Source organism: Fodinicurvata fenggangensis DSM 21160, assembly GCF_000686045.1.
GTDB classification, from domain to species: Bacteria; Pseudomonadota; Alphaproteobacteria; order Kiloniellales; family DSM-21159; genus Fodinicurvata; species Fodinicurvata fenggangensis.
This window is the reverse complement of sequence record NZ_JMLV01000013.1, coordinates 7,501-104,320: the sequence shown is the minus strand read 5'-3', so window position 1 is coordinate 104,320 and position 96,820 is coordinate 7,501. Positions and strand designations below refer to the sequence as shown.

Annotated in this window: 82 protein-coding genes, 2 tRNA genes and 6 pseudogenes (1 of these 90 cut by a window edge); 54 read left to right on the top strand and 36 right to left on the bottom strand. The window is 60.1% G+C overall.

The window, feature by feature from the left end:
- Both BP38_RS21030 and BP38_RS23175 read right to left on the bottom strand, forming a co-directional pair.
- A pseudogene (locus BP38_RS21030) lies at positions 1–296 on the bottom strand (integrase core domain-containing protein); the annotation flags it as partial.
- Between the two features lie 50 nt (positions 297–346).
- Positions 347–804 (bottom strand): annotated as a pseudogene (locus BP38_RS23175) (transposase); the annotation flags it as partial.
- Positions 805–915: 111 nt separating this feature from the next.
- On the opposite strand from BP38_RS23175, the gene BP38_RS23405 reads away from it, so the two are divergent.
- Complete coding sequence (locus BP38_RS23405) at positions 916–1,278, top strand: helix-turn-helix domain-containing protein (RefSeq protein ID WP_026988502.1); 363 nt, start codon at positions 916–918, stop codon at positions 1,276–1,278.
- Positions 1,279–1,294: 16 nt separating this feature from the next.
- A complete protein-coding gene (locus tag BP38_RS23400; protein ID WP_437123998.1) occupies positions 1,295–1,870 on the top strand; it encodes an IS630 family transposase in 576 nt (191 codons plus the stop codon).
- Positions 1,871–1,973: 103 nt separating this feature from the next.
- On the opposite strand, the gene BP38_RS0115625 is transcribed toward BP38_RS23400, so the two are convergent.
- Both BP38_RS0115625 and BP38_RS0115620 read right to left on the bottom strand, forming a co-directional pair.
- On the bottom strand, positions 1,974–3,419 hold the full coding sequence (locus tag BP38_RS0115625; protein ID WP_026988500.1) for an N-acyl-D-amino-acid deacylase family protein: 1,446 nt from the start codon (positions 3,417–3,419) through the stop codon (positions 1,974–1,976).
- 16 nt (positions 3,420–3,435) lie between these two features.
- Positions 3,436–4,218 (bottom strand): aspartate/glutamate racemase family protein, encoded by a 783-nt coding sequence (locus BP38_RS0115620; RefSeq protein WP_051609444.1) that lies wholly within the window; start codon positions 4,216–4,218, stop codon positions 3,436–3,438.
- 311 nt (positions 4,219–4,529) lie between these two features.
- Here BP38_RS0115620 and BP38_RS0115615 point away from each other — a divergent pair, with 311 nt between their 5' ends.
- From BP38_RS0115615 to BP38_RS21020, 6 genes and pseudogenes are all read left to right on the top strand, one after another.
- Positions 4,530–5,654 (top strand): substrate-binding domain-containing protein, encoded by a 1,125-nt coding sequence (locus BP38_RS0115615; protein ID WP_051609443.1) that lies wholly within the window; start codon positions 4,530–4,532, stop codon positions 5,652–5,654.
- 158 nt (positions 5,655–5,812) lie between these two features.
- Positions 5,813–6,244, top strand: a pseudogene (locus BP38_RS23395) (ATP-binding cassette domain-containing protein); the annotation flags it as partial.
- A 183-nt stretch (positions 6,245–6,427) separates the two neighbouring features.
- Positions 6,428–7,273, top strand: coding sequence for an ATP-binding cassette domain-containing protein (locus BP38_RS23390; RefSeq protein ID WP_437123999.1), 846 nt, complete (start codon positions 6,428–6,430; stop codon positions 7,271–7,273).
- Positions 7,251–9,347 carry an ABC transporter permease gene (locus BP38_RS21025; RefSeq protein WP_081816726.1) on the top strand — a complete coding sequence of 699 codons (2,097 nt, stop codon included), beginning with the start codon at positions 7,251–7,253 and terminating at the stop codon, positions 9,345–9,347. Before BP38_RS23390 ends, BP38_RS21025 begins: the two co-directional genes overlap by 23 nt.
- A gap of 19 nt (positions 9,348–9,366) precedes the next feature.
- Positions 9,367–10,296 (top strand): polysaccharide deacetylase family protein, encoded by a 930-nt coding sequence (locus BP38_RS0115600; RefSeq protein WP_026988496.1) that lies wholly within the window; start codon positions 9,367–9,369, stop codon positions 10,294–10,296.
- A 20-nt stretch (positions 10,297–10,316) separates the two neighbouring features.
- Positions 10,317–11,315, top strand: a complete 999-nt coding sequence (locus tag BP38_RS21020) for an asparaginase (protein WP_051609441.1) — start codon at positions 10,317–10,319, stop codon at positions 11,313–11,315.
- Here the strand turns inward: BP38_RS21020 and BP38_RS23275 are convergent.
- Positions 11,250–11,633: a transposase gene (locus tag BP38_RS23275; RefSeq protein ID WP_322098971.1), complete on the bottom strand. Its 384-nt coding sequence runs from the start codon at positions 11,631–11,633 to the stop codon at positions 11,250–11,252. The two genes, BP38_RS21020 and BP38_RS23275, sit on opposite strands and share 66 nt — an antisense overlap.
- A 68-nt stretch (positions 11,634–11,701) precedes the next feature.
- The gene (locus BP38_RS0115585) at positions 11,702–13,312 is read right to left on the bottom strand and encodes an IS4 family transposase (RefSeq protein ID WP_211250357.1); all 1,611 of its coding nucleotides are present in this window, start codon (positions 13,310–13,312) and stop codon (positions 11,702–11,704) included.
- Between the two features lie 127 nt (positions 13,313–13,439).
- Between BP38_RS0115585 and BP38_RS21010 the strand changes: the two genes are divergently transcribed.
- The 3 genes and pseudogenes from BP38_RS21010 to BP38_RS22365 form a co-directional block, all read left to right on the top strand.
- Entirely contained in the window at positions 13,440–14,174 is a 735-nt protein-coding gene (locus BP38_RS21010) for a tyrosine-type recombinase/integrase (protein WP_211250356.1), read from the top strand.
- A gap of 44 nt (positions 14,175–14,218) precedes the next feature.
- A pseudogene (locus tag BP38_RS0115575) lies at positions 14,219–14,428 on the top strand (transposase domain-containing protein); the annotation flags it as partial.
- A 39-nt stretch (positions 14,429–14,467) separates the two neighbouring features.
- Positions 14,468–14,578 (top strand): annotated as a pseudogene (locus BP38_RS22365) (IS1595 family transposase); the annotation flags it as partial.
- 96 nt (positions 14,579–14,674) lie between these two features.
- On the opposite strand, the gene BP38_RS0115565 reads toward BP38_RS22365, so the two are convergent.
- On the bottom strand, positions 14,675–15,559 hold the full coding sequence (locus tag BP38_RS0115565) for an MBL fold metallo-hydrolase (RefSeq protein ID WP_026988491.1): 885 nt from the start codon (positions 15,557–15,559) through the stop codon (positions 14,675–14,677).
- A gap of 170 nt (positions 15,560–15,729) precedes the next feature.
- On the opposite strand from BP38_RS0115565, the gene BP38_RS0115560 reads away from it, so the two are divergent.
- The 3 genes from BP38_RS0115560 to BP38_RS0115550 all read left to right on the top strand — a co-directional run bounded on the left by BP38_RS0115560 (position 15,730) and on the right by BP38_RS0115550 (position 19,676).
- Positions 15,730–16,755 (top strand): TAXI family TRAP transporter solute-binding subunit, encoded by a 1,026-nt coding sequence (locus BP38_RS0115560; protein ID WP_026988490.1) that lies wholly within the window; start codon positions 15,730–15,732, stop codon positions 16,753–16,755.
- Between the two features lie 16 nt (positions 16,756–16,771).
- The gene (locus BP38_RS0115555) at positions 16,772–18,778 is read left to right on the top strand and encodes a TRAP transporter permease (RefSeq protein ID WP_026988489.1); all 2,007 of its coding nucleotides are present in this window, start codon (positions 16,772–16,774) and stop codon (positions 18,776–18,778) included.
- Positions 18,779–18,854: 76 nt separating this feature from the next.
- Complete coding sequence (locus tag BP38_RS0115550) at positions 18,855–19,676, top strand: GntR family transcriptional regulator (protein WP_162175176.1); 822 nt, start codon at positions 18,855–18,857, stop codon at positions 19,674–19,676.
- Between the two features lie 169 nt (positions 19,677–19,845).
- On the opposite strand, the gene BP38_RS22360 is transcribed toward BP38_RS0115550, so the two are convergent.
- A complete protein-coding gene (locus BP38_RS22360; protein WP_081816723.1) occupies positions 19,846–20,988 on the bottom strand; it encodes a tyrosine-type recombinase/integrase in 1,143 nt (380 codons plus the stop codon).
- Positions 20,981–21,274, bottom strand: coding sequence for a hypothetical protein (locus BP38_RS22730; RefSeq protein WP_155992474.1), 294 nt, complete (start codon positions 21,272–21,274; stop codon positions 20,981–20,983). The genes BP38_RS22360 and BP38_RS22730 overlap by 8 nt, the downstream gene beginning before the upstream one ends.
- Positions 21,275–21,659: 385 nt before the next feature.
- Between BP38_RS22730 and BP38_RS0115540 the strand changes: the two genes are divergently transcribed.
- Positions 21,660–23,087: a hypothetical protein gene (locus tag BP38_RS0115540; protein WP_026988486.1), complete on the top strand. Its 1,428-nt coding sequence runs from the start codon at positions 21,660–21,662 to the stop codon at positions 23,085–23,087.
- 397 nt (positions 23,088–23,484) lie between these two features.
- Here the strand turns inward: BP38_RS0115540 and BP38_RS0115535 are convergent, their stop codons facing one another.
- Positions 23,485–24,174: a c-type cytochrome gene (locus BP38_RS0115535; protein ID WP_211250354.1), complete on the bottom strand. Its 690-nt coding sequence runs from the start codon at positions 24,172–24,174 to the stop codon at positions 23,485–23,487.
- Positions 24,161–25,543, bottom strand: coding sequence for a sulfite dehydrogenase (gene soxC, locus BP38_RS0115530; protein ID WP_322098970.1), 1,383 nt, complete (start codon positions 25,541–25,543; stop codon positions 24,161–24,163). Before soxC ends, BP38_RS0115535 begins: the two co-directional genes overlap by 14 nt.
- 392 nt (positions 25,544–25,935) lie before the next feature.
- Between soxC and BP38_RS0115525 the strand changes: the two genes are divergently transcribed.
- The 6 genes from BP38_RS0115525 to BP38_RS0115500 all read left to right on the top strand — a co-directional run bounded on the left by BP38_RS0115525 (position 25,936) and on the right by BP38_RS0115500 (position 34,649).
- Entirely contained in the window at positions 25,936–26,268 is a 333-nt protein-coding gene (locus BP38_RS0115525) for a helix-turn-helix transcriptional regulator (RefSeq protein WP_026988483.1), read from the top strand.
- Positions 26,269–26,302: 34 nt separating this feature from the next.
- Positions 26,303–27,568, top strand: coding sequence for a type II toxin-antitoxin system HipA family toxin (locus tag BP38_RS0115520; RefSeq protein WP_322098969.1), 1,266 nt, complete (start codon positions 26,303–26,305; stop codon positions 27,566–27,568).
- 351 nt (positions 27,569–27,919) lie between these two features.
- Complete coding sequence (locus BP38_RS0115515; protein ID WP_026988481.1) at positions 27,920–30,676, top strand: class I SAM-dependent DNA methyltransferase; 2,757 nt, start codon at positions 27,920–27,922, stop codon at positions 30,674–30,676.
- Positions 30,673–31,389: a competence protein CoiA gene (locus tag BP38_RS22355; protein WP_162175175.1), complete on the top strand. Its 717-nt coding sequence runs from the start codon at positions 30,673–30,675 to the stop codon at positions 31,387–31,389. Before BP38_RS0115515 ends, BP38_RS22355 begins: the two co-directional genes overlap by 4 nt.
- Before the next feature lie 4 nt (positions 31,390–31,393).
- Entirely contained in the window at positions 31,394–33,451 is a 2,058-nt protein-coding gene (locus BP38_RS0115505; protein WP_026988480.1) for a DEAD/DEAH box helicase, read from the top strand.
- Positions 33,444–34,649, top strand: coding sequence for a GIY-YIG nuclease family protein (locus BP38_RS0115500; RefSeq protein WP_026988479.1), 1,206 nt, complete (start codon positions 33,444–33,446; stop codon positions 34,647–34,649). Before BP38_RS0115505 ends, BP38_RS0115500 begins: the two co-directional genes overlap by 8 nt.
- 937 nt (positions 34,650–35,586) lie before the next feature.
- Here BP38_RS0115500 and BP38_RS0115495 read toward each other — a convergent pair.
- The 4 genes from BP38_RS0115495 to BP38_RS0115480 form a co-directional block, all read right to left on the bottom strand.
- The gene (locus BP38_RS0115495) at positions 35,587–36,651 is read right to left on the bottom strand and encodes a tyrosine-type recombinase/integrase (RefSeq protein ID WP_026988478.1); all 1,065 of its coding nucleotides are present in this window, start codon (positions 36,649–36,651) and stop codon (positions 35,587–35,589) included.
- Complete coding sequence (locus tag BP38_RS0115490) at positions 36,648–38,798, bottom strand: tyrosine-type recombinase/integrase (protein WP_026988477.1); 2,151 nt, start codon at positions 38,796–38,798, stop codon at positions 36,648–36,650. Before BP38_RS0115490 ends, BP38_RS0115495 begins: the two co-directional genes overlap by 4 nt.
- A gap of 189 nt (positions 38,799–38,987) precedes the next feature.
- Positions 38,988–39,245: a helix-turn-helix domain-containing protein gene (locus tag BP38_RS23350; protein WP_162175174.1), complete on the bottom strand. Its 258-nt coding sequence runs from the start codon at positions 39,243–39,245 to the stop codon at positions 38,988–38,990.
- 145 nt (positions 39,246–39,390) lie between these two features.
- Positions 39,391–40,041: a hypothetical protein gene (locus tag BP38_RS0115480; RefSeq protein ID WP_026988475.1), complete on the bottom strand. Its 651-nt coding sequence runs from the start codon at positions 40,039–40,041 to the stop codon at positions 39,391–39,393.
- 291 nt (positions 40,042–40,332) lie between these two features.
- Between BP38_RS0115480 and BP38_RS23385 the strand changes: the two are divergent.
- Positions 40,333–40,650, top strand: a pseudogene (locus tag BP38_RS23385) (IS481 family transposase); the annotation flags it as partial.
- A gap of 388 nt (positions 40,651–41,038) precedes the next feature.
- Here BP38_RS23385 and BP38_RS0115470 read toward each other — a convergent pair.
- Positions 41,039–41,114, bottom strand: a tRNA-Thr gene (locus BP38_RS0115470).
- A 285-nt stretch (positions 41,115–41,399) separates the two neighbouring features.
- Here BP38_RS0115470 and phnD point away from each other — a divergent pair.
- The 4 genes from phnD (at position 41,400) to phnE (BP38_RS0115450) (ending at position 44,886) form a co-directional block, all read left to right on the top strand.
- Positions 41,400–42,347, top strand: coding sequence for a phosphate/phosphite/phosphonate ABC transporter substrate-binding protein (phnD, locus tag BP38_RS0115465; RefSeq protein WP_026988474.1), 948 nt, complete (start codon positions 41,400–41,402; stop codon positions 42,345–42,347).
- A 78-nt stretch (positions 42,348–42,425) separates the two neighbouring features.
- Positions 42,426–43,265, top strand: a complete 840-nt coding sequence (phnC, locus tag BP38_RS0115460) for a phosphonate ABC transporter ATP-binding protein (RefSeq protein WP_026988473.1) — start codon at positions 42,426–42,428, stop codon at positions 43,263–43,265.
- Positions 43,262–44,071, top strand: a complete 810-nt coding sequence (phnE, locus tag BP38_RS0115455; protein WP_026988472.1) for a phosphonate ABC transporter, permease protein PhnE — start codon at positions 43,262–43,264, stop codon at positions 44,069–44,071. The genes phnC and phnE (BP38_RS0115455) overlap by 4 nt, the downstream gene beginning before the upstream one ends.
- Complete coding sequence (gene phnE / locus BP38_RS0115450; RefSeq protein WP_026988471.1) at positions 44,071–44,886, top strand: phosphonate ABC transporter, permease protein PhnE; 816 nt, start codon at positions 44,071–44,073, stop codon at positions 44,884–44,886. The genes phnE (BP38_RS0115455) and phnE (BP38_RS0115450) overlap by 1 nt, the downstream gene beginning before the upstream one ends.
- A gap of 42 nt (positions 44,887–44,928) precedes the next feature.
- On the opposite strand, the gene BP38_RS20995 is transcribed toward phnE (BP38_RS0115450), so the two are convergent.
- From BP38_RS20995 to BP38_RS0115435, 3 genes are read right to left on the bottom strand one after another with little or no spacing between them, the layout of a single operon-like run.
- The gene (locus BP38_RS20995) at positions 44,929–46,122 is read right to left on the bottom strand and encodes an osmoprotectant NAGGN system M42 family peptidase (RefSeq protein ID WP_051609438.1); all 1,194 of its coding nucleotides are present in this window, start codon (positions 46,120–46,122) and stop codon (positions 44,929–44,931) included.
- Between the two features lie 16 nt (positions 46,123–46,138).
- Positions 46,139–47,821, bottom strand: a complete 1,683-nt coding sequence (gene ngg, locus BP38_RS20990) for an N-acetylglutaminylglutamine synthetase (protein WP_051609447.1) — start codon at positions 47,819–47,821, stop codon at positions 46,139–46,141.
- Positions 47,822–47,852: 31 nt separating this feature from the next.
- Positions 47,853–49,628: an N-acetylglutaminylglutamine amidotransferase gene (locus BP38_RS0115435; protein WP_026988470.1), complete on the bottom strand. Its 1,776-nt coding sequence runs from the start codon at positions 49,626–49,628 to the stop codon at positions 47,853–47,855.
- Positions 49,629–49,957: 329 nt separating this feature from the next.
- Here BP38_RS0115435 and BP38_RS0115425 point away from each other — a divergent pair.
- Positions 49,958–50,042, top strand: a tRNA-Leu gene (locus BP38_RS0115425).
- A 73-nt stretch (positions 50,043–50,115) separates the two neighbouring features.
- On the opposite strand, the gene BP38_RS0115420 is transcribed toward BP38_RS0115425, so the two are convergent.
- The 3 genes from BP38_RS0115420 to BP38_RS0115410 all read right to left on the bottom strand — a co-directional run bounded on the left by BP38_RS0115420 (position 50,116) and on the right by BP38_RS0115410 (position 52,530).
- Positions 50,116–51,249: an ATP-binding protein gene (locus tag BP38_RS0115420; protein WP_211250353.1), complete on the bottom strand. Its 1,134-nt coding sequence runs from the start codon at positions 51,247–51,249 to the stop codon at positions 50,116–50,118.
- 148 nt (positions 51,250–51,397) lie between these two features.
- Entirely contained in the window at positions 51,398–52,003 is a 606-nt protein-coding gene (locus BP38_RS0115415; RefSeq protein WP_026988468.1) for a thiamine pyrophosphate-dependent enzyme, read from the bottom strand.
- Between the two features lie 5 nt (positions 52,004–52,008).
- A complete protein-coding gene (locus tag BP38_RS0115410; RefSeq protein ID WP_026988467.1) occupies positions 52,009–52,530 on the bottom strand; it encodes a thiamine pyrophosphate-binding protein in 522 nt (173 codons plus the stop codon).
- Positions 52,531–52,638: 108 nt separating this feature from the next.
- Here BP38_RS0115410 and BP38_RS0115405 point away from each other — a divergent pair, with 108 nt between their 5' ends.
- Complete coding sequence (locus tag BP38_RS0115405) at positions 52,639–53,586, top strand: LysR family transcriptional regulator (protein ID WP_026988466.1); 948 nt, start codon at positions 52,639–52,641, stop codon at positions 53,584–53,586.
- Positions 53,587–53,595: 9 nt separating this feature from the next.
- Here the strand turns inward: BP38_RS0115405 and arsH are convergent, their stop codons facing one another.
- The 5 genes from arsH to BP38_RS22715 all read right to left on the bottom strand — a co-directional run bounded on the left by arsH (position 53,596) and on the right by BP38_RS22715 (position 57,226).
- Positions 53,596–54,336 (bottom strand): arsenical resistance protein ArsH, encoded by a 741-nt coding sequence (gene arsH / locus BP38_RS0115400; protein WP_026988465.1) that lies wholly within the window; start codon positions 54,334–54,336, stop codon positions 53,596–53,598.
- 24 nt (positions 54,337–54,360) lie between these two features.
- A complete protein-coding gene (locus BP38_RS0115395) occupies positions 54,361–55,620 on the bottom strand; it encodes an MFS transporter (RefSeq protein WP_081816720.1) in 1,260 nt (419 codons plus the stop codon).
- Positions 55,617–56,042: a PadR family transcriptional regulator gene (locus BP38_RS20985; RefSeq protein WP_245602435.1), complete on the bottom strand. Its 426-nt coding sequence runs from the start codon at positions 56,040–56,042 to the stop codon at positions 55,617–55,619. Before BP38_RS20985 ends, BP38_RS0115395 begins: the two co-directional genes overlap by 4 nt.
- Positions 56,043–56,254: 212 nt before the next feature.
- On the bottom strand, positions 56,255–56,758 hold the full coding sequence (locus BP38_RS0115385) for a cold-shock protein (RefSeq protein ID WP_026988463.1): 504 nt from the start codon (positions 56,756–56,758) through the stop codon (positions 56,255–56,257).
- A 306-nt stretch (positions 56,759–57,064) separates the two neighbouring features.
- On the bottom strand, positions 57,065–57,226 hold the full coding sequence (locus BP38_RS22715; RefSeq protein WP_155992471.1) for a hypothetical protein: 162 nt from the start codon (positions 57,224–57,226) through the stop codon (positions 57,065–57,067).
- A 164-nt stretch (positions 57,227–57,390) separates the two neighbouring features.
- Between BP38_RS22715 and BP38_RS0115380 the strand changes: the two genes are divergently transcribed.
- The 8 genes from BP38_RS0115380 to mutL all read left to right on the top strand — a co-directional run bounded on the left by BP38_RS0115380 (position 57,391) and on the right by mutL (position 68,160).
- Positions 57,391–57,840, top strand: coding sequence for a MaoC family dehydratase (locus tag BP38_RS0115380; RefSeq protein ID WP_026988462.1), 450 nt, complete (start codon positions 57,391–57,393; stop codon positions 57,838–57,840).
- A 266-nt stretch (positions 57,841–58,106) separates the two neighbouring features.
- Positions 58,107–60,953, top strand: a complete 2,847-nt coding sequence (gene ileS / locus BP38_RS0115370; RefSeq protein WP_026988460.1) for an isoleucine--tRNA ligase — start codon at positions 58,107–58,109, stop codon at positions 60,951–60,953.
- A complete protein-coding gene (lspA, locus tag BP38_RS0115365) occupies positions 60,950–61,444 on the top strand; it encodes a signal peptidase II (protein WP_035725527.1) in 495 nt (164 codons plus the stop codon). Before ileS ends, lspA begins: the two co-directional genes overlap by 4 nt.
- A 34-nt stretch (positions 61,445–61,478) precedes the next feature.
- The gene (locus BP38_RS0115360; protein WP_026988458.1) at positions 61,479–62,063 is read left to right on the top strand and encodes a DUF3035 domain-containing protein; all 585 of its coding nucleotides are present in this window, start codon (positions 61,479–61,481) and stop codon (positions 62,061–62,063) included.
- 89 nt (positions 62,064–62,152) lie between these two features.
- A complete protein-coding gene (locus tag BP38_RS0115355; RefSeq protein ID WP_026988457.1) occupies positions 62,153–63,496 on the top strand; it encodes a M16 family metallopeptidase in 1,344 nt (447 codons plus the stop codon).
- A gap of 11 nt (positions 63,497–63,507) precedes the next feature.
- Positions 63,508–64,872, top strand: coding sequence for a M16 family metallopeptidase (locus BP38_RS0115350; RefSeq protein ID WP_026988456.1), 1,365 nt, complete (start codon positions 63,508–63,510; stop codon positions 64,870–64,872).
- A 115-nt stretch (positions 64,873–64,987) separates the two neighbouring features.
- Complete coding sequence (locus BP38_RS0115345; protein WP_026988455.1) at positions 64,988–66,304, top strand: phosphoglucose isomerase-related protein; 1,317 nt, start codon at positions 64,988–64,990, stop codon at positions 66,302–66,304.
- Positions 66,301–68,160 (top strand): DNA mismatch repair endonuclease MutL, encoded by a 1,860-nt coding sequence (mutL, locus tag BP38_RS0115340; RefSeq protein WP_026988454.1) that lies wholly within the window; start codon positions 66,301–66,303, stop codon positions 68,158–68,160. The genes BP38_RS0115345 and mutL overlap by 4 nt, the downstream gene beginning before the upstream one ends.
- A 2-nt stretch (positions 68,161–68,162) precedes the next feature.
- Here the strand turns inward: mutL and BP38_RS0115335 are convergent, their stop codons facing one another.
- The gene (locus BP38_RS0115335) at positions 68,163–68,780 is read right to left on the bottom strand and encodes a LysE family translocator (protein ID WP_026988453.1); all 618 of its coding nucleotides are present in this window, start codon (positions 68,778–68,780) and stop codon (positions 68,163–68,165) included.
- Between the two features lie 212 nt (positions 68,781–68,992).
- Between BP38_RS0115335 and otsB the strand changes: the two genes are divergently transcribed.
- Genes otsB through glk form a run of 4 tightly spaced genes read left to right on the top strand, consistent with a single transcriptional unit; the run spans position 68,993 to position 74,004 of the window.
- Entirely contained in the window at positions 68,993–69,790 is a 798-nt protein-coding gene (otsB, locus tag BP38_RS0115330) for a trehalose-phosphatase (protein ID WP_051609437.1), read from the top strand.
- On the top strand, positions 69,787–71,583 hold the full coding sequence (locus BP38_RS0115325; RefSeq protein ID WP_026988451.1) for a glycoside hydrolase family 15 protein: 1,797 nt from the start codon (positions 69,787–69,789) through the stop codon (positions 71,581–71,583). Before otsB ends, BP38_RS0115325 begins: the two co-directional genes overlap by 4 nt.
- The gene (gene otsA, locus BP38_RS0115320; protein ID WP_026988450.1) at positions 71,580–72,965 is read left to right on the top strand and encodes an alpha,alpha-trehalose-phosphate synthase (UDP-forming); all 1,386 of its coding nucleotides are present in this window, start codon (positions 71,580–71,582) and stop codon (positions 72,963–72,965) included. The genes BP38_RS0115325 and otsA overlap by 4 nt, the downstream gene beginning before the upstream one ends.
- A 4-nt stretch (positions 72,966–72,969) precedes the next feature.
- Positions 72,970–74,004 (top strand): glucokinase, encoded by a 1,035-nt coding sequence (gene glk / locus BP38_RS20980; protein WP_051609436.1) that lies wholly within the window; start codon positions 72,970–72,972, stop codon positions 74,002–74,004.
- Here the strand turns inward: glk and msrP are convergent.
- The 3 genes from msrP to BP38_RS20975 all read right to left on the bottom strand — a co-directional run bounded on the left by msrP (position 73,980) and on the right by BP38_RS20975 (position 76,686).
- A complete protein-coding gene (gene msrP, locus BP38_RS0115310; RefSeq protein ID WP_026988449.1) occupies positions 73,980–74,999 on the bottom strand; it encodes a protein-methionine-sulfoxide reductase catalytic subunit MsrP in 1,020 nt (339 codons plus the stop codon). The genes glk and msrP overlap by 25 nt on opposite strands.
- Positions 75,000–75,143: 144 nt before the next feature.
- The gene (locus tag BP38_RS0115305) at positions 75,144–75,611 is read right to left on the bottom strand and encodes a Dps family protein (protein ID WP_035725525.1); all 468 of its coding nucleotides are present in this window, start codon (positions 75,609–75,611) and stop codon (positions 75,144–75,146) included.
- Between the two features lie 157 nt (positions 75,612–75,768).
- Positions 75,769–76,686, bottom strand: coding sequence for a methyltransferase domain-containing protein (locus BP38_RS20975; protein ID WP_035725523.1), 918 nt, complete (start codon positions 76,684–76,686; stop codon positions 75,769–75,771).
- A 29-nt stretch (positions 76,687–76,715) separates the two neighbouring features.
- Here BP38_RS20975 and BP38_RS0115295 point away from each other — a divergent pair, with 29 nt between their 5' ends.
- The 3 genes from BP38_RS0115295 to BP38_RS0115285 all read left to right on the top strand — a co-directional run bounded on the left by BP38_RS0115295 (position 76,716) and on the right by BP38_RS0115285 (position 78,780).
- Positions 76,716–77,513: a ComF family protein gene (locus BP38_RS0115295; RefSeq protein WP_245602434.1), complete on the top strand. Its 798-nt coding sequence runs from the start codon at positions 76,716–76,718 to the stop codon at positions 77,511–77,513.
- 125 nt (positions 77,514–77,638) lie between these two features.
- Entirely contained in the window at positions 77,639–77,908 is a 270-nt protein-coding gene (grxC, locus tag BP38_RS0115290; protein WP_026988446.1) for a glutaredoxin 3, read from the top strand.
- Positions 77,905–78,780, top strand: a complete 876-nt coding sequence (locus BP38_RS0115285; RefSeq protein WP_026988445.1) for a carbon-nitrogen hydrolase family protein — start codon at positions 77,905–77,907, stop codon at positions 78,778–78,780. The genes grxC and BP38_RS0115285 overlap by 4 nt, the downstream gene beginning before the upstream one ends.
- Before the next feature lie 16 nt (positions 78,781–78,796).
- On the opposite strand, the gene BP38_RS0115280 is transcribed toward BP38_RS0115285, so the two are convergent.
- Positions 78,797–79,345 carry a class I SAM-dependent methyltransferase gene (locus tag BP38_RS0115280; protein ID WP_026988444.1) on the bottom strand — a complete coding sequence of 183 codons (549 nt, stop codon included), beginning with the start codon at positions 79,343–79,345 and terminating at the stop codon, positions 78,797–78,799.
- Between the two features lie 50 nt (positions 79,346–79,395).
- Between BP38_RS0115280 and BP38_RS0115275 the strand changes: the two genes are divergently transcribed.
- On the top strand, positions 79,396–79,908 hold the full coding sequence (locus tag BP38_RS0115275) for a DUF1178 family protein (RefSeq protein WP_026988443.1): 513 nt from the start codon (positions 79,396–79,398) through the stop codon (positions 79,906–79,908).
- Between the two features lie 12 nt (positions 79,909–79,920).
- Here the strand turns inward: BP38_RS0115275 and ubiG are convergent, their stop codons facing one another.
- The gene (gene ubiG / locus BP38_RS0115270) at positions 79,921–80,673 is read right to left on the bottom strand and encodes a bifunctional 2-polyprenyl-6-hydroxyphenol methylase/3-demethylubiquinol 3-O-methyltransferase UbiG (RefSeq protein WP_026988442.1); all 753 of its coding nucleotides are present in this window, start codon (positions 80,671–80,673) and stop codon (positions 79,921–79,923) included.
- A gap of 141 nt (positions 80,674–80,814) precedes the next feature.
- Here ubiG and BP38_RS0115265 point away from each other — a divergent pair, with 141 nt between their 5' ends.
- The 9 genes from BP38_RS0115265 (at position 80,815) to BP38_RS21925 (ending at position 92,838) form a co-directional block, all read left to right on the top strand.
- On the top strand, positions 80,815–82,038 hold the full coding sequence (locus BP38_RS0115265; protein ID WP_026988441.1) for an aspartate kinase: 1,224 nt from the start codon (positions 80,815–80,817) through the stop codon (positions 82,036–82,038).
- A 55-nt stretch (positions 82,039–82,093) separates the two neighbouring features.
- Positions 82,094–84,367 (top strand): phosphoenolpyruvate--protein phosphotransferase, encoded by a 2,274-nt coding sequence (gene ptsP, locus BP38_RS0115260; RefSeq protein ID WP_026988440.1) that lies wholly within the window; start codon positions 82,094–82,096, stop codon positions 84,365–84,367.
- A gap of 180 nt (positions 84,368–84,547) precedes the next feature.
- Positions 84,548–85,903: a helix-turn-helix domain-containing protein gene (locus BP38_RS0115255; RefSeq protein WP_035725521.1), complete on the top strand. Its 1,356-nt coding sequence runs from the start codon at positions 84,548–84,550 to the stop codon at positions 85,901–85,903.
- A gap of 106 nt (positions 85,904–86,009) precedes the next feature.
- Positions 86,010–87,128 (top strand): flavodoxin-dependent (E)-4-hydroxy-3-methylbut-2-enyl-diphosphate synthase, encoded by a 1,119-nt coding sequence (ispG, locus tag BP38_RS0115250; protein WP_026988438.1) that lies wholly within the window; start codon positions 86,010–86,012, stop codon positions 87,126–87,128.
- A gap of 61 nt (positions 87,129–87,189) precedes the next feature.
- Entirely contained in the window at positions 87,190–88,434 is a 1,245-nt protein-coding gene (hisS, locus tag BP38_RS0115245; RefSeq protein WP_026988437.1) for a histidine--tRNA ligase, read from the top strand.
- A gap of 48 nt (positions 88,435–88,482) precedes the next feature.
- On the top strand, positions 88,483–89,745 hold the full coding sequence (gene hemA, locus BP38_RS0115240) for a glutamyl-tRNA reductase (RefSeq protein ID WP_026988436.1): 1,263 nt from the start codon (positions 88,483–88,485) through the stop codon (positions 89,743–89,745).
- Entirely contained in the window at positions 89,742–90,818 is a 1,077-nt protein-coding gene (prfA, locus tag BP38_RS0115235) for a peptide chain release factor 1 (RefSeq protein WP_026988435.1), read from the top strand. Before hemA ends, prfA begins: the two co-directional genes overlap by 4 nt.
- Positions 90,815–91,675 carry a peptide chain release factor N(5)-glutamine methyltransferase gene (prmC, locus tag BP38_RS0115230; protein WP_051609434.1) on the top strand — a complete coding sequence of 287 codons (861 nt, stop codon included), beginning with the start codon at positions 90,815–90,817 and terminating at the stop codon, positions 91,673–91,675. Before prfA ends, prmC begins: the two co-directional genes overlap by 4 nt.
- Positions 91,676–91,887: 212 nt before the next feature.
- Complete coding sequence (locus tag BP38_RS21925) at positions 91,888–92,838, top strand: DUF4167 domain-containing protein (RefSeq protein WP_051609433.1); 951 nt, start codon at positions 91,888–91,890, stop codon at positions 92,836–92,838.
- 100 nt (positions 92,839–92,938) lie between these two features.
- Here BP38_RS21925 and BP38_RS0115220 read toward each other — a convergent pair whose 3' ends face one another.
- Both BP38_RS0115220 and BP38_RS22710 read right to left on the bottom strand, forming a co-directional pair.
- On the bottom strand, positions 92,939–93,700 hold the full coding sequence (locus tag BP38_RS0115220; RefSeq protein WP_026988433.1) for an MOSC domain-containing protein: 762 nt from the start codon (positions 93,698–93,700) through the stop codon (positions 92,939–92,941).
- A 56-nt stretch (positions 93,701–93,756) separates the two neighbouring features.
- Positions 93,757–93,903 carry a hypothetical protein gene (locus tag BP38_RS22710; RefSeq protein WP_155992469.1) on the bottom strand — a complete coding sequence of 49 codons (147 nt, stop codon included), beginning with the start codon at positions 93,901–93,903 and terminating at the stop codon, positions 93,757–93,759.
- 205 nt (positions 93,904–94,108) lie between these two features.
- On the opposite strand from BP38_RS22710, the gene clpB reads away from it, so the two are divergent.
- Positions 94,109–96,706 carry an ATP-dependent chaperone ClpB gene (clpB, locus tag BP38_RS0115215; protein WP_026988432.1) on the top strand — a complete coding sequence of 866 codons (2,598 nt, stop codon included), beginning with the start codon at positions 94,109–94,111 and terminating at the stop codon, positions 96,704–96,706.
- Positions 96,707–96,749: 43 nt separating this feature from the next.
- Here the strand turns inward: clpB and BP38_RS20965 are convergent, their stop codons facing one another.
- Positions 96,750–96,820, bottom strand: the final stretch of a protein-coding gene (locus BP38_RS20965; protein ID WP_081816717.1) for a M23 family metallopeptidase. 1,363 nt of this gene lie beyond the right edge of the window; the window shows 71 of its 1,434 coding nt (coding positions 1,364–1,434); the start codon falls outside the window, past its right edge; it ends in the stop codon at positions 96,750–96,752.

The window sequence follows — 96,820 nt, the reverse complement described above, 5'->3', positions numbered from 1 at the left end:
GTCCAGGCTTTGCAGATGAATTCATAGGGCGTGAGACCACCCAGTGTCTTCAGCCTTCGTGCAAAGTTGTAGGCTTTCACGAAGTCGTAGAGATGGGCATCCAGCTGACTATGACTGTCATAGTGGAAGCGCTTGACGGTGGCGTCCTTGATGGTGCGGTTCATGCGTTCCACCTGTCCGTTCGTCCAGGGATGACCGATTTTGGTCAGGCGGTGCTCGATGCCGTTCTCGGTGCAAACCCGTCCGAAGATATGGCCGCTGTCATGGATGTCCTGGGCACGCAGGCTGAATTGGACACCATAGCACCTACGGAAGGATGATTTAGTAGTCGCCGAGACAGCGGTGCGCGCAGCTTTCCATAGCGCACCCGCGTTTCAGTAATCTCGCGAATGCGCTTTCTCAAACAAGCCTGCGAAGGACGCCGCGATCGGTAGTGGTAGGTGGGGCGATCCGTGTCCAGGGCCCCACAGGCACGCCGGATGCTCACTTGCCAGGTCGTGCACAGCCAATCCACCAATCTGCGTCGCTGCGCAGGCTTCAAAGCTTTTTTCGCACCACTTCCTGCAGTATTTCCCGGTCCAGGCTCAAATCCGCAACGAGGCGCTTCAGCCGCTGGTTTTCCTCCTCCAGCTGCTTCATGCGTTTCATCTCCGACGGCATCAGGCCGCCATACTTCTTGCGCCAGCGGTAATAGGTCTGCACTGAAATCCCCGCCTTGCGGCAAACCTCATCAACGGGCACGCCCTCTTCAGCTTGCCGCAGAATAAAGGCGATCTGCTGATCGCTGAATTTCGACCGTTTCATCAAGATCTCCCCGGTTCTCTCTTAGAGCGTGTCGGCGTAGATCAGATTCGGGATTCCCCTGAGATTTGATCTGTGATTCCCTCTGCGCATGGCAGATATAGGGGGTTACATATGGGTAAGCCGCATCCCTTTGAGCTTCGCCGCCGTGTTGTCGAGTTTGTCGAGGAGGGTCATACCCACCGTGGGGCGGCGGCGCATTTCCGGGTTTCGATCAAATTCGTCAACGACATGGTCAAGCTCAAGCGCGAGACGGGCGGGCTGGCGCCAAAGCGCCAGGGCAATCCCGGGCGGGGTAAACTCAGCGAGGTGTCTGACTGGCTGCGCACCAGGACGAGCGAAAAGAAAGGCATCACGCTCGATGAGTTGGTGCTCGAATTACGCGAAAGTCTGGGTATAGATGTTCACCGTTCCTCGGTGGCCCGGCGGCTGCACAAGCTCGGCCTGACGCACAAAAAAACAGCTGCTCGCAGCTGAGCAAGCTCGCCCGGATGTGCGCTTCGCGCGGAAAGTCTGGATCCATCAGCGCCAGCCCTTTATGCGCGCGCTGCTCTCCCGGTTGGTCTTCATCGATGAGACGGCGCTGAAGACCAACATGATCAAGACCACCGGCTGGGCGCCATGTGGCCAACGACTTGTCGATCATGCGCCCTTCGGGCACTGGAACACCCAGACCTTCATCGCCGCCTTACGTCAGGACCGCGTCGACGCCCCCTGGGTCATCAAGGGGACGATGAACCGCAAGCGCTTCGAGCGCTATATCGAAACCCAGCTCGCACCCAGCCTGCAGCCTGGCGATGTGGTCGTCCTCGACAACCTCTCCAGCCATAAAAGTCCAAAGGCTGCCCAAACACTGCGCGCTGTCGGTGCCTGGTTCCTGTTCCTGCCGCCCTACAGCCCCGATCTCAATCCCATCGAGATGGCGTTTTCCAAACTGAAGACCCTGATCCGCAAGACCGCCGCCCGCTCATACGACGAACTCTGGCAGGCTGTCGGCCATGTCTGCGACCTCTTCACCGAGGAGGAATGCACCAACTTCTTCAGGGCTGCCGGATATGAAATCAATTAAACGCGACAGGCTTTAAAAGCCTAACCGAGAATTCTCTCACTCCAAACGGTCCAGTTTTCGGGAAGCAGGTCAGCGCCATCAGGTCTGTGCATAAACACAATTGCTAGTGGGAAGTGCGCTTAAGTACCTTTCCCGGTGAGTGGTCAAGAATAAAACCTTCCTCCAGAAGCACAGTACCATTCACTACTACCATATGAATACCGTTCGCTCGCATCTCGGGGGTCTCATATGTGGCGGTGTCATCAATCATTTCAGGATCGAACAGTACCATATCAGCGAACTTCCCCTCGGCGACGTAACCACGATCCTCAAGCCTGAAGGTTTCAGCAGCAAGCCCGGTCATTTTGTGAACGGCATTTTCGAGCGACATTAGCTTCAGGTCGCGAGCATACCGGCCGAGTACGCGCGGGAAGGTGCCCCAAAGGCGTGGATGCGGGCGAGCGCCTCGGGGAATGCCATCTGAGCCGATCATAGTGTGCGGATAGCTTATGATTCGCTGCACATCTTCCTCAGCCATGTGGAAATAGACGGCACCCGCCGGCAGTAGGTGTTCAATCGCATCGTTGATCGTGGTGTCCCACTCCTGTGCGACTTCAGCTAGATCACGACCGTTACATTCTGGATGGGGTTCGGACCAAGTAATAAGAACTCGCTCGCACTGTTCTACCATCTCAGGAAGCAAAGCGCTTGACCCAGCAGTGTAAGGATAGGCGTCAAGCCCAACAAGCTGCTTTTTTCTGACTTCATCGAACATTTTCAAAGTTTGCATGCTCAGGCCATGATTGTTTTTGCCCATGCACTTGTGATGGGAGATTACGAGCGGCACATCAGCAGCACCGGCGGTGTCAAAGGATTCTCGCAATGAGTCTTCAAGAAAGTCATCCTCATTCCGCATGTGCGTTGTATAAATGGCTCCGCTCAGGGCAAGGCGCTTGAGTAGGGTAAGAACTTCTTCGGGCGGTGCTTCACGCGCTGGTGGGTAGTAGAGTCCGGTACTGAACCCGATTGCGCCGGAATCTAGCGCTTCCTGTAGAAGCTCTTCCATCTGCGTGATCTCGGAAGATGTAGCTGCACGATCAAGTCGGTCCATGACGGCTACACGCAGTGTCGAATGGCCTACCATCGGAGCAACATTGAGTGCTGGCGGCTTTTCTTCTAATGCCTTCACATAAGAGCGAAAAGTAGGGAATCGGTATTCATCGCTTCCGCCGATAATGTTGAGAGGAGGTAGCAAAGGTATCCCCGGCTTGAGCGGAGCTAGGCTAATGCCGCAGTTTCCTACCACAACAGTTGTGACGCCCTGCGTGAGCTTCGGCTCCATTGGATTGCCGTCCAGGGCAAGTGCATCGTCGTGTGTGTGTACATCTATGAAGCCGGGGGCTAATACGAGGCCACGGCCTTCGATTTCCCGGGTTCCTCGGCTTGACGACAGATTCCCAACCGCAGAGATGCGGTTTCCAAAAACGCCCACGTCGCCAATGCGCTCAACTGCCCCCGTGCCATCGATGATCCGCACGTTTCGGAATAGCAGGTCGTAAGTTTCGCTCACTCATTCCTCCTAAAAGTCACGTTTCTTTTGGTTGCTCCTGTTCAGAGATTGAGCGGGCCACTAACTCCTTTGCCAGAAGGTCATTGATGTCCACTAAAAGCTTTCCGGGTACCGTTGCGTTGACGAGTGGCAGTTCAGTGCAAGCTAGGAAGATTGTTTCCGACCGCAGTGCAGATAGAATATTAATAAAACTTTGCCGTATTTCCGGATTGTCTCCTCCAACATGCTTTATGCGATGGATAAGGTCGTGAACTGACTCGAGATCTGCGGCTTGTTCGAATGATACTTCGCTGTGCAGGACATGGTAAGGCGACCATTCGTCCAATGAGCCGACTGGTTTGGCACCGAGGAGTGCGGCCGAATTGGTGGCGCGCTCAGTGATATATGAATGAACCACCTCTGCAACGTCGAGGAAGTCGGCACTGATGCACATGCTGCGAACCCTTGGTGCATAATAGTGAAGGGTGTTGCATGCAATTGTGAAGACATCTACATGCGGCTCAATCGCACGCACAGTGCGTGCTAGACAATTCCATACAGTATTATCGTGGCGTCGCAGGTTCATTGAGAGTCCGAGAAGTGGTTCGGAATATACCACAACCGGCGGGCTCTCGAGGTCGCCCTTGAAACGTTCGCCTAATGCATTGCGGTTCCAAAAAAGAACCTTGCTCCAAAGGTCAATTCCCGCTTCGGGGCCTGAGCCTGTGATGATGCCGATCCGGCGGTGCTGTACGCCATTTATCCCCTGCTTGATGGGATAGCCTGCCCTATTCTGGGGAGATGTGAAGTCGAGGGACATACGGTGCTCCGTGCTGCTAGAATAGCGGCATAGTTTGGTTACAGAATTAAAACGAAGAGAGACAACATCGGCAATTTGTCGAGTGGACGTCAAACAGCGCCTTTGAAATCGATCGAACTGACGCGCATCTGAAGCGAGTTGAAGCGTAAGTATCGTGGACATGCCAATTCTGCCGTCAGTTTGCGAAATTGAACGGATTCATCGTCGCTGGTAGCTCTCGTTGTTCCAAACTTGGCATAAAGCCAAGAAAACCAATCCTGCAATCGGTAAGGCCGACGGCAGCAACAGATTTTAGAAATGGGAATTAGACCATGAACATGCTCAGGAAGCTTTACAAAGTCGCTACCGGGAGCGTAGGCGCGATGGCGCTTGGAGCCGTACTAACGACTGGAGGCTTTGCGGACGTAGCTGATGCAGCCGACGAACCAAAAGTATATTTCAGTATGGGCTTCGTCGGGAATAATTGGATGACTGAAGCTCGCAACATGATTACCGCTCTTGCCGAAAGTAGAGATTATAGGGATAGGGTTGAGTTCGAAATCCAAAGCGCTGGTGGTAACGCTCAGCAGCAGATCCAGCAGATATCGGGTATGGTCCAGGCTGGTGCCGACGCAGTGATTATTTATCCGATCAACGAGTCCGCACTTCGACAGGTAATCAGGCGCGGCTGTCAGGCCGGTGTGGAGTTCTTTGTTATCAACGGAACTGATGACGGAACTTGCGCCCACTCTGTGAAGATTGACGGTTATTCGCTCGGTCAAACACGTATGGACTGGATGGCAAAAGAGCTAAATGGCGAAGGCGATGTCGTGGTTCTTACGGGGATACCCGGTACTACCTTCAGTGATGAGACACAGCGCGGCGTCGAGGAATCTCTCAAGGAAAATCCCGGGATCAACGTGATTTCGACCCTAAACGGTGAGTGGAGCCAACAGGCGACTAGGGCTCGGATGCAGGAACTTCTTGGAACTAAGACTTGGGACGATATCGATGGTGTCGTGGCTGCTGAAGCTTGTTACACGATCTATCAGATGCAAGTTGAAGCCGGACGTACTCCCGAACAGCTCGTGCCCTGCGCAGCGCAGGATGAAAACGGCTTTCGCTTGGCAATGCTACCGGAGGGAACAACCGAACATTCCGTCGGAATGCGGGGTTACTCTACCGACAGCATGATCTGGGTGATTCCCATGTCACTCAAGTTTGCTTTGGACGAGATCGCGGGGGCGGACGTCGAGAAGATGCAGATATTCCAGGCTGGCGTTGTGACTAACGACACGGTTAAGCTTTGTGAGACCGGCTCCACATCTGAACTACAGGCCGGCTGTAATGTCTTCCCTTCCGATAAGGTGCCGAATGATTGGCAAGCGGGTTTTTGGCATCCGGATCTGCCGCAACTCGACTTCGAGGCTGTCACGACGGGCGAGGTTTCCGAGTGAATGCTGCACAGCATCATAGGAACTCAGCAAGCATGGCGCAGCAATCAGAGAGCGGCATGCACGCCTCAGCCACTGATGCTATGGAGGACGGCGCATGCGCCGTCCTCATCGAGGACCTTAGTAAGCGGTTTGGCGCAACTCAAGCGCTGGATAATGTAAGCCTGAGCATCGACCAGGGACAGGTTCGCGGCCTCATTGGGGAAAATGGTGCCGGAAAGTCGACTCTGCTCAAGGTCTTAAGCGGATTGGTGAGGCCAGATGAGGGGTCGATCCGAGTTTTCGGCAGTCCCTACGATGCATATTCACCTCTTGATGCGCACGATTTGGGCATCCAGACAGCATTTCAAGAACTGACACTGGTCGAGGACATTTCGGTCGCGCGTAACCTCCTGATTCCCTACGAACCGCACGGACCATTTGGGTTAGTTTCGCAAAAGAGGACTATTCAGGAAAGCGAGCGGATACTTGCTTCTTTTGGCGTAACGTCTATTTCGCCGCATACAGAAGTCCGTGAACTTTCTTTGTCTGATAGACAAAGAATCGAGATCACCCGCGCTGCTGCTCGCTCTCCGCGTTTACTGCTACTAGACGAGGCCACGTCCGCCCTTTCAGCGACAGATGTTCGCTGGCTCTACGATCTCATCGAACGCCTGCGTCAGAGCGGTACTGTAGTCGTATTCATCTCCCATAGGATATCTGAAATCCGAGACTTTTGCGACTCGATTTCCATACTACGCAACGGTCGGCACATATCTACGGCTGCGACGGCAGACGTGAGCGACGCCGAGATCGTACGTCTGGTGATCGGGCGGTCGTTGGAAAGCGCCTTTCCCGCCAAACCAAAAGCATCTGCGCAAGGCGAATCACGGCCGAGGGCATTGTCGGTCCGAGATGTTCACGTCAGGACTGCCGTTGATGGTGTCAACTTTGATCTACATAGGGGGCAGATCCTAGGCTTAGCAGGCTTGGACGGTATGGGGCAGAAGGAACTCTTTTCAGCCTTGTTCGGAGTGCTTTCATTGGATCGTGGCACGATTTCCGTCGGTGAGACAGAGATTAGGCCGAAGTCACCTCTCGATTCGATGACCGCGGGCATCGGCTATGTCCCTTCTGATCGTCGACGCGAGGGCGTGCTCGTGAACCAGTCTGGGGCACTAAATATGTCACTACCGGTCCTGGATCGCTATGCCTTCTTTGGCGTGATCGACTTCCCCCGCCTGCGCCCCGCCATCGCTCTTTATCTCGAGAAACTGAGCATCCATCCACGTGCGCTCTATCGAGTAGCGGGTTCCTTCAGCGGGGGCAATCAGCAGAAGATTGTGATCGCTAAATGGCTGTTGGCGGGGCCACCCGTGCTCTTAATGAACGATCCAACACGCGGTGTCGATGTTGGCACCAAGCTCGAGATATTCACGATCATGCGCGAATTCGCTGATGCGGGAGGTGCGGTACTTTTCCATTCCACTGAACTGAACGAACTTGTGAACATGTGCAACGATATCATCGTCATGTACCGAGGCAAGATGGTTGAGGAAATATCAGGTGAGCGCGTCACTGAGGAGCAATTGATGCGCAGCATGCTAGGCGAGGAAAGCAATGAAACTAGCGGCAAATACTGAGTATCCGCCCACGAGCAGCCCCTCGCGTAGCTATCCGTTCCAAGCAGCTTGGCTGGGGATTCGGCCAACATTGCCAGTAATGCTAGTGGCTGTGGCAATGTTTACTGCTGTTACACTATTTGGCGGAAACTCAATCACTTACTTCCAGATCAGCTCCACAGCATCCGGTATGGCGCCGCTGGCACTAGCTGCGATGGGTGAGACCGTCGTGATACTCGTGCGCGGATTTGATCTTTCGGCCGGCGCCATTGTGTCGCTGAGCAACGTGATAGTGGCGAGCCAGGCGGGTGAGTCACCTGCCAACCAGGTGCTGTGGGGTTGCTTGGCCGTTCTCGCTGCAGGTGGGGTGGGGGCAGTCAACGGATATCTGATAGCATATCGAAACTTGCAGCCGATCGTCGTCACGCTGGCGGTAATGTTTATGGTATCGGGCGTTAACCTGTTGATCTTGCCGTTTCCCGGCGGGAATGTACCAATCGGTACATCGAATTTCTTCGCCGGAGATCTTGTCACAGGCGTTATTCCTGCCGCCATAGTACATGTCATTATCGCTCTATTAATTTGGGCTGCCGTGAAGAAAACCCGGTTCGGCACCGCCCTTTATGCGGTCGGTGGAAACGAGGAAGCCGCCACGGCGCGAGGAGTGAGGTCAGCACGGACAAAGTTCTTCTCCTATGTATTGGCGGGACTGTTCTATGGCTACGCAGGGCTTTTGCTATCGGGCAACACTGGATCAGGCGACCCCCTCGGTGGCGACGCGCTGCTGCTGAGTATCTTCGCTGCAGTGGTTATCGGTGGTACCCGTCTGGGTGGTGGGCGCGGCGGATGCCTGGGCACAGTTCTAGCTGCTTTCATCCTCATGCAAATCAGCAGCTTGATGCTGGTGCTGAGCGTCTCGACCAATGTAGCGCCGTTATTCCAAGGATTGATCGTGCTAGTGTCAATTGCGATCGCTACAATAATGTCAGGAAGTTCAGGGTCTACCACCTACCAAAGTGTACGTGCCGAGCTGGCGGCGATGCTTGCAGTTCCCCGAAAAATTCGCACCGAGCGCGCCATTAAAGTTCAGGGTGCGCAGCAACTACCAGTAAATGACGAACTGACTGGATCGGCGTTTCAGCGCTTTTTGCGTCAATATGGTAATACCCTTAAGATAATCGCCCCAGTTTACGTACTGCTCGTCGTCGCCATTATGATAAACGCGCTATTGCTCGGTTCCACGGTTTTCACGGTCAATTACTTTAATTCCCTAATGGTCCTTACGCTAATTACAGCAGTATTGGCACTCGGACAGGGTATCGTGGTGATAACCGGCGGAATGGATTTATCGGTTGGTCAGGCAGTGACGCTGTGCGGCGTGCTTGCAGCTGGTCTTTACGGCCAACTTGGTGACGTCGCAGGCGCTGTGCCGCTCATCTTTTTCATTGTGTTGGTTGCGGGCGCTTTGATCGGCTTACTTAATTCCATTGGCGTCGTGCTAATTGGTATCCCCGCAGTTATCATGACAATCGGCACCAATGGAGTTCTGTCTGGACTGACCTTACTATATACAAACGGGGTGCCGTCGGGAACAGTGCCGGCCTCTTTACGGTGGCTCTTTGGACGCGACCTAATCGGCTTTGCGCCTGCGATTGTCGTTTTGTTCGCCTTGCTGGCGGTGGGCTGGTTTGTGATCTCCCGCACCCGTTTCGGTTGGCGGGTCCTTTCAGTCGGCAGTAGCCGGGCTGTAGCTGGTCTCTCCGGGGTGCCGGTAGCGCGCACAATCACGCTTGCCTTTGTGTTTAGCGGCTTGTGTTCTGCTGCAGCAGGGCTGCTTCTGATCGGATATACCGGGTCGGCGGTACTGAATATGGGCGAATCGTACCTTCTTCCTACATTGGCGGCCGTCTTCATGGGGGGCACCCTGGCGACCGGTGGGCGCGGCCATTATGTAGGCATTTTCGGCGGAGCTCTTCTGCTGACGACTATCGGCATGCTGGTAACTGGCACGGACCTGTCCCATGCGGTGCGGCAGATCGTGCTCGGTGCCGTTGTTCTGTCGGCTATCCTCTTTCTTCACGATAAGGAAACATGATGCTTGGTGAGGTTGAAATATGACGTACCAGTTTGAAGACAGGCGTGAGCGTGACTTCTTCGGCTATGGGATGGACCGGCCTAGCCCTAATTGGCCGGGCGGGGCTAAGCTTGCACTTTCCTTTGTCGTCAATCTTGAAGAAGGCGCCGAAGATTCCTTTGAGGATGGCCAGCCGGTAAACGACAAGGCAGGAGAGTTTAAGTCGCTTCTTCATGACGGCCAACGCGACTTGGCAATGGAGCAATTCCACGAATATGGTTTGCGCGCTGGCGTTTGGCGTGTACTGGATCTTTTTGACCGTTATGAGCGGAAGGTGACGTTCTATATGTGCGGTCGAGCGGTCGAGCGAACACCACGAGTCGCCGCCGAGATCGTTACGCGAGGGCATGAACCGGCACTCCACGGGTACCGTTGGTTCTGCCACGCGAACTACCGAGACTACGAAACTGAAAAGCGCGACATTGAGAAGGCGAATGCCATCATCAAGAAAGTGACGGGCGAAAGGCCCTATGGCTTCTACAGCATGTGGGCTCCGAGTCTAAACACGCGAACGATCCTGAAAGAACTAGAATTCATCTATGATTCTAACGAATACAACGATGATCTACCCTATTACCGTACTGTTAGCGGTGGGCCAATACTTGTTGTTCCTTACTCCCTCGATACCAATGACTTCAAGTTCATTGTGGGAGACCCTTTTGGTGCGCCGAGCGCCTTCCTCGAATACCTCAAGCGCTCGATTGAGGTGTTGCTTGAGGAAGGTGAACGCGGGGATCCCAAGATGTTGAACATCGGACTGCACTTACGGATCATCGGACGTCCAGCTCGGCTCTGGGCTGTGCAGCAGCTGCTAGAGTATCTGAAGTCACTCGGCGACGATGTTTGGGTGGCGCGGAGGATAGATATTGCGCGCCATTGGCTGGCCACACACCCTCCTGCGGGGCTCTAACGGAGGCATGTGAGTATCGAATGAAACGTAAAATCGGTGTTCTGTCATTGGGCGGAACGATTTCGATGCGGGAGGCGTCTAGCGGTGGGATCGTGCCGACACTCTCCGGCGAGGAGCTACTAGAACAGTTTGGCGTGGCTGATCCGTGCCTCGAGGTTTCGGTGCTGTCGCTCCGCAGCTTGGCGAGCGCACAACTTAAAGTGACTGATCTTCTCGAGCTCGCCGCGAAGGCCAGGGAGCTTGCACCTGATGTTGACGGTATTGTCGTCACGCAGGGTACAGATACGATTGAAGAGACCGCGTTCGCTCTCGACCTTTGGGGGCCCTGTGACGTTCCAGTGGTCGTTACAGGTGCAATGAGACATCCAGATGCGCCTGGCTCGGATGGCGCGGCAAATTTTCGTGATTCGATCATGGCAGTTTCCTGTGAGTCACTGGTGGGACTCGGGGCTGTCGTCGTCATGGACGGCGAATTGCACGCGGCTCGCTACGTCACAAAGAGACACACGGCCACCGTGCGTGCTTTCGGGTCGTCACCAAGTGGCATTCTCGGTTGGGTTAAGGAAGGGTCTGTCGATGTCTTGGTTGACGGGCTTAGGCCCCAATTATCTAGTTTTGCGCTGCCTTGCCCGCGTTCACACTTGCCAGAAGTGGCCGTTTTGAAGTCATGGGTGGGTGATGATGGTAGGCTCGCGTCCAAGCTTCCAGAAATGGGCTATGCCGGGGTTGTCGTTGAAGGTATGGGCGGCGGCCACGTGCACCCTCGCGCAGCAGAAAGTCTTGAAGCCTTGTGCAGGGAGATGCCTGTCGTCATTTCGACACGGGTAGTTGGTAGTCATGTCCTGAGAAACACCTACGGGTTCATCGGCTCGGAGATCGACCTGCACCGACGAGGCGTAATGCTGGGTGGCTGGCTGACGACAGGCAAGCTGCACCTGCTTATGACAGCGGTGCTAGGTACAACACCCCCCTCGGACTATGATTTTCGCCAAGCTCTGCAGCCCTTTGGAGGAGGATAGAGCGCCTTCTGATGGAACTGTTTGGGTGGACGCCTCCGCAATTGTGTTTATGCACAGACCTGATGGCGCCATGGGATGCCTGATTTGGTATTGTTTTTTGTAGTGGTGATCAGTCGCTGAGCGATGGCGGTGATGGTCAGTTTGTGCGGCTTTCCTCGTTCCTTGAGGCGCCTGGCGATGGATTTCCGGATCGGGTTGTGGCATGCGGCCAAGCGCTGCCTGAAACAGCAGATGCCGCAAGGCGCGCCGGCCTCCAACGATCATCTGGTGGCCCCACTTCGTCCCGCTGTCATGGAATACAGGTACGAGGCCAGTCATTGCGGCGGCCTCGTCGGAAGTCATTCGTCCGAGTTCGGAGATTTGTAACCGTCCGCTCAGTCTTGCAGTTACCCATAAATGCTTGATGACGGGTCTTCAGCGATGCGGGCCCCTTCGACAAGATCAGCGAGGCGGGAGAAACCTCGCCAGATAACCGTGGTTCCCGGCGGCGCGTCGCAGGCACGGTCGAGATAACCTCCGAGCCGTGCTACGGCCGTGATGTAGAAGTCCAAGTCTGGTGGGTCCTTGCATTTGCCGTCCGGCATCGAACGCTCAAGCAGACGGCACTCAATGCCGGTAAAGACGGCAGCAGGCGATGCGGCTGGTGACCTGCGCCGGAGCATCGTTAGCCAAGACACGCGCCAGGCCACAACACAACACAGGGCGATGCAGTTGGTCAGGCGGTTGGCCGTGGTCAGACGCAGCTCCTCGATCCGGCATCCGGTTTTCAGGGTCCTGAAGAAGGTCTCGATGGTCCAGCGCAGGGCATACCATTCGAGCTTATGCACGGCGTCGGCGTGCGTCTCGACAGGAAGGTTTGTGATCAGCTTCCAGAAGACCGGTGCTCGACCTTCAGGTGGGCTGATCTCCTCGGCATGGATGATCTGGAGCTGCTGATGCCGGTATTTCTTCTGCTTGCCGATCGGCGGGCGGACCGTCATCATTGCATGCCTGATCGACAGCACGGCCCTCTGGTCCTTGCCCTGCGCATCGCGGAACCGGATCTCATGCGTGCCGCTGGGCTGGATTTCCGCCATCACTTTGGCGATAGTCGTGTCGCCGTCTTCGGCCAGGCGATCGACGCAGCTTCGGACCAGGAAGCTGGTCCCGAGCTCCTCAGCCAGGCAGTAGAGTTCGTAGATATCACTCTCGCGGTCGCCTATATGCACGCAGCGCTCCGGCGCACCTGTCAATTCGGTGGACAGGCGCAGATTGTCGAGCCAGCGCATGCTTTCCTTCTGCTCGATCGGCACCCGGGTGGGGTTGATCTTACGTTTGAGGGCGGCGGTTCCCTTAAACTGGCTGCGCGACCAGAACTTGGCCGCCGTCAAGCCAAGCGGCAGCCCGTCCGGCGTGATCGCCAGGCTGGCATGCATCTGCAGGCCGCAGATCGTGTGCTTTTGATGACGGCCCTCCTTCAGCTTGCGTCCGGTCGAAACCTTCGTGAATCCGATCTTCTCGGGGGCAGCTCTCTTGAAGGAAAACTCCGTGGTGTCCTGCAGGATCAGGAGCGGGCCGTCGGTCGCCCGGATACGCAAAGCCGAGGCCGCGAAATGGCCCGCGAGGATCTTGTCCTCGCTGACATTGTCATTGGCAAAGAAGCGGTAGGCGGCCTTGGTGTTCGACCAATCCTGAAATGCCGTGGGCAGAGATTGCCCCGGTCGTTCATCTAGAGCTTCCAGCATCGCTCCCAGGCGTTGGTTTAACCGCGCATCTCCCAGATCGCACTTCGAGATTTCCTCGTCTACCCAAGTCTGTCCCATGCCCCCGCACCGAATTATTGAAGGTGCCAGAGAACGAATCACGGCTGATTCCGCCGGAGCAACGGAAAACTTCATGCCCGATGACTTATGGGTAACTGCAAGCCTGAACGGGCGGTTACCATCAACGGGCACGCCCTCTTCAGCTTGCCGCAGAATAAAGGCGATCTGCTGATCGCTGAACTTCGACCGTTTCATCAACTATCTCCCCGGTTCATTCCAAAAGCCTAAACCGAGAATTCTCTCACTCCAAACGGTCCAGTTTTCAGGGCCAAGGTCAAACCTGACCGCGCTCCCTGTGATTGAGCAAGCGCTGGCCATCCCGATGAAGCGGTTTGACAGGCCGGTACTTGGGTTTTTGGCGCGCTCAGAGATGCAGGCAATCCTCGAGGCGCCGGATCCTCGAACCTGGGCGGGTCAGCGGGGCCGGACGCTCTTCAGCCTCATGTACAACACCGGCGCGCGCGTGTCGGAGGTCATCGGCTTGCGGGTCGGCGATGTTGTCATCGACGATACAATGGCCGCGCATCTCCACGGCAAGGGGCGCAAGGAGCGAAGCGTGCCGCTTTGGCGTTCGACCGCGTCGCTGGTCCGGGGCTGGAAACATCGGCTGGAGGGCGCCGGCGACGACAGGTTCCTGTTCCCAAGCCGGGGCGGAGAAAGGATGGCGCGCTCAAGCGTCACCCAGCGCCTCAATCTGGCCGTCTCGGCCGCCGCACAGCATCACCCGCAACTCGCACGCCTTTCGATATCGCCGCATACGGTCCGCCACACCACGGCGATGCATCTCCTGCAGTCCGGAGTCGACATCACCGTCATCGCACTCTGGCTGGGACACGAGAGTCCCGCTACGACGCATATGTACCTTGAGGCCGATCTCTCAATGAGGGAGCGCACCCTCGACCGCCTTCAACCGATCGGAGCAAGCCTCGGTCGGTATCGACCCCCCGGACCAGCTGATGAAATTCCTTCAGAGCCTCTGAATTATGTGCAGTTCGTTGGGCTGAAAAACACAGGCGCATCAGCCCTTGTAGTGCTTTCCTCGGCGAGCTGCGCATAATCACACGGTGGGCATAATTGCGGTTATGCAGACCTCTGCATAACCGCAAGAACTATCTCTTTGCCGGCTCGGACGCCGGCGGCGAGACCCTGGCCGATGCCATGACGCTGATCGAGACCGCCAAACTGTCCGGCCACGACCCGCAGGCCTATCTGGCCGATGTCCTCGCCCGCATCAACGACCACCCGATCAACCGGATCGATGACCTCCTGCCCTGGAACTGGACGAACCCAGTCCTGGCCAAGGCAGCCTGAGCAATCAGCCGATTAAGCAGAGACAAACAGCACCGTTTGATGGAGCACTTTGTGGCGGGCTCGACGGCGCGCACAGCTGCGGCCCTTGTGGGTGTGAACAAGACCACGGCGGCCTACTACTATCACCGTCTGCGAGAGACCATCTATCAGGCGACAGAGGACGAAACGCCCTTGACCTGCTTCCAGTAGCGACTGGATGATTTTCAAGGGGTTAGGTCAAATCTGGTGAACCTGTCGGTCGCCGCCTTAATCGAGGATAGGCGGACTTGGTGCGCCGACGGGGATGGTCATCAGATCCTCTCCGAAGAACAGGTTCCCGCTGTAGATCGTGGCCATCTCCCGAAGCACCCGTTCACGCATGCCAGGCTGATCGATTTGAGTCGTCACATGGCTGATTACTAGATTTTGTACTTCGGCCTTCTCTCCTAGCTCGGCCAACTCCATATGCCCCATACAACCAGCAGCGAACCCTTCAGAGGGTGCCGTCCCAGTCAGGTAATGGCACATTGAGGCTAGAATGTCGCAGCCGGTAGCGAGCTTCTCGATTCCGGCACAAGGTCCGGTGTCACCGGAGTAAACGAAGACCCCTTCGGGGCTCTCGAGTCGAAAGCCGAAGCAATAGAGCTGTGGCTGGACGTGGACGACGCTACCGACCTTGAGGCTCCAGTTCCTCCCCTCGATCACTTTTCCATTCTCGATCTCCGTTACCTGTGGATCGGGCCATGCGCGTGGGGGAAACCCGCCGCGCTGGCGGTAGACGTCAATGCTGAGCTCGTTCTCCGTCCGCGCCGACAGGTCGGGCCCCCAGACACCGTCTCTGTCGAAAAGTTGCTGGTTGATGCGAGCAAGCGGTGCCGGCCCGTAGACTTTCAGTTCAGGCACTTTGCCGACGCCCTGATCCCAGTGGGTCAGCACGAAGCGCTGGTAGTCTAGACAATGATCGTAATGAAGGTGGCTGAGGAAGATATGCGTGACTTCTGTTGCTGAGACTCCTGCCTGCATCATTCTATGGTAGGTGCCGGGGCCACAGTCGAAGATCATCGTGTCATCGCCGATCCGCACCATGTAGCCCGAGCTCATGCGTTTGAGGGAGGGCGTGGGCGTGCCTGTTCCGAGAAGTGTTACTTCCATGTTCTGGTTCCTTAGATCAAAGTCTCATAAAGCTAATTACTATATAGCTTTATATTTTTTTGACTCGCAAGCCCCTTCTCGGTACGCTATCCATGTTTCAGCTTACCAATGCGAGGTTCGCATCGCCCGTTGCGGGCACGAACCAACACAAAGATAGGGAGTGCTGACGAATGATCGATAAAAACGATGCTACAGTAGGGAGGCGGACCGCGTTGCGCTTTGCCGCGGGTGGTGCAGCCGGCCTTGCCAGTGTGCTCACGTTGCCGCAGGGGACGGTTGCTAAAGAACTGGCGCCGTCCGTTTTACATTGGGGCTCATCCAGTCTCGGCTCCACCGGCTACGTCATAATCGAGGCACTTGCCTCGACAGTGAATGACAAGACCAATCTGAGGAATTCCTCCATGTCGACGTCTGGAGGAGCGGAGAACATGGCGCTGATCGGCGAAGGTGCCATCCACCTCGGACAAACCACGTCAAGTGACTGGCCGGCGGCGATCAAGGGTGAGGAGCCGTACAACAAGCCCATCAAGTGCCACCAGATGTTCGCTTACACCATGTGGAATATGCCGCCCCTGGTGCGCGCCGACTCGAACATAGAGTCGTTCGCAGACCTGCAGGGAAAGCGCATAATGCCATCGAATCCCACTAGTTCGGCAGGCGCAATGTGGAAGGTAGTGTTCAAAGCAGCTGGCATGGACGAAGATGTGGACTGGAACTACGGCTCCTGGCGCGAAACTTACAACGCTCTCAAGACGGGCAAAGTGGACGCCATACCCGCGCTTGTCACTAATGGTCGCCCGTCGCCGATTTTAACCGAACTGCTTGTCTCCCAGAAGGTGAGGGCGATCGAAGTTCCGAAGGACATTATGGACAAGGCCCGTACCCTCAATCCGGGCGTTCTATCTGAATCAGTGTCGAGTGCCGCTTGGGACGGTGATGGCCAAACGATCAAGTCGCCCACTATCTCTGGCGTTGTAGGCGCTCATCCGGACCTAGATCCGGAAATTTGCTATAAGGTAACCAAGGCCATATTCGAGAACGAGGCCGAGATACGAAAAATCGGTGTGCAACTCCAAGACATCAAACTGCAGTTCGCCGTCGATTATCTTCTGACAGAGTACCCAGTCAATCCCGGCGCCGCCCAGTATTTCAAGGAAAAGGGTGTGTGGCGTGACGAGTTGAAGGTCGCGAGCTGAAAACCGGCCGTCAGCGATGACGGACAATACTCCTTCTACACCTGATCCGTTGTTCCGCGGCCGGTTGGGATGGAATTCTATCGCGGCAGCCGTCACCGCCGTCACGGCTGCCGCGATGACTGTACTGCACCTAGTGCAGGTCCAGTTCCTAGCGCTGCCGGCGGGCTTATTCAAGACTGCTCATCTGGTTATGGGCACGTTGGTCGTTTGTTTTGCGGTCCTAGAGGGGCGCTCGCACCCAATCTTCAAGTTTCTGGCGATGATCGCCGCGGCAATGACAATAGTCGGTGCCGGATACATCTTCGTTGAGTACGAGAACCTCGTCACCAACCGCGCGATCTTTGGTAACGCTGCGGACGCGGCAATTAGCATCGTTCTTCTGTTGGCGGCGCTTTACGCGGCGTGGCGCGCTTGGGGCTGGGGTATCCCGCTTCTCGCTCTTCTCGCCCTGTTGTATGGATATTTCGGATACGTTCTGCCTGGAGATCTCTTGTTCCATGGGGGCATCTCCGTAGGTCGCCTTATGTCCTATACCGCGATTCCGTTTTTCCAGGGACTCCTTGGCGGCCTGACCGAACTGTCGGCGAGCACGATCTTCATCTTTCTGTTTTTTGGCGCCGTACTTTCCTCGACTGGCGGTGTTGACTTTATCCTCGAGGTAGCGCGACGTCTTGGTGGACGAACCCGAGCTGGTCCCGCCCAGGTCGCTGTCATCGGCAGCAGCCTAATGGGCATGATATCTGGTAGCACCGTGGCCAACATTGCGTCCACCGGCTCTATGACGATACCGATGATGAAGCGATTTGGCTTTCGCTCGGAATTCGCGGGTGCCGTCGAGGCGGCGGCCTCTATGGGAGGGCAGTTGACGCCACCGGTCATGGGTCTGGCAGCGTTCCTAATCGTTGGCCTGACTGGTGCGCCCTACACAGAGGTAATGGTGGCGGCCCTTATCCCGGCACTAATCTACTACGCTTACCTGATTGCTGCTGTGCACATTCGTGCCGTAAAAGAGCAGATCGTTGTCGGTGAGCTAAACAATGTAAGCAGCGCCGATCATCTGCAGGCTCTGGGGTGGCTTGCGTTGATCCTTCGCCACATCCATATCATCGCAGGAATTGGGCTGCTGATCGCCCTGCTGATGAAACAATTACCGGCTGGGCTCGCTGCGTTGCATGGCTCCGTCTTCATGCTGGTGTTGAATGCCTGCCGCATTCTTCTGTTTTCAGGAAAGTCATCGCAGCATCGCGCGAGCGAGCTCTTCCGCTCGATCTATGGGGCGTTGACGGCGGGTGGGCGTACCGGCGCCCAAGTAGCGGTGATTCTCGCCATTATTGGCATTCTGGTGGAGATCCTAACCGTTACTGGTTTTGCGCAGAAGCTTTCTGGTTCAATGCTCGACATCGCCGATGGTCGTCCGTGGCTTCTATCACTAATAGTCGCGATTGCGTGCATGGTCTTCGGACTTGGCCTCCCAACACCTGCGGCTTACCTAATCGTCGCTCTCCTCGGCGCTCCAGCTCTAGTCGAGACAGGCGTGCCGCTGCTGGCGGCGCACCTATTCGTGTTTTACTTTGCCAATGTCTCGGCATTGACACCGCCAATCGCCATCGCAGCACTGGTCGCGGCCAATATCGCTAAGGGCAAGTTCTTGCCGACAGCGTTGGCCGCGATACGACTAAGTTTGCCAGCGTTCTTGCTGCCGTTTCTTTTCCTCGCTCATCCCGAGATTCTCGGTCTGGCTGGAGGACCGAAGGAATGGATATTTTACGGGCTATCCGCGTTCGCCGGGGTCACGGCGATCAACGTAGCGATTGAGGGCCATGCCTTAGGCAGGCTCAATGCCGTCGGGCGGGCGCTGATGGCGCTTGGCGGTGGTAGCATGCTCGTGCCAGGGGGGGGGTCAACTCTGGTTGGGTTAGTATTGATCCTTGCCGTGCTTGCCACACAGGGTCTATTACTTAGGAGAGACCTACGTGGGGTATCGGATATAAGCGACCAGCATGATAAGGAGAGCAGACGTTAGCATTACTTCGAAAGAACCTGATCTTATGCCTCCCACCAGTAATGCCGATTCTCTTCACGCCTTAAAGATACCGCCTATGGAAAGTATGTCTGTCGCTGAGATCATCCACCACTACTTCAATCGCCCAGGCGTCGGACTACAAACGAAGCAATCGCGGCTGCAGCATGCCATCGTTGACGCCATGGCGGAATACCGTTTGCAGGCGGGGGACCAAATTCCGCCCGAGATTGACCTTTCGAAGATTCTGGGTGTTAGTCTTGGCACTACACAGCGCTCCTTGGGAGCACTGGCGCGCCAGGGATTGTTGGATCGCCGTCAGGGCAAAGGCACGTTTGTCGCAGAGAATCGCATCCCGGAGGATGAGCTCTGGCATTTTCGCTTCTTCACGGATGGATTGGATCCGAAGTACCTCACCGTGTTTACGAAAACACTTCATGCCCACTTGGTCACCGCATCGGGGCCTTGGTCGACTAGCCTCGGACTTGACCGGAAGGGCTACGTCATGATTGCCCGGGTGATAACCGTGGATGGACGGCGGATGTGCCTTAGCCGGATATATCTGCCGGCGACACGTTTTGGTAGCCTGGTTGATGGCTCCATGGAAGGAGTCGATCTTAGCAACATGAAACTTCTGCTTCGGCGCAACTTCGGGGTCACGAACACCTTCATTGAGCAAACGATTCACTTCACTACGATCGATACTGATGACGCCGAAGAGCTGAATTGTGATGCTGGTGCAACTGCCATTGTGCTCACCGTCTATGGCCATGAAAGCGACGGCTCGGCGATCTCGTATCACGAGATCCTAATGCCACCGAACGAGTCGATTCTCGATCTTTCGTACAGTGGGGCTCCAGTCAAGTTTGGTTCGTTCACCAAGGGAATCGGCAAGGTGTGAAGTGCGATAAGTGTGCGAGGCTCTGATATGTTTGATCCTGAGGTTTGATAGCTTCGTGCGCAAAAATTTCTGATCAGTGATTATCTTGCCTCTCCTGCAATGACGCAGACAACAATCAGTAAGCCAAGTGTGCGTTAGCGGGAGTGCTTTGTTATGCTTTAATGGCAAACTATGCATCTTGACGCTTACGCTTTGATTTTTGCTTGCGCTCCCAGTTATTCCGCCGTTTTTGAGCGTTCTCAGCCATTGCGCGATTTTGAGGCAGGTATGTTTCAAGTATCCTTGACGTGTAGGTGATTGAGTGCCCGGTCATGGAAGCAATTTCGGGTGCTGGAGACCCCGCAATTCCCAACTGAATAACGGCTGTTCTCCGAAGATCGAGATACTGCAGATGCTGCAAGCCAGCTTTTTCTCTAACCTCCTCAAAGGCATTTCGGAACTGCGAGGACGTATACATTTCTCCGGTAATCTCGGATTTAATTATCGGACGATCATCCATTTGCGCGGGATTTTGTCGGTATTCTTTATTGTATAAATCATTGAGTGTTTTAAGCATGGCAGTCCGCAATGGAACTGAGAGCATGGTCCCTGTTTTTGACTGTGTTATGTGAACAGCGGAGTCATAATAGTTAGACCATTTTAGGTTGAGAATATCGCCTTTTCGTTGAGCTGTTTCGAGCGACAACTGAACTGATAAAGCAATTGAGGGTCTACCGATTTGCTCAGCGACACTACAAATTGTTTGAATTTCCTTGTCGGTCCAAAACTCGCGACGCGGTGGCGTTGATTCCAATCGTATTTTTTTGACCGGGTTATCAGTAACATAGTCCCTAGAAATGCCGAAGTTGAATAAAAGTTTAAGAACACGCATTACAGCATTAGCTTGTGTGGGCGTTTTGTCGTGCAACGAACGGTACCAAGCATCGATCGCTTCTCTGTCAAATGCCTCCAGCGGCGGGTGTCCCGCATGCTCAGACCACTGTTCAATTCGCGCTAGATGCCTGTCGTAATCATAGCGTGTTTTATCGCGTAGTTTGTTATACTCTCTCGATTCACTGCGATAAGCTTTGATTAACCACGGCATTGTGTTCTGCGGCGGGCCATCCGAGATCAAGCCGTCTCGCCACGCGTCGAGTTTCTGGTTGAGTCGCGTAGCTTCAGCTATTGCGTCTTCACGGGTACCCGTTTTCTCAGCTAAACGGCGTGGAAGGAACCCGAAGCTGCGCAGTTTTCTAGATGGTTGCCAGTACCAAAGTTGTTGTCCGCTTTTTAAGCGTTTTGCGACTAAATATCGAACGCCGATGTTACGCATGGCGAGCCGCCTCGACTAGCCGACGTCGGCCTGGAAGGATGCTTTGATCATCTTTTACTGAACCTTCTTTGAAGCGCTCGCTTGCTTCAATCCAAGCGTCGACGGCGACTTTATCGTAGGCATTAAGATACGGGTGTCGTGACGGAAAGCCCGTTTCTTTCAGTGCATGTTCATGCGTTCTCAGCCAAGTTTCGGACTTACCCAGATATGTTGCCGTTTCAGAGATGCTTAACATGCGACGTTTGGGCGTCTGCGTAACGTGACGGTTCGAATTTGGTTCACTCATATGTCAACCTTGCTTCTTGATTCTCGGTTTATTCGGCTGACGCATGCATTTCGCGTCATCATATTTCCGAGATAGTCCTATCGTTCTAAAAAAACAAAATTGATGCGCTATGAGCTGCCCCCCTGAAAACATTGGAGCGGACCGGTCCAGAGGAAGTGCAGGTTCAGCGAAGAACAGATTTTCGGGGTTTTGCGGCAGTATAAGGCAGGCGCAAAGATCGAGCATCTTTGCCGCAAGCGCCGCAAGCCGTCAGCGGCCTTCTAGTTTTGGAAGTCCAAGTATGGGGTCACAGCAGCTGCTAGAAGAAAAGATTCCGCACTCACAAAGATTCTTCTGAAAACCGACTCTATATCGTGTTGCCGATGCAACGAGCGAGCAACGCGATATGCAGAGACAAGACAAGAACAACACAGCCCAAACGGAACAATCCCCTAGCCTCAGGAAGCCGCACCCTCATGATGCAGCTTCACTACGTGAGTGCTTCAACTCTCCGGCGGACTTCCTGCGTTTGATCCATGGACACGAAGATGCCAAGGGTAAAGTCGCGTGGGCCCGTAAGTACCCGGATTCCTTCGAGAACCATAACCCAAGAGCATTCCGCGAGGTTGAAGTGGCATTCTCTGCACTCAATGGCGAGAGCGATATTTATCTATGCCTTCACAGGTACTGCGGTCGGAAACGCCAGGAGCGGTTGGTTAGCCAATTACAGGCGTTTCACGTCGATATCGATTACTACAAGAAGCGTCCGCATCTGGAGCCAGAAACAGCAGCGCAAGCGGTCCTTCAGAAACTGCAGGACAAGAACCTCCCGGCACCGTCTTTCATAATGTTCAGCGGCAAAGGCCTGCTTGCAGTCTGGATGATCAATCCGGTTCCGGCACGGGCGGTAAAACACAAGGAAGGCGCGATCAAGCGGTGGCGTCAGGTGCAAGACACGCTGCACAAAGCTCTTTACCCGCTCGGCGCAGATTACAGTCAAAAGCACGCTGCTGCTGTCTGCCGGGTTCCCGGAACGAAAAACAGAAAACGTCGTCGCAATGTCAGGCTGCTCTGGTGCCATCCGAACGGCATTGAAGATCGTAGTTTAGATGACATCGCGAATGATGTGTTGCCCCCGAGGAGGTCGCGGAAACCCCGGAAATCGAAGACAGTAAAGAATGGGACGCTCAAATCCGACCGCACGCATCGCAATCTGCACAGTGAGCGGCTCCAAGAGCTTAAGCGGTGGGCAGTGAGTTATGTGGAAATCCCGGATGGGATGCGAGATCATTTTCTGTTCTGCGCAGCTTGTTCGCTCGCGTGGCTTGTTGAGCCATCTCGTCTTGAGAATTCCATTGTTTCCTTTGCCACGGAAAGCGGTCTCCTGGATATACGGGGGTGGACGCGCAATCGGGTCAAGCAAGTTACGCAGTCTGTAGTCAAACGAGCATACAATGAAGCTACAGATGGCACGAACAATCCAGCCGAAGGGCAAGGTCGGTACAAGTTGTCCAAGGCGTGGATCCTTCAGGGGTTGGGGATTACCTCTGCGGAGGCGCAAAGCCTGGGTCTGGTACACCTCAATCCTGATCCCGAGCAATGCGAACGTCACCGGCGGGAGGTGAATCGGCAAAGACAGGAGCGTCACCGCAGAAAGCGTGGTCAACGTTCACGGGCAGACTATGAAGAGAATTCAGCAAGTAGGCAGAAGCCCTGGGAGGCCCATGGGATGTCGCGCAGCGCATGGTACAAGAAGGGGCTTCATAAGCGTCCTGTGGAAGCGGAAGAAACTGCGATCTCGACCATAGAGGAACAAAACCGGAAAGTGGCGTAGACAACTATCTAACGCTTGGATAAGGCGAAGCCCTTGTCTACCCCTGAAGGGGCAAGGGTGAAAAACTTGGACGTGTGCACTTCTCTTTGAGCAGTGCTTAACCTCCTGAATTCTGCCCAAAACGGCGAAGCCGTTCCCCTTTTGCCTGCAAAAGCCGACGCGCGCCGCCAAAGTTTCGGGGGTTTTTAATATTAAGTATATTTTTCAATTGGTTATAGCTATTTTCTCGAACATGAACTGCCCCAGGTGTCATCCATAAAGAGCTGGATTCGTTGGTTGATGAATGCGCTTGTAGACGGACGGGGCAAGGGCCACCTCCGAGGCATATTCTCTATACGCCGCGGTGATGACCCTCGCCGGTTTCAGGTGCGTGCCATTGCAGGTGAGTGGTGCCTGCCTATTCGTTGCCTCCAACATCCGGACGCGGGTCTTCAACGAAGCCATCTGCGTTCGGCATCTCGATCTCGGCCATGGAGTCCGCGTCGAGCGTGGTCTCGGGATCATCCGAGATGATACCAGCACGCCCCAGGATATAAGCGCTGATCGCGTAGACTTCGTCTGGCGACAAGGAACCAGGCGACTGTAGTGGCATGGCGCGGTGCACATAGTCATAAAGCGTGCTGGCATAGGGCCAGTAGCTTTCAACGGTCTTGACGGGGCTTTCATCTGCCAGGGTGCCGCGGCCCCCCAGAAGTGCAGGGGCACCAAGCTCGCTGACACCCTCCATGTCCGACCCATGGCAGGCGGCGCAGGCCTGATCGTAGGCCGTTTTGCCATCCGCAAAGGTCCCGGAGCCTTCTGGCAAGCCTTGGCCGTCCGGCATCACGTCGATATCAATGGCCGAAATCTGCTCTTCCGTGGCGGGCTGGCCGATGCCAAAGGCATTCGAGGAAATATCTATATCACCTACAGTCTCAGCGCTGGATTTCGGTGGTTCCATGGGGGCGCGTTCGCCTGTCTCCTCCAGCCTCTCCGGCAGTGCCGCTGATGTGCGCTCAGTTGTGTCCCCGTTCCCGGACTCATCGGCAAGAAGGGGGCTTGTTGCCAGTGCGATGGCACAGACAACAGTCAGATTACGCATGAACATTGGTTACCTCCCCGTCTTCAGCGATGTGCCAGCTTTGAATGGCATTCAGGTGGTACACCGAGTTTAAACCCCGCACGTCCACAAGCTCCGAAAGGGTTGGTTGTACGTAGCCGGTCTCGTCAGTTGCACGGCTTTGCAGGACCGCCTGCTCACCCGTCCATTTCCACGGAAGACGGAAGCGTGTGTGGCATATGGGCAGAACGGGTCCTTCCAGGGATGCCTCCTGCCAGGTATTTCCGCCATCGGCTGAGACCTCCACCTTGGTTATCTTCCCGCGACCGGACCAGGCGACACCTGTGACTTCGTAGAAACCAGGCCGCGGCAACTTCATCGCACCTGAGGGGAAAGTGATGACAGATTTCGCCTCCATCTCGAGGCTGAATTGACGCGCCGAGCCGTCCGGCATGAGGTCGGTGTATTTGGACGTCTCTTCACGGGTCATGAAGGGCTTGTCGCTCACCTCCAGTCGCCTGAGCCACTTGATATGCGTGTTGCCCTCGTAACCTGGCAGCAGCAGACGGAGCGGATAGCCCTGTTCAGGCCGGATCGCTTCGCCGTTCTGGGCATAGGCCAGGATGGCGTCATCCATTGCCTTGTCGATCGGGACCGAGCGGGTCATGACTGCGGCATCCGCACCTTCGGCAAGGATCCAGGCCGCACCATCCGAAACACCCGCCATCTCCAGCAGAGTGGATAGACGGACGCCCGTCCATTCCGAAGTCGAGGTCAGGCCATGGGTGCCCTGTACGGTCTTCAGCGTCGGCTCGTCCCATTCCGTCAGGCCATTGCCCGAGCATTCAATGAAATGGATCTTACTGACCGCCGGCAACCGTTTCAGGTCGTCCATGGTAAAGCGCATCGGTGTGTCGACCATCCCGTGCAGGATGAGTTCGTGGGTGCGCGGGTCGATCGCCGGGATGCCGGCATGGTGACGTTCAAAATGAAGGCCTGAAGGCGTAATGATACCGTGCCCCGAGGCAAGCGGCGTCATGGACCAGCTCGACTCAATGCTCGCTGTCGGGTAACGCCAGCGTACTTCGCTTTCGAACTGCGAACGGGACCCATAACCACCATCTTGGAGGATCAGGCGCCCCTGCTCTTTGGTGGGATCAGGTTGAACGTAGTATTCGACAGCACCCGGGGGTGCCTCGGCGGCTGCGCGCCCGCCGATCAAGGCTCCACCGCCCAGTGCAAGGCCGCCAGCCAGCAATCCGCGCCGTGTCAGGCCATTGAACATCCCCTCTTTGCAGTCGCAGTCCTCTTCCTGGGGATCAGCCAGCATCTGGCGTTCGATCTCGACCAGGCTTTCGGCCATGTGGCGTTCAGCGGGTCCATACCTTGTTGCAGGAAATTTATCGTCGTTGGGCATGCTTCCCTCCCTAGTTGCTGGCCTTCATAAGGCAAGCTTTCTCATACAACGAGAAGCATGCGCCCTTATTCGCCGACTTGTAAATAGATGCCCCAAAGATAGTGCTTCCCGCGTGGGGGAGGAGGTGTGGCCATTATGCCAGGAAACATTGTTTGGGGTGCCGTGCTGGGGTGAGCTATCGGTACGGGGCTCGCTCGACTGAAGCGTACCGGGATCCCGGAGGCGGGCTGTAGAGGGTCGTTACAAATGGATACTCTAAGAACCATAAAACCGTAATGAGGATTATAAAATATCCATCGAATTGACGAGTTCAGTAAAGGACTGGTAATATGGATAGTTAAAGGCTCATAAATTGATGATATGGATCATAAGTTATCCATACTGGTATGAGAATGAAGCGAACACGCAGCTATTCACGCATCACGAAACAGGCACTCTCGATCCTTGGGAAACTGATCAAGGTCGGCAGGATTGAGCGTGGAATGACGGCGGCAGAGCTTGCCGAGCGCGCCGGCATCACGCGCAAGACTTTGCGACGGATAGAGTACGGCGAGCCCGGCCCGGAGGTTGGCCTGGTTTTCGAGGTCGCTGCGATCGTCGGTGTGCGCCTGTTCGAATATGATGAGCGCTCACTGCAGATGCATAATGCGCGTCTGGACGAGAAGCTCACATTGCTCCCGAAGCATGTCCGCCCGTCCATGAAGGAGGTTGATGATGACTTCTAAGACGGATGCGACAGAGGCCTTTGTCTGGATATGGTTGCCGGGCGAAACCGAGCCGGTGGTGGCCGGCCGGCTAACGCAGGATGGTGACCGTCTGCTCTTTACCTATGGTGCCAGCTATCGGGACCGCAAGAATGCGATCCCCATCTATGAGCCAGAGCTCCCGCTGCAACGCGGCACCATCGCGCCAAAGCCGGGTCTGACCATGCCCAGCTGTATTCGGGACGGCTCGCCGGATGCCTGGGGGCGGCGTGTTATCATCAACCGCCTGACCGGCGCCAAACCCGACGCTGCGGGGATTCCGGACATCAGTGAAATCACCTATCTGCTGCAATCCGGCTCGGACCGGATCGGCGCGCTCGACTTCCAGACGTCTTCGAAGGACTATGTGCCACGCCTTGCCGCAGAAGCCTCTTTCGAAGAGTTGCTAGAGGCAGCCGAGCGCATCGAAAAGGGGCTGCCGCTCACCCCGGCGCTCGACCAGGCGCTCAACCACGGCACGTCCATTGGGGGTGCGCGCCCCAAGGCTCTGATCGATGGTGAGGATCGAAAATACATTGCCAAGTTTTCGTCGAGCACAGACACGCATAGTGTTGTGAAAGCGGAGTTCATCGCCATGAGGCTGGCTGCAGCCTGTGGTCTGCACGCAGCACAAGTATCCATCACACAAGCGGCCGGCAAAGACGTGTTGCTCATCGAACGCTTTGATCGTGAACAGGCAGCACAGGGCTGGACACGCCGCGCCATGGTCTCGGGGCTGACCATGCTGGGTCTTGATGAAATGATGGCGCGATACGCGTCTTATGAGGACCTTGCGGAACTTATCCGCCATCGCTTCACGGATCCGGATGAGACTCTCAAAGAACTCTACGGGCGTCTTTGTTTCAACATTCTGTGCGGCAATACCGATGATCATGCACGCAATCACGCGGCCTTCTGGGACGGCAAGGCACTGAGGTTAACGCCTGCCTATGATATCTGTCCGCAAAACCGGGCGGGCGGCGAGGCTTCACAAGCGATGCTGATCAAGGGGGTAGCCCGCGCCAGTACAATTGCCACGTGCCTGGAGGCTGCACCGGATTTCCATCTGACGAAGGATGAAGCCGCATCGCTCATCGAAACCCAGATAGCAACCCTTGCCGAAACCTGGCAATCGGTCTGTGACGAAGCCGCGCTGAGTCCTGTCGATCAAAAGCTCTTCGCAGGACGCCAGTTTCTGAACCCCTATTGTGTAGAAGGCCTTGAAGGGCATGGCGCTCTAAAGGATGCATTCGATGTCGGACGCAGTGTGATGGTTGGCTGAGGGTATAGGAAAATTCTGGCAGAGCCGTGCCAAGCATATATAGAGAGAGTGACCTGACCCCAAAGCTTTATACATTTGCGGACTGGAATCACTGGTTGATTTGATCTCGCTCCCAAATTTGGTTCAGCCAGTGCAAGAAAATTCCAGCTGTTTGGCCTCATGGCAGGACTGAAGCGGGCCGGGCTGAACCGATGATATCCAGACTACGTTGAAGTGTGTTGCTTCGGTCATTAATGGGGGAGTGAGGTTCGGCGATAGGGCTGGCCTAGCCATGACCGAGAAGGTCTCGCCAACGCGGTCCATGATGGATAGCTTTGGCCTCAGATAAATGGATACAGGGGTAGACACGCCGTGAACGCCGTCGAGATCGAGGAAGCCGTCTCTGCGCTTGTGGAGCAGCCCTTTGATGCGGAGGAGTTTCCCTTTTCCTTCCTGCAGGCCTTCGGCAACAAGCAAACAACCATCAAGCGCCTGCGTTCGGGTGCCTCCAACAAGTCCGACTTGGGTGGCGTGCTGCAGATCAACAACATCCACATCAAGGTTGCACCCGAAGGACAGGTCACCTCGACGCTGGCAGAACTGAGGGACAGTGCCGCCACCAACAATCCCAGGAACAGGGTGAAGTTCATCCTGGCCACCGATGGCCTGGACCTGGAAGCCGAGGACCTCAACTCTGGCGAAACGATTGCCTGCCGCCATGTCGATTTTCCCGACCAGTTTGGCTTTTTCCTGCCTCTGGCCGGTATCACGACGGTCCGGCAGATTCGCGAGAACACCTTCGACATCAAGGCGACCAGCCGCCTGAATCGCCTCTATGTGGAATTGCTTCGCTGCAATCCTGATTGGGATACCGACGACTATCGCCCGGACATGAATCACTTCATGGCCCGCCTGATCTTCTGTTTCTTTGCCGAGGATACCGGCATCTTTCACAACACGGGGCTGTTCACCGCGACCATTGAACAGATGAGCGCCAAGGACTCCTCGAACACGCACGAGGTCATTGGCGAGCTGTTCCGCGCCATGAATACGCCCATAGCCGAGCGCCCATCTGCCGCGTTACCAAACTGGGCCAATGTCTTTCCCTATGTGAACGGCGGTCTGTTCTCCGGCAGCACGGTGGTGCCGCGCTTCAGCCGCATGGCACGCTCGTATCTGATCCACATCGGACATCTGGACTGGCAGAAGGTGAACCCGGACATCTTCGGCTCCATGATCCAGGCCGTGGCCGATGATGAAGAGCGCGGTGCGCTGGGCATGCACTACACCAGTGTGCCCAACATCCTGAAGGTGTTGAATCCGCTGTTCCTGGATGATCTGCGCGAGAAACTTGAAGACGCGGGGGACAATACCCGAAAGCTTCTCAACTTGCGCCGGCGTATCTCCAGGATCCGGGTCTTCGACCCAGCCTGCGGCTCCGGTAACTTCCTGGTGATTGCCTACAAGGAAATGCGGGCGATCGAGGCCGAGATCAACAGACGGCGCGGGGAAGCCGATCGTCGCACGGAAATTCCGCTCACCAATTTTCGTGGCATCGAATTGCGGGATTTCTCTGCCGAAGTAGCGCGGCTGGCGCTAATCATCGCCGAATATCAGTGCGATGTGCTCTATCGCGGACAGCAGGAAGCTCTGGCCGAATTCTTACCGCTCAATGCCATGAACTGGATCACCTGCGGCAACGCCCTTCGGCTCGACTGGCTGAGTATCTGTCCGCCAACCGGAACCGGTGTGAAGCACCATGCCGACGATTTGTTCCATTCGCCGCTCAACCAAGCGCAGATCGACTTCGAGAACGAAGGCGGCGAAACCTATATCTGCGGGAATCCGCCTTATAAGGGCGGAACCGAGCAGGACAGTGTTCAGAAAAGCGAAATGCAGGCCATATTTGGAGAGACGTTTCCTACTTGGAAGTCATTCGATTATATTTTGGGATTCTTCCAGAAGGCACGATTGTTCTTGAATGACTGCAAAGCTGAAGCGGCTTTCGTAACAACCAACTCCGTCTGCCAAGGAGAGCAGGTCTATCGCTTCTGGCCACAGTGCATTTCTGATGGTGTGCGCATCTCTTTCGCGGTCACATCTTTTAAGTGGTCGAATCTTGCAAGCAAGAATGCCGGCGTGACTGTTTGCATTGTAGGGTTATCCCGGAATCCCGGCAAGATAATGCATTTCGATGGGGGCAGCAATATTGTAAAAAATGTGGAGAATATCAACGCGTATTTAGTCCCATATAGAGATATTTATGTAAAGAATGAGACCAATCCAAGAAATGGTATGGCCCCAGTTGTGAACGGGAACAAGCCAGCTGATGGGGGAGGGCTAATTTTCGATTTAGATATTGCAAATAGACTTAAGAAAGCTGCTCCATTTTATTCGCATGTAGTTCGTCCTTTCTTTGGAGCACATGATGCAACGCATGGTATTGGTCGATATTGCATTTGGGCGACTCGCGAAGAGTATGATGTTTTACAGAATATCGATGAGTTTGCTGAGCGCTTCTCGTTGGTCCGTAAAATGAGGGAAAAAAGCAAGAAAGAACTTACTAAAAATGGCGCATTATCTCCATTTTTATTTCAACAGATTAGGCAGACTGGTAGTGAGTTAGTTTTTCAGATTCCCCGTCACTCATCTGAAGGTAGGGACTACTATCCTGTAATATCACTTCCAAAAGGCGCGATAGTTGGTGATGGAGCTTTCTCTTTCTACGACCCACCATTCTGGAACATCGCTGTTTTCGCCTCTAGACTTTCCCTCATATGGATAGCAACAGTTTGCGGGAAGATTAAGACAGATTTTCGTTTCTCTAATACTCTTGGATGGAATACATTTCCCGTTCCTAAGCTCACCGAGAAGAACAAAAGAGATCTGACCAGGTGCGCTGAAGATCTTCTTCTGGCGCGCGAAGCGCATTTTCCCGAGACTATCGCCGATCTCTATGATCCCGAGAAGATGCCCGCCGATCTGCGCGCCGCGCATGATCGCAACGACGAGGTGCTGGAACGCATCTATATCGGCCGCCGCTTCCGTAATGATACCGAACGATTGGAAAAACTCTTCGAGCTTTATACGAAGATGACCTCTCCGAGATCAACGAAGGAGGCGTCGTGAAATTTGCGCTAGTCGAAAATGTACGGAGCACTGCCGAACCGAAAAAGCGTGGCATTTGCGCGAATTGCGGAGAAGAAATGATGGCGAAGTGCGGGCGAACAAAAGTCTGGCACTGGGCGCATAAGTCTCGTGAAATGTGTGATTCTTGGTGGGAGAACGAGACGAAGTGGCACCGAGCTTGGAAATCTGAGTTTCCAGAGGATTGGCAAGAGATCGTACATGTAGATCAGCAAACCGGCGAACGACATCTTGCAGATGTCAAGACCGCTCACGGCCTAGTCGTTGAGTTTCAACATTCACCGATTCGAAATGAAGAAAGATCTTCACGCGAAAAGTTCTATGGAAACATGATCTGGATTGTAGATGGGCTTCGAGGAGAGCTCGATGCAAGCTATTTTCAGATGGGTCTGCATCGCGACCCACTTCAGCACAATCCGCTTGCCTATCAACTGGACTGGTATGGACGAAGCCGGATCCTGCACGATTGGAATGCGTCGGAGAAGCAAGTTTTTCTTGATTTTGGCAACGCGTTTACCAGTGGGCCGTCCGTGGTTTGGCGTAAAATTTTTTTCGATCCGGAAAAGCGTAGAGGAGTGGTGGCCCCGTACAACAAACGCTCGCTAATTCAGGCAATTACGGAAGGCGAAGATATAGGTGTTTCTTACCTGCCGGATAAGGCCGAGACGGCAGAACAAACAGAAGAAAGGCGGTGACGCAATGATCAACCAGAATCAAGAATCCGTCCCTTCGGTCTCCGTCACCTACGCCCAGAATGGCAACTCGACCAAGGCGAATGAGTTGGGTATGCGCCCGATGCAGGAGCGGGCCTATGAAAAGCGGGGCGAGCAATATCTTCTGATCAAGTCGCCGCCGGCCTCGGGCAAGAGCCGGGCGCTGATGTACATCGCGCTGGATAAGCTGCACAATCAGGGCCTGAAGCAGGCCATCATTGTCGTGCCCGAGAGGTCCATTGGCGCGAGCTTCCATGACGAGCCGCTAACCCAGTATGGTTTTTGGGCCGACTGGTCCGTCGCACCGAAATGGAATCTCTGCGATGCGCCGGGCAGCGACGGCGGCAAGGTCAAGGCGGTGGGAACCTTCCTTGAGAGTGATGACCAGGTGCTGGTCTGTACCCATGCCACCTTTCGTTTCGCCGTCGAGCAGTACGGGATTGCGGCCTTTGACGACCGCTTGATTGCCGTGGATGAGTTTCATCACGTCTCGGCCAATCCCGACAACAAGCTGGGCGCACGCCTGGGCGCCTTCATCGAACGCGACCGCGTGCATGTTGTTGCGATGACCGGGTCCTATTTCCGTGGGGATGCGGAACCGGTCCTGATGCCGGAGGACGAGGCGCGGTTCGATATTGTCACCTATACTTATTATGAACAGTTGAACGGCTACCGCTACCTGAAACAACTGGATATCGGCTATTACTTCTATTCTGGCGCCTATTCGGATGAGATCCTGAACGTGCTGGATCCCGGGGAAAAGACGATCATTCACATCCCGAACGTGAACTCGCGCGAAAGCACGAAGGACAAGATTCGGGAGGTCGAGCACATCATCGACGAGTTGGGCGAATGGCAGGGCACCGCCCCCCAGTCGGGATTCCACCTGGTCAAGCGGCCCGATGGGCAGGTCCTGAAGGTTGCCGACCTGGTTGATGACGATCCCGGGAAACGGGCCCGTGTGACCGCAGCGCTGAAGGACCCTGCACTCAACGATGATCGTGACTATGTGGACCTGATCATCGCCCTGGGTATGGCCAAGGAAGGCTTTGACTGGGTCTGGTGCGAACACGCACTGACCGTCGGTTATCGGGCGAGCCTGACCGAGATCGTGCAGATCATTGGCCGTGCGACACGGGATGCTGAGGGAAAGACACGCGCCCGGTTTACCAACCTGATCGCGGAACCCGATGCCGCGGAAGACGCGGTGACCGAGGCGGTCAACGACACGCTGAAAGCGATCGCGGCCAGCCTGCTGATGGAACAGGTGCTGGCGCCACGCTTCAATTTCATCCCGAAACACCCCGAGAATGAACCCGCGGAGGGGTTTGATTACGGTGAGGGTGGTTATGACTCCGGCAAGTGCAACACCGGTTTCAACGAAGAGACCGGCACCTTCCAGATCGAGATCAAGGGATTGAGCGAGCCCAAGAGCAAGGAAGCCGAACGTATCTGCAAGGAAGACCTGAATGAATTGGTCACCGCCTTCGTTCAGGACAAGACCACGGTGGAGCGCGGCCTGTTCGACGAGGAGCTTGTGCCGGAAGAGCTGACGCAGGTTGCCATGGGCAAGATCGTCAAGGAGCAATACCCCGAGCTGGACGAGGAGGACCAGGAGGCGGTGCGCCAGCACGCCATTGCCGCCCTGAACCTGACGCAGCAAGGCAAGGCGGCTGCGGCCGAGCAACAGGACGAAGAGGTCAGCGGGAATACGGCCCTGATCGACGGGGTGCGGAAGATCACAATGGATGTGCGCGAGCTGGATATTGACATGATCGACCGGATCAATCCCTTCAGCGAAGCCTATGCTATTCTGGCCAAGACCATGAGCGAAGAAAGCTTGAAGCAGGTGGAGGCCGTCATTTCGGCCAAGAAGGTGAAGCTGACCCACGAAGAGGCACGCGACCTTGCCAAACGGGCCCTCAGGTTCAAGCAGGAGCGCGGGCGGGTGCCTTCCCTCAGCTCGCTGGATGCCTGGGAACGGCGTATGGCTGAGGGCGTGGCCTTCCTGCAGCGCATGAAAGCGGAGGCGGCGCGTGGCTGACTTCACGGACGATGATGATGCGCTTCTGGCCGAGCTGGGCGTCGAGGTCGAGGAGAAGAGCGCGCCCACCCGGACTCCAAAGGAAGAGCGAATCATCGCGGGGTTTGAGGAAATCCAGCGCTTTGTGGAGGAACACGGGCATCCGCCGCGCCATGGAGAAGATCATGATATTTTCGAGCGCCTCTATGCCGTGCGCCTGGATCGCATCCGCGAGCAGGAGGAGTGCCGCAATCTGGTGGAGCCAATGGATCATCAAGGCCTTTTGAAGGAGGAGGCACAGGGGGCTGCAGAGGCCATTGCCGAGGAGATGGATGATGAAGCTCTGCTGGACGCCTTGGGCGTCGAAGCGGAAAGCGGGGGCATCACGGAGCTGAAGCATGTGCGCTCGAGCGCCGAGAAGAAGGCGGCCGAGGAAATTGCCAATCGGGAGCGCTGCAGGGATTTCGAGACCTTCAAACCGCTGTTCGAACAGGTGCAGAGGGATCTCGACAACGGGGTGCGCGAAACGCGCCCCTTCGAGATGAAGGCGGAGATTCAGCAGGGCCGTTTCTTCATCGTCGGCGGGCAGAAGTCCTACATCGCCGATATGGGGGAAACGACACTCACGGAGCAAGGGCGGACCGATGCGCGGCTGCGCGTCATCTTCGACAATGGCACCGAGAGCAACATGCTGATGCGCTCGCTACAGCGTGCCCTGAACAAGGATGAAGCCGGGCGTCGTATCACCGAACCGGTGGCAGGCCCGCTCTTTTCCGGCGAGCAGGGGGAGACGGATCAGGCCAGCGGGACCGTTTATGTCCTGCGCAGCAAGTCAGACTACCCGCTGGTCGCGGAGAACCGCAATCTGGTCCACAAGATCGGCGTGACGAATACGGAGGTCGACAAGCGCATTGCCGGCGCGCGTCTTCAGCCGACATTCCTGCTGGCCGATGTGGAGGTCGTCGCCACCTACGAGCTCTACAACATCAATTCCACAAAGCTGGAAAACCTGATTCACCGCATCTTCAGCCCGGCGCGCCTGGACATCGAGATTAAGGACCGCTTTGGCAATCCGGTCGTTCCGCGCGAATGGTTCCTGGTTCCGCTGAAGGTAATTGACGAAGCTGTTGAGTATATCAGGGCCGGAACGATCGCTGAGTATCGCTACAACCCCCGAGAAGCGAGGCTGGAGAAGGCAAAGGACTCGCATCACGCTTGATGGCCGGGAAGGCCGGCGCCGGGCCCGATCCGCCTGCGCGGCGGTTCAGCAGGATGCGACGAGACCTGGGTCGCGTCTTTACTTTTTTAGCCGCCTGCACGGCGGCCTACTCTCTTGGTGGCCCGGGCCGGAAAGACCGGCGCCGAGCCCGATCCGCCTGCGCGGCGGTTCAACAAGATACGACGAGACTAAATTTCGTCTTTACTTTCTTAGCCGCCTGCGCGGCGGACTAAGAGCCGAGATTTGATGGAGTGGAGCTTTAGAAAATTCCAATCATCGCGCCTCGTACTAAGAGATATAGTCCCATGGATCATTCGCGCAAGCGCGACACAAAATTTTTTTGTCTTTTTGAGAAGATTAATAGTTAGTTTACGTGGTTGTCCGGTGCCCAGCGCTCTATTTTTCCCATACGGGTCAGATCTGGCACTTGGGGCGCTGAAATCCTCTGGAAGTAAAGTGTCGGCTTCATGCGCAGCTGTGTTGCTGTTCTTGCTGACTATGCGGCGCCAATGCCACGTTCCTGGCGGTTTTTCTAAGCCTGATCGCGGTCATGTCCTTTACGTACATTAAGGTGCTGCGCAAGCGGCGCACAACGCTTGAGCAAACCGTTGAAGCAAACAGCTAAGAACAAACCAGGAAAATCGTGAGACAAGTCTGTCACGCTTGGATAAGGCGAAGCCCTTGTCTACCCCAGGGTGGAATAGGAGAGATATTATTATGATATCTGCACCCCTTTGAACCCGGCATATCCCTGCACTTCTCCCCCGAACGGCGAAGCCGTTCCCCCTTTTGCAGGGCAAAAGCAAGCCGCGAAATCGCTCAAAACTCGGAGAACCTGATTATAATATTATAATCAATGGGTTAGAATGTCCTCTTGATGAAATTCCCTCCTGAGTGGAGAGGTTGGGGCCGGATTGATGGCAGGTAAGCAAGACGCTCAATGGCTGCGCCGAGTGCGCAATTCCCTGGCAGCCATCTCACCGACTGCACGTATCGTATCGCTTGCCTTCCGGCTCGCCAGGATCGCGTTTGCGCGCTCTGTGTACTCTGCCCTCGTTTTCGGACTGTTGTGTCTGAGTAGGAGGGTCACCAGATCGGCCCGCTCGGGCTCTTGCTCGAGCAGTGTGGTCGCAGATGCGTGCCGCATTATGTGGGGAGACACAGCCACGCCCAGCTTCTCCCGGCAGAGCTCGCGCATGGCGGCATAGAGGGTTGCGTCCACGACGGGTGTTCCGCGTGCACTGATGAAAAGCGATGATACGCTTTCTTGGGCATATCTTGGACGCCATTTCTCACACCAGCTTTGTATCACCTCCACCACGCCGTCAGGGATACACCAACTGTGCTCCTGTCGGGTTTTGATCTGTGATGCATCGAAGTGGATGGCCCCGCCTTCCAGATCGATCTGGTCCAGCTGCAAACTGCAAAGCGCACGGCGGCGTTCGGGGACATAGAGCCCGAGCAGGATGAACATTCCATCCCGGTACCGCTGAGTTGCCTTCCAACCTGACAGATCACATGCTTCGACTAGAGCCGAATGCGCAACCCAAGTTAAGTCGACCGCGGACACGAGGAGATCATGTCGCCGTTTCGGTGAGCTGGCGGCAATGGGAAAGAGATTGGCACGGGTCTGATAAAGCCAGTCCAATTTTCCCGACCTAATGTGCTCCGGATTGACCACCTTTGCGACTTCGATGAGCTGATGAATGTAGCCGTGTAACGTGCGTGGTGACGCACTCCCCTGGTTCTCACGAATGAAGTGCTTCACCCCGGTCGGAGTGAGGAGACAGACAGCGTCTTCCGGTAATCCGGCTTTGCGGGCTGTTTCCAGGTACCGGGTAAAGACCCGGGCATAGGTATAGCGTGATTCAGGAGCCCAATTCAGAGGACCCCACAGCGGGTCGTGCGCCTCGCGCCAGGCCTGGCCGGCGTCTGCCGGCCAGGTTGCGGTTTCTTGGGTCAGTTGGTCTGTGGTCGTGGGACGGTGATTGATTGCGGTCATGATGTAAATCCTTTCCGCTTCAGAGAGAGGCGGGCGCTTTGGCTGGCCTGATCGAGGATTTCGTGCCAGCGGCGTTGCACAAGGATCTGTTGAACCTCGGCATAGTAGCTTTCCGTGACCCGTCGGCTTTTGTGCCCGAGCAGGTTCTGAACCAGGTCCATCTGCGCGGGATCACTGTCGAGCAGTATCTTTGCGGTCAAATGACGCGCTAAATGCAGATTCATCCGGAACCCCCCATGGCGCTCGTTGGTCTTTCGGAAGTGGTAGTTCAGAAGCTCCTTGGCGCGATGCTGATCCCCTTGAGCCGGGAACAAGAACACGTTGTCCGGAGCAGCACCGACCGACCTGGCGAGGAGGGGACGGACCTCCTGGATCCACCAGCGCAGGAGACTCACGGCTTCTTGATCCAGCTCGATGTCGATCTGACGTTCATTCTTGACTTGCTCGGCCTCGATTGTGATGCGGCCTTTGCCGCGGCCTGCTGGCGGCAGGGTGACCTGCGGACTGGGGCCTGAAATACGCAGACCGGCAAGATTTCTGCGGCGCAGCGGAGCGCAGCGCAGAATGCGGTGGAGGACAGCGACCAAAGCGAGGTTCATCGCCTCGAGATCTTTGTCGGACCGCGCCAGCCGGGTTTTGGCCTCGGTGACCAAACATTCTGGAAGATTGTACCATGTGACAATCGCAAGGGGATCGTTGAACTGCCTGAGACGCTCCTTGTGTCGCGCCCCCATCTTGTAATGCTCATACCGACGCTTGGTCTCGCCCAAGGCGTTCGTATACTTGCCGAGCAAGTGTGGATCCACGTGATCGCGCATGAGTTGGAGCTTGTTGATGTGCTCTTCAGGACAGAGATCATACCGAGCCCAGGCGATTGCAGACGTCAGAATGGCCTTCTTGTAGATGCCCTGCCGTGAGGGTGTCTGGCCTTTGCTGCGCGCGGCTTGGCGTGCGTCCATCTCCCTGACTACACGTGTCAGGGTCTCGCGCGTCGTGACGTCGGAAAGCCGAGCGGGGTATGCACCGGTTTCTTCAAGGTGCGCCTTCACGCAGATGAGCCAGTGGTGTCTCAGGCTTTTCAGGCTTGTTTCACCATAGCTTCCCGTTATGTCTGGAGCGGATTGATCGAGACCAGCACCCGCGAAGGGGTCGGCGCTGTCCTCAGGGGGTACCAGATCTGCCAGGTCTTCGGGTTTGTCCGTCTTGCGCATGGCGGCTGTAAAGGCATGCCAGAGCTGTTGGGTGTGCCCAGGGAGGTCTACAAAGTGCGCCGAGACCCGACCTGAATTGCCATCAGCATAGAGGCGGGAGAGCTGTGCACTTGGCCAACCGGATACGTGGTTTTGCAGACGTTCCCAGGAATACACCGTCGCGCGCGTGCGCTTGAAAGGCCCCTCAACTTGGTGCGCTTCAAGATAGGCCAGGAGATCCTGGACGACGGAATCATCCACGTCATCCGGGCCCAAGTTGCGCTGCCAGCAGTAATCGACAAGCGACCAGATTTTCGCCAGATCACCCTGGAGTTCGGGATGATCGCGGCGGACCGTATCGGTCAGCACACGCCACGATCCGCTGAGCGCAGCGGCGGACAAGCGGGTGTGCCGATGAAAATCCACGGCCCGGACACCGCGCAATATCCGCGCGCGCAAAGTCCCGAAGGATTTTTGGGTCACACCGAAATCCGCGGCACTCATCTTTGCGAGCTCGGTCTTGATAGTCCGTTCGACTGCGGGAATGGCCTCGGGGGTACGATTCTTCGTCTCCGCGTACCGCTTCAAGGCCCCGATGATACGCCCGCATTCCCGTCCCCAAGGCTGTGCCCGGGCAACGGTGATGGCATCGGCGAGCGTTGCCTGGCCCTGTCGGATCCGCATGCAGAGCTCGGATGGCAGATTCGGAAGGTCATCGATGTGACGTAGAGCGCCGGCTTCGTCGGTGCGGGTGCGCCTGGGTACGGTCGCGCCGACGTTCTCGACGTAGGTCTTTCTGATATCTGCTGTCTCGATGATTTCCGGCGCCTGACCCATGGCCTCGTGGATACGCCGACAGGCACGGCGGGCGGCAAGCTGAACGCCGCGAGAGGGGAAGAAATCCTCAAAGACCTGACTGCGAACATCGATTACGGCAAGGTTCTGTGGTTCCATCATGTTGGACTCCTGTTCATCTCCGTGTGGTGGGGGTCGTCGCCCGAGCAGCGACTCCCACCACGCGGTGTGTACTGGTCGGGACTGTTGTATTGGACTGCGGTGGACAGGTGTGGACTGCAGTGTCCTGGTGTGAGAATGGCTACGCTTAAAAAAATTCGTTTCAAGCGTGGCCGTTTTCACACCAGGGGGTTAACTCTTGGACAACGCTGGACTTTTGCGGACAGAGCGGACAGCCTCTTCAGGCATAGATGACTGTCGCTCGGCAGGGGCCTCTGGCCAGTGTTCGGCGAGATAAAGTCGCCAGTCGCGCGGTGATATCCGGTAGACCTGCTTGCTCTTGTGGGCCGTGAGTTCTCCGCGCTTGATCGCACGCCGTACTGTCTTTGTCGAAACGCATAGCTGCTGGGCGCAGTCGGCGATCGTCAGCCAGGCTTCTTGTTTTGTCATGTGCATGTCCTGTTCTGTGGTTTGCTGGGAGAGTACAAAACAAAACACGAACAAAATAGGCGTAGCGAATTCTTGGAGGCGGGGAAATGAAACTCGCGAGCCGTGCAGTACACTGCTCGCGAGTCACTTGATTATCGGTTATTGCTCAATGGAAAGAACCGACCGCGTCCACACCAGCCATCTCATCGATGCTAGGTGCTTGATCTGCTTCAAGCCATGCGCGTGGTACGGCAGGATGAAACCCGCTTTTCCTAAGTTTGTATGAGAGCTGTAGATACTCAAACCCCGATGCGATGAACCATTCACCGGAGTTTACGCAGTAGCGATGCAGAATCTTCTGAACCTCCTGCTCGCGTGCCTTCTTATCTTCGCGAGAAATTCTGTTTGTGATTTCGCCGTTGATACTGACGAGCAGATGCAATCCCGTCTCGCCGGATGATAAACTGCTGAATTTGATGCTCAATTCGAGCTCTGATCCTCTCAGATCTGCTGATTTTAAACCTGCGTTGGCGCACTCAAGCATTTCGGACAATGCGTCATCGAACGTGTAAGCATGAAGTGCATACTTCGGCGCGCTGGCCGGCGCTCGACCGCTCATGCGCAGGTCTGCTGTTCCAAAATAATGCCGCAGGTGACAGCAGATGGGTAGTAAGCGATTAGCTACTGTGTCGAAATCGAGCGGTGAACCTTCACCCGCGGCAAATGTGTACCCTTCGACTGGGTCGAATTCGTACGCAGCACCGGGAATCGCGGCGTTCAGCGACGGAATGGGGGCAGTGTAGTCAATCGTGTGCATAGCTTCTTTCCTTTGTTCGTGAAGAATGCAGGCGCCACAGCCTCACAGCTTGCTTCGAAGCTGCTCTCGCGCATGCATCGTGAGCGATGCGCGAGAGCAGCTTTGAGGACAGTTCAAATGAAAAAATAAAATATGCTTTATTTTCTGTATTTACCCTTTAGTGTGAGTTAAACCAGAGAAAAAATAAAGAAAACATGGAGTAAAAACGCACGTCCTGCACGATTAAAGTGATGTATATTTGGCACTATAGTTTGATGATGCATTATTCATGCAAGTGTGGAAAGATGCGATATAGGACAAATACTACACGGGAGCGCCCGCGTGACAGCGGCAGTCCGTCGAGCGATACAGCAGAGTGAAGGAAGCCTGAAGACAATGTCCAAGTGATACGGGGTCAACTCGAAGACGGTTGCCAAATGGCGCAGCCGAACTGAGACCACCGGTCAGCGCACCGGCGCGAAGGATGTTCACTCAACAATGCTGTCCATTGAGGAGGAAGCGATCATTGTCGCCTTCAGGAAGCACACACTGCTGCCGCTGGATGACTGCCTCTATTCCCAGCAGCCAACCATTCTGGAGCTGACACGGTCCGCGCTGCACCGCTGTCTCGGCGACTGCTAAATCATCCTTCCGTAGGTGCTACGGCCTCCACTACACGACACCGGGCAGAGGCGGATCGGCCGCCCCCTTCAGCAAGGAAGCCCTGGCCAATGGTGAAACGTTTCGGGCCCATGCGTTCGAGCTTGCTTGCGCTGAGAACGACATCGATCACCGATCGATCAAGCCCAAGAATCCTTGGACCAATGGTCAGGTCGAACGCATGAACCGCACCTTCAAACCCCGGGACCAAACACCTAATTCAGCAGCAAACTGAAGCGGTGATCAAATAGCGTAGCGCGATTGCTCAAAAAGGTTGGCGTGCTACAGCTATATCCACATAAACGTGTGCAGCACATCGATAAAAGTTGGAATTAATCGAGATGCGAGTTGGAAAGAATGGTGCCGGCTGCAGGAGTCGAACCCGCGACCTACTGATTACAAATCAGTTGCTCTACCAACTGAGCTAAGCCGGCGACCTTGGGCAACGCTGCTGAATGGTGGGCGTTGCTTCACGCGCTAGAACTGCGTGATCCGGGCGCGTCTGTCAATTCTCTTGCGCAGCTTTTTTGCGTTCACGCTTGCTGACGAAGGGGCGGGTTGTGTTCCTGTTCGGGGCGGTACAACCGCACTATGACAGCCGCTTCATTTGACGTTATATTACTTTCACAAGGCTAACATGAAAGCTTAACACAGGGCGACCATAAGCGGGATGTCTGACACCCGGTTCCACTGATTTTCCATAACTCGAGGAGGCGAAAATGAGAACCTTTCTGGCCGCATCCATGTTCGCGGCATTGCTTGCAGCACCCGCCTATGCCGACTTCAATCTCGACAGCCGCTACTCCGACGAGGACGGCGACCTGGTGGCTGACATCCCCTCCAATGAAGACGAACTGGTCGATCCCGACACGCTGATCTTCACCTACACGCCGGTGGAGGATCCGGCCGTCTACGAGGATGTCTGGGAGGGGTTCATGGACCACATGTCCGAAGTCACGGGCAAGGAGGTGGAGTTCTTCCCCGTCCAGTCCAATGCCTCCCAGTTGGAGGCCATGCGCGCCGGGCGCCTGCATATCGCAGGATTCAACACCGGCTCGAATCCCATCGCCGTGGCCTGCGCCGGCTTCCGGCCCTTCGCCATGATGGCCGCCGAGGATGGCTCGTTCGGCTACGAGATGGAGATCATCGTGCCGGCCGATTCGGAAGTCCAGGAGATCGAGGACCTGCGCGGCGGCGAGATCACCTTCACGCAGGAAACCTCCAACTCCGGTTTCAAGGCGCCCTCGGCGATCCTGAAGAGTGAATTCGACATGGAGGCCGGAGAGGATTTCGAGGCCGGGTTCTCCGGCTCCCACGACACCTCGGTCCTGGGTGTGGCGAACGGCGACTACGACGCCGCTGCCATCGCCAATTCCGTCATGGCGCGCATGATCGACCGCGACGTCATCTCCGCCGACCAGGTGCGGACGGTCTATCAGTCCCAGACCTTCCCGACCACGGGCTATGGCACCGTCTATAACCTGACGCCGGAGCTGCAGGACAAGATCCGCGAGGCCTTCTTCTCCTTCCCCTGGGAAGGTTCGGCCCTGGAGGAAGAGTTCGAGAAATCCGGTGAGGCCCAGTTCATCGAGATCTCCTTCAAGGAAGATTGGGCGGTGATCCGCCAGATCGACGAGGCGAACGAGGTGTCCTACACCTGCAACTGATCCGGTCCCGACACGGATCCGGCGGGGGCCGCCGTGGGGTGGCTCCCGCCTTCGGATCGAGGAGAATGAGGAGTTGCAATGCTGTCGATCGAAGCGCTGACCAAGCGCTACAAGACCGGGGATCTTGCGCTCAAGGACGTATCCTTTTCCATCGAACGCGGCCAGGTCGTGGGCCTGATCGGTCCCTCGGGGGCCGGGAAGTCGACGCTGATCCGCTGCATCAACCGCCTGGTCGAGCCAACGGCGGGAGCAATCCGGCTCTCTGACGTGGACATCCCGAAGCTGGGCCGCACCCAATTGAAGACGATGCGCCGTCGGATCGGCATGATCTATCAGGAGTACGCCCTGGTGGAGCGCCTGACCGTCATGGAGAATGTGCTGTCGGGGCGCCTGGGCTATGTCTCCTTCTGGCGCTCGCTCTCCCGCCGCTATGCCCAGAAGGACGTGGACAAGGCCTTCGGACTGCTCGAGCGCGTCGGGCTGTCCGATCATGTGGACAAGCGGGCGGACGAGCTGTCCGGCGGCCAGCGCCAGCGCGTGGGCATCGCGCGCGCCCTGGAACAGGACCCGGAACTGCTGCTGGTGGACGAACCCACGGCCTCGCTGGACCCCAAGACGTCGCGCCAGATCATGCGGCTGATCTGCGAGATCTGCCGGGAGCACGACCTGCCCGCCATCATCAACATCCACGACGTCATGCTGGCCCAGATGTTCGTCGACCGGGTCATCGGCCTGACCGCGGGCGAGGTGGTGTTCGATGGCCCCCCCGCCGAACTCGATCATGCGGCCCTGACGCGGATCTATGGCGAGGAGGACTGGCGCGAGATGCGCAAGGCCGCCGACGAAGCGGCACAGGACGCCTCAGACGCGGCCGCGTTCAAGGCGGCCGAGGAAGAACGCATGGCGGGTACGGTATGAGCGAGGTCCAGGCGGTATCCCGGCGCTGGCGCCGCCCGCCCGTCCTGATCCGCAACGACTTCTGGCGCCGGGCCATCTACAGCGGCGCGCTGCTCTATCTGCTGCTGGCGATCGGTACGCTGGAGGTGGATTGGCAACGTGCCTATGAGGGGCTCGAGCGGGGCGCCCGCTTCCTGCAGGGGTTCCTGACACCGGATTTCACCAGCCGCTTCGACCAGATCCAGCGCGGCATGGTGGAAAGCGTCACCATGACGGTCTGTTCGACCATGGTGGGGATCCTGATCTCCGTGCCCATCGGGCTGGGCGCCGCGCGCAACATCTCGCCCCTGCCGGTCTATCTCGTCTGCCGCGCCATCATCTCCGTTTCGCGCGCCTTCCAGGAAATCATCATCGCGATCCTCTTCGTGGCCATGTTCGGCTTTGGCGCCTTCGCCGGCTTCGTGACCCTGTCCTTTGCCACCATCGGGTTCCTCGCCAAGCTGCTGGCCGACGACATCGAGGAGATCGATCCACGCCAGGCCGAGGCGGTGCGCGGCACCGGTGCCGGCTGGTGGCAGGTGGTGAACTACGGGGTGCAGCCCCAGGTCATGCCGCGCCTGATCGGCCTGTCGCTCTATCGCTTCGACATCAATTTCCGGGAATCGGCCGTGATCGGCATCGTCGGCGCCGGCGGGATCGGCGCGACGCTGAACACGGCGATGGACCGCTATGACTACAGCACCGCCAGCGCCATCCTGATCCTGATCATCATCTTCGTCATGCTGGCCGAGTACAGCTCCGGCTATATCCGGAAGTGGATCCAGTAATGCCGGTCTGGCAAACGGAACAGGGCCCTGCCTGGCGCCACCGCACCACCACCGCCCAGTGGCTCCACTGGCTGGGCTGGCTGCTCGCCGCCATGGCCTTCGTGTTCTGCTGGCAGATCATGACGGTCGATACGAAATGGTTCTTCGTCAAGGATGCACCCAGCCAGGCCGCGGACCTGTTCTCGCGGGCCTGGCCGCCCAAGTGGTCCTATGTCAACACGCTCTGGCGCGCGCTCTGGGACACGATCAACATCGCCACGCTGGGCACCCTGATCGGTGTCATCCTGGCCGTGCCGGTTGCCTTCCTGGCCGCCCGCAACACCACGCCGAGCCACCTGGTGCTGCGCCCCTTCGCCCTGTTCGTGATCGTCGCCTCCCGCTCGATCAATTCGCTGATCTGGGCGCTGTTGCTGGTCGCGATCCTCGGCCCCGGTATCCTGGCCGGCATCATCGCCATCGCCCTGCGGTCCATCGGTTTCGTGGGCAAGCTGCTCTATGAAGCGATCGAGGAGATCGACGAAAGCCAGGTCGAGGCCGTTCAGGCCACGGGGGCCAGCCGGGCGCAGGTGATCGATTACGGCATCGTGCCCCAGGTCCTGCCGGCATTTGCCGGGATCTGCGTGTTCCGCTGGGACATCAACATCCGGGAATCGACGATCCTCGGCCTCGTCGGGGCAGGCGGCATCGGCCTGCAGCTGCAGAGTTCTCTGAACACGCTCGCCTGGTCCCAGGTCACGGTGATCTTCGCACTGATCCTGGCCACCGTGATCTTCTCGGAATGGGTTTCCTCCAGGGTGCGCAAGAACATCATCTGAGACCTGGCCCGCTCCGGTCAGAGGTTCGACGGAAGCGCGTGCCTACTCTGCCGCCCCTTTCTCCGGATGCTCGGGGTCGTGGTGCTCGGTGTCGGGGTGTTCCCGGGCCTCTTCCACCGGCTGGACGGGGAAGCCCTTTGCCGACCCCAGCGGCTTGATGTCGCGGGCGATGACGGCCGGGCTCTGCATGTAGGCGGTCAGCAGTTCCGCGACCCCCTGCAGCGCCTTCAGATGCGTGCGCTCGTAGCCGTGGGTGGAATCGGTGCCGAAGCAGACCAGGGCCGTGCGCAGGTCGTTTCCGGCCTCGAGCGCGGCGGCGGCATCGCAATGGTAATAGCGGAAGGTGTCGCGCACGTGGCGGATCTCGTTGTCGCGTGCCAGTTCCAGCATGCGCTGGGTCAGGTGCCAGTCGAAGGGTCCCGAGGAATCCTTCATGCCAATGGTCACGCAGCTTTCCAGGGTCTCCTGACCCGGCGCCTGGGGTGCGGTGTCGATGGCCACCATCTCGGCCACGTCCTGGTGCAGCACGGCCGAGGCGCCGACGCCGACCTCCTCGGAAATGGTGAACAGCGGGTGGCAGTCCAGGGGCAGGCGCACATCGGATTCCATGATGGCCTTCACCGCGGCCAGCAGGCAGGCCACCCCCGCCTTGTCGTCCAGATGGCGGGCATCCACGAAGCCCGCCGGCGTGATGCGCGGGTTGCTGTCCACGCCCACGAAGTCCCCGACGGCCAGACCCAGCTCCTCCAGACCGGCGCGGTCATAGACGATCTCGTCCAGGCGCAGTTCCACCTGGTCCCACTCCGAGGGTTGAGTGTCCACGCCCTCGTTGAAGGTATGACCCGAGGCCTTGAGCGGCAGGATCGTGCCGGTGCGGGCGCCGTGATCGGTGAAGACCGTGACCCGGCTGCCCTCGGCAAAGCGGCTGGACCAGGTGCCGATGGAGGCCAGGCTGAGCCGCCCGTTGTCCTTCAGGCCCTGCACCATGGCGCCGATGGTGTCCACATGGGCGACGATGGCGCGGTCCGGGGCGCGCCGGCTGCCCTGGATGTTGCCGCGGATGGCGCCGCGCCGGGTCAGTTCATGCTCGATCCCCAGGCTTTCCAGTTCCTGGCAGACCATGTGAACCACCTGGTCGGTGTAGCCGGTGGGGGAGTGCGTTTCCAACAGGCGGACCATCACGTCCTGCAGATAGTCCATGTCGATGGAAAGCGCCTTGGGACTTGGGCTGGCCATGAATCAGGCCCTCCTTTCAGGCGGCAAGATGCGGGAACAGCAGGTCGATGAATTTCTGCGCCGTGGGGGCGGGTTCATGATTGGCCAGTCCCGGCCGCTCATTGGCTTCGATGATGACATAGTCCGACTCCTCGGGCGATGGGACCAGGAAGTCAAGGCCCACCACGGGAATCTCTATGGCCCGCGCCGCCTCGACCGCGGCGGCCGAGAGGTGCGGGTGCAGGGTCTCGGTCACGTCGTGAATCGTACCGCCGGTGTGCAGGTTGGCGGCCTTGCGCACGCGCAGCGTCTGGCCGGCGGGCAGGATGTCCGACATGGAATAGCCGGCCGCCTCGACACAGCGTTCGGTCTCGACATCCAGGGGGATCGAGCTTTCGCCGTGCGTGGCCTTTGCGCGGCGCCGGCTCTGGGTTTCGATGAGCTGCCGGATCGTGTGCTTGCCGCTGCCGATGACCTCGGCAGGGCGGCGCACGGCGGCGGCCACGACTTCATGGTTGATGACGATGACGCGCAGGTCGTCGCCCTCGATATATTTCTCCAGCAGGACCACGTCGCAGTGCTGCCGTGCCTCGGCCACGGCGGCCTCGACCTCCTGGGCGGTGCGCAGGTCGACGGCGACGCCATGGCCCTGTTCGCCGCGCAGGGGCTTCACCACGACCTGGCCGTGCTTTTCCAGGAAGCGGGCGTTCTCCTCGGGCGTGCCGGCGCGGACCTGTTCGGGCACCGACAGGCCGGCGCGGCGCAACAGGCGTTGGGTCACCGCCTTGTCGTCGCAGCGGCTCATGGCAATCGCCGTGGTCATTTCCGACAGGGATTCGCGGCAGACGATGGAGCGTCCGCCGTGGGTCAGGCGGAAGAAACCGCCCTCGGCGTCCAGGACCTCCACGGCGATGCCGCGGCGGCGCGCCTCGTCCACGATCAGGCGTGCATAGGGGTTCAGGTCCTGCTCGGGCGCCGGGCCGATATAGAGCTTTTCGTTGATGGAGTTGCGGGTCTTGAGCGCAAAGCGCTGGACCGGGCGGAAGCCCAGCTTCTCGTAAAGCGCGATGGCTTCCTCGTTGTCATAGAGCACCGAGAGGTCCATGTAGCTGCGCCCGCGCTGGCTGAGGCGGCGCGCCAGTTCGAGCACCAGGGCAACGCCGATGCCCGGGTAGGGGGCCTGGGCCGCGACGGCCAGGCACCAGAGGCTGGAGCCGTTGTCGGGATCGCCGAAGATCTCCACGTGATCCAGGCCCGTGATCGTGCCCAGGACCTCGCCTGAGGCCGTGTCGCGCGCCACCAGATGGATGTAGCGGGGATCGTCGCGGCAGGCGAGCAGGAAGTCCTCGTCGATCGCGACCATGCCGTGATGGGCATAGCAGGTGTTGACGCCCTGGGCGTCCTGGCGGCTTTCCAGGCGCGCGACCGTGAAGGCCGGGTGGGTCTGCTCCTCGGGCAGGTCCTCCAGGTCCAGGCGATAGGTATGCGACGGGTCCAGGAAGACCTGCTGCGGGCGCAGGCTGAGCAGGACGTGCGGATCGCTGACGTAGAAGGCGATGTCCCGGCAACCTTCCTGTTCCTCCAGAAGGCTGTCCAGCAGGGCTTCGCCGTCCTCGAAGGTCTGCGCGAACAGCAGGCGCCCCCAGCCGCAATCGAGCACAACGTCCTGCGGGGTCTCAGTCTGTCTTGCCGTTTCAGCGCCTGGGCCGCGTGTCTGCATGGGCCTTGCCTCGCTGTGCTGCTTGCGTGCTTCAGAGACCATGTTCCTGGAACCAGGCTTCCAGCAGGGCTACCTGCCACAGCTTGGAGCCCCCCAGGGGTGTGATGTGCTGGTCCGGCGCCTGCAGAAGCTGATCGATGTAGTCCTGTCGGAAGAGGCCGCGTGCGCGCGCTTCGGGGTGCTCGAGGACGCCGCGGACATACTCCAGGGAGTCGCCCTCCAGGTACTTCAGCGCCGGCACCGGAAAATAGCCCTTGGGACGGTCGATGACACCTTTGGGGATAACCTTGCGCGCGGCTTCCTTCAGGACGTACTTGCCGCCGTCGCGCACCTTCATCTCGGCCGGCATCCGGGCGGCCAGCTCGACGAGCTCGTGGTCCAGGAAGGGCACGCGCGCCTCCAGCCCCCAGGCCATGGTCATGTTGTCCACGCGCTTCACGGGATCGTCCACCAGCATGATGGTGCTGTCCAGGTGCAGTGCCTTGTCCACGGGGCGTTCGGCCTGCACCTCGGCAAAGTGGCGCTCGACCAGCGCGCGGCTGTAGTCGCTTTCCACCAGGCGCGGGTCGACGGCCCGGGCGAAACCTTCGTGATCACGGTCGAAGAAGACCCGGGCATAGTCCGCCACCGGATCGCGGCTGTCCAGCAGCGGCGGATACCAGTGATAGCCGCCGAAGACCTCGTCGGCGCCCTGGCCGGACTGCACCACGCGCACATGCTTGGCGACCTCCTGGGACAGCAGGTAGAAGCCGATGTTGTCGTGGCTGACCATGGGTTCCGACATGGACCGGATGCAGCCGGGCAGGTTGGGCAGCATGCGCTCGCGGCTGTTGATGAACAGCTTGTGGTGCCGGGTGTCGAAGCGATCGGCGATGATGTCGGAATAGCGGAATTCGTCGCCTTCCTCGTCACCCACGGACTCGAAGCCCACCGAGAAGGTCTCCAGCCCCTCCTGGCCGGCCTCGGCCAGAAGGCCGACGATCAGGCTGGAATCCAGGCCGCCGGAGAGCAGGACGCCCACCGGCGTGTCGGCCACCAGGCGGCGCTCGACGGCGGTGCGCAGGCTGTCCAATACCAGGTCCTGCCAGTCACTCTCGCTGCGGGCTGCGTCGCCCTCCTGTGGCCCGAAGGCCAGGCGCCAGTAAACCTCCTGCTGCATGCGGCCGTCGGGCTCGACCAGCAGGCGGCTGGCCGGCGGCAGCTTGCGCACGCCCTTCAGGATGGTGTGCGGCGCCGGAACCACGGCGTGGAAGGTCATGTAGTGGTGCAGACCCACGGGGTCCACATCCGTATCGACACCCTCGCTGTGGGCCAGGGCCGGCAGGCTGGAGCCGAAGCGCAGAGCACCGGGCACCTCGGCCAGGTAGAGCGGCTTGATGCCCAGGCGGTCGCGGGCCAGCAGCATGCGGCCGCTGTCACGCTCCCACAGCGCGAAGGCGAACATGCCGGCGAAGCGCTCGACACAGGCCGGGCCCCAGGCATGATAGGCCTTCAGGATGACCTCGGTGTCGCCGTTCGAGAAGAAATGATAGCCCTTGCCCTGCAGTTCCTCGCGCAGGGCGCGGAAGTTGTAGATGGCGCCGTTGTAGACGATGCCCAGGCCCAGCTGGGAATCGATCATCGGCTGCTGCGCCGATTCGCTGTGGTCGATGATCTTCAGGCGGCGATGGCCGACGGTAATGCTGTTCTGCCGGAACAGGCCGAAGGCGTCGGGCCCGCGCTGTGCGATCCTCTGCGACATGCCCTCGACCAGGGACAGGGACGATTCCTGTTTGTCGAAGCGGATTTCACCGACCAGTCCACACATGCTTGCTTGTCCCCCGGGGATTGCTTGACGGAATGGCTTCAGGCCCTTGCGGGTCGGCCTCTGAGCTGTTCATGGCTGCTTCTGAAGTCTCTTGATTTCAAAGCGTTCTATTGCACGAAAGCCATCCATAGAGATAGCCACGATTGTGCGGTCTTCAAGAAAAGGCGCATTCTGCGCGGGGCGAGTGCCTGCAGGTTCGGCTCTGTCCCGGCCAGTACAGCGAGGTTCATGCGCCAGGCAAATGCCCGGGTTCCGGCGGCCAGTCGAAAAGCCTGCAGAGGATCATTGCAAAGCCGTCTGTCTCGGGTATTCTGCAGCCCGTTTCCCACGCCCCTGTGGCGGAACTGGTAGACGCGCGCGACTCAAAATCGCGTTCCGAAAGGAGTGGGGGTTCGAATCCCTCCAGGGGCACCAATTTTTCAATAATTGCTATTTGCGAAAGCAGGTATCATCAGGGCTGTCAGGCCATGGCTTGCGGCTCGTTGTTTCAGCTTTCGGCAATGATTGTAGCCATTTCCCTGAGACCAGTCGCTTCCACATCCTCGGCGATGGGATATCGCTCTTCACCGGAATTCACGACAAAGGCTTCTGTGGGCTTCAAGTCCTTGATGGCGGTATAGAAACCCCGGCTGGGCGTGGACAGCAGTCCATGCTTGATCTCGATTGCGTAGATGCCGCGTCGCCCCGGCATCTCCAGCAGCAGGTCGATCTCTGCCCCTGCAGATGTGCGATAGAAACTGGCCTTTGCTCCGCGAGGCGCCACAGCCAACAGGTTCTCGATGACGAATCCTTCCCAACTGGCGCCGACAACAGGATGCCCGAACAGGTCATTGTGATCCTCGATCCCTAGCAAGGCATGCAGCAGGCCACTGTCCCGAACATAGAGGCGAGGTGACTTGACCAGTCGTTTCTTTGTGTTGCCATGAAATGGTTTGAGCCGGCGTACCAACAGCAGGTCCACCATCAGATCGACGTAGGAGGCGACGGTGGGTGAGGTAACCGACAGGCTGCTTGCCAGCTTGGAGGCATTGAGCAAACCGCCCTGGCTGTGCGCCAGCATGGTCCAGAGGCGCTCCAGGGTTTCGGCCGGTATGCGGTATCCAAACTGGGGAATGTCACGTTCAAGATATGTGCGGATGAAATCCTGCCGGAAAATCAGGCTGTCAGCATCATCATTCGCCAGGAACGAGTCCGGGAACCCCCCTCTCAGCCACAGTTGCTGCAGGGCATTCTGTTGTGGCACGACCTCGAGAACGTCCAGCGGGCTCATCTCGACATAGGATATCCGTCCCGCCAGGCTTTCGCCTGATTGTTTCAGCAGATCCATGGATGCGGAACCAAGGATCAGAAAACGCCCGGTCCGTTTTCCGCGACGACGGCCTCGATCGATAATGCCGCGCAGTTCCTGGAACAATTCTGGCGTGCGGTGAATCTCGTCCAGGATGACCAGACGGTCTTCATAGGCTTCGAGGAACAATGCCGGATCGGACAGCTTGCCGCGATCCCTTTGTGTTTCCAGGTCCAGATAAAGCGCACCTTTTTCCGCGGCAACTTCCAGCGCCAGGGTGGTTTTTCCAACCTGACGCGGGCCAATCAAGGCGACCGTTGCTTGACGGTCCAAGGCCTGAAGTACGGCCTGATATGTGTGGCGCGATAGCATCCTTGCAAATTTAAAGCTCTATTTTAAATTTGCAAGGATGCTATGAGGGCTAAAAAGCCGAGTGACGGAAATCACTCCTACCCAGCGGCAGGAGGGTGCCCCTGCCTACCTACTGCTCCGCAAAGCCCAGGTGCGCGCGGAACCTGTTCTTGATGAAAACGGCATCGCGTGACGGCAGGGAGCGCGGCGGGTTTTCGGCCGTGACCTTGAGGACAAAAAGGCGCGGGCCTTCGGCCGGGGTCTTCAGGGTCTCTCCGGCCTGTTCCACCTCTTCAAGGCTGTGCAGCGTGCGCGTCTCGGCAAAGCCGGAAGCGGCGGCGACCTTGGCCAGGTCGATGCCGTATCCGGTATGGCTCATCTGCATCCCGGTCTCGCCGTAGTGGTGGTTGTCGATCACGGCGATATTGAGGTTCCTGGGTCGGGCGACGGCGATGGTGGCCAGGCTGCCGAAGGCCATCAGCTGCTCGCCGTCGCCGGTCACCACGAGAACGCGCTTCTCGGGCTGTGCCTGGGCCAGGCCAAGGCCGACCAGGGCCGCGCTGCCCATGGCGCCCCAGAGGTAGTAGTTGTCGTCGCGGTCGCCGAGGGCATGAACATCATAGCTTGGCGAGCCAAGGCCGGTGACCACGAGCGTGTTCTCCCGCGCGCGCAGCAGGGCGGCGATCGCCTCGCGACGATCAAGCGTGGCTGTTGTGCTGGTTGAAGTCTCTGTCATGGCTGTCACCACTTCTTCTTGCCGAGCAGGCGCTGGCCGATGAGCACGGCCACCTGCTGGTCCGCTTCATAGGCGAGGGCGGCCGCGGCCTCGACGGTCTCGACCATGTCCGCGGCCTTGTCGACGCGCAGGGTGCGCAGGCCCATGGCTTCCAGCGTCGGCTGGGTGGCGCGGCTCATGGGCACCTGCCAGGGATTGAACTCCGCCCATTCCCCGCGCATGGTCACCAGCATCAGCAGCGGCAAACGCGCCATCGCCGGAAGCGAGAGCATGTTGGTGCAGTTGCCGACACCGCTCGACTGCATCAGCAGAACGGTCCGCTGGCCGCCGAGCCAGGCCCCGGCCGAGATGGCGATGCCTTCCTCTTCGGTGGTCAGCACGTTCGAGGTCACCTCCGGGTCCTCCGTCAGCAGCTTGATCAGCGTGCTGTGCCCGGCATCCGGCACATAGGCCATCTGCTGTACCTTCGCGGCCTTGAGGGTCCGATAGACGGCGCTGGGCCAGTCTTCTTTCTGGGTGGTCTGCACGGTGTTTGCTCCGGTGTCGTCTCGACATTCGAGAACAGCATAGCTATCTTTTCTCGTTAATTCCGCGACCGATTTTCGTGATCAGCTATAACAGGATTGGATAGCTGGATGGAGCTGTCCCAGCTTCGCACCCTCATTCACGTGGCCGAACTGGGCAGCCTCAGCAAGGCGGCCGACCAGCTGCACATCGCGCAACCGGCACTCAGCCGGCAGATCCGCATGCTGGAGGCGGAACTGGGCGTCCGCCTGTTCGCCCGGCATGGCCGCGGCATGCTGTTGACGGACCAGGGTCGCGACGTCCTGGGCCATGCCATGCGGGTGATGGCGGAGCTGGAGGAGATCCGGGCGCAGACCTCGGAGGCCGAGGCCCCTTTGATGGGGCGGATTGCCATCGGCATGCCGCCGACCGTGGCCGATATCATCTCGGTCCCGCTCGTGACGGCCTTCGAGACGGCTCATCCCAGGGTCATGCTGCGCCTGGTCAGCGCCTATACCGGCCACCTGCTCGACTGGCTGCACCGCGGCGAGATCGACCTGGCGGTTCTTTACGACCCCCAGTCGGCGCGTTCCCTGCGCTCGCAGCCCCTGCTGCACGAGAAGCTGTTCCTGATTGGCCCGTCGGAGGCCGGCCTGTCGAGTGAGCGGAAATTTCCCTTCAATCAATTGGCGGGCAAACGTCTGCTGCTGCCCAGCCCCCAGCATGGCTTGCGGATCATCGTCGAACGTTGTGCTGCGGAGGCGGGTATCGCGCTCGACGTTGCCGTCGAGGCCGATTCCCTGGCCACCCTGAAGAGACTTGTGCGGCACGGTAAGGGCTGGACCATCCTGCCGCGCGCGCCCATTCACGAAGACATCGAGGCGGGCCGCCTGACGGCCACCGCCTTGAGCGATCCCGCCCCCGGGCGTCGACTGGTCCTGTCCTATCCCGCCGATCGGCCCCTGTCCCGCCTGGCACGCTTCGCCGGCGAGTCGGTCACCGCGATTGTCACCGACATGGTGCAGCGCGCCGTCTGGGCCGGCGAACTGCCGTCAGAGACCGGGGAAGACGGTCGATAGCAGGACGGTTCAGACGCGGGCGGCGACCTTCTCGGCCTCGGAGGCCTGTTTGGCCGCTTCGGCGCGGCGCTCGCTGTAGCGACTGGTGAGATAGGCGCTGCGGTCGCGGGTCAGCAGAGTGAATTTCATCAGTTCCTCCATCACGTCGACCACGCGGTCGTAGAGGGGCGAGGGCTTCATGCGGCCGTCGTCGTCGAACTCCTGCCACGCCTTGGGCACCGAGGACTGGTTGGGGATGGTGATCATGCGCATCCAACGGCCGAGGACGCGCAGGCTGTTGACGGCGTTGAAGGATTGCGAGCCGCCGCAGACCTGCATGACGGCCAGGGTGCGGCCCTGGGTGGGGCGTACACCGCCGCTTTCCAGCGGCAGCCAGTCGATCTGGGTCTTCAACAGGCCGGTGAGGTTGCCGTGGCGCTCGGGGCTGCACCAGACTTGGCCTTCGGACCAGATGGAGAGGTTGCGCAGTTCCTGTACGGCCGGGTGGTCCGTCTCGGCCGAGTCGGGCAGGGGCAGGTTGCGCGGGTCGAAGATGCGGACCTCGGCGCCCAGGCGGATGAGAATGCGTGCGGCCTCCTCGGTCAGGAAGCGGCTGTAGGAGCGAGCGCGCAGGGAGCCGTAGAGCATCAGGATGCGCGGTGGATGCGTGGTGCGTTCGGCCGGTTCGAGTTGCCCCGGATCGGGTGCGGCGAAATGGGTCTCTTCCAGGTTGGGCAGGGCGTTGGCGGCCGGAAGGTCGTGAAGGGGCATGGCGGTCCTCGTGGGATTCGAATCTCAGGGCTGTTGCGCGTGGGTGTTGCGGGCGCTGTACCAGGCGGCGGTGGCGAAGCTGGCGACCACGACCAGCGCTGTGGCAATGGCGGCCAGAAGCAGCGAGTCATAGGATCCGCTGGCCGACCAGAGCAGGGCGGCGCCCACAGGCGCCAGGGCCTTGGCAGCGTTGCTGGGCACCGAAATGGCGCCGTTGATGGCGCCATAGGCCTGGCGACTGAGCATTTCCGGAATGGCCAGGCCGCGGACGATGGTCATGATGCCGTTGGCGGCGCCATAGATCAGCGCAAAGAGGGCCAGGTAGGCGAAGTGATCGGGCAACAGGATCAGCAGGGCCAGGGCCAGGGGAAAGCCCAGCGAGGTCAACAGGCCGACCTGCCGTATCGGACTGTGCCGGGCCAGGGTCCAGATGACCACGCGGCCGGCAACCTGGGCCGGGCCGATGATGGCGATGGCGCTGACGACCGTCGTTGAATCGAAGCCGCGTTCCAGCAGCAGGGGGTAGAGGTGATAGGTCAGGGCCGAGAAGCTGCCGAAATAGAGCGTGAAGGCGATCAGAAGCGCCCAGAAGACAGGACGCCGGCTGGCCCAGCGCAGGGCGGTGGTGCCTGCCATTGCCGGCGGCTGATCGGCCCGCGGATCGGTTTCGGCTTCATCGGACATGACGTCCCGGCCTGGGTCGATTGTGCGCAGGTGCAGCCCGACGCCCACCACCAGGTTGACCAGGCCCAGAACGATTAGGGTTTCACGCCAGTCGGTGCGGTCCAGGAGGAACTGGATCAGGGGAATGAAGACGGTGCTGGCAAAACCGCCCCAGAGGGTCAGTGCGGTGATGCCCTGTCGCGCCTCGCGGCCGAAGCGGCGCGCCACCACGGCGAAGGCGGGGTCGTAGAGCGTGGCGGCGATGGTCAGGCCGATGCCCAGGAAGATGGGATAGAGCTGCCAGATGGCGGTGACCTGGCTCCAGGCCAGCAGCAGAAGGCCGCCCAGCAGGAAGCCGCCGGCCATGATGCCACGGCCGTGGCCGCGGTCGATGGCGGCGCCGATGGGATAGGCGGCCAGGCTGGAAATGACCAGGCCCAGGGTGGCGGCCCCGTAGATTGCTGGCTTGTCGGCGGCCAGGTCCGGCGCCATGGCCTCGGCAATCAGCGGAAAACTGTAATAGAATGTGCCCCAGGAGATGATCTGGCCGAGGCCGAGCGCGGCGATGAAGCGGCGTCGCCCGGCGCGCTGACCGCCCAGGGGAAGGCTGTCCGAACTCACGTTGTGCGCTCCCCATCCGTCTGTCCGGGCGGGCCGCCGAGCTGGCGCTCGGTGTCCAGCAGGCAGTCGGTGACCTCCATCCAGGCCGCCAGTGCCACCTGGAAGGCCTGGCGTCCGCGTTCCGTCAGGCTGTAGACCTTGCGGGTGCGTCCGCCGACAACCATGGGCATGACGGTGACATAGCCGCCCTTCTCGAACTCCTTCAGGGCGGGGTAGAGCGCGCCTTCGGTGGGCGAGCAGCAGCCGTGGGTGGTGCGCTCGACGGTTCGGGCGATGTCGTAGCCGTGCAGGGGGCCGTCATGGAGCACGCGCAGGATGAAGAAGCGCGACAGGCCCATCTTGATGGTGCCCCGCCAGTAGGCAGGGCAGGTCAGGTCCAGGCCTTCGCGAGATTCGACAGGGTTTTCGGTCTGCGCACTCATGGACTCTGCATATACCTAGAGGGGTAATGCATCAACCTGCTATGCAGTTATGACTGCCTTGCTGCAGGCGCAATCCTGATCGGCAGAGGGAAGAAAAGCAGGTTCAGAAAAGTGCGCACCGGGGTGCCAAAAAGCAAAACGCGGCCGCGGGCTGTAGAGCCCGTGAGCCGCGTTCGTGCGTGCCTGCCGGCCAGACCGGCAGGAAAAGTCCGTCAGGCCAGTTCGACGGTTTCCGCCATCGGGCCCTTTTCTCCCATGCGGGTCGTCATGCGCACCCGCTGGTCGGGTTCCAGGGCATTGAGGCGTGCGCGTTCGAGCACGCGCAGGGAAACGAAGACATCCTTCCCGCCATCGTCCGGAACGACGAAGCCGAATCCCTTGTCGCTGTTGAAGAACTTGACCGTTCCCTGAACCTCGGGCCCGGCTGCGCCCTGGGACGGGTCAAAGCCGTTCGAGACAGGGGCTTCCGGCAGGGATTCGATGCTGGTGATTGCAGAAACCTGCAACCCCTTGCGTCCTGGACCGATATCGCAAATCAGCTCTGCACCCTCCGGCAGGTCATTGCGTCCGATGGTCTGGAGCACCGAAACATGAAGGAAGGCATCGGGTGATCCGTCCATGGGCTGGACAAAGCCAAAGCCCTTTGTAGCGTTGAACCACTTGACGACAGCCTTGACTTGGGACTGGGAGGTTTCCGACCCGGAAAAATCGCTCATCACTTGCTAAAGACTCCACGCGAGAAAAACAAACGGCGCCCCAATGCGAGACGCCGTGATACAGCCATGCCGACTTTCCTGTACGAGTTGTTCCTGTACTGGGACCATGCTGGAAATGCGAGTTCCGGGGACGCCTGTCCCGTATCTAGCGTATCTGACAACCGTCATGTGGAAGACCACAAATTCCAATGGCTTCATGCATGGCAAAACGAGAAAGCCATGGTAGCTCATTTTTAATCATAAATCACCTGCTATCAGACAGATGTCACGATTTCGCCTTCGGTGGTACCCCGTCCGGGCCGGGCCTTAGAGGTGCTGTTCCGTGCCGTGGCCCGGCGGCTTGCTAGGGGTTGTGGTCGAGACGGCAATACCGCTCCAGATGTAGCGCTTGTGGTCCTGAGGGGTGAACAGCAGCATGTCTATGCTGCTTATGCGGGGGCGAAAGCGGGTATTTCGCGTCTGCAGCATGAGCCGGGTGTCGCAATCTTATGGAAAAAACGGAAATTTCAATGAGATGAGCCTGGATTTGCACAGAGCCTCGTCCCATAGTATTTTGTGCATTGCACAATACACCGAATGAATCGAACGGCCTGCGCCGCAGGTCCGTCACAGACGGGGAAGGACAGGACAGCATGCAGGGTAGCCGAGGCTATTTCCTTGAAGATCTGGAAACCGGGATGGTCGAGCGCTTTGCCAAGACCGTGACTGAGGCGGACATCGTGCTTTATGCCGGAATCACCGGCGACACCAACCCGCTGCATCTGGACCAGGACTATGCCGAGACCACCATGTTCAAGGGGCGGATCGCTCATGGCATGCTGACGGCCGGGTTCGTATCGGCCGTGCTGGGCACCCGCCTGCCGGGCCCCGGAGCCGTCTATGTGGACCAGTCGCTCAGCTTCAAGCGTCCGGTGCGCATCGGCGACACCGTCACGGCCGAGGTGACGGTCAAGTCCATCGACAGCGACAGCCGCCGGGTCGTGTTCAACACGGTCTGCCTGGTAAACGGCAAGAACGTGCTGGAAGGGGAAGCCACCCTGATGGTTGCCAGCCGGGCACAGGAAACCGCCGCCGCCGAATAAAGGCTGCGCAAGCGCCCGTTCCCACACCCCATGGCGCTTGACCCGGAACGCGGGATCATTACCATCCGCGCGCATGATGCGGTATGTGCGGCGATCCGACAGTTTGCGAATTATGGGCCCGGTCTTCTGAGGAAGGCCGGGATGCAATGGCTCCTGTCCGGGGAACGCCTCGGCAGGGACCCTGTCCGAGGAATTGCCCGCAAGCCGCTTAGCCTGCCACGGACCAGCCAGACGAGCGCCCAAGCCCAGCCCAAGGTTTCTGCCAGATGACCCGCGATTACCGCTCCACCGTTTTCCTGCCCAAGACCGAGTTTCCCATGCGCGCCGGACTGGCAAAGCGCGAGCCGGAAATCCTTGAGCACTGGAAGGACATGGATCTTTACAGCCGGCAGCGCGAAGCATCGCGCGGGCGGGAGAAATTCGTCCTGCACGACGGGCCGCCCTATGCCAACGGGCACCTGCACATGGGCCATGCGCTGAACAAGATCCTGAAGGACGTCATCAACCGCGGCCAGCAGATGCTGGGCAAGGATGCCAACTATGTGCCGGGCTGGGACTGTCACGGCCTGCCCATCGAATGGAAGGTCGAGGAGGGCTATCGCGAGAAGGGCCTGGACAAGGACGCGGTGGACCGGGTCGAGTTCCGGCAGGAGTGCCGGTCCTTCGCCGAGGGCTGGGTCGCACAGCAGACCGAGGAATTCCAGCGTCTGGGCGTGATCGGCGACTGGAAGCGCCCCTATACCACCATGGCCTTTTCCGCCGAGGCACAGATCGTGCGCGAGATCGGCAAGTTCCTGATGAACGGCGGTCTCTATGCCGGTTCGCGCCCCGTCTTGTGGTCGGTGGCCGAGAAGACGGCGCTGGCCGACGCCGAGGTGGAGTACCACGAACACAAGTCGCCCACCATCTGGGTGCGCTTTCCCTTCCGCAAGACGCCGAAACCCGTGCTGGAGGGCGCATCGGTTATCATCTGGACCACGACGCCCTGGACCATTCCGGGCAACCGGGCCGTGGCTTATGCCGAGGACGTGGATTACCTGCTGCTGGAGGTCGAGAGTGTCACCGAGAAGTCCCTGGCCGTGCCCGGCGAGCGCTTCATGGTGGCCGAGGCCCTGCAGGAGCAGGTGTTGCAGGACGCCGGCATCGAGTCCGCCAAGCGCCTGGAGCGCATGAAGGGACATGAACTGGCTGGCGCCATCCTGGATCACCCCTTCCACGACCAGGGCTATTCCCAGGACACGCCGCTGCTGCCGGGCGATTTCGTCACCACGGACCAGGGTACGGGCTTCGTCCATGCCGCGCCCGGGCACGGCACAGACGACTATTACCTGGGCCTGGAACACGGCCTGGAGATTCCCCAGACCATCGATGGCGAGGGACGCTTCCTGCCCCATGTGCCGCTGTTCGCGGGCAAGGTGGTCTATACCCGAGAGGGCAAGGACGGCGATGCCAACGGAGCGGTCATCAAGGCCCTGATGGAGGCCGGCAAGCTGCTCACCAAGGGCTCGCTGAGGCACAGCTATCCGCATTCCTGGCGTTCCAAGGCGCCGCTGCTGTTCCGCAACACGCCGCAGTGGTTCATTTCCATGGAAGAGAACGACCTGCGGGAGAAGGCGCTGACGGCCATCGACGAGACCCGTTTCGTGCCACCGCGCGGCCAGCTGCGCCTGCGCAGCATGATCGAGCAGCGCCCCGACTGGTGCATTTCGCGCCAGCGCCTGTGGGGCGTGCCCCTGCCGCTGTTCGTGCACAAGCAGACGGGGGAGCCGCTGCGCGACCAGGCGGTGATCGATCGCGTTGCCGAGGCCTTCGAGGCCGAGGGCGGAGATGCCTGGTTCCATTCGCCGCCGGAGCGCTGGCTGGGCGACGACTACGACGCCGAGGATTACGAACAGATCCAGGACGTGGTCGAGGTCTGGTTCGACAGCGGCTCCACCCATGCCTTCGTGCTGGAAGCCCGTGACGACCTGAAGTGGCCGGCTTCGCTCTATCTTGAGGGCTCGGACCAGCATCGCGGCTGGTTCCACACCTCGCTTCTGGAATCCTGCGGCACGCGCGGACGTGCGCCCTACGAGGCGGTGCTGACCCACGGCTTCGTGCTGGACGAGAAGAGCCGCAAGATGTCCAAGTCCCTGGGCAACGTGACGGCGCCGCATGACGTCATCAACCGCGAGGGCGCCGATATCCTGCGCCTCTGGGTGGTGGCCTCCGACTTCTCGGAAGATCTGCGCATCGGCAAGGAAATCCTGAAGTACCAGGTCGATGCCTATCGCCGCCTGCGCAATACCCTGCGCTACCTGCTGGGGGCCCTGGACGGATTCACGGACTCCGAAAAGGTGGACTATGACGCGCTGCCGGAACTGGAGCGCTGGGTCCTGCATCGCGTACAGGAGATCGACGGGATCGTGCGCAGCGGCTGCGAGGATTTCTCGTTCCATGAAATCTACCAGACACTGCACCACTTCTGTGCTGTGGACCTGTCGGCCTTCTACCTGGATGTGCGCAAGGACAGTCTCTACTGCGACCTGCCATCCTCGACGAAACGCCGCGCCTGTCGCACCGTCCTGGATATCCTGTTCGATCACCTGAGCGCCTGGCTGGCGCCGATCCTCTGCTTCACGGCCGAGGAAGCCTGGTGGGCCAGGGGCAAGACCGGCGAGGCCGAAAGCGTTCACCTGCGCAGCTTCCCGGAAGTTCCCGCGGGCTGGTCGCAGCCCGAACTTGCGGAGAAGTGGACCCGCATCCGTCAGGCGCGACGGGTGGTCACCGGTGCGCTGGAACTTGAGCGTGCGGAGAAGCGCATCGGGTCGTCGCTTCAGGCCCGTCCGGCGGTGCATGTGGATGATCCGGCACTTCGCGAGTTGCTCGACAACGAGGATTTTGCGGAGATATGCATTACCTCTGGCATCGAGCTGCGGGGCGATGCGGCGCCACAGGCGGCCTATCGCCTGGAGGAGGTGCCGGGCGTTGCAGTGGTGGTCCAGGACGCCGAGGGCGAGAAATGCGAACGCTGCTGGCAGGTGCTGCCGGACGTGGGCAGCTATCCCCATGCGCCCGGCGCCTGCGGGCGCTGTGCCTCCGCCGTGGCACAGTTGGACACGGCTGCGCAATGAGCGGAAATGCACGGGCCGCCCTGGGAAAAGCCTTGGGCCTGGCCGGCCTGATCGCCGTGCTGGACCAGGCCACCAAGTGGTTCGTTCTGCTTGAAGTGATGCAGCCGCCGCGCATCATCGAGGTGACAGGCTTCTTCAACCTGGTCCTGACCTATAACCGTGGGGTTTCCTTCGGATTGCTGGCCGGGGGCAGTCCCTGGCAACCCTATGTGCTCTCCGTCATCTCGCTGCTGATCGTCCTGGCCCTGCTCTATTGGTTGCGCCAGCAGACCAATGTCATGATGATCCTGGCCGTCGGGATGGTTTCGGGTGGAGCGCTGGGCAACGTGATCGACCGCTTTATACACCCCGGTGTGGTCGATTTCCTGGACTTCCATTATGCAGGCTGGCATTGGCCTGCATTCAACCTGGCCGATTCGGCTATTGTGGCAGGTGTTGCCCTGCTGCTATGGGACGGGTTGTTCGGGGAGCAAGACGGCGTTAAAGATTGAATGCAGGATAGGCAGGCGAAAGGTGGCAGGAGTAATGACCAGATTTAAGCGGACAGCAGGTGTTGTCGGACTGCTTGCGGCAGCCGTGTTGCTGGCGGGCTGTGGCAGCGATATTCGCAAGCAGTTTGGCTTGACGCGTTCGTCGCCGGATGAATTCCGCGTGGTGTCCAGGGCACCACTGACGATGCCTCCGGATTATTCCCTGCGACCGCCCACCCCCGGTGCGCGTCGCCCTCAGGAAGGCTCGCCCACCGACCGGGCGCGTCAGACCGTCTTCCGCATCGAGGACGAGGACTCCGAGGCTCGGCAGCAGAGGCCGGATGATGGCCGCTCGCAAGGCGAGGTCGCCTTGGCTCGTGCCGCCGGCGCCGACCAGGCCGACCCGGATATCCGTCAGGAGATCGAGCGCGAAACAAGCCAGATCAACGAGGCCAACGAAAGCCTGCTGGAAGACCTGATCTTCTGGCAAACCGATGAAAAGCTGACGGGTGATGTCATCGACCCGTCGGCTGAATCGCGGCGTCTGCGGGCTGCGTCCGCCATGGGTGAGACCCCAACGGGTGAAGGTGTCCCCGTCATCGAAAAGCCCGAACAAACGCTGTTCGAAAAGCTATTCTGATGGTCGGGGCCGGGCTGCGGATTGCGAGACCGCAGTCCGGCCCCATATCACATGGGTGTTCGGATCACGGCCCGCTTCGGAAGGCTTCCATGCGTAACTTGCTTGCACCCCTTGTGTTCTTCGTCACCCTCGCCCTGGCGCCGGTTGTGCAGGCGCAGGTCTTCGAGCCTGAAAGCTTCACCCTGGACAACGGCCTGCAGGTCGTCGTGGTCCCCAATGACCGCGCGCCCATCCTGACCCACATGGTCTGGTACAGGGTGGGCTCGGCCGACGAGCCGGTTGGCCAGTCGGGGATCGCGCACTTCCTGGAACACCTGATGTTCAAGGGCACCGACAAGGTCGAGCCCGGCGAGTTCTCGCGTCTCGTCGCCCGCGAAGGCGGGCAGGACAATGCCTATACCTCCTATGACTTCACGGCCTACTTCCAGACCATCGCCAGCGACCGGCTGGACATGGTGATGGAACTCGAGGCCGATCGCATGACCGGCCTGCTCCTGGAGGAGTCCGAAGTCAATCCAGAGCGGGATGTCGTGCTGGAGGAGCGCCGCAGCCGGGTCGACAACGAGCCGTCCTCGCAGCTGAGCGAGATGGTTTCGGCTGCCCTTTACCTGCATCACCCCTATGGCCGCCCGATCATCGGCTGGGAAGACGAGATCCGGCAGCTTGATGCAGACATCGCCCTGGATTTCTACGAGACCTGGTATGCGCCCAACAATGCGATCCTGATCGTGGCCGGCGATACCACCGTCGAGGAGGTGCGCCGCCTGGCCGAGACGCATTACGGCGACATTCCTGAGCGCGCCGTACCGGAGCGCCAGCGTGTGGAGGAGCCGCGCCAGTGGGCCAGCCGTCGCGTGGAGTTGGCGGATACACAGGTGGGGCAGCCTTCGGTGAGCATCAGTTACCTGGCCCCGAGCTATAACACTGCGCTGGGCGACAGCAGCGATGCTACGCCCTACGCCCTGCAGGTCCTCGACGAACTGATGGGCGGGCGAACCGGGCGACTGTACCAGGAACTGGTGGTGAATCAGGAAATTGCCGCCGGCGCCAGCGCAGGCTATCGTGCCAACAGCCTGGATCTTTCGGAATTCTCCATCTCGGTGACACCGCGCAAGGGCGACGACCTTGCCAAGGCGGAAGCGGCGCTGCGCGCTGAGATCACAGGTCTCCTGGAAGACGGCGTCAGCGAACAGGAAGTCGAACAGGCGCGCCAACGCCTGATGGATTCCGTCGCCTATGCCCAGGATTCCGTCAGCGGGCCGGCCCATTTCATCGGACGGGCGCTCACCACCGGACAGGACCTGAAGGATATCGAAGCCTGGCCCGATCGCATCGGTGAGGTCACGGCTGAAGAGGTCGAGGCGGCGGCAGAGCTGGTTTTCGACCCGAACCGTTCGGTCACGGGCGTCCTGAAAAGCGAACCGACCTCGTGAGGGCAGAGAGCATGATGGCGCGTTTCCGTTCCCTTCCGCAGTTGGTGTCGACCCTGCTTCTGGGTCTGCTGCTTTGTCTCGCAACACCCCTGGCCGCCCGGGCGATGGATATCCAGAAGGTGGTTTCCCCCGGAGGGATCGAGGCCTGGCTGGTCGAGGATCACAGCAATCCCGTGCTGGCGGTGGAGTTCGCCTTTCGCGGCGGCTCGGCAACGGACCCCGAGGGCAAGGAGGGTCTGGCAGGCTTGACGGCGGCCCTGCTGGATGAAGGCGCGGGCGAGCTTGACTCTACGGCTTTCCAGGAAGCTCTGGACAACCGTTCGATCCGCATGTCCTTCAATACAAGTCGCGACCGATTCAGCGGCTCACTGATGACCCTGACGCGCAATCGCGACGAGGCCTTCGACTATCTGCGCATGGCCCTGACCGAGCCGCGGTTCGACGACTCCGCCGTTCAGCGCCTGAAGAGCCAGTACCAGGTAATGCAGGCGCGCCGTTTGCAGGACCCCCAATCGCTGGCCTGGAACGGCCTCTATCGCCTGCTTTTCCCCGATCATCCCTATGGCCGTCCAAGCGAGGGCACCCCCGAGAGCATTGGTGCCGTCGAAGTCGCCGACATGCGGGCCTTCCTGGAAAACCAATTGGCGCGCGAGCGCCTGTATATCGCGGCGACCGGCGACATCACCCCGAAGGAGCTGGGCGAGCTGCTTGATGAAACCTTCGGATCGCTGCCGGAGGAGGGGACAGCCACCGAGGTTCCCGATACCACTCCGCACAGCGCGGGCGGCGTGGCGGTGGTGGAACGTGAGCAGCCACAGTCCGTGGTGGCCTTTGGCCAGCCGGGAATGGCCCGCGACGATCCGGATTTCTTCGCCGCCTATATCGTGAACTACATCCTGGGAGGCGGCAGCTTCGCCTCGCGCCTGAACGAGGAGATCCGTCAGGAGCGCGGCCTGGTCTATTCGGTCAGCACCGGGCTGAACACCATGGACCATGCGGCCGTGCTGACCGGCGGACTGGCAACGCAGAATGCCCGCGTGGCCGAAAGCCTGGCGGTGCTGCGTGCCGAATGGCAGCGCCTGGCCGAGGAAGGGCCGACGGAAGAAGAGCTGGCCAATGCCAAGAGTTATGTCACCGGCGCCTTTGCCCGGCAGCTCAACAGCAGCGACAGCATCGCCTCGGTCCTTTTGTCCATCCAGATGGACAATTTGGGCATCGATTACATCGACCGCCGCACGGAGGAGATCGACGCCGTGAGCATGGAGGACGTGCGCCGCGTGGCCAGTGCGTTGCTGCAGCCCGAGGCCCTGAGCTTCGTGGTGGTGGGCCAGCCCGAGGGTGTCGAGTCGGACCTGGTCCTGCCGCCGCGAGAATAGGGCGGCCACGCGAAACCACCGTGAATCAAGGGCTTGCCGAACACTTGCAAGGGAGCTTGTGCGGCGCCTTCGGGTGGGCCAAGAATGAAGCCCATGCAGTGCCGGGAGAATGGGAATGCCGTTTTCTGTGAATGTGGATGGTTGCCTGACAGAGACTGCGGGTGAAGGTGGCCTGTCCATAAAGGATCTGGAAACAGGCCTGCAGCAACTGGCACCAGCCACTCGCCGCCTCGCGCAACAGCGCAGGGACGGAACAGGACCTGAATTCCTGCAGTTGCCGGACCGCACCGAGGACCTGGCCCGTGCCGGTGAAGTGGCCGAAGCGCTGGCGGAGAATTGCGATGACATCCTGATTCTGGGCACGGGGGGCTCGTCACTGGGGGGGCAGACCCTTTATGCCCTGGCCGACAGCGGATATGGCAATCGCCTGGGTGGGCCGAACCTGCATTTCCTGGACAACGTGGATCCGCACAGCTTCGACGACTTCCTGGCGGCGGTGGATCTCTCCCGTCTTGGTGTGGTGGCCATCTCCAAGTCCGGAGGGACGGCCGAGACCCTTTGCCAGACGCTGCGGATGCTGGAGACACTGCTGAGCGAGGTCGATGAAAGCCGCCTGGCCCGACAGGTCGTGGTGATCACCGAACCCAAGGACAGTCCCCTAAAGAGGTTGGCCGGGCGCTATCACCTGCCTTGTTTGGACCACGACGAAGGTGTGGGCGGTCGCTATTCCGTGCTGTCCATTGTGGGCCTTTTGCCGGCCCTTCTGGCCGGACTGGATGCTGCCGCCCTGCGACGAGGTGCCCGGGAAGTCCTTGAAGAGAGCCTGGGTAAAGGTGGCGGGAGTTTTGCCTCACCGCAGGCCGGTGCCGTCCTGGCCGTCGAATATGCCCGACAGGCCAACCTGACTCAGACTGTCTTGATGCCCTATATTGATCGCCTGGCATATTTCGGGCTGTGGTTCCGGCAGCTCTGGGCCGAAAGCCTGGGCAAGCAGGGAAAGGGACTGACGCCGATCCGTGCCATGGGCGCCGTGGACCAGCACAGCCAGCTGCAGCTTTATCTGGAAGGACCGCGGGACAAGTTTATTACTCTGATCCGGCATGCCCAGGCGCCGGGCGATGCCCCTGTTCCGGCCGAACAGGCGGAAGCACTGGGGCTGGAGTACCTGGCCGGCCACGGCATGGGGGACCTGCTGGACGCGATGGCGCGGGCCACGGCCGAAACCCTGATCCGGCACCAGCGGCCCACCCGGGTCATGACGGTGGACCAGCTGGACGAGACCAGCCTGGGCGGCCTGCTGATGCACTTCATGCTGGAAACTGTCCTGGCCGCCGAGTTGCTGGGGGTAGATCCCTACGACCAGCCCGCCGTCGAGGAGGGCAAGAAATTGGCACGGCAGTACCTGAACCAGATGACGAAAGACCCTGAATGACGATCCGACGCCTGCCGGAGACACTGGTCAATCGTATAGCCGCCGGTGAAGTGATCGAGCGGCCGTCCGCGGTTGCCAAGGAACTGGTGGAAAATGCCCTGGATGCCGGTGCCAGTCAGGTCGAGCTCGCACTGCGCGAGGGCGGCTGTGCCTACCTTTCGGTGACCGATGACGGCCGTGGCATGTCTTCCGAGGATCTGGCCCTGGCCCTGGAGCGTCATGCGACCTCGAAACTGCAGGGCGATGACCTGGTTCACATCGCCTCGCTGGGGTTCCGGGGCGAGGCCTTGCCCTCGATCGGCGCGGTCGCGCGCCTGACCTTGGCCAGCCGCCAGGAAGGCGCAGGCGAGGCCTGGTTGCTGTCCGTGGAGGGCGGGCAGATGGGCCAGCCCAAGCCCGCGGCTCTTGGACAGGGCACGCGTGTCGAGGTGCGCGACCTGTTCTTCGCCACACCGGCGCGTTTGAAGTTCCTGAAGACGGCGCGCACCGAACAGGGCTATGTCCGCGATGTGGTGGAGCGCCTGGCCATGGCCCACCCCGATGTTGCCTTTACGCTGAGCGACGAGAAGAAGACCGTCGTGAAGCTGGAGCGTGGCGGGCCGGACCTGTTCGACGCACGGCGCAAGCGGCTGTCCGCCATCCTGGGCCGGGAATTCGGCGAGAACTGCCTGCCGGTGGAGGCGGTGCGCGAGGGCTTACGCCTGGAAGGCCTGATCGGCCTGCCAACCTACAACCGGGCCAACGCCCAGCAGCAGTTTCTCTTCGTCAATGGCCGGCCCGTGCGCGACCGTCTGCTGCTTGGCGCCATCCGCGGCGCTTACCAGGATTTTCTGGCGCGCGACCGCCATCCTGTGGTGGCGCTGTTCCTGGAGGTGCCACCGGACGAGGTGGATGTGAACGTGCACCCGGCCAAGGCCGAGGTGCGTTTTCGTGACCCTGGCCTGGTACGCGGCCTGATCGTCTCGGCCTGTCGACATGCCCTGGCCGAGGCCGGGCACAGGGCATCGACCACGGTGGCGGGATCGGCCCTTGGGTCCTTCCGGCCGGGCAGCGCACCGGCAGGCGGTGGCGGATACAGGCCAGCCTTCCCAGCAGGCGCACAGCAACAAGCCGCAGGCGGGTTTGCCGAGGGGGCGGACGGCTATCACGCGCCTTTACCGGGGCTGCAGGCGCCACCGCAGGGGCGGTCTGCTCCCGCCGGAGCCGAGGGAGATGCGGCAGGGGTGGAAAGCTCTGGTGAAAGCATAACCGAGGCGGTTTCCGTCAGCGTGGACGATTACCCACTGGGCGCAGCCCGCGCCCAGCTGCACGAGACCTATGTGGTGGCCCAGACGCGCGACGGCATCGTGATCGTGGATCAGCACGCGGCCCATGAACGCCTGGTCTACGAACGCATGAAAGAGGAGATCGCGGCCCGCGGCGTGGCCCGCCAGGCCCTGCTGATTCCCGAAGTTGTAGAGTTGGAGGAGTCCAGTGCGGTGCGTGTCCTGGCGCGCCGTGAGGAGCTGGCCGAGCTCGGGCTGGAAATCGAGGCCTTCGGTGAAGGTAGCCTGTTGGTGCGTGAGGTGCCGGCGCTCATGGGAAAACTTGACGTCCAGGGGCTGCTCCGGGACCTGGCCGATGAACTCGCCGAAATGGACCAGGCGCTCAGCCTGAAGGAAAAGCTGGAGGAGGTGTGCGGCACCCTGGCCTGTCACGGTTCCGTCCGTGCCGGCCGCCGGCTGAACAGCGATGAGATGAATGCCTTGTTGCGCCAGATGGAAGCCACCCCGCACAGTGGGCAGTGCAATCACGGCCGTCCGACCTATGTGGAACTGAAGCTGGCCGATATCGAACGCCTGTTCGGGCGGCGTTGACGCTATTTCCCGCCAAAGATCATGACCAGCAGGCCCAAGAGAATCAGGGCCGCCCCGGCGCCACGGTTCAACCATACCAGGGTGCGCTGGTCCAGGTGATGGCGGATGGCGGCCATCAGGCCGGTCAGGCAGAACCACCAGACCATGGATCCCAGGAATATTCCGCCGATCACCTGCAAGGCATGGTGGGTGTCCTGGATGACCTCCGCCAGATCCAGGGCGGCAAAGATGGCGATGAAGCCCACAAGCACCAGCGGATTGGCAAGGGTCAGCATGAAGGACGTGAGAAAGGTCGAGCCGCTGAGACTGACGTTGCGCGGCAGGCGGGCCTTAGGGGTCTGGAGGCAGGTTCGCACACCCAGCAGGATGACCACCGCCCCGCCGCCGAAACGCAGCAGGTCGCGGTAGGGAAGCATTTCATCGGCCACCCAGCGCGCGCCGTAGGCCACAAGGGCCGCAAAGATGGCATCGGCCACGGCCACACCCAGGCCCGTGGAGAGTCCGGCCCCAATTCCTCGGCTGAGCGTGCGCTCGATACAGAGAAGCCCAATCGGACCCAGGGGTATCGCCATGACAAAGCCGATCACGAGGGCCTGGATGAAAAGGGGGAGGAGGTCCATAGGCTGCCTTCCTGCGGTACAGACGGGGTATGTTCCTTCCTTCAGGACTCACGCTTCCGCGCCAGAAGGCAAGTGATAATCCTGGTTCGCCCGTCGCTTCCATGAAGGTCCTGGACCGCCGGGTTGCTTGCTGCCCGGCGAGAGGCTAGATTCAGGGCCTGAAAGGCCAATTCCAGGTAATCCCCGTTTTCCAGTCCTGCAAAGGCGAGGTCATGATTCGGGCCGCAGAAACTGCGACACATCCTTCCTCTGCCCTGCCCAGGTTTTCCGAAGACTGGGCCCTTTTCCTGGATGTGGATGGGTCCTTGCTGGATATTGCCGACCATCCGGAAGCGGTCTCTGCAGATCGTCAGTTGGTGGAAAGCCTTGGCAAGCTGCGCAGCCGACTCTGCGGGGCCCTGGCTCTGATCAGCGGCCGTCCCCTGAAGGAACTGGATTGCCTGTTCGCCCCGCTGCATCTGCCGGCTGCGGGACAGCATGGCCTGGAGCGGCGGATGGCAAACGGGCGTTTGCTTCCCGGCCTTGAATTGCCGCAGGGTTTTGCCGAGGTGGAGGCGCGTCTGGCGCTGTTCGTCGACCGTCATGCCGAGCTCTTCCTGGAACGCAAGTCCCATGGCCTGGCGGTGCATTACCGCAAGGCTCCCGAGCTGGAGCAGGAGGTCCTGGCGCTGGCGGAAGCCCTGGCGCAGACCAGCCGTCCCCCGCTTCACCTGCTGCGCGGCAAGATGGTGGCCGAACTGCGCGTGCCTGGCCATGACAAGGGCACGGCCATCGCGGACTTCATGAAAGAGCGGCCCTTTGCCGGCCGCTGTCCGGTGTTTGTCGGTGATGATGTGACGGATGAAGACGGTTTCGAGACTGTGAATGCACTGGGCGGGCATGCAATCCTGGTGGGCGACAGGCCGAGTGCTGCCCGCTGGTCGGTTGGCTCGGCCGCAGGCTTGCGTACCTGGCTGGCCGAATTGGCAGGACTGGACCCGCCGGAAGACAAGTGTGATAGGACATTATGAGTGAGAATGTGAAATCCGGCCTGGATCTGGCCGTTATCGGGAATTGTGTACTGGGGGGCCTTGTCGACCGGGCTGCACGGCTTGTCTGGTGCTGCTTCCCCGATTTTGAAAGCGACCCCTGGTTCAATGCCCTGCTGGGTGGGGAGGATCCCGACCAGGGCGTTTTTGCCATCGACCTGGATGGTTTCGAACGATCCGAACAGTTCTACCAGCGCAATTCCGCCGTGCTGACCACACGTCTCTATTCCGACGATGGCAGCGCCATCGAGGTGACGGACTGTGCGCCGCGTTACAAGCAGTTCGATCGCACTTTCCGACCCACAATGGTGGTGCGCCGCGTGCGCCCCTTGGCTGGGACGCCGCGTGTACGCGTACGCCTCAGGCCTACGCATGACTATGGGGCCGCTGTGCCCGAGCGGACGCGTGGCAGCAATCACGCCCGCTTCATTGCTCCGGACCTGACCCTGCGCCTCTATACGACCATACCCCTGTCCTATGTCCTGTCGGAACGCTGGTTCCTGCTGGAACAGGACGAGTACCTGATCCTGGGGCCGGACGAGAGCCTGACGGAATCCATCGAGGCCACGGCCGTGCGCATGATCGAGCAGACAGATGCCTATTGGCGCGGCTGGACGCGTTCGCTATCCATCCCCTTCGAGTGGCAGGAAGCGGTGATCCGTGCGGCCATTACCCTGAAACTCAGCAATTTCGAGGAAACAGGCGCCATTATCGCCGCCCTGACGACCTCGGTGCCAGAGGCCCCGGATTCCGGGCGCAACTGGGACTATCGCTTCTGTTGGCTGAGGGATTCCTATTTCGTGGTCAATGCGCTGAATCGGCTGGGCGCGACCAAGACCATGGAGGGCTTCCTGCGTTATATCCTGAACATCGTCAGCAGCGCGCCCGACGGCTATCTGCAGCCGGTGTTCGGTATCGGCCTGGATGAGCACCTCTATGAGCGCAAGGTAACCAGCCTGCCAGGCTATCGCAGCATGGGGCCGGTGCGCGTGGGCAACCAGGCCTATACCCAGATCCAGAATGACGGATACGGAAGCGTGGTTCTGGCAGCCACGCAATGCTTCTTCGATTGCCGCCTGATCTCACCGGGCGGCGTGGAGCTGTTCCGGCGCCTGGAGGCCCTGGGCGAGCAGGCGCGCCTGCGTTTCGACCAACCCGACGCCGGGCCCTGGGAATTGCGCGGACAGCAGAAGGTTCATACCTATTCCAGCCTGATGTGCTGGGCGGCCTGTGACCGCCTGGCGCGGATCGCCCGGCATCTGGGCCTGGAAGACCGTCATGGTTTCTGGCGTTCCGAGGCCGAGCGCCTGCGCAGTGTCATTCTGGAGCGCAGCTGGAACGAAAGGGTGTCGAGCTTCGTGGAATCCTTCGAGGGAGAGGATATCGATGCCAGCCTGCTGCTGATGCACGAGCTGGGTTTCATCGATGCCCAGGACCCGCGCTATCTGGGAACCCTGGCGGCCGTGGAACGCGAACTGAAAAAGGGCAATTATCTCTATCGCTATCACGCGCCGGACGATTTCGGCGTGCCCGAAACGGCATTCACCATCTGTACCTTCTGGTACATCGATGCGCTGGCGGCCGTGGGACGGCGGGAAGAGGCGCGAGAGCTGTTCGAGCACATGCTGTCCTGTCGAAATCATGTGGGCCTCCTGTCCGAGGACCTGCATCCCGAAACGGGTGAACTCTGGGGCAACTTTCCCCAGACCTATTCCCTGGTCGGCGTGGTGCATTCGGCCACACGCCTGAGCAAGAGCTGGGAGGCGCTGGAATGAGACGGATCGTCATCGTTTCCAATCGCGTGGCCCCAGTGAACGAGGCAGCCTCGAAGGGGGCGACGGGCGGATTGGCGGTGGCCATCCTGGAGACGCTGCGCGAAAGCAATGGCCTGTGGTTTGGCTGGAGCGGCAACGTTCACGAGGCCCCGGTGGACACGCCGAAGCACAGTGCGCCCACGCAAGCCAACCCCTTCGACACGGTTACGGTGGACCTCACTCCGGCTGAGCACAGCGGCTACTACAACGGCTATGCCAATCGCATTCTCTGGCCGATCCTGCATTATCGCAGCGATCTGATGGAGTATCATAGCGAACATTTCCGCACCTATCAGCGGGTGAACGCGAATTTTGTCAGCCAACTCGTCCCGTTGCTCAGGGAAGACGACCTGATCTGGCTACACGACTATCACCTGATGATGGCGCCGCGGGATCTGCGCCAGGCGGGCGTCAAGAACCGCATCGGCTTCTTCTTGCACACGCCCTTTCCCTCGGCCGACGTCTTCGCCACACTGCCCAATCACCGTGAACTGATCGCCTCACTGTGTCACTGCGACCTTATCGGCTTCCAGTCCCCGACCGACCTGCGCTCCTTCGAGGATTACATCACTCATGAGGCCGGGGGACAGGTCCATGCGAACGAGGAGTTCGAGGCCTTTGGCCGCCAATTCCGGGCCCAGGTCTTTCCCATTTCCATCGATCCTGATTCCTTTGCCGGGGCAGCCCGGGAAAGCTCGCGCTCGAACATTGCCAATCGGCTACGCGAAAGCCTGGACGGCCGCGCGTTGATGGTGGGCGTGGATCGCCTGGACTACAGCAAGGGCTTGCCGGAGCGCTTCCTGTCGTTCGAGCACCTGCTGGACCGGTACCCCGAGAATCGCCGACGTGTCACCTTCCTGCAGATCGCACCCTATTCACGGTCCGAGGTACCGGAATACAAGCTGATCCGCAGCCGCCTGGAAGGCCTGTCAGGGCGCATCAACGGGCGCTTTGCCGAGGTGGATTGGACGCCCTTGCGCTATATCAACCGCGGTCTGGCGCGGAAGACCCTTGCCGGAGTGCTGCGGCACAGCCGGGTGGCCGTGGTGACCCCGCTGCGCGATGGCATGAACCTGGTCGCCAAGGAATACATTGCGGCACAGGATCCCGAAGATCCTGGTGTCCTTGTGCTCTCGCGTTTTGCCGGGGCTGCGCATGAACTGAAGGAAGCCCTGATCGTCAATCCGCTGGACTACGAGAATACCGGCGAGGCGCTCCAGCGCGCACTCAGCATGTCCCTGGAAGAGCGCAAGGAGCGCTGGTCCGCCATGATGGAAACCATTCGCCAACAGGATATAACAACCTGGCGCAAGAGTTTCATAGCGGCCCTGGAGGCTGGCTGAAGGCATGTCACTGTCCGGTACGCATGGGGAGGGCTGTTGGCTCCTGACCGATATCGGGGGCACGCATGCCCGTTTTGCCCTCTATGAAGCCTGGGCGCCGACTGATGCCAAGCCCATCAGGAAGAATGTGGTGGAAGCGGAAGAAGAGCTAACCTTCCTGGAGGCCCTGCAAAGCTTTCTGGAGTCAGCCGGTAATCCGCCCATCTTGGCTGCGGCCCTTGCCATCGCAGCCCCCGTGCGCGGCCGGGTCATCAAGCTGACTAACCGTGGCTGGTGGGTCGATATCGCAGCCCTGGAGCAACAGCTGAACAGCAGGGAGTTGCTGCTGCTCAACGATTTCACCGCACAGGCTCTGGCCTTGCCGATCCTGAAGGCAAATGACTGCCAGCACCTGAATGACCGACGCATGCAGCCGGACAGTTCAAAGGTTCTTCTGGGGCCCGGCACAGGCCTTGGCATGGCAGCCCTGCTGCCTTTGGGCGACGGTGATTGGCGCCCCGTGGTCGGTGAGGGCGGGCACATGACGCAGGCTGCGGTGAATGATGAACAGGCAGAGGTGCTTTCCGTCCTGAGGAGACAGTTCGGCCATGTTTCGGTCGAGCGGGTCGTGAGCGGACCGGGCCTGGTCAATCTGTTTCAGGCGATTTCCGACTTGAAGGGTGCGAAAGAGGAACTGGAGGATCCGGCAGAAGTGGTCCATCGGGCCGGCCATGAGCAATGCCCTGTCAGTCAGCAGTCACTCAGGCTGTTCACCGAATTCCTGGCCATAACCGCAAGCAATGCAGCCCTGGCCTATGGGGCCTTCGGGGGGCTGTATCTGACAGGAGGCATCCTGCAGCATCTGGACGAGCTGTTCGATGTCCAGCATTTCCAGGAGGTCTTTCTCGACAAGGGGCGTTTTTCGGCCTACCTGCAGGACATTCCGCTGATTCGGGTCCGGCATGAAAACGCGACCTTCCCGGGACTGCTGAACCTGCTGGGATTTCCTGAAGGTCAGCGCGCGGCCTGCGCGGCCTATCGATACAGGCGGTCGTCCTGATCCATACCGGCGTAGAGTTCCGACACGTATTCGCCATAGCCGTTGTAAATACGGGTTGGCACGCGTTCATCGTTGCCGACGACGCGTTCCTCGGCCTGGCTCCAGCGCGGGTGAGCGACTTCAGGGTTGACGTTGGCCCAGAAGCCATACTCGTTGCCGGCGATTTCCTCCCAGAAGGAAACCGGACGCTCACGTGTGAAGGCGATGGAAACGACCGATTTGATCGATTTGAAGCCGTATTTCCAGGGCACCACCAGACGCAAGGGAGCCCCATTCTGTTTCGGCAAGGGCGCGCCGTACATGCCTGTTCCCATGAAGGCCAGCTCATTGGCCGCTTCCTCCATGGTCAGCCCCTCGATATAGGGCCAGGGATACCACCCAGCCCTCTGACCGGGCATGACCTCGGGATCCTCCAGCGTGGTGAAGCGGATGTAGCGTGCGTTCGATGTGGGCCGGGCCAGGTCGAGCATGTGGCTCAACTGGAAGCCTGACCAGGGGATCACCATGGACCAGGCTTCGACGCAGCGCAGGCGGTATATGCGCTCCTCAAGGGGCATGCGCGCCAGCAGATCGTCGATGTCGATATCGAAGGGTTCCTCGACCTCGCCCTCGATCCGCAGGGTCCAGGGGCGAATGGGCAGGGCCTCGGCCTTCTGCCAGATGTTCTTCGAGGAGCCGAATTCATAGAAGTTGTTGTAGGTACCGGCCAGTTCCCGTTCGGTTATGTCCCGTTCAACCTGGTAGCGGCTGTTGCGTTCCACGGGATAAAGATCGAAGGAAGGGTCCTCTGAGAGCTGGTCAAAAGCATCGCTTTCTGCCGCATTTGCCTGACTGCCGCCGTTCATGTCGTCACAGGCGGACAACAGTCCGCCACCGGCGAGCAGCAATGATCCTGCCCCCGCCGCGCGCATGAAGCGCCGGCGATTGCGAAAGACTTCCTCCGGGGTTGCCTGGCTTTCGGCAAGCTCCCAGCCGCGCCGTTTACGGATCAACATCCTGCGCCTCCAGACTCCTGTATATCTCTTACAGATAGAACGGACGGCGCAGATGTCAAAATCACATCTTCGTGCGTGGCGGCTGGACAGCAAAAAGCCCGCGGTAGAACCGCGGGCTTTTCAAGTCTGTGGGTACGATCCGCCTCACTCGAGATGGGCACGCAGCATCCAGGCGGCCTTTTCATGCGCGGCGAGTCGCTGGGTCAGAAGGTCCGCCGTCGCCTCGTCATTGCCGCTTTCGGTGGCCGGGAAGACCGAGCGAGCCGTGCGCGCTACGCTCTCGTTGTCCTCGGCAAGCTGCTTCAGCATGGTTTTGGAATCCGGCACGTCGTCGGCTTCCTCGATGGAGGTGAGTTTCGAGAAGGCCTTGTAGCTGCCCGGTGCGCTATGCCCCAGGGCGCGAATGCGTTCGGCAATCTCGTCGACTGAACTGGCAAGCTCCTGGTACTGCTCTTCGAAGAGCTTGTGCAGGGCTGAGAACTGCGGGCCGCTGACGTTCCAGTGGAAATTGTGGGTCTTGAGATAAAGCGTGTAGCTGTCGGCGAGAACCTTCGAAAGCCCTTCGGCTATAACCTTTCGGTCTTCGGCGGGAATTCCGGTGTTGAGGGACATGATTTTTCTCTCCTTCTTTCGGGATGACGGGAAACGTCCGTGAGCGGTTTCACGCTGCCTTGTGTTACTCCTATTAGATAAGTCTTTCCGCTCAGGTTGCAAGGTATTTTTTAATAATTCCAAACTATAATATATCTAATTGATATAAAACATAAATCTAGTTAACAATGTCGTCTGTGCTTTCTTCCTGGCTATCCAGTGCATCAGCCAGGCGATTGGCGGCAGCACCTGGGCGAAGGGGGCTGGGCTGACTTTCATGCGGAGACCAGGCCGTCATGTAGAAAACCTGAAAGGTGGCCGGCACGCGTCCTTGCGCGTCCGCGAACTGTTCGAAATAGACTTCGGCCGCACGGGCCAGGGTTTCGCGCCGGCTGAAGCTGTTGCGGCGATGGTTGGCGGCATTGCTTTCACCCATGGCGCGCAGATCCTGCATCAGGCGGAAGGGATCGGCGTAGGTGACGGTCAGGTTGTCGGCATCCGCGACGGGCAGGGCGAAGCCACTGCGTTGCAGCAGGCCGCCCAGATCACGCAGTTCCGTCATAGGTGAAATGCGTGGGCTGAGGCCGCTTTCCAGGCTGGTTTCCGCCTGGACCAGGCTGCTGCGAAGCTCGAACAGCGTGTCGCCGCCCAGCACGGCAGCCAGGAAGAGGCCATCGGGACGCATGGCCTGGCGCAGTTGCAGCAGACAGCCTGGCAGGTCATTGACCCAGTGCAGATCCAGCACGCTGAAGACCAAGTCGAAACTTCCGGGCGCAAAGGGCAGGGCCTCTTCATCGGCGCTCAGGGTCGGCCGTGTCCCGGATTCCTGCTGTGCATGAACCGCCATGGCGGGGGAAAGATCGCAGGACACGAGATTGGCCCTTGGATACTTGCTCTGAAGGGCCGCTGAGAGACCGCCGGTTCGGCACCCCAGCTCCAGGATCGAGGAGAAATCCCGCTTCACGTCGTCCAGGCGGTCGAGCAGTCGATCGCCCACTTCCCGGAACAGGAAGTCATGATCGCGGAAGCCGTCTGCGGCCCGGTCACGGTGCCGGCGGACTATCCGCCGGTCGAAAATCTCGATAGACTCATCCATGCGCAAGATATGGCCCAGGAAGCGGGACGGTGAAAGTCCCGAATCTTCCTCCGGCCGTACCACCGGGGGAGGAAATGGACGCACTACTGGCAACGGGCCGTCGGCAGCTCACCGCCCTTGTGGATGCCGTCCTGCCGCCGCTTTGCCCCGGTTGCAGCATGCCCGTCGGCAAGCAGGGACTGGTTTGCGGCGTCTGCTGGAGTCGTCTGAGCTTCATTGCGGAGCCGCTTTGTTCCGCCTGCGGCCTGCCTTTCGCCTACGAGGTCGCGGAGGAGAGCCTCTGTGGCGCCTGTCTGCGACAGATGCCTTCCTGCCAGAGGACCAGAAGCGCGGTTCAGTACAACGATGCCAGCCGCGAGATGATCCTGCGCTTCAAGCATGCCGATCACCTGCATGCCGCACCGATATTCTGCGAGTGGATGTACCGGGCCGGACGGTCCCTCCTGGAGGACTGCGATCTTGTGGTGCCGGTGCCCCTGCATCGTTGGCGGCTGTTTCATCGACGCTACAACCAGGCCGCCTTGTTGGCCCGCCCGCTCGCGGCAAAGGCGCCGCGGGGACACTTGGCGGTGGACCTGCTGGAGCGGACGCGCCGGACGGCCTCGCAAGGCCAGATGACACCAAGCGAACGGCAAAGGAATGTCCGCGGGGCCTTCACCGTGCGGCCCTCTGCCCGTCACAGGGTATCGGGTGCAAACCTGCTCCTGGTCGATGATGTCTATACGACGGGCGCCACATTGGAAGCTTGCGCCAGAACACTGCTGCGTGCCGGTGCAGCCCGGGTCGAGGCGCTGACCCTGGCACGCGTGGTGAAGACGGGCGCTTGAAGAACGGTGACGACAGGACTTTTCCCGCCGTCACGGAACGGGCATCATGGCGCCGTGGAGGACCGTTTCCCAAGGGGAGACAGAGTTTGAACAGGCGTGACCGGATGGAAGGTTAAGGCGGACTTATGGCAGAGATCGAGATCTATTCTTCATTTATGTGCCCCTATTGCTACAGGGCCAAGAAGCTTCTGGACAGCAAGGGCGCGAGCTATGAGGAGATTGATGTCTTCTCGGCACCCAGACGGCGTGTGGAAATGACGGAGCGCGCCGGGGGAAAGACCTCGGTGCCGCAGATCTTCATCGATGGTCTGCATGTCGGGGGCTGTGACGAGCTATATGCGTTGGACGCGGCCGGTCGACTCGATCCGCTTCTGGAAGGACAGACCAGCGAATGACGTCGACAGCCGGGAACAGAGCCCCTTTCAAGGCCGGCTGTATCCAGATGACCGCCGGTACCGCTTTGCAGGACAACATCGATCAGGCCTCCACCCTGATCCGCGAGGCGGCCGGGCAGGGGGCGCAGTTTGTCCTGACACCGGAAAACACCAGCTTCATGATTCCCGGCCACAGGAACATTCTGGCCAATGCCCTGCCCGAGGAAGGGCATCCCGCTGTGAACGCCTTTGCCGATCTGGCGCGGGAACTGGATATCTGGCTGCTGCTGGGCTCCCTGACCATAGACCCGCGTGGTGCGGAGGAAGCGGCGGCGGGGCCACCGGAACGCGTGGCCAATCGTTCGATCCTGCTGACTCCTGCTGGCGAGATCGCGGCACGCTACGATAAGATCCACATGTTCGACGTGGACATCCCGGATGGTCAGACCTATCGCGAATCGCGCACCTTCCGTCCCGGTACGGAGGCCATCGCCACCGAATTGCCCTGGGGCAAGCTGGGGATGACCGTCTGTTATGACGTTCGTTTCGCCAATCTCTACCGGCGGCTGGCCCGCGCCGGCGCCGATTTCATCTCCGTGCCGGCCGCCTTCACGCGCTTTACCGGCCAGGCCCACTGGCACGTTCTCTTGCGGGCGCGGGCGATCGAGACGGGGTGCTTCGTGCTTGCGCCGGCGCAATGTGGGACCCATGCAGAGGACCGTCAGACCTATGGTCATGCCCTGATCGTTGCGCCCTGGGGCGAGGTGCTGGCGGACGCAGGGACCGAGCCGGGCGTCGTGGTGGCCGAGATCGATCCCGCAGAGGTCACCAAGGCGCGCGGTATGGTGCCGGCACTGGGCTACGAAAGCGAATTCTCCGGTCCAGGGGCCTGAAGCCCCCGGTGACCCATCAGATGCCTTCGCGGCGCGCGACAATGCGCTGGATGCAGGCTGGACGCGGCTGTTCGAATTCGAGGTCCTCGTAGGCCAGGATACGCAAGTGACCGGCAAAGGCCTGCAGCAGTTCGCCGTGATTCAGAAGGTGGTCCGGGCTGGAAGGTTTGCCAAAACGTTCATTGCCCTTGGCGAAGGTCTCGTAGATCAGCAGGCCGCCGGGCTCGACCGCCTTCAGAAGCGCTGGCAGGAGGGGCCGGTGCAGGTAATTCGTGACCACCACCACTCCGAAACCGCGCCCTGCGAAGGGCGGTGGGGCATCCTGTTCCAGGTCGGCTTCGACAATGGAGAGCCCCGGCTTGTCCTCCAGGTCGCGCAAGGCCCTGACATCGCGATCCACCGCGATGACGGGGTGCCCACGTCCCAGGAAATAACGCGTGTGCCGGCCGGCTCCGGCGGCGACGTCCAGGACGGGGCGGCCCTCAGGCGCCAGGGACGCAAAACGGCAGACCCAGGCGGAGGCCGGCTGGTCGGGGTTGCAGTGCGAGACTTTACTTGTGTTCATTCGGATGCCATCTAGTCTGCAGTACCACTCTGCCTGACAAGGCCAGGAGCATGATTCTCTACTCTCTCAGATGCGAGCAAGCGCATCAATTCGATGTCTGGTTTCGTGACAGTTCCGCCTATGACCAACAGGTTGCAGACGGCATTGTCGTGTGCCCGCAATGCGGCTCGCAGAAGGTGGAGAAGGCGATCATGTCGCCGCGGCTGTCCAAGGGGGGCGGCCAGGAGGCCGTGACGGAAGCCCCCGAGGACGAAGCGCAACAGGCGCCTGCCGAGAATGCGGGCGTGCCGGCGAACTCTGAATCCGAAGGCACGGAGGGCCTTCAGCAGCAGCCGCCCAGCGAGGCCGAGGTGCGTCAGGCTTTTCGAAAACTGCGCCAGTACGTTGAGGCTAACAGCGACTACGTGGGGTCATCCTTTGCCGAAGAGGCGCGGCGCATTCACAACGAGGAAGCGCCCGAGCGCAACATTTACGGTGAAACCACGCCCGAGGAAGCCGAGGAACTGGAAGAAGAGGGCGTGCCCTTCGCCCGGGTGCCCTGGGTTTCCCGTGAAGATGCCTGAGGCTGCGCGCCGTCAGTCCGCCTTTTGACCGTACAGCAGGTAGTTGACCTCAAGATCACGCCGGGACAGGCGCCAGCTGTCGTTCAGGGGGTTGTAGACCATGCCCGCCAGGTCCCGGACCTCGATCCTGGATTGCCGCAGTTGCCGGGTCACTTCCGAAGGGCGCAGAAACCGCTTCCAGTGATGGGTGCCGCGCGGTAGCCAGCGCAGCAGGTACTCCGCACCGACAATCGCCATCAGGAAGGACTTGGTCGTTCGGTTGAGCGTCGAGAGGAAAAAGGCGCCGTCCTTGTCCAGCAGGCTGGCAGAGGCCTCGAGGAAGGCCCCCACGTCCGCCACATGTTCCACGATCTCCATGGCCAGGACGATGTCGAAGGTTTCCCCTGTCTCGGCCAGGTCCTCGGCCGTGATGCAGCGGTAATCGATCTCGAGCCCCCCCTGTTCTGCATGAAGACCTGCCACGGCGACATTCTTCTCGGACGCATCGATGCCTGTGACCTGCGCGCCGAGGCGGGTCAGTGGCTCGCAGAGCAGTCCGCCGCCGCAGCCGATATCCAGCACCCGCAGGCCCTTCAAGGGTGTGAGCTCTTTGGGGTCTCGCTGAAAGTGGGCACAGGCCTTGTCGCGTATGTACGACAGCCGCATGGGATTCTGGCGATGGAGGGGCGCGAAGTCGCCCTGCTCGTCCCACCAGGCTTCCGCCATGGCGGAAAACTTTTCGATTTCAGCGGGATCGACGGTCGAACTGGAATTGCCCCTGCTCATGACTGGCTCCGGAAAAGGAAGAATCTTTGTGTGCGCTTGCGTGCGGTTATGCGGATCAAGTATGGATAGCGGGTGTCCGCTCGGCAACCGCATGGTTGACCGGTACTGACGGTTTTCTTCCCGACAAGGTTAGTGAACACGATGGCTTGCATCGTCATGAAATTCGGCGGCACCTCGGTCGCCGACGTCGAGAAAATAAGGCATGTTGCCGGCCGGGTGAAGCACGAGGTCGATGCCGGCAACTCGGTTGCCGTGGTGGTTTCGGCCATGGCTGGCGTGACAAACCAGTTGGTGGAACATACCCGCTCGGCCGCGCGTCTTTACGATCTGCGTGAGTACGATGCGATTGTCTCATCAGGGGAAAATGTCACGGCCGGCCTGCTGTCCATAATCCTGCAGGACATGGGAATAGCCGCCCGTTCCTGGCAGGGCTGGCAGATTCCCGTCATCACGGATGAAGCGCACGGCTCTGCGCGCATTGTCGAGATTCACGGCGAGGAATTGCAGCGTCGGCTGGAAAGCGGAGAGGTGGCCGTGGTCGCGGGCTTTCAGGGATTGGAGCCGAGCCGCAATCGCATAACCACCTTGGGACGCGGCGGCTCCGACACCTCAGCCGTGGCGCTGGCCGCGGCCCTGAAGGCCGACCGCTGCGACATCTATACCGATGTCGATGGTGTGTACACCAGTGATCCACGCATCGTGAAGGGTGCGCGCAAGCTGAACAGGATCACCTATGAGGAGATGCTGGAAATGGCATCCCAGGGTGCCAAGGTGCTGCAGACCCGTTCCGTGGAAATGGCCATGAAATACAATGTCCCCGTCCAGGTGCGCTCCACCTTCGAGGACAAACCCGGTACGCTGGTGGTAGATGAGGATGAGATCGTGGAAAAGGCAGTAGTCAGCGGAGTAACCTATAGCCGGGACGAGGCAAAGATCACCTTGCGCAAAGTCCCGGACCGTCCCGGTGTCGCAGCGTCGATCTTCGGCCCTCTGGCCGACTCGGCCATCAATGTTGATATGATTGTCCAAAACATATCGCCGGACACGAAGTCCACCGACATGACCTTCACGGTTGGCCGCAGCGACCTGGACCGCACGGTCCAGGTCCTGGAAAGCCACCGTGAGGACCTGGGGTTTTCAGACTTGGTGGCCGAGGAAGGCGTCGTGAAGGTATCCGTGATCGGCGTCGGCATGCGCAGCCACACGGGTGTGGCCCAGCAGATGTTCCAGGCGCTGGCCTCAAAGGGTATCAACATACAGGTAATCACCACCTCCGAGATCAAGATCAGTGTCCTGATCGACGAGGCCTATCTTGAGCTGGCTTTGCGCAGCCTGCACACAGTATACGGCCTCGACGTAACCTGAGGCCGTAATTCTTCACGGCCGGCAGAGTCAGGCCGGGAAAGCGGGAGTCGTATCGATGCCACCGCAGTCAACCGGTTGGGGAGGTTCGCGCAGACTGTTACGGCAGGTGCGCGATCTCATGCAGAGCGGCGGCCATTGGCAGGACCGCCTGGACAGGCTCGTGCGCCTGATCGCCAGCGACATGGTGGCCGAGGTCTGTTCGCTCTACGTGATGCGGGCCGGCGAGGTCCTGGAGCTGTTCGCCACCTGGGGGCTGCGCCCCGAAGCCGTCCATCGCACCCGCCTGCGCATGGGCGAGGGCATTGTCGGTGAAGTCGCCCTGACCGGTCGCGCGCTGTCCCTGCCGGATGCCCAGGAACATCCCAACTTTGCCTATCGCCCCGAAACCGGCGAGGAGGTCTATCACTCCATGCTGGGCGTGCCGCTGTTGCGCGAGGGGCGGGTAATCGGCGTCCTGGCGGTGCAGAACAAGACACGTCGCAGCTATACCGATGACGAAATCGAAACCCTCGAGATCGTTGCCATGGTGCTGGTCGAACTGATCGGGGCCGCCGGCCTGATCGGTGAGGAAGAGGAGCGTCATACAGACAGCACCACCAGCCTGCCCCTGAGGCTGAGCGGGATCGCGTTGCACGAGGGGGTGGCCATGGGCGAGGCGGTGCCCCACGAGCGCGGCATCGTCATCAAGCAGGTCGTGGCCGAGGACGTGAACAGTGAACTGGAGCGCCTCGACCGCTCTCTGCACGAGATGTTGGGAGCCCTGGACACCCTGCTGGAGCGCAGCGAGCTGGCGGAATCCGGCGAACACCGCGAGGTCCTGGAAACCTATCGCATGTTTGCGGCCGATCGTGGCTGGATCGAGCGCCTGCGCGAGGCGGTCCGCGGTGGTCTGACCGCCGAGGCGGCCGTCCAGCGCGTGCAGAAGGACATGCGTACGCGCATGTCGAAGGTGCGCGATCCCTATATCCGCGAGCGGTATGCGGACATGGAGGACCTGGGTAACCGCCTGCTGCACCATCTGCTCGGGGCTGAGGGGTCGGCCGAGGCGGGAGACCTGCCCGAGGAAATGATCCTGGTGGCGCGCACGCTGGGACCGGCGGAACTTCTGGACTATGACCCGCAGCGGCTGAAGGGTGTGGTCCTGGAGGACGGCGGCCCGACGGCCCACGTGGCCATCGTTGCGCGTGCCATGGGCATCCCCATGCTGGGACGTTGTCCGGACCTGTTAAAGCTGGTGCGGCCGGGCGATTTCATGATCGTGGACGGCGATCACGGTCAGGTGTTGTTGCGCCCGCGCTTGAGTGTGCGCGAGCACTTTGCCGATGCGATCGAGGTGCGTGACCAGCGGCGCGCCGCCTTTGCCAGCAACCGGGATCTGCCGCCCGAAACACAGGATGGCCGGCGGATCAGCCTGATGGTCAATGCGGGCCTGTTGATGGATATCTCGCAAGCCCATGACTGCGGTGCCGAGGGCATCGGTCTCTACCGCACCGAGGTGCCCTTTATGGTGAGGGAGGCCTTTCCCGATGTGCCCACCCAGGTCGACTTCTATGACCGCGTGCTGAGCCTTGCCGAAGACAAGCCGGTGACCTTTCGCACGCTGGATATCGGAGGTGACAAGGCGCTGCCCTATTGGAGCGGCACGCCGGACGAGAACCCGGTCATGGGGTGGCGGGCCATCCGGATTGGTTTGGATCGGCCCGCCATGCTGCGGCGTCAGTTGCGTGCCCTGTTGCGCGCGGCCGAGGAGCGGCACCTGCGCCTGATGTTCCCGATGGTCAGTGACGTCAGTGAACTTGCCCGCGCACGCGACCTGCTGGACCGAGAGATGGAGCGGCATCTGAAAGAAGGAGGCCGCGAGCCCGCGCGCCTTGAGGTCGGGGCCATGCTGGAGGTGCCGGCCCTGGTTTGGCAGCTGCCGGCATTGTTCGCGCGCAGCGATTTCGTTTCGGTGGGCAGCAACGACCTGTTCCAGTTCTTCTTTGCCAGCGACCGCGGCAATCCACGCCTGGCCCGGCGCTATGACGTCCTGTCCCCGCCGGCCCTGAATTTCATGAGAAGCCTGATGCAGCAGGCGCACGAGGCCGACGCACAGGTTTCACTGTGTGGCGAGATGGCGGGCCATCCGCTGGAAGCCCTGGCGGCACTGGGCTGTGGTTTTCGCATCCTCTCGATGCCGCCGGCCGCCGTCGGACAGATCCGGACCATGATTCGCAGTCTGGATTTGTCCGAGTTGGAAAATTTCGTCGATGAGCTGATCCAGCGGCCTGATCACAGCGTGCGCGAACTGCTGCGCGGTTATGCCATAGATCATGGGATTTCAATCTGATGGTATTTCACTATGATTAAGGCATTTGCTGTTCGCTGCAGGTATTTGTTAGAAGAAAGACTGAAGAGTCGCGACTTATCTGACCGGGACATATGGAAAACTGCCCCGGCCGGCCTCTTTGAACCAGTGTGAGGCGGGCATCCCGTCTGTCTCCGAAAAATGCGGTTGCAATAAGCACTCATGGCGCAGAACGACGGTATGCGAGGATCTTCCGATCATCCCGAGTATGACGACGGCGGTTGGCACTATTACGAACCCGGTGTCTCCGACACGCTGAGACAGGTGCGTGAATCGCAGGGGCTTGAACTGCGGGATGTAAGCAAGGAACTGCGCATCCGCTACGACTACCTGTTGGCCATTGATGAGGGACGCTATCAGGATCTTCCCGGCACGACCTACGCCATTGGCTTCGTGCGCAGCTATGCAGACTATCTGGGCCTCGACACCGATGACATGGTCCAGCGCTTCAAGGCCGAGGTGCGCGACCTGGCTGCGGCCGAGCAGAATCTCAGTTTTCCGGCCCCAAAACCGGAGGGGCGCATTCCCGGAGTCGCCCTGGTCCTGATCTCCTTTCTGCTGATCGCACTGGTCTATGGCGCCTGGTACTTCTGGGATGATCAGGGACGGCCCTATGTGGAACTGCTCCCCGGGGTTTCCGAAGAAGAGGGACTCGGGGCCGACGATGGCGTGGGCAGCGAGGCCATCACCGATGACGACGATCTGGCCACTTCCCAGGACTTTGACAGCGGTGCGGACGAAACCGACCTGTCGACATCAGACTCGGAGGGGATGGACGAGCCGGAAGGGGACGCTGGAGGCGGCCTTGAAGGCGAAAGTTCAGTTTCCCCGGCCCCGGAGATCACCGAACGCGAATCGGTCGACGAGAGTGGCCTGGACGAAGATGCCGCTTCCACGGCCCTGCAGGATCAGGCAGGAGATTCCGAAAGCAGGGTGCCGCAGGCACCGGACAGCCTGTCCGAAGCCGATACGGACGAGTCAGCTATACAGGAGCCGACAGAGACGGCGGATCTGGCTGACAACGCGACACCAGATAGCGATTCTACAGAAACGCAGGACGGAGCTGCCGCCACCGCTACCGGGCAGGAGACGCAGGAAAGCGAGCTAGACCCTGAGGCCGCAGAGTCCGAGAGCAGTGGGCAAGAAGCGGACAGTGCAATCCCCGATCTTCCCGGATCCGAGGATGAAGCAGAGGAAGACACGCCTAACGAAACGGGGTCGGGGCGGGTTTACGGTGAAGAGAATGAAGGCGCACGAATCGTGCTGGAGGCGACATCGGACAGTTGGGTACAGATTCGAGATGCCGACGGGGAACTGGTCTTCACCCGGGTCCTGCGGTCCGGAGAAAGCTACCTGGTGCCGGACGAAGCGGGCATGACCCTACTGACCGGCAATGCGGGTGGCCTGGATATCCGCGTGGACGGAGACGCGATCCCCTCCCTGGGCGGCATGGGAACGGTGCGCCGGGATGTGCCGTTGGATCCGCAGCAGCTGTCGTCGGGCGCCCTGCAGCAATGAGTGCTGGCCGCCCTGCAAGGGGCGGCGGCCTTGAAGTCCATGCGGCAGAAGAGCATCTTGCAGGCATGATGTCTTCTGCCCTGATAGCCTAAGGAGCCGGCCAGTCATGAGCGTGCGGCCCTATCGCGATATCTACAGACGCAAGTCCCGCCAGATCCACGTTGGCAGAGTGCCGGTGGGTGGGGATGCCCCCATTACCGTTCAGTCGATGACAAACACGGCCACCACCGATGTGGCGGCAACGATCGAGCAAATCCGCCAAATGGAAGTGGCCGGTGCAGATATCGTGCGAGTGTCCTGTCCCGACGCGGACTCCTCCGCCGCCCTAAGCGAGATCGTGCCCGAGGTAACGGTGCCCATCGTTGCCGACATCCATTTCCACTACAAACGCGCCATCGAGGCGGCGGAAAACGGGGCAGCCTGCCTGCGCTTCAATCCCGGCAACATCGGCTCCCAGGAGCGTGTGCGGGAAGTCGTGCGCGCGGCACGTGACAACGGCTGTTCCATTCGCATCGGCGTGAATGCCGGTTCCCTGGAACGTTCCCTTTTGGAGCGCTATGGCGAGCCTTGTCCCGAGGCGATGGTGGAAAGCGCGCTCAATCATGCCAAGGCACTGGAGGATGAGGACTTCCTGGAGTTCAAGATCTCCTGCAAGGCCTCGGACAACTTCCTGGCCGTTGCAGCTTATCAGCAGCTGGCCGAAGCCACCGATGCCCCGTTGCATATCGGGATCACCGAGGCGGGCGGCCTGCGCAGTGGTACGGTCAAGTCGTCGGTCGGGTTGGGCATGCTGCTCTGGTCCGGCATAGGCGATACGCTGCGGGTTTCCCTCTCCGCCGATCCTGTGGAGGAGGTCAGGGTCGGCTTCGAGATTCTGAAGTCCCTGAACCTGCGTCACAGGGGCGTCAACGTGATTTCCTGTCCGTCCTGTGCGCGTCAGCAGTTCGATGTCATCAAGACGGTCGAGGTCCTTGAGGAGCGGCTGTCCCATATCACCACGCCCATGACCGTCTCGGTGATCGGCTGTGTGGTGAATGGCCCGGGTGAGGCCACCATGACCGACATCGGTTTCACCGGGGGCGGGCGCGGCACGCACCAGGTCTATGTCCAGGGGCTGCCCGATCATCGCCTCAAGGATGGCGATATCGTTGACCATCTGGTCGAGCTGGTGGAAAAGAAGGCCGCCGAGATCGAGGCGAGCAAGCAGCAGGCCGCTGCCGAGTAACGCCTGCCTGTTTTCGGCAGGACCATCCCGGACCCCATCGACGGAAATCAGGAACAAGAACGTGTCGACCCTGCAGCCTGTACGCGGAACCCATGATCTTTTGCCCGAGGAGATGCGCCGCCATCGCGCCGTGATTGAACGTGCGCGGGGCATAGCCGAACGCTACGGCTTCGAGGAAATCGCGACCCCGGTGTTCGAGTTCACCGACGTCTTTAAGCGGACGCTGGGCGATACCTCGGATATTGTGACCAAGGAGATGTACAGCTTCTCGCTGAAGGAAGGCGAGGAGATCACACTGCGCCCAGAAAATACGGCCGGGGTGGCGCGTGCGCTCATTTCCAATGGACTGCACCAGAACCTGCCGCTCAAGTATTTCTATGCCGGACCGATGTTCCGGCACGAGCGTCCGCAGAAGGGGCGCCAGCGTCAGTTCCACCAGATCGGTGTCGAGTTGCTGGGGGCGCCACAGCCCCAGGCGGATATCGAGGTGATTGCGGTCGGCAGGCACATCCTGCAGGAGCTGGGTATTCTCCAGGATACCGTACTCGAGCTGAACACGTTGGGCGATCCCGAAAGCCGCACGGCCTATCGTGCGGCGCTGGTCAGCTATTTCGAGCAGCATGAAACCAGCCTGAGTGAGGACAGCCGCGCGCGCCTGACGCGCAATCCCCTGCGCATCCTGGATTCCAAGGACGAAGGCGACCGCAAGGTTGTCGAGGGCGCACCGGCCTTCGAGGACTATTTGAATGAAACCAGCCAGAACTTCTTTGCCGAGGTGCGGCGCGGCCTGGATGAACTGGGCATCCCCTACCAACTGAACAGCCGGCTCGTCCGCGGGCTGGATTACTACACCCACACGGCCTTCGAGTTCACCAGCGACCGCCTTGGTGCTCAGAGTGCCGTGTTGGCGGGCGGGCGCTATGACGGCTTGATCGAAACCATGGGGGGGCCTGCAACGCCGGGCATTGGCTGGGCCGCCGGTATCGAGCGCCTGGCCATGCTGGTCCAGGATGTCTCGCCGGCACCGCGCGCCGTGGCCGTGATCCCTGTGGGCGAAGCTGCCGCGGACCAGGCCCTGAAGCTGACCCAGGAGTTGAGGCATCGCGGATACGTGGTCGATTTGGGCTATTCGGGCAACCTCAAGAAGCGGATGAAGCGGGCCAACCAGATGCATGCCCGTGCCGCCGTCATGATGGGGGACGATGAATTGAAGGCCGGCCAGGTCACCTTGCGCGATCTGGACAGTGGCGAACAGGAAACGCTGGCGTTGGATGCCTTGCCCGCGCGTCTGGACACACTCTACTGAGCGCGGCCCGGCATGATGGTGTGGCAGTTTTTCTGCTAGCATGAGCGGATGCCGAATGACCTGATCCTTTATGGCCTGAGCCATCGCTGTGTCAGCGGCGCGCTGCGCGAACAGCTGTTCCTGGAAAGCGCGCAGCGCCAACGCGGCCTGGCGGATCTTGCCGAGCTTGGATTTCAACAGGTCTTGCTGCTGTCCACCTGCGACAGGCTGGAGGTTCTGGCCGTCTCCGATTCCGCTGAGTCACTGGAGGACAGCCTGTTGTCCAGGATGGCCGACTGGATCGGTGTGTCGGGGGATGTGGTCCGCTCAAGCGCGTACAGCCTGAGGGGAACGGATGCCCTGCATCACTTCTTTGCCGTGACGGCTGCCCTTGAAAGCCAGGTCCTGGGGGAACCCCATGTCCTGGGGCAGGTGAAGGAAAGCCATCGTCAATCCGAGGCCTTGGGGTTGAGCGGTCCACGCCTGGACCGTGTCATGCAGGCGGCCTACCGGCTGGCCAAGCGCGTGCGCAGCGAGACCAGCCTGGCTCAACGCCCGGCGACTCTTGCGGCCTCGGCCCTGCGTGTCGCCCGGGACCTGCATGGGCGCCTGGAGTCGTGCCGCCTTCTGCTGGTGGGCTCGGGCGAGATGGGCGAGGTCCTGGCGGCGGAATTCCGGTCGGCTGGCCTGGAGAACATCCAGGTGGTTCAGCGCAGGCCGGCCCTGGCCAGGGCTGCGGCAGAGCGCCTGGGCGGGCATTACCTGGATTGGACGGACTGGGAAAATCATCTGGACCGGGTCGACATCCTGTTGCTGGCTCATGGCAGTGGCCAGTTCCTGATGGATCGGGGGCAGGCGGAAAGATTGCTGAAGCAGCGCCGCCGCCGGCCGTTGCTGTTCCTGGATACAGGTGTGCCGCGTGATATAGAGCCGGACGTCAACGAGGTGGACGGGGCGTTTGTCTATGACTTGCAGGACCTTGAGCATCGCGCCCGGGCAGGCCAGCAGGCCCGCGAGGAAGCGGCCGGCCGGGCCTGGGGGATCCTTGCCGAGGAACTGGACAGCTTCTGCCGGGAGGGTCAGCTTGGAGGTGCGGATTCACCGCTGGTTGCCTTGCGCCGGCATTGCGAGGACCTCAGGGCCGAAGTCCTGGCTGACGGAAAGCTTGACGCAGAAGCCGCAACGCGCTTGTTGCTGAACCGGCTTCTGCATGAGCCCACCCGGACGCTGAGGGAGATGTCTTCCGAAAGCCCGGATGCGCAGGCGGAGGCCGAGCAATTTCTGGAACGGCTTTTCCGGATCGACACCGGAAAGGGGAAGAACGACAGGTGAAACTGGACGAGAATCTAAAGCAGGTCGCCGCCCGCCATCGCGAGCTGACCGCCCTGCTGAGCGACCATCCCGACCCCGGATCCGAGGCCTACACGAAGCTGTTGCGCGAGTTTCACGAGTTGACGCCGCTCGTGGAAAAGCTGGACAGTCTGGAGGCCCAGCGACAGGAGCTGTCTGACCTGGAGAGCCTGCGGCAGGATACAGAGGCTGAACGCGAGATGCGCGATCTGGCCGAGCAGGAATACCAGGCGCTGCGCGAAGCCATCGAACAGGCGGAGCATGAACTTATGTTGATGCTTGTGCCCAAGGATGCCGATGACAATCGCAACGTCATCCTTGAGGTGCGCGCCGGAACAGGGGGGGACGAGGCGGCGCTGTTCGCGGGTGAACTCTTCCGCATGTATCAGCGTTATGCCGAAGGCCAGGGCTGGCGATTCGAGACCCTCGACTATACGGAAACCGAGATCGGTGGCCTGAAAGAAGCCAGTGCCTCGATTTCCGGCCAGAATGTCTACAGCCGGCTGAAATTCGAATCCGGCGTGCATCGCGTGCAGCGCGTACCGGTGACCGAGTCGGGCGGGCGCATTCACACCTCGGCTGCGACCGTTGCGGTCCTGCCCGAGGCCGAGGAGGTGGACGTGCAGATCGAGGACAAGGACTTGCGCGTGGACACCTATCGCTCGCAGGGGGCCGGCGGCCAGCATGTGAACACGACGGATTCGGCCGTGCGCATCACGCACATGCCCAGCGGCATCGTGGTGCAGTGCCAGGACGAGAAATCCCAGCACAAGAATCGTCTCAAGGCCATGAAGGTCCTGCGCGCCAGGCTCTATGACGAGATGCGCAAGGAACAGCAGGATGCCGAGGCGGCGGACCGAAGACAGCAGGTTGGTTCCGGTGACCGCTCGGAACGGATCCGTACCTACAACTTCCCACAGGGGCGCGTGACCGATCACCGCATCAATCTGACCCTCTACAAGCTGGAGAAGGTCATTACGGGGGAGGCCCTGGGCGAAGTGATCGATTCCTTGATCCACGAGGATCAGGCGGCCCGGCTGGCCGACTTCCAGTGACACGCGCAGGTATCCTGCTGGACAAGGCCGTACGGGAGCTGCGGCAGGCCGGGCTGGACAGTCCGCGCCGTGAAGCCCGCCTGTTGCTGGCCGGCGTAATGGGATTGCCCCCCGGTCACTTGCTGGCCTATCCCGAGCAGGAAGTGGAGTCGGCTCATCATGAACACTTCGATGCCGCCTTGGCGCGCCGGGTGCGCGGCGAGCCGCTCTCGCGCATCCTGGGCCGGCGAGAGTTCTGGTCCCTGGATTTCGAGATCACGCCCGACGTACTTGACCCGCGCCCTGACAGCGAAACCCTGGTCGAGGGCGTTCTAGCCCGCTTGAACGGCGACCGGGCTGAGCTATCCATCCTGGATCTGGGCACGGGCAGCGGATGTCTGCTGCTGTCCCTCCTGCATGAACTGCCGCAGGCATGGGGTGTGGGGACGGATCAAAGCCCGGAAGCCCTGCAGGTGGCGAAGCGCAACGCCCAGCGTCTGGGCCTGGCGGTGCGCAGCCACTTCTTCTGTGCCGATTGGGGAGCGAGCCTGAAAGGCCGCTTCGACCTGATCGTCTGCAATCCACCCTATATTGCAGAAGGTGAGCGGCGTGACCTGTCGGACGCCGTGGTCGAGCATGACCCGCCCGGCGCGCTTTTTTCGGGGGCGGATGGGCTTGCGGCCTATCGCGTACTTGCGCGACAGCTGCCGGGACTGCTTGACTCAAAGGGGATAATGGCTCTTGAAATTGGCCATGAACAGGCGGATGTCGTGTCCGAGCTGTTCCATGCAGTGGGGGCCGGTTCGGTCGAATTGCTGACAGATCTTGCAGGCCATCCGCGCTGCCTGTTGCTGTCGGCTTTCGCATCTAAGGAATAAGGAGAAAAAAAGGTTGGAAAGTCGGGACGAGGGCGATAGTGTGTTGTCGAAGCTGATCGGGTCCGGCGCCGAGGCGCCGAGCATCAGGGTAATAATCCCGAGACGTTCAATAGACATCAGAGTTGAACTGTCTTTCCCGGATTGTCGAGAACATCGGGAATGAATGATCCGCTCGTGCAAAAACAATATCCGACATGTGACGTAACGCATCGATGAGACAAGGTAACAATCAACGGCGGGGCCGCGGACGCTCCGGGCGCCGCTCCAATGTGCCGCTTCGCGCACAGACCTTTGAAAGCACAGGGCCGGAAGGCCGTGTGCGGGGCAACCCCACTCAGGTCTACGAGAAGTATTCCCAGCTGGCTCGGGACACCCAGATGGCGGGGGACCGCGTGCTTGCTGAATCCTTCCAGCAGCATGCCGAGCACTACTACCGAATCCTGAATGAAAGCATGGATCCGGGTCAGCAACGCACCCAGCCGCGTCAGAACAACAATGACGACGCGGACTATGGGGACGGAGAGTCTGACCAGGGAGACACGCGCGACAACCAGGATAATGGTGGTGGACGCAACGGCAATCGCCGCGGCAATGGACGCAGCCGTTCCGAACGAGCAGCAAACGCTGCGCAGGAGGAGGGTGCTGCGGATAGCTCCGGTGATGATGGCCAGGCCGGTTCGGGTCAGTCGGACGAGGCCCCTGTCAGTGACAGTCCTGCACGGCCACGGCGCAAGCCTGCTGCCAGAAGCCGGAGCAACAGCTCTGACAATGCCGATGAGGCCAATCAGGCACCCAACCACCAGACAGCGGGCGACAATACGCAGGCAGACAGCCAGGACCCTGCGAACGAAAAGACCGGCAGTGAGAAGTCGGGTAGGTCCAGCGCTGGTACGGGAGCGCGGCGCGGCCGTCCTCGCAAGAAGCCCGAAGCCTCTGCTGACTCCGGCAACGCGGAGACAGCCAAGTCGGACAGCGGCAATGATGAAGACGCCGGTTTGTTGAAGATCCTGGGTGAACCGCCGCGGGAAGAGAACAAAGACAAACAGGACACGGACAACAGCGGTCAAGGCGGGGACCAGCAGGCCGAACGGCCCAAGGCACGCCGCCGGCGGACGAGCAAGAGCGAGGAGCCCAGTGGGGATTCCGGTCTCGTGACCTCCTGATAGAACTGTCTGTTCAATCCTTTCAAAGGGCCGTTCCGCCGACAGGTGGAACGGCCTTTTTTGATTGCGCGACAGTTGCGGCGAAGGGTTGTCGGGGCGCTTATTGGGTGAAGGGCTGCAGGCGATCGCCCTGCTGGATACGCCCGCCTTCCAGGACGGTGAGCTGCACCCCCACCTGTTGATGCATGAAGCCCTTGCGCATCAGCAGAGGCAGGTTGATGTCACGCTGCGCTTCGCGCGGATTGACATTCGCACTGCCGGAGCACTCCAGCGGAGCCGTGACCTGCAGGACAGCGCCGCCGAGCCGGAAGCGACAGCCGTTCCATTCCCTTTCCTCCCAGGCTTGGGCACCTTCCAGCCAAAGGTTGGCGCGAAGACGTGCCGGATCGAGTTTCTGCCGGGCGACTCGTTCAACGTCCTTCAAGGAAGCCAGGTTGATCAAGCTGACCCAGTTGCTGGGGCCCAGGGCTTCCTCACTGTCGATAAGACGCGGCAGGCCGCGGCGGCTGTCCCCCAGGAAATCCGCAAAGAACTGGCTGATGAGGCTGCGTCCCAGTGGGGTGTCCACCCGTGCCTGGGCCAGGGGACGCTCCTGTCCGCTGCGCAGAAGCTGCAGGGTTTGGCTGTCGTCGTCGTAGCGGGCCTCAAGCTTGGCGAGCCGTTCCTCGTTCTCCAGATCCAGTATGCTGATGGCCGCCGGCGGCATCTGGCGGGGAAGGCTGTATCCCGCAGAGCCCCGGGCCAGGGAAAAGAGGCGATCCCCGATCAGGCCCTTGCTGGGTGACAGACGTGCCGACTCCAGGCTCTGGGCCTTGAGGCCCTTGATTGGATGGCGGTTGATGGCGGCAAGGGTAATGGTCATGAGTCCGGCCGGCTGACAGCGTGCAGAACCAATTCAACCGCTGGCGGTTCCGGCGATCAAGCCTGCTGGCAAAGAAAATTTTTCTGTGTATGATAATGAATTGCAGTTGCGTTCACCCGGGTAACTTTACTATGCTCCGCATCGTTGTTTGCGGCCGATCGCGAACCGGCTTTTTTGTCCTGAGCGATCTCGGGCGTAGGCATCGATCTCTCCTGACCCTGCCCCCGCACAGTTTTCTGTTGCGGGGGCTTTTTTCTCGCCCGACAGCCTTGTGGCGTTTTTGCAACGCACCATATATCGAACAAGCGGATCATTTCCGCGGACAAGGCGCATGCCTCCGTAGAGGGTGCGAAAAGGCAACAGAATCATCTGCGGGCTTGATAAGACGCAGAAGAGGAGAGTTTGAACATGGATCCAGAACAATACACAGAACGCGCGCGCGGTTTTCTGCAGGCAGCGCAGACCCTGGCTCTGCGCCGCGGGCACCAGAGACTGACTCCTGAACATCTCTTGAAGACCCTTCTGGACGACGAGGAAGGCTTGGCCGCCAACCTCATGACCCAGGCTGGTGGTGATCCGCGCCTGGCGCTCAAGCATGTCGAGGAGGCCCTGGAGAAGCTGCCCAAGGTCGAAGGCGCCGGCGCCGGCCAGGTCTACCTGAGTCCCGAACTGGCTCGGGTTTTCGAGCAGGCCGAGAAATTGTCGGAGAAGGCTGGAGACAGCTTCGTGACGAGCGAGCGCTTGCTGCAAGCCTTGTGCATGGAGAAGGGCACGCCCGCTGCCAAGGCGTTCGAGGCCGCTGATGTGACGCCGCAGGCGCTGAACACGGCAATCGAGGAGATGCGCAAGGGGCGTACGGCCGATTCTGCCAGTGCAGAGGACAGCTATGATGCGCTGAAGAAGTATGCGCGCGACCTGACTCAGGCGGCCCGGGACAACAAGCTGGACCCGGTGATCGGCCGTGACGAGGAGATTCGGCGGACCATTCAGGTCCTGTCGCGTCGGACCAAGAACAACCCCGTCCTGATCGGCGAGCCGGGCGTCGGCAAGACCGCCATCGCGGAAGGCCTGGCCCTGCGTATCGTCAACGGCGACGTCCCCGAGGGCCTGAAGCGCAAGAGCCTGATGGCGCTGGATCTCGGTGCCATGGTGGCCGGAGCCAAGTATCGCGGCGAGTTCGAGGAACGCCTCAAGGGCGTGCTCCAGGAGATCTCGGCCGCGGAGGGTGAGATCATCGTCTTCATTGACGAGTTGCACACACTGATCGGTGCCGGCAAGACGGAAGGCGCGATGGACGCTTCCAACATGCTGAAGCCGGCACTGGCGCGCGGTGACCTGCACTGTGTTGGCGCTACCACACTGGACGAATACCGCAAGTACATAGAGAAGGACGCAGCCTTGGCCCGGCGCTTCCAGCCGGTTTTCATCTCCGAGCCCAGCATCGAGGATACCGTTTCGATCCTGCGCGGTCTGAAGGAGAAGTACGAAGTGCACCATGGCGTGCGAATCAGCGACTCCGCCCTGGTGACGGCTGCCAATCTGTCCAATCGCTACATCACTGATCGCTTCCTGCCCGACAAGGCCATCGACCTGGTGGACGAATCGGCCAGTCGCCTGCGCATGGAAGTGGATTCGAAGCCCGAGGAGTTGGACGAGCTGGACCGGCGCATCATCCAGTTGAAGATCGAGCAGACGGCCCTGCGCAAGGAGAAGGACAAGGCCTCCAAGGATCGGTTGGAGCGGCTTGAGGACGAACTGTCCGATCTGGAACGCCAGTCGGCCGAACTGACCGAGCGCTGGCAGAAGGAAAAGGGCAAGCTGGCGTCGGCCCAGAAGCTGAAGGAGCAGTTGGAGCAGGCGCGGCAGGAAGTCGAGACGGCCCAGCGCCGTGGCGACCTGGAGCGTGTTGCAGAGCTGCGCTATTCCATCGTGCCGGAACTCGAGGCCAAGCTGATCGAGGCAGAAGAGGCCAACGAAGAGCATATCCTGGAGGAGGAAGTGACCTCCGAGCACATTGCCTCGGTCGTGTCGCGCTGGACCGGGATTCCCGTGGACAAGATGCTGGAAGGCGAGCGCGAGAAGCTCCTGCAGATGGAGTCTGCCTTGCGGGGACGTGTGATCGGGCAGGAAGAGGCCGTGACCGCGGTTTCACATGCCGTACGGCGTGCCCGTGCCGGGCTGCAGGACCCCAATCGCCCCATCGGCTCCTTCCTGTTCCTGGGACCGACAGGCGTGGGCAAGACCGAATTGACCAAGGCGTTGGCGTCGTTCCTGTTTGACGACGAGACGGCGCTGCTGCGCCTGGACATGTCCGAGTACATGGAAAAGCATGCGGTGGCGCGCATGATCGGTGCGCCCCCTGGCTATGTCGGCTACGAGGAAGGCGGTGCGCTGACCGAAGCTGTCCGGCGCCGTCCCTATCAGGTGATCCTGTTCGATGAGGTCGAGAAGGCTCACCCGGACGTCTTCAACATCCTGCTGCAGGTGCTGGACGACGGCCGCCTGACCGATGGCCAGGGCCGACAGGTGGATTTCCGGAACACGCTGATCATCCTGACCTCGAATCTGGGCGCGGATATCCTGGCCGCGCAGACACCGGGCGAGGACAGCCCCGGCGTGCGCGAGCAGGTCATGGACGTGGTGCGCGGCGCCTTCAGGCCCGAGTTCCTGAACCGCCTGGACGAAATCCTGCTGTTCCATCGCCTGACCCGCGAGCAGATGACAGGGATCGTGGATATCCAGTTGGCGCATCTGGAGAAGCTGTTGGCGGAACGGAAGATCACGCTGGATGTGGACGAGGAGACCCGGAAGTGGCTGGCCAATGCCGGATATGACCCGGTCTATGGCGCACGGCCATTGAAGCGGGTCATCCAGAAAGAGCTGCAGAATCCCCTGTCGGAGCAGATTCTGCAGGGCAATGTGGCTGACGGCGATACCGTGAAGATTCGCAGTAGCGAGGCGGGTCTGACCATAAACGGGGAGCCCGCTCAGGCCGCAGCCGCCTGATCCACTTTCATCGATGTTTCAGGAAGAAGAGGGGGAGGGGCCTTCAGCAGGAAGGCTCTTCCCCTTTCTTTACGTTTTCGGCGTCCACTTCGCATTCAGCGCGGACGGCCAGCT

Bases quoted from the DNA above. Each gene is read 5' to 3' on its own strand.
- BP38_RS23405 (WP_026988502.1), top strand. From the start codon at position 916: ATGGGTAAGCCGCATCCCTTTGAGCTTCGCCGCCGTGTTGTCGAGTTT.
- BP38_RS0115620 (WP_051609444.1), bottom strand. From the start codon at position 4,218: ATGTCCCTCGACTTCACATCTCCCCAGAATAGGGCAGGCTATCCCATC.
- BP38_RS0115615 (WP_051609443.1), top strand. From the start codon at position 4,530: ATGAACATGCTCAGGAAGCTTTACAAAGTCGCTACCGGGAGCGTAGGC.
- BP38_RS21025 (WP_081816726.1), top strand. From the start codon at position 7,251: ATGAAACTAGCGGCAAATACTGAGTATCCGCCCACGAGCAGCCCCTCG.
- BP38_RS0115600 (WP_026988496.1), top strand. From the start codon at position 9,367: ATGACGTACCAGTTTGAAGACAGGCGTGAGCGTGACTTCTTCGGCTAT.
- BP38_RS21020 (WP_051609441.1), top strand. From the start codon at position 10,317: ATGAAACGTAAAATCGGTGTTCTGTCATTGGGCGGAACGATTTCGATG.
- BP38_RS23275 (WP_322098971.1), bottom strand. From the start codon at position 11,633: ATGACTGGCCTCGTACCTGTATTCCATGACAGCGGGACGAAGTGGGGC.
- BP38_RS0115585 (WP_211250357.1), bottom strand. From the start codon at position 13,312: ATGAAACGGTCGAAGTTCAGCGATCAGCAGATCGCCTTTATTCTGCGG.
- BP38_RS21010 (WP_211250356.1), top strand. From the start codon at position 13,440: ATGAAGCGGTTTGACAGGCCGGTACTTGGGTTTTTGGCGCGCTCAGAG.
- BP38_RS0115565 (WP_026988491.1), bottom strand. From the start codon at position 15,559: ATGGAAGTAACACTTCTCGGAACAGGCACGCCCACGCCCTCCCTCAAA.
- BP38_RS0115560 (WP_026988490.1), top strand. From the start codon at position 15,730: ATGATCGATAAAAACGATGCTACAGTAGGGAGGCGGACCGCGTTGCGC.
- BP38_RS0115555 (WP_026988489.1), top strand. From the start codon at position 16,772: ATGACGGACAATACTCCTTCTACACCTGATCCGTTGTTCCGCGGCCGG.
- BP38_RS0115550 (WP_162175176.1), top strand. From the start codon at position 18,855: ATGGAAAGTATGTCTGTCGCTGAGATCATCCACCACTACTTCAATCGC.
- BP38_RS22360 (WP_081816723.1), bottom strand. From the start codon at position 20,988: ATGCGTAACATCGGCGTTCGATATTTAGTCGCAAAACGCTTAAAAAGC.
- BP38_RS22730 (WP_155992474.1), bottom strand. From the start codon at position 21,274: ATGAGTGAACCAAATTCGAACCGTCACGTTACGCAGACGCCCAAACGT.
- BP38_RS0115540 (WP_026988486.1), top strand. From the start codon at position 21,660: ATGCAGAGACAAGACAAGAACAACACAGCCCAAACGGAACAATCCCCT.
- BP38_RS0115535 (WP_211250354.1), bottom strand. From the start codon at position 24,174: ATGTTCATGCGTAATCTGACTGTTGTCTGTGCCATCGCACTGGCAACA.
- soxC (WP_322098970.1), bottom strand. From the start codon at position 25,543: ATGCCCAACGACGATAAATTTCCTGCAACAAGGTATGGACCCGCTGAA.
- BP38_RS0115525 (WP_026988483.1), top strand. From the start codon at position 25,936: ATGAAGCGAACACGCAGCTATTCACGCATCACGAAACAGGCACTCTCG.
- BP38_RS0115505 (WP_026988480.1), top strand. From the start codon at position 31,394: ATGATCAACCAGAATCAAGAATCCGTCCCTTCGGTCTCCGTCACCTAC.
- BP38_RS0115495 (WP_026988478.1), bottom strand. From the start codon at position 36,651: ATGACCGCAATCAATCACCGTCCCACGACCACAGACCAACTGACCCAA.
- BP38_RS0115490 (WP_026988477.1), bottom strand. From the start codon at position 38,798: ATGATGGAACCACAGAACCTTGCCGTAATCGATGTTCGCAGTCAGGTC.
- BP38_RS23350 (WP_162175174.1), bottom strand. From the start codon at position 39,245: ATGACAAAACAAGAAGCCTGGCTGACGATCGCCGACTGCGCCCAGCAG.
- BP38_RS0115480 (WP_026988475.1), bottom strand. From the start codon at position 40,041: ATGCACACGATTGACTACACTGCCCCCATTCCGTCGCTGAACGCCGCG.
- phnD (WP_026988474.1), top strand. From the start codon at position 41,400: ATGAGAACCTTTCTGGCCGCATCCATGTTCGCGGCATTGCTTGCAGCA.
- phnC (WP_026988473.1), top strand. From the start codon at position 42,426: ATGCTGTCGATCGAAGCGCTGACCAAGCGCTACAAGACCGGGGATCTT.
- phnE (WP_026988472.1), top strand. From the start codon at position 43,262: ATGAGCGAGGTCCAGGCGGTATCCCGGCGCTGGCGCCGCCCGCCCGTC.
- phnE (WP_026988471.1), top strand. From the start codon at position 44,071: ATGCCGGTCTGGCAAACGGAACAGGGCCCTGCCTGGCGCCACCGCACC.
- BP38_RS20995 (WP_051609438.1), bottom strand. From the start codon at position 46,122: ATGGCCAGCCCAAGTCCCAAGGCGCTTTCCATCGACATGGACTATCTG.
- ngg (WP_051609447.1), bottom strand. From the start codon at position 47,821: ATGCAGACACGCGGCCCAGGCGCTGAAACGGCAAGACAGACTGAGACC.
- BP38_RS0115435 (WP_026988470.1), bottom strand. From the start codon at position 49,628: ATGTGTGGACTGGTCGGTGAAATCCGCTTCGACAAACAGGAATCGTCC.
- BP38_RS0115415 (WP_026988468.1), bottom strand. From the start codon at position 52,003: ATGACAGAGACTTCAACCAGCACAACAGCCACGCTTGATCGTCGCGAG.
- BP38_RS0115405 (WP_026988466.1), top strand. From the start codon at position 52,639: ATGGAGCTGTCCCAGCTTCGCACCCTCATTCACGTGGCCGAACTGGGC.
- arsH (WP_026988465.1), bottom strand. From the start codon at position 54,336: ATGCCCCTTCACGACCTTCCGGCCGCCAACGCCCTGCCCAACCTGGAA.
- BP38_RS20985 (WP_245602435.1), bottom strand. From the start codon at position 56,042: ATGAGTGCGCAGACCGAAAACCCTGTCGAATCTCGCGAAGGCCTGGAC.
- BP38_RS0115385 (WP_026988463.1), bottom strand. From the start codon at position 56,758: ATGAGCGATTTTTCCGGGTCGGAAACCTCCCAGTCCCAAGTCAAGGCT.
- BP38_RS22715 (WP_155992471.1), bottom strand. From the start codon at position 57,226: ATGCTGCAGACGCGAAATACCCGCTTTCGCCCCCGCATAAGCAGCATA.
- BP38_RS0115380 (WP_026988462.1), top strand. From the start codon at position 57,391: ATGCAGGGTAGCCGAGGCTATTTCCTTGAAGATCTGGAAACCGGGATG.
- ileS (WP_026988460.1), top strand. From the start codon at position 58,107: ATGACCCGCGATTACCGCTCCACCGTTTTCCTGCCCAAGACCGAGTTT.
- lspA (WP_035725527.1), top strand. From the start codon at position 60,950: ATGAGCGGAAATGCACGGGCCGCCCTGGGAAAAGCCTTGGGCCTGGCC.
- BP38_RS0115360 (WP_026988458.1), top strand. From the start codon at position 61,479: ATGACCAGATTTAAGCGGACAGCAGGTGTTGTCGGACTGCTTGCGGCA.
- BP38_RS0115355 (WP_026988457.1), top strand. From the start codon at position 62,153: ATGCGTAACTTGCTTGCACCCCTTGTGTTCTTCGTCACCCTCGCCCTG.
- BP38_RS0115350 (WP_026988456.1), top strand. From the start codon at position 63,508: ATGATGGCGCGTTTCCGTTCCCTTCCGCAGTTGGTGTCGACCCTGCTT.
- BP38_RS0115345 (WP_026988455.1), top strand. From the start codon at position 64,988: ATGCCGTTTTCTGTGAATGTGGATGGTTGCCTGACAGAGACTGCGGGT.
- mutL (WP_026988454.1), top strand. From the start codon at position 66,301: ATGACGATCCGACGCCTGCCGGAGACACTGGTCAATCGTATAGCCGCC.
- BP38_RS0115335 (WP_026988453.1), bottom strand. From the start codon at position 68,780: ATGGACCTCCTCCCCCTTTTCATCCAGGCCCTCGTGATCGGCTTTGTC.
- otsB (WP_051609437.1), top strand. From the start codon at position 68,993: ATGATTCGGGCCGCAGAAACTGCGACACATCCTTCCTCTGCCCTGCCC.
- BP38_RS0115325 (WP_026988451.1), top strand. From the start codon at position 69,787: ATGAGTGAGAATGTGAAATCCGGCCTGGATCTGGCCGTTATCGGGAAT.
- otsA (WP_026988450.1), top strand. From the start codon at position 71,580: ATGAGACGGATCGTCATCGTTTCCAATCGCGTGGCCCCAGTGAACGAG.
- glk (WP_051609436.1), top strand. From the start codon at position 72,970: ATGTCACTGTCCGGTACGCATGGGGAGGGCTGTTGGCTCCTGACCGAT.
- msrP (WP_026988449.1), bottom strand. From the start codon at position 74,999: ATGTTGATCCGTAAACGGCGCGGCTGGGAGCTTGCCGAAAGCCAGGCA.
- BP38_RS0115305 (WP_035725525.1), bottom strand. From the start codon at position 75,611: ATGTCCCTCAACACCGGAATTCCCGCCGAAGACCGAAAGGTTATAGCC.
- BP38_RS20975 (WP_035725523.1), bottom strand. From the start codon at position 76,686: ATGGATGAGTCTATCGAGATTTTCGACCGGCGGATAGTCCGCCGGCAC.
- grxC (WP_026988446.1), top strand. From the start codon at position 77,639: ATGGCAGAGATCGAGATCTATTCTTCATTTATGTGCCCCTATTGCTAC.
- BP38_RS0115285 (WP_026988445.1), top strand. From the start codon at position 77,905: ATGACGTCGACAGCCGGGAACAGAGCCCCTTTCAAGGCCGGCTGTATC.
- BP38_RS0115280 (WP_026988444.1), bottom strand. From the start codon at position 79,345: ATGAACACAAGTAAAGTCTCGCACTGCAACCCCGACCAGCCGGCCTCC.
- BP38_RS0115275 (WP_026988443.1), top strand. From the start codon at position 79,396: ATGATTCTCTACTCTCTCAGATGCGAGCAAGCGCATCAATTCGATGTC.
- ubiG (WP_026988442.1), bottom strand. From the start codon at position 80,673: ATGAGCAGGGGCAATTCCAGTTCGACCGTCGATCCCGCTGAAATCGAA.
- BP38_RS0115265 (WP_026988441.1), top strand. From the start codon at position 80,815: ATGGCTTGCATCGTCATGAAATTCGGCGGCACCTCGGTCGCCGACGTC.
- ptsP (WP_026988440.1), top strand. From the start codon at position 82,094: ATGCCACCGCAGTCAACCGGTTGGGGAGGTTCGCGCAGACTGTTACGG.
- BP38_RS0115255 (WP_035725521.1), top strand. From the start codon at position 84,548: ATGGCGCAGAACGACGGTATGCGAGGATCTTCCGATCATCCCGAGTAT.
- ispG (WP_026988438.1), top strand. From the start codon at position 86,010: ATGAGCGTGCGGCCCTATCGCGATATCTACAGACGCAAGTCCCGCCAG.
- hemA (WP_026988436.1), top strand. From the start codon at position 88,483: ATGCCGAATGACCTGATCCTTTATGGCCTGAGCCATCGCTGTGTCAGC.
- BP38_RS21925 (WP_051609433.1), top strand. From the start codon at position 91,888: ATGAGACAAGGTAACAATCAACGGCGGGGCCGCGGACGCTCCGGGCGC.
- BP38_RS0115220 (WP_026988433.1), bottom strand. From the start codon at position 93,700: ATGACCATTACCCTTGCCGCCATCAACCGCCATCCAATCAAGGGCCTC.
- BP38_RS22710 (WP_155992469.1), bottom strand. From the start codon at position 93,903: ATGCCTACGCCCGAGATCGCTCAGGACAAAAAAGCCGGTTCGCGATCG.
- clpB (WP_026988432.1), top strand. From the start codon at position 94,109: ATGGATCCAGAACAATACACAGAACGCGCGCGCGGTTTTCTGCAGGCA.